This window comes from Streptomyces sp. LUP47B (genome assembly GCF_001746295.1).
GTDB lineage: Bacteria > Actinomycetota > Actinomycetes > Streptomycetales > Streptomycetaceae > Streptomyces.
The window spans coordinates 171988-287330 of sequence record NZ_MJAH01000012.1 but is presented as its reverse complement, the minus strand read 5'-3'; the positions used below and the strand labels follow the sequence as shown (position 1 = coordinate 287330).

Sequence of the window (115343 nt, the reverse complement as noted above, 5' to 3'; positions counted from 1 at the left end):
CCCTGCGGCTGGGAACGCGCCCATCTGGTGCAGGCGGCCGCGCTGGCACTGGAGGCGGCCGGGCACCCGCCGGAAGCGGAAGGCTCCCCCGGCTACCGGGTGCGCGCGACCCCGCAGCCCGAGGCCGTGGCCGTGCACGCACCGGACGGCGAGGCGCTGCGGGCCTGCGCGATCACCCTGGAGGGGGCCGGCTGGCAGGTCGGCGAGTACACGGAACCACGGACCCGGGCCCGGTACCTGCTGGCCTCACCACGCCGGGTGTAGGGGGCACATGTCAGGATCGGGTCCAGCAACTGCCGTGATGTGAGAGGGGATTGACGTGAGCGAGCCGTTTTCCGTGCCGGTGACCGTCCGCGGGTACGAGACGGACGTACAGGGCCACCTCAACCAGAGCGTGTACCTCAACTACGCGGAGCACGCCCGCTGGTCGCTGCTCAGGGCCGCCGGGATCACCCAGGCCGGACTCATCGGCAGCGGGGTGGGTCCGGTGGCGCTGGAGACCACCATCCGCTATCTGCGCGAGCTGCTGGCCGGTGACGAGGTGGAGGTGACCTGCGCCTTCGAGTGGGGCGAGGGCAAGACCTTCCGCATACGGCAGACGATCCGCAAGCAGGACGGCACGGTGGCGGCCGAGATCACCGCGGTCGGCGGCCTGATGAACCTCAAGGAGCGGCGGCTGGTGGCGAACGCGAGCGAAGTCCTCAAGGGGCTGGCCACGGACCCGGGCCTGTTGTAGCTCAGGCCGGTTCCGGTTCGCGCTCGGCGTCGTACTCCGCGCGCGCCTCGGCGATATAGACCCTGTTGCGCTCGGCCCAGTCGGTCAGGCGCTGCAGTGTCTCGTGCAACTCGCGGGCCACCGGGGTGAGTTCGTACTCGACTTTGGGCGGCACCGTCGGGTGCACGGTGCGGGTGACGAGGCCGTCGCGCTCCAGGTTGCGCAGGGTCAGGGTCAGCATGCGGCGGCTGATCCCCTCGATGCTGCGCTCCAACTCGGTGAAGCGGATGGGTCCGTGGGCGGCGGCGACGAGGATCTGCACGCTCCATTTGCCGGAGACCCTGTCAAGAACTTCCCGCACCGGGCACGCGTGCGCGTTCACGACCTGGGCGGTAACACCGGTGTTCCTCTGGGACATCGGACTGCCTCCTTACGCCGTCCTCCATGGTCACTGACCATGTTCCCCGTTACAAGTCGTGCACCTGAGCCACTTGTCGGAACCCACGGAGAATGCGGAGGCCCGCCGCCATGACGGCCGTTGTCGAGACCCCGACGCGAACACCGCACCGAACGTACTCCCGCTGGACGGCCCTCGTCGTCCTGTGCGCGGGAACGCTCATGACGATCCTGGACGGCAATATCGTCACGGTCGCCATGCCGGCCGTCCAGAGCGACCTCGGCTTTTCGGGGCCGGGCCTCGCCTGGGTGGTCAACGCCTATCTGATCCCGTTCGGCGGGCTGCTGTTGCTGGTGGGCCGGCTGGGCGACCTGGTCGGCCGCAAGCGGATGTTCGCGGCGGGGCTGGCCGTGTTCACGGCGGCGTCCGTGCTGTGCGGGGTGGCCACGAGCCAGGGCATGCTGATCGCGGCGCGTGCCCTGCAGGGCGTGGGCGGGGCGATGACCGCGGCCGTGGTCCTCGGCATGCTGGTCGCCCTGTTCCCCGAACCAAGTGAACAGGCCCGTGCGATCGCGGTGTTCAGCGCGGTGGGCGCTGCGGGCGGGGCGCTGGGCACGTTCCTCGGCGGGGCGCTGACGCAGGCCCTGAACTGGCACTGGATCTTCCTGATCAACCTGCCGATCGGGATCGTCGCCCTGCTGGCGGCGGTCCGGGTGCTCGACGCGGAGGACGGCGAAGGTCTTGGCCGGGGTGCGGACTATCCGGGGGCCGCGCTGGTCACCGGGGCGCTGATGCTGACGGTGTACGTGATCGTCGGGTCCGGCGACCACGAGGTGACCACCACGCTCGTCCTGGCCCTGCTCGCCGTCGCCCTGTTCACGGCGTTCACCGTCCGGCAGGCCCGGGCCGCCCGTCCCCTGCTGCGGCTGCGGCTGTTCGGCTCCCGGCTGCTGTCCGGCGCGAACGCCGTCCAGATCCTGATGATCGCCACGATGTACGGCTTCCAGTTCCTCGGGGCGCTGTATGTCCAACGCGTCCTGGGATTCGGCGAGTTGCTCACCGGCACGGCGTTCCTGCCGGCGCCGATCGTCATCGGGGTGCTGATGCTCGGGCTGTCGGCACGGACCATCGGGCGCTTCGGGGCGTACCGGGTGCTGCTGGCGGGGCTCGTGCTCATCGTCGCCGGGATGGCCCTGCTGAGCCGTGCCCCTGCCGACGGCTCCTACCTGGTCGACGTCCTTCCGGTGCTCCTTCTGCTCGCCACCGGGTTCGCCGCCGCGATGCCCGCGCTGACCGGGCTCGCCATGTCGGGGGCTCGCGAGGAGGACGCGGGGCTGGCGTCCGGGTTGTTCAACACCACGCAGGTGGTGGGGGGTTCGCTGGGGCTGGCGGTGCTGTCGGTGCTGGCGGCGGGGCGGACGGAGGGGCTGCTGGAGGGCGGGGCGGGTTTGGTCGCGGCGACGGCGGAGGGGTACCAGTTGGCGTTCCGGGTGGGGACGGTTGTCGCTGTGGGGGCGTTGGGGTTGGCTGCGGTGGTGCTCCGGCCGCGAGGGAAGGTGTGAGCCGCCTTCGGACGTGCCGCGCCCTGCCGTCTCGCGATCGCGGGTACGTCGTGGCTGGTCGCGCAGTTCCCCGCGCCCCTTTGGGGCGCCAGGGGCGCGGGGCTGTATCGATGTGCGGCTCCGCCGCGCGGGCGCGACCAGCCCCCACCGGCCCGCAGCCTGAACACAACCGTCAGCTCCCGCCCCCGCCGAACACCCCCTTGTGGTCCCGCGCCCACTCCCGATACGTCCGCGCCGGACGCCCCAGCACCTCCTCCACATCCCCGGTGACCACCGCGTTCCCGCCCTCGGCCACGAAGCCGACGCTCCGCAGCATCCCCTCCGCGGACTCCTCGCTCCAGCCCGAGGCGACCAGCAGTTCACGACTCTGGGACGGGGTCAGGTCACGGAGCTCCACCCGGCCGCCGAGCACCTCTCCCAGCGCGGCCGCCTGGTCCTGGGGGCTGAGCGTCTCGGGGCCGGTCAGGGTGTACGTCCGCTCCACGTGCCCCGGACCGACCAGCGCGGCGACCGCGATCTCGGCGACATCCCGCGGATCCACGACCCCCTGCCGGCCCGAGCCCAGCATGTTCGGCACCGGCTCACCCGCACGAACCGCCTCCGCCCAGCTCAACGTGTTCGACGCGAAGGCGGACGGGCGCAGGATCACCCATTCCAGCCCGCTTTCCCGGACCGCCTCCTCACCGTGTCCGTGCGCGATACCGCCCAAGCCCGTCCTGGGATCGCCCGCCATGATCGCCGACAGCTTCACGATCCGCCGGACCCCCGCCGCCCGCGCCGCCTCCACCATCGCGCGGTCGCTGTCCACGTCCTCCAGACCGAAGACGCCCACGAGGAAGGCACGGTCGACGCCCGCCATGGCCGCCGCCACCGAACCGACGTCACGGTGATGGCCGCGCGCCACCTCCACGCCGGGCGGCAACTCGGCCCTCTCCGGATCCCGCGTGAGCGCGCGCACCTTCTCTCCGCGCGCCACGAGCTGTCGTACAACTTCGCTGCCGATCGTGCCGGTGGCACCTGTCACAAGGATCATGACCACCACCGTGCGGCCCGCGGGGCACCGGACGATAGGAAATTCCGGCACGTTTCGCGCGCCCGAACCCCCCGGCCCCGCGCTTACGGTGGACGTGTGACCAACTCCGTTGACGGGCGGGCCCTGCGCACCCCCGACGAGCTGCGTCCGTGGATCGCCGGGATCAAGGCCCTGGCCGTCGAGGGGACGGATCCGCGGAAGCCGTTCGTCCAGCTGCCCGACGCCACGACCAAGGTGATCGTCCGCAGTGAGTCGCGGGGGCGACCCACCCTGCTGGTCGCCGGGCCCCGTGTCCGGGCCGCGTACCACGCGGGCAAGCGGCAGGTGTCCTGCACGGAGGTACGGCTGGCGCCGGGAGCCGTCCGGCCGCTGCTCGGCGTCCCGGCCGTCGACCTCGTCGGGCGGATCGTCCCGCTGGGCGCACTGCCGGGCCGGGCCGCGCGGCAACTGGCGTACGAGCTGAGGTGGCTGGAGCCCGAAGAGGTCGTGCCCCGGCTCGCGGACGTCCTCCCGGGACTGCTGCCCACCGCGGCCGGCGGGACACGGACCGAGCTGCTGCGGGCCGCCGTCGCGGCGCTGTCCATCCGCTCGGGGCACATACCCGGTCATGTCGGGGAGGTGGCCCGTGAACTCGCCGTCAGCGAGCGCCAGTTGCGCAACCTGTTCAGCGAGGGTGTCGGTCTCTCGCCGAAGCACTACGCCCGCATCGACCGTGTCCGCGCCGTGCTCGCCCATGCCACCGAGCTGGCCTCGGCCGAACTGGCCGCCGTCACCGGCTACTACGACCAGTCCCACATGACGTCCGACTTCCGCACCCTGATGGGCGTCCCGCCGCGCTCCTACTTCACGGGACGGCTCCCCGCTCCCCGCTCCTGCCAGGTGATCGACACACAGTGATGCGATTTCCCAGTGACCTGCCCAGAACCGCCGCCCGCCGCACGCTGCTCGCCGTACTCGGAGCCGGCGCGTTGAGCACCCAGTGGCTGTCCGCCGAGGCCACGGACGCGACCGGCCTCGACGACCCGGACAAGAAGGACCTCGCGATGCGGCTGGTGTCCAGCGCGGAGAACTCCTCGCTGGACTGGCAGGCGCAGTACGCGTACATCGAGGACATCGGGGACGGCCGCGGCTACACCGCCGGCATCATCGGTTTCTGCTCCGGCACGAGCGACATGCTCGCGCTGGTCGAGCTCTACACGCGAAGGGTCCCCGACAACCCCCTGGCCCCCTATCTGCCCGCCCTGCGCGCGGTGGACGGCACCGACTCGCACGACGGACTGGATCCGGGCTTTCCCTCGGCCTGGCGCAAGGCGGCGCAGACCTCCGCCTTCCGTCAGGCGCAGGGGGACGAGCGGGACCGCGGCTACTTCGACCCGGCGGTCGCGTGTGCCAAGCAGGACAGCCTCGGAACGCTCGGCCAGTTCGTCTACTACGACGCGATGGTCATGCACGGCCCCGGCACCGACGCCCTGAGCTTCGGCGGCATCCGGTGCCGGGCCCGCGAGGACACGGACACCCCGGCGGACGGCGGCGGCGAGACCGCCTATCTGCACGCCTTCCTGGACGCCCGGGTGTGGGCGATGAAGCAGGAGGCGGCGCACAGTGACGTGAGCCGGGTCGAGACGGCCCAGCGGGTCTTCCTGGAGCAGGGCAATCTCGACCTGGACACACCGCTCAAGTGGAAGGTGTACGGGGACAGTTACGAGATCGACTGAGCGGGGACGGCCTCCATGGGATGGGTGACGTCCTGTGCGTCCGCGCCCCGGCCGAGGTGGTTGAAGACCAGGTTCAGCGCCACCGCCGCCACACAGCCCGTGGAGATCCCCGAGTCCAGGACGATCCTCGCGGTCTCCGGGAAGGCGTGGTAGAACTCCGGCGCGGTGATCGGGATGATGCCGACAGCCAGTGACACGGCGACGATCAGGACGTTGTTGTCCTTGTCCAGGCCCGCCCTGACCAGGGTCTGGATGCCGCTGGCGGCCACCGAGCCGAACAGGACGACTCCGGCGCCCCCGAGCACCGGGCGCGGTACGACGGCGATGAGCGAGGCGGCCATGGGGCACAGGCCCATCAGCACCAGGAAGGCCCCGCCGGTGGCGACGACGTAGCGGCTGCGGATCCGCGTCATCGCCACCAGGCCGATGTTCTGGGCGAAGGCGCTGCACATGAAGCCGTTGAAGAGGGGGCTGATCGCCGAGCCGAGGGTGTCGGCGCGCAGGCCCGCCGCGATGGTCCGCTCGTCGGCGGGACGCTCGACGATCTCGCCCAGCGCGAGCATGTCCGCGGTCGATTCGGTCATGGAGACGACCATCACCACGCACAGCGAGAGGATAGCGGCGAGCTGGAACTGCGGGGCGCCGAAGTGGAAGGGCGTCGGGAAGCCGACGACGGCCGCGTCGGTGACGGGTCCGAAGTCCGTCGCGCCGAAGGGGATCGCGAGCAGCGTACCGGCCACCAGGCCGAGCAGCACGGCGACCTGCTTGACGAAGCCGCGGGTGAAACGTCGTAGGAGAAGCACGATCCCGAGCGTCGCCGCGGCCAGGCCCAGGTTGGTCGTCGAGCCGTAGTCCCGCGCCGTGGGGTCGGGGCCCTGCGCCCAGCCGAAGGCGACCGGCAGGAGGGAGACGCCTATCAGGGTGATGACGGTCCCGGTGACGACCGGCGGGAAGAAGCGGATCGCCTTGCTGAAGAAGGGGGCGGCGAGGAAGCCGAGGAGGCCGGCGACGATCACCGCGCCGAAGATGACCGGCAGGGCGTCGGACTTGTCGTCCATGGAGGCGACGACCGCGGTCATGGGGGCGACACCGGCGAAGGTGACGCCGTTGACGAAGGGCAGCCGGGCACCGATCTTCCAGACGCCGAGGGTCTGCAGGAAGGTGGCGAGGCCCGCGGTGAACAGACAGGCGCCGGTGAGGAAGGTGAGGTCGGCGGGGGAAAGGCCGATGGCCGCGCCGACGATCAGGGGCGGGGCGACGACTCCGGCGTACATGGCGGCCACGTGCTGGAGGCCGGTGGTCGCCATCTTCAGGGCGGGGAGCTTTTCGTCGACGGGGTGGAGTGACACTGCGGCTCGCCTCCGGGCGGTTACACGGCTGCCGAAAGGCGGTGCCGTGGGTTTCATGGAGGTGGTGCGAGTGGTCGTGCGGGACCGGGACGGAGACCGTTCCGGGGCGCGTGCGTCCAACACGCGCCCCGGGCACGGCCGCCATGGGACCCGGTACGCAGGTTCCACGGCTGCCGGCCGGGAGCCGTCCCTCCCGGCCGGAGTACTGGTGAAGTGATCAGCCCTGCGCGGCGATTCGCGCCAGACGCCGGGCCTGTTCCCGCGTGGAGCGTGCGACGGCGTCCTCGTCGACGTGCAGCAGGCGGCTGTTCTCGACGATCTGACGGCCGTTCACGAAGGAGGCCGTGACGGGTGCCGCGGCGCCGAAGACCAGCGCGGTCACCGGGTCGGCGATCGAGGCGTGTGCGAGGGTGTCGAGCTTCCACAGCACCAGGTCGGCGAGCTTGCCCGCCTCCAGGGAGCCGGTCTCCGCTGCGCGGCCCAGGACCTGGGCGCCGCCGTAGGTGCCCAGGCGCAGCGCCTGCCGGGCGTTCAGGGCCGCTTCCCGGTGCGCGCCCAGGCGGTTGATGAGCAGGGCGTTGCGCAGCTCGGTGTGGAGTTCGCCGGACTCGTTGGACGCCGTGCCGTCGACGCCGAGGCCGACCGGGACCCCGGCCGCGAGCATGTCCGGGACCCGGGCGATCCCCGCCGCCAGACGGGCGTTGGACGAGGGGCAGTGGGCCACACCCGTCTTCGTACGGGCGAAGGCGGCGATGTCGGAGTCGTTCATGTGGACGCAGTGCGCCATCCACACGTCCTCGCCGAGCCAGCCGGTGGACTCGAAGTAGTCGGTCGGGCCCATGCCGAACAGCTCCTTGCAGAACTGCTCCTCCTCGACGGTCTCCGAGCCGTGGGTGTGCAGCCGTACGCCGAGACGGCGGGCCAGCTCGGCTCCCTCACGCAGGAGTTCGGTGGAGACGGAGAAGGGCGAGCAGGGCGCGACGGCGACCTGGGTCATCGCGCCGAAGGAGGAGTCGTGGTGCTCCTTGACGGTGGCCTCGGTCGCGGCGAGGGCGCCCTCCAGGGTCTCGACGGCGAAGTCCGGGGGCAGGCCGCCGTCCTTCTCGCTGCGGTCCATGGAGCCGCGGGCGAGCGTGAAGCGGACGCCCGTCTCACGGGCGGCGCGGATGATCGCGCCGGACAGGTCGCCGGAACCGGCGGGGAAGACGTAGTGGTGGTCCATGGCGGTGGTGACGCCACCGCGGGCCATCATCGCGAGCGAGCCCTGGGCGGCCGCGTAGACCATCTGCTCGTCGATCCGCGCCCACGTGGGGTAGAGGGCGACGAGCCAGTCGAAGAGGTTGTGGTCGGTGGCGAGGCCCCGGGTGATCCACTGGTAGTAGTGATGATGGGTGTTGACCAGGCCCGGGGTCACGAGGTGGCCGGTGGCGTCGATACGGCGGTCGACGTTCTCCAGGTCCTCGGGCGCCCTGCCCGCGCCGAGCGACTCGATGCGGTTGCCGGCGATGACGACGTACCCGCTCGGGTACTCGGTGTCGTGCGCGTCCACGGTCGCGATCGAACAGTTCTCGATGACGATGCGCCGGTCTGCTGCCATGGTTCGTCCTTTGCGCGGAGGTGGAGAGGGCACGGCAGGACCCCGGGAGTTTGAGTGCCGCGGCCCGCCCTGGCGGGCCGCGGGTGCCGCAGAGGGAGTTGCTCAGAGGTTGGTGAGATCCACCGGAATCCTCGGCTCGCAGCCGTCCCGGAGGACGGTCGCCTCGATCAGGCCGTAGGGCCGGTCGGCGGCGAGGTAGACGGCACCGTCCTCGGTGGCGTTCTTCAGCCCGAAGGGCTCCAGGTCCACGAGGAAGTGGTGCTTGTTCGGCAGCGAGAAGCGGACCTCGTCGATCTCGGCCCGGTGGTCGATGATCCGCGAACCCATCTGGTAGAGGGTCTGCTGGAGCGAGAGCGAGTACGTCTCGGCGAAGGCCTCGAGCATGTGCTTTTTGACCTGCTCGTAGGACGTCTCCCAGTCGGGCATCTCCTGCTCGTCGTCCGACCAGTTGAAGCGCCAGCGGCTGGACACCTCGGTCGCCAGGATGCGGTCGTACGCCTCGGGCAGGGTCGTGTACTTGTCCTTGACGTAGCCCCAGAACTCGGAGTTGGTCGAGTTCATGACGGTCAGGTCCTTGAGCCCGGAGACGACCTCCCAGGCGGAGCCGTCGTAGGTGACCTGGGTCAGGCGGGTCTCCTGGCCCTGGCGGACGAAGGAGTGCTCGTCGTCGCCGGCCGTCGCGATCCGCTCCCAGGCGTACTCCTCGATGCGGATCCGCGCGGTCCTGATCGGTTCCTGCGAGGTGACGAAGTGCCGGGCGAGGTGGATGCCGAACTGCTCGGCGGACTCGATGCCGTGCTCCTTGGCGAACGCGTACACCGTGTTCTTGGTGGTGTCGGTCGGCAGCACGTGGGCGTTGGAGCCGGAATAGTGGACCTCGTCCATGTCGCCGCTCAGCGACACCGAGACATTGAGGTCCTTGATGTGGTGGGTGGCGCCGTCCCGCGTGATCTTCACGACTCGGTTCTCGGCCTTGCCGTACTGGTTCTGTCCCAGGATGGGCATGTAGCTAGCTCCCTCGGTAAACGGAGTAGCCGAACGGGTTGAGCAGCAGCGGTACGTGGTAGTGCTCCCCGGGCTGCACGGCGAAGGTGATCGCCACCTCGGGGAAGAACACTCCGGTCGCACCGCTGTCCCGATTCGCGGGGGCGTCCTGCTGCGCATCGGCTTGCTTCTTCAAGAAGTACGGTTCGACCTCGAAGTCGAGCCGTACGTGGGTGGTCCCCTCCGGCAGCGCCGGCAGGTCCTTGCACCGCCCGTCCGCGTCGGTCGCGGAGCCGCCGAGCGCCCGCCAGTCCGCGGCGCGCCCGGCGCGGGCGGAGAGCTGGACGGCGACTCCCTCGGCGGGACGGCCGACGCTGGTGTCCAGGATGTGCGTGGACACCGAGGCGGTGGTGCTCGTGCTCATGGTCAGGCGTCCTCTTCGACGATACGGGCGAGCCGGATACGGTTGATCTTGCCCAGCTCGGTGCGGACGATCTCGCGTTCCCGTTCCGGCGCGTTGCCGATCCGCTCTCTGACCGCGTCGCGCATCTGCTCGCCGGTGCGGCCGGTCGCACAGATCAGGAAGACATGGCCGAACCTCTCCTGGTACGCCAGGTTCAGTTCGAGCATCTCCGCCCTGAGCTCCTCGGAGGCGCCCGCCATGCCGCGCTGCTCGCGGGCCGAGGCCGGGTCGCCCGGCTTGGGACGGCCGATCGGCGGATGGCCGGCCATGGCCTCGGCGAGGTCATCGGGGGTCAGGTCGACCATGGCGGCGTCGCTGGTGGCGTAGAGGTCCTCCGCGGTCGCGTAGGGGCGGGCGGCGAGCAGACGCCGAGCCCACGCCGTGGAGGCGCACGTCTCGAGGAGCACCGCGTGGGCCGCGTGCTCCTCCAGGACGTTGAACCGGGCCAGGCCGGGGGACGTGGAAGTCGAAGTCACGGGAGTCAGCTAACGCCCGGACGCGACATCACGTCAACACTTTGTTGAAAATTCGGGGTTACGAAACCCGACCGGGCGCTTTTCCTACGCTTTGTCCCGGTTCAGATAGTTGTAGACCGTGAAGCGGCTCACCCCGAGCGCGCTCGCCACGGTCTCCACGCCGTGCCGTACGGAGAAGGCGCCACGCGCCTCCAATATCCGTACGACCTCCTGCTTGGCCTTGCGGTCCAGGTCCGCGAGCGGCTTGCCCTGCTTGCGCTCCATGGCGGCCAGGATGTGGTCGAGGGAGTCCGCGAGCTGCGGCAGCCGTACGGCGACCACGTCGGCGCCCTGCCAGGCGAGCACGACGTCGTCGGGGCCGGCCTCGTCCGGCGGGAGCAACTCGCCACCCATGGCGTCGACCAGCGGCTTGACCGCCGTGATGAACGGCTCGTCGGCGCTCACGCGTCGGCCTCCCCGAGCACGTTCACCTGCAGGGAGATCCGGGTCGCGCCGGAGGCCAGGGTCCTGCGCAGCAGGGCGTCCACGGCGGTGAGGACCTCGTCGGCGCCGCCTTCCACCGTGTTGCCGAACGGGCCGACGTCCACCGCGTCCAGTTCGGCCGCCTCGATGACCTCGCGGGCCACGAGCGCGTGCGCCGGGGCCTCGTCGAGGTCGAACGGCTCGGTCGTGAACTCCACTCGCAATCGCACGCGCACAACCTAACGCGCGGTGCCGTTTTCCGCCGAGCCCTCTTGACAACGCCTTCGACCCGACGGCAATCTTCCAATAAGCAGAAACTAACTTCCATATTGCGGAAATACTCGACACGGAAGGGAGCGCCGCATGGGATTCGCAGAGCAGCGCTTCAACGTCAACCTGTCGATCCTCTTCACGGAACTCCCGCTCCTGGAGCGCCCCGCGGCGGCCGCCGCGGCCGGCTTCACCGCGGTCGAGCTGTGGTGGCCCTGGATCGACACCCCCACCCCCGAGCGGTCCGAGCTCGACGCCTTGAAGAAGGCGATCGAGGACGCGGGCGTCCAGCTCACGGGCCTGAACTTCTATGCCGGCCGGCTGCCGGGCCCCGATCGCGGTGCCCTGTCCGTCCCCGGCGAGGAGTCGGAGCGGTTCCGCGTCAACGTCGACGTGGCCGCCGACTTCGCCGGATCGCTCGGCGCCAGGGCGCTCAACGCCCTGTACGGCAACCGCGTCGAGGGCGTGGACCCGGCCGAGCAGGACGCGCTCGCGCTGGAGAACCTGGTCCGCGCGGCCCGCGCGGCCGACCGGATCGGCGCGGTCCTCCTGATCGAGGCCCTCAACAAGCCGGAGTCGCCGCTGTATCCGCTGGTGAGCGCGCCCGCGGCGGTGGGGATCGTCGACAAGGTCAACGACGCGACCGGCCTCGGCAACGCGAAGTTCCTCATGGACCTCTACCACCTGTCCATGAACGGCGAGGACCTGCCGGCGGTGATCGAGGAGTTCACCCCGAAGACCGGCCACGTGCAGATCGCCGACAACCCCGGTCGCGGCGCGCCCGGTACCGGCTCACTCCCCATCGAAGACCTCCTCGGCCAGTTGAAGAAGGCGGGCTACGACGGCTGGGTCGGCCTCGAGTACAAGCCGGGCGACCGCCCGAGCGCCGAGGCCTTCGACTGGCTGCCCCGCTGACCGTTTCTAAAGACTGAGCGGGAGTGAGTCCTGTTGCCAGAACCCATGCTCAGCCGGGTGCTCCGAACGGTGTTGGGCACCCTGGTCGCCCGCTTTCGCTCCACGGCCCGGCGGCGCGCATCCGGTGCGCGGTCCGGGAATGTGGGGGCGGGTTTCCTCACGCCTGCGGGTGTCCGGTCGGGCCTGGACGGTCCGATGCCCCGCACCATCACTCTGGTGGGACGGGGGCGGTGTCGTCCGTCGCCGGATCGGATGTCCGAGGGCGCGTCGCCCGATCGCGATGCTTGCCGCATCGTGCCGGGAAATCGTGCGGGTTTTCGTGGTGAGAGGCTGCTGCCAGTGCTGCGCGCCCCAGCGGCTGGTGTAGGCGGGGTCGACCGCGACGACGGCGATGTCCTGCTCGGCGGCCATCGACACCAGCCGGGCTTTGAGCTTCGCGGTGGGGAAGCGGGAGATGAGGCGGCGGAAACGCTTGTTGCGGCCGTGCTTCTCGCGGCTGGTGCCATCGGTGAAATCGAGGTCCTCGATGGCGATCGCGGCAGCCCCGCAACGGCGGGCGTGGTGCAGCAGCCGGCTCAGGGCGTGCCGGATCTGCGCGTCCCGATGCTCCGCAGTGCCGGTGAGGTCGTAGAAGAAGCGCTGCGGCTCGCCGACCGGGTTGCCGTGCACATCCAGGTGCCAGGCGGCGAGGTGGTCGTCATTCATGTCCACCCCCACCACGCCCCGCGCCAGCGCCGCCTCCAACTGCAGGACGGGAGCGGCGGCGCGCTGCCAGGACGCGGTCACGTACCAGCGGCCGCGCACCACATCGTGGTGGATGCGGTAGGCCACCGCCCGGTTGGCGGCGACCCGGTCACGCCACTCCTGCCCCCGGTGTTGGAACCGTACGGTGGCGTCGAGGACGTAGCGGCCGTGCGGGGCGTTGGCCAGGTGGGCCAGCGGAGTAGGCAGTTTGACGGAGACCTGGCCGGTGTCGGGGACGCGGATCGTCTCGTTGCCCAAGCGCTTGCCGGACTCCCCGTCGGCGGCCAGGAACATCCGCTCCGCGCGCCAGCGCTTCCGCCAGGTGTGCTCGTCCAGTCCGGCCGCCGCAAGGTGGTGGCGGGTGTTCGCGAGGCGTTTGCCGCCGCGCACCACCCGCACCCGGCCCGCCGCCCAGTCCGCCTCCACCACCCCGAGCCGGGCCTTCAGCGTCTGCAGGCGGCGGGACTTGGCATGCCACTCGACGCGCGAGGCATACCCACGGACCAACCCTGCCCGCTTGTCGGCCTTGGCACCCAAGGGCCGGGCCAGCCGCGCCCCGATGGAGGCAATCTGCTGCCGCAGCCAGGCCATGTGGGCGGCCTGCCCGCGCCTGGCCAGCGCCCACTGATCATGGCTGGCCTTGGTGATACTGCCCGCCCAGCGCGCCGACGACCTCCCCGTCAGCGACCGCTTGCGCACCGCCCACCCCGCGGCATCATGTGCCAGCCCCTGCCGGGACCGCTCAGCGAGATCCCCGGCCGCCAGCGAACCCAAGTAGACGCCGACCTCGGCCAGCACCGCCGCGTCCGCATCCGACACACGCAGCCGGTCCCGGATCGCCACTCCAGCCGGGCCGGGCACCACGAACGACGCCTCCACCTCCCTCAGTGTGCCCACTCGTACACCCCCGCCCTGCCGAAGATCCCCGTCCACGGCAGTCAACGAGCAGCATCCGCAAAGGTCACCCATTCGACCCGCGAACTCCCGTTCCCTCCCGAAACCGCAGGCAGCACACCCCCGTCGGCAGACTCTCTTGGCGTGCAGATGAACCACCGCATCCAGTACAGGCGCTCACCCGCGATCACCAGAAGTCACTTCTGCCAAGTCCAGCGGCAGCAGTTCCCCACCCCCTTCCCGGAAAGGCACCCCCGATCATGAGCAACCTCCCCAAGATCGCCTGGATAGGCCTCGGCATCATGGGCTCCCCCATGTCCGAGAACCTGGTCAAGGCGGGTTACGACGTCACCGGCTTCACCCTCGAACAGGACAAGCTGGACCGGCTGGCCGCCGCCGGTGGCACCGCCGCCGGTTCGATCGCCGAGGCCGTGCGGGACGCCGACGTGATCATCACGATGGTGCCCGCCTCCCCGCACGTCGAGGCCATCGCGTACGGCCCCGAGGGCATCCTCGAGAACGCTCGCTCCGGCGCCCTGCTGATCGACATGTCCTCGATCACCCCGCAGACCTCGGTCGACCTGGCGAAGGCGGCCAAGGAGAAGGGCATCCGCGTCCTGGACGCGCCCGTGTCCGGCGGCGAGGCCGGTGCGGTCGAGGCGGTGCTGTCCATCATGGTCGGCGGTGAGCAGGCCGACTTCGACGAGGCCGAGCCGGTCTTCGAGGCGCTCGGCAAGACCATCGTGCTGTGCGGTCCGCACGGCTCGGGCCAGACCGTGAAGGCCGCGAACCAGCTGATCGTCGCCGTGAACATCCAGGCGTGCGCCGAGGCCGTGGTCTTCCTGGAGAAGTCGGGCGTGGACCTCAAGGCCGCCCTGGACGTCCTGGGTGGTGGTCTCGCCGGATCGACCGTGCTGACCCGCAAGAAGGACAACTTCCTCCAGCGCGACTTCAAGCCGGGCTTCCGTATCGACCTGCACCACAAGGACATGGGCATCGTCACCGACGCCGCCCGCAACGTCGGCGCGGCCCTGCCCGTCGGTGCCGTGGTCGCCCAGCTGGTCGCCAGTCTGCGTGCGCAGGGCGACGGGGGCCTCGACCACTCGGCGCTGCTGCGGGCCGTGGAGCGCCTGTCCGGCGCCCAGGTCTGATCCCGACTTCCGGTCCGCGGCAGCGCTGACATCTGTCCTGTCGCGCCCAGGCGCCGCCGCGGACCGGAAACCCATGACCTCGCGCTGCGCGAGGAGTGAGACACCCTGACCGCGCCCGACGCGCCAGGCGACCCGGATGAGGGGTGGTCGCCCGGTACCGGGCGCGGCCAGGGGGAGGACCGCGGCGGCGTGCGAGCCAGTGCGGTGGTGAAGGTCCCGGGCCCTCTTTCTTCGACCTGAGGGAAGGAGCGCGCCCCGGTTCCGTCGCGGCCGCCGCGGTCCCGGCAGGACCCGCAGGAAAGCAGAGCGCCGGACACGGACGGTCCCGTGTCCGGCGCTCCGCCGTGCGGCGGATACGGCCACCGGCGTGCGGATTCCGGCCGCGCGCAGCACGCTGTAGGGATGGCAGCACATCCGACACAGCAACCGCATGTGGTGGTGCACGCTCCGGCCCTGGACGGGTCCCGGCGGGTCACCGTGGACGACGAGAATCTCGGCGTCGCCTCGCACCTGGACGACGTCGTGGAGCTGCTCCGGCTCGCCGACCTGGACCGGATCGAGGTCGAGGACGACGACATCGTGGAGTGGCAGGGCGGCGGTCCGGAGGACTGGCCGGGGCTGTCCGAGCTCCAGGAGCCGTGAGCGGACGTACGGCAGCGGTCGTAGGCCGGGTACGGAATCCTCAAATCAACCTCTGAACATGATTCAAGGGGCTTCAACCGGGCCCTGCCTCGGGCACATTCTCTACGGGTGAGGCCCGTCGGCACGGGGGCGGCGGGCCTCGCGACGGGGGACGGCTTCGGGGGAGCCGGGCGCGGCAAAGGGCGGTCCGACCATCACGGTGGGACCGCCCTTCAGCTGTGTACGGGGTCAGACCTTGAGCGGCCTGATCGACGTCGGTGCGTGGGCCGGCTCCGTCGCGATCTCCTCGAACTCGACCACGTTGGAGATGTCGTTCGTCGTCGACATCGAGATGTTGGTGACCCGCTCCAGGATGGCCTCGACGACGACCGGCACCTGGAACTCGGCGGCGAGCTTCTTCGCCTGTTCCAGGGCCGCGCCCAGTTCCGCCGGGTCGGTCACCCGGATCGCCTTGCAGCCGAGACCCTCGGCGACCTTGACGTGGTCGACGCCGTAGACGCCGAGTTCCGGGGAGTTGACGTTCTCGAACTCCAGGTTGACCTGGAAGTCGATGTCGAAGGCGCGCTGGGCCTGGCGGATCAGGCCCAGATAGGAGTTGTTCACGAGGACGTGGATGTACGGAATCCTGTGCTGGGCCCCGACGGCCAACTCCTCGATCATGAACTGGAAGTCGTAGTCACCGGAGAGGGCGACGACCTGCGCCTCCGGGTCGGCCTTGGCGACGCCCAGCGCGGCCGGGATCGTCCAGCCGAGCGGACCCGCCTGGCCGCAGTTGATCCAGTGACGCGGCTTGAAGACGTGCAGCATCTGGGCGCCGGCGATCTGGGAGAGGCCGATCGTGGAGACGTACCGGGTCTCGGGGCCGAAGGCCTTGTTCATCTCCTCGTAGACACGCTGCGGCTTGATCGGGACGTCGTCGAAGTGCGTACGGCGCTGGAGGGTCGCCTTCTTCTCCTGCGCGGAGGCCGCCCAGGCCGAGCGGTCGGGGAGCCCGTCCGCCGCCTTCAACTCCCTTGCCACCTCGACGAAGAGCTCCAGGGCCGCCTTGGCGTCGGAGGCGATGCCGTAGTCCGGCGCGAAGATCCTGCCGATCTGGGTCGGCTCGACGTCGACGTGGACGAACTTCCGGCCGGCCGTGTAGACGTCCAGCTTGCCGGTGTGGCGGTTGGCCCAGCGATTGCCGATGCCGAGGACGAAGTCGGACTCCAGGAAGGTGGCGTTGCCGTAGCGGTGCGAGGTCTGCAGGCCCACCATGCCGGCGTTGAGCTCGTGGTCGTCGGGCAGGACGCCCCAGCCCATGAGGGTCGGGACGACCGGCGTGCCGGTCAACTCGGCGAACTCGACGAGGAGTTCGGCGGCGTCGGCGTTGATGACACCGCCGCCCGCGACGATCAGCGGGCGCTCGGACTCGTTGAGCAGAGCGAGCGCCTTCTCGATCTGCGCGCGGCTCGCGGCCGGCTTGTAGACCGGGAGCGGCTGGTACGTCTCCGGGTCGAACTCGATCTCCGTCAGCTGGACGTCGATCGGCAGGTCGATGAGGACGGGGCCGGGGCGCGCGGAGCGCATGAGGTGGAAGGCCTGCTGGAAGACGCCGGGGACCTGGGCCGCCTCCAGGACGGTGACGGCCATCTTGGTCACCGGCCGCGCGATGGAGGCGATGTCGACGGCCTGGAAGTCCTCCTTGTGGATCACGGCGGTCGGGGCCTGGCCCGTGATGCACAGGATCGGGACGGAGTCGCCGGTCGCGGAGTACAGGCCGGTGATCATGTCGGTGCCGGCGGGCCCTGACGTGCCGATGCAGACACCAATGTTGCCCGCGTGGGTGCGGGTGTAGCCCTCGGCCATGTGCGAGGCGCCCTCGACATGGCGGGCGAGGGTGTGGTGGATGCCTCCGGAGGCCTTGAGTGCCGCGTAGAAGGGGTTGATCGCCGCGCCGGGGACACCGAACGCGTCCGTGACACCTTCGCGCTTGAGGATCTCAACTGCCGCGCGGGCAGCGGTCATGCGAGCCATCGAGTACTCCTGCTTCGGCTGTCGGATGCGTACTCCCGTCGCGCCCCGCGGTGAGTACTTCCGTATTGCGGAATAACTTTTCTACTATCTGGAAGCAATGTAGGTGGGCTTGCCGGGGCCGTCAAGAGACGAAGGTGGCCAAGAGACGGACAGACGCGGGCCTCCTGGAGGACGATGAGGCCATGTCCGAGAGCGTGTCGGTGCGCTGTCCGGTCTGCCGGCGCGAGCACCTCTACGCGGCGCCGTCGTACCCGTGCGAGTGCGGCGCCCCGGTCTGCCTGCCGCTGGACCGGCACGCCGCGCCCACGGCCGTCACCCACCAGGTGTGGGACGAGACGTGGGTCGCCGTGGAGTGCGCGGCCTGCGGCCGCAAGGCCGAGTGGCCACAGCCGGAGCTGGGCTGTGCCTGCGGGACGGTCCTGCGGATTCCGGTGACCGGGAACAGCTGCCCCGACCCGGAGCCGGCCGTGGACGCCTCCGCTCCCCCGCGCCGCGCCTTCCAGCCGATCACGATCCGCACCGCGCGCGACGCGGTCACCGTCGCCGCGCTGTATCTGCGCTGGCTCGGCTACCAGGACATCCGGCGCGCGGACCAGCGGCCGCCGTCCGGCATCGGTCTCGCGGCCCGCGGGCTGCTGGCCCAGGTGGACCCGACCGTGCGGCCGGCCTCGCTGCGGGACGTGGAGTGCCTGTGGCTGACGGCCATGACGGAGTCCGCGCACTGCGTGTACTTCTCGCTGGCCGGCTACACCACGGAGGCCCGCGCCCGCGCCGACTCCCTCGGCGTCCCCCTGTTCGTCCTGGACCTGACGGGCACACCACAACCGGTCAACACCCTGGCCGACGAACTGGGAGGGTAGGCGGCGGGGGGTTCGGCCCAAGTCGGCGACTCCTGCGCGTCCGACGTCCACACCCGAACCCCCGGCAGCGGCCCCGATGAACAGGAAGAACTCGACCAGGGCCCCGAGCAAAGCGCGGCCCGACCTACCGGCCGCGGCCACCGATTCCACCACGCCGGGTGCGCCCACCGACGCCGACGAGCGCCCAGCGGCAGCCGCACCATCCAGCCCGCCCCAACAGCGGCACGCGAGGCCTGCGGTCCAGCCTGCCGCGTGCAGCCACCGAATCCGCCACACCGCGTGCGCCCACCGACGCCGGCCTACAAGCCAGTGGCGGCCACACCCGGCCAACCCGCCACAACCGCCCCCAGGCGCATGGCCTGTGAGGCCTGCGGCCCGACCCACGGCCGGTGCGGCCACCCATGCCGGATACAGGCCCATGGCCACACCCAGCCAGCCCGCCAGAAGAGCCGCCGGGCAATGCGCCACGCGAGACCTCCGGTCCCGGCTGCCGCATGCAGCCGCCCATTCCGCCACACCGGGTGCACCCCCGATGCCGACTTGCAGCCTGCAGTGGCCGCACCCGGCCCCGCCGGCCGAGACCACCGCCGGGCATGCGGCACACGAGGCCTGCGGGGGCGGCCGGCGATTCCACCACGCCGAGGGCGACCACCGAGGTCGGCCCACAAGCCGCCGGCGGCCGCACCCGACCCAGCCGGCCGGAACCACCCCCAGGCGCGCGGCCTGCGCGGCACCCGTCGGCGGGGGTCACTCCTGCGCGTACGTCTCCCGCAGCTCCACCTTGCGCACCTTGCCCGACACCGTCATCGGGAAGGCGTCGAGGATCTTCAGCCGGCTCGGGATCTTGTAGTGCGCCAGCCGGCCCTCGCAGAAGCCGCGGAGGTCCTCCAGGGTCGGCGGGTTCGCCGGGTCCCGTGGAATGACGCAGGCCAGCACCTCCTCGCCGTAGCGCTCATGAGGCACCCCGACGACCTGGACGTCCGCGATCTTCGGGTGGCCGTAGAGGAACTCCTCGATCTCGCGCGGGTAGATGTTCTCGCCGCCCCGGATGATCATGTCCTTGATGCGGCCGACGATCTCGACGTAGCCGTCCTCGCGCATCACCGCCAGGTCACCGGTGTGCATCCAGCGTCCGGCGTCCACGGCCTCCGCCGTCTTCCCGGGCTCGTCCCAGTAGCCGAGCATCACGCTGTAGCCCCGGGTACACAACTCGCCTGTCGAACCCCGGGGTTGGGTGACCCCGGTCGCCGGGTCGACGACCTTGACCTCGATGTGCGGCAGGACGCGGCCGGCCGTGCCGGTGCGGTGCTCGAGGTCGTCGTCCCTGCGGGTCTGCAGGGACACCGGGGACGTCTCCGTCATGCCGTAGCAGATGGACACCTCCGCCATGTGCATCTCGGCGACCACCCGCTTCATCACCTCCACCGGGCAGGGCGAGCCCGCCATGATGCCGGTGCGCAGGGAGGAGAGGTCGTACGTCGCGAAGTCGGGGAGGTTCAACTCCGCGATGAACATGGTCGGAACGCCGTACAGCGAGGTGCAGCGCTCCTGCTGGACCGCGCGCAGGGTCGCCGCCGGGTCGAAGGACGGGGCCGGGATGACCACGCAGGCGCCGTGCGAGGTGGCCGCCAGGTTGCCCATCACCATGCCGAAGCAGTGGTAGAAGGGCACCGGGACGCAGACCCGGTCCTGCTCGCTGTAGGCGATCAACTCACCGACGAAGTAACCGTTGTTGAGGATGTTGTGGTGGGAGAGGGTGGCCCCCTTGGGGAAGCCCGTCGTGCCCGAGGTGTACTGGATGTTGATCGGGTCGTCGCAGGACAGTTCCGGGTACGCCGCGTCACGGCCGCCGCCGCGCCCCAGCAACTCCCCCCAGCTCGGATGGCCGAAGTACACGACCTCCCGCAACTCCCGGCACCTGCCGCGCACTTCGTCGACCATCGCCCGGTAGTCGCTGCTCTTGTGGCTGAGCGAGGCGAACAGCAGGGAGATCCCCGCCTGGTTGAGGACGTACTCGACCTCGTGGGTGCGGTACGCCGGGTTGATGTTGACCATGACCGCGCCGATGCGGGCGGTGGCGTACTGGACCAGCACCCACTCGGGGCAGTTGACCGCCCAGATGCCCACCCGGTCACCCTTGGTCACCCCCGAGGCGAGGAGCGCGGACGCCAACTCGTCGACCTCGGCGCCGAACCGGGCGTACGTCCACCGCCGTCCGGACGGCACGTCGACGAGCGCCTCGCGCTCCGGCCAGGCGGCCACGGCCCGGTCCAGGTTGTCGCCGACGGTGTCGCCGAGCAGCTCCGTCGTGCTCACGCCGTGCGTGTACGAGTTCACCGGAAGTCCTCCTCGCGGTACTCGGCGTCCGACCCCGCCGCCGTCGCCTCACGCAGTTCGATCCGCCGGATCTTGCCGGACACCGTCTTGGGCAGCTCCGCGAACTCCAGCCGCCGGATCCGCTTGTACGGCGCCAGCGACTCCCGGGAGTGCTCGAACAGCACCTTGGCCGTGTCGGGACCGGGCTCCCAGCCCTCCACCAGCACGACGTACGCCTTCGGGACCGCGAGCCGCAGCTCGTCGGGCGCGGGCACGACGGCCGCCTCGGCCACCGCCTCGTGTTCGAGGAGCGCGCTCTCCAGCTCGAAGGGGCTGATCTTGTAGTCGGAGGCCTTGAAGACGTCGTCGCTGCGCCCGATGTAGGTCAGGTACCCCTCCTCGTCCCTCGACGCCACGTCGCCGGTCCGGTAGTAGCCGCCCGCCATCGCCTCCGCCGTGCGGTCCGGGTCGCCGTGGTAGCCGGTCATCAGGCCGACAGGCCGGGCCGACAGGTCCAGCGCGATCTCGCCCTCGGCCGCGCCGGGCGCGCCGGACACCGGGTCGAGGAGCTCCACCTTGTAGCCGGGGCTCGGACGGCCCATGGAACCGGTCTTCAGCACCTGCCCGGGGCTGTTGGAGACCTGGACGGCCGTCTCGGTCTGGCCGAAGCCGTCCCGGATGGTGATGCCCCAGGCCCGTCGGACCTGCTCGATGACCTCGGGGTTCAGCGGCTCGCCCGCGGCCACCACCTCGCGCGGCTTTCGGCGCAGCTGGGTCAGGTCGGCCTGGATGAGCATGCGCCACACGGTCGGCGGTGCGCAGAAGGTCGTGACCCCCGCCCGGTCCATCTCGGACATCAGACGGCCCGCGTCGAAGCGCGTGTAGTTGTGGATGAAGACGGTCGCCTCGGCGTTCCACGGCGCGAACAGGTTGGACCAGGCGTGCTTGGCCCAGCCCGGCGAGGAGATGTTCAGATGCACGTCACCGGGCCTCAGGCCGATCCAGTACATGGTCGCCAGGTGCCCGATCGGGTACGAGGTGTGGGTGTGCTCGACGAGCTTGGGGTGGGCTGTCGTCCCGGAGGTGAAGTACAGCATCAGCGGGTCGTCGGCGAGGGTCGGCCCGTCGGGCAGGAACTCCTCGGAGGCGGTGTAGGCGTCCTCGTACGGCTGCCAGCCCTCCGGTACGCCGCCGACGGCGGTGCGCGTGTAGTCGCCGGGCACCTCGTCGAACTTGCCGGTGTCCTCGGCCCGCACCAGGACGTGCCGCACCCGGCCGCGCTCGACGCGGTCGCGCAGGTCGGCGGGGCCGAGCAGCGGGGTCGCCGGGATGACGACGGCACGCAGCTTCATGGCGGCGAGGGCCGTCTCCCACAGTTCCGCCTGGTTGCCCAGCATGACCAGGATCCGGTCCTCGGCCTCCACCCCGCGCTCGCGCAGCAGGTTGGCGACCCGGTTGGACCGTTCGGCCATCTCGGCGAAGGAGAGACGGATCTCGCCGCCGTCCTCCTCGACGATGTGCAGGGCCGTGCGGTCGTTGCCCTCGGCGATGACGTCGAACCAGTCGAGCGCCCAGTTGAAGTGCTGCGGGCGGGGCCAGACGAAGCCCTCGTACGCCGTCGCGTAGTCCTCGCGGTGCTGGAGCAGGAAGTCCCGCGCCCCGCGGAAGTCCTCCGTAGCCGTCATCTTGCGTCCTCCTTGGTGCCGGACCATTGCCGGGCGGCTCTCTGCCATCGTGTAATCCGTGATGCAGGTCTCACTACCCCCGAACGGGGGTGTGTGCCGCAGCGAAGGGACGAGCAGGTGTCAGTGAACGCGGGCGGAGCGGTCGAGATCCGGCGGGCACTCGTGCGGCTGCGGCGCACGACGGGGCTTCCGGTCGCCTTCGGCGGTCTGGTCGAGCCCGACCGGTCGCGGATCCGGATCAGCGAGCTGAGCGGTACGGGCACCACCTCGCTCCTCGCGCTCGCGGTGACCTCGGGCAACGGCCTGGGCGGCAAGGCGGTCGCGCTGGCCCGCCCGTGCGCCGTGGCGGACTACTCCATGTCCCGGCAGATCAGCCATGAGTACGACGCCCCCGTCGCCGCCGAGGGGCTGCGCTCGGTGCTGGCCGTGCCGGTGGTCGTACGGCGCCGGGTGCGGGGCGTGCTGTACGGCGCTCTGCGGGACGCCCGGCCGCTCGGCGACCGCATGCTGACGGCGGCGGTGGACGCGGCGCGGGACGTGGAGCAGGCGCTGGTCGTCGATGACGAGGCGCGGGACGTGCTGGTGGCGGTGCGGGCCACGCCGCGGCGTGCCGACTCCGCCACGTGGGAGCAGGTCCGGGAGGCGCACGCGGCGCTGCGGGCGCTGGCCCCGCGGATCGGCGACCCGGCGCTGCGGGCCGACCTGCTCGACGCCTGCGCGCTCCTGACCCCGGATGCCGTGACCTCCAAGGGCATCGCTCTCGCGCCCCGCGAGCTGGACGTCCTGGCCTGCGTGGCGGCCGGGGCGACGAACGCCGCGGCGGCGGGCAGGCTGGGCGTGGGAGCCGAGACCGTGAAGGCGTACCTGCGGTCGGCCATGCGGAAACTCGGCGCCAGGACCCGTGGAGAGGCGGTGGTCGCCGCACGCCGGGCGGGACTGCTCCCGTGACAACCCGGCTCCTCCCGTAACATTCGTAGACATCTCATTCATTCGCGGGTGCTTTGAATTTTTCCATGCGGAACCGGTTGTTATTTCCCTCACCACGTCTTCCCGCCGAATTTCAAAGCACCTTGCCTAATATTGGCCAGGACACGACCCAGGGAGGGGAGCGGTGACCGTGCCACGCGACTTCCAGGAGCCCGCGAGATGCCGCCCTGACCTGGTCATAGGCCGGGACGAGCTGTTCGGACAGGCCCGTGAGCAGCTGGCCCGCGGCGGCAGCGTGCTCCTGCACGGCCCGGCCGGAATTGGAAAGTCGACCGTCCTACGGGCCCTGGCCGCCGAATACGGCGAAGCGGCCCACACCGTGTTGCGCTGCTCGTCCACCGAGTCGGAATCCCATCTCCCCTTCCTGGCCCTGGCCGACCTCTTCGGTCTGGTCCTCGACGACGTCTCCGACAAGCTGCCCGCCGCCCAGCGCACCGCCCTCGAGTCGGCGCTGACCGGACGCGGCGAGTCCACCCTCCAGCGCGACGGCCTCGCCCTGCGCCTGGCCGTGCTCTCGGCGCTGCGCGCCCTCGCCGCCGAGGGCCCCGTCCTGGTCGTCGCCGACGACGTCCAGTGGCTGGACCCCGCGAGCCTGGAGCTGCTCGGCTTCGCCGCCCGCAGGCTCGGTGACATCCCCGTCCGGATGCTGTGCGCGGTCCGGACCGACGGTCCCGAGTACGACCGGCATCTACGCGCGTTGCCGCCGGACAGTCTCGCCGTCCGCTTCAACCCGCTCACCCGCGCCCAGGTGGCCGCGCTGCTCGACCACCGCGGCTACACCGGCCTGCAGCGCTCCACCGTCCGGGACATCCACCGCACCAGCGGCGGCAACCCGTTCTACGCCCTGGAACTCGGCCGCGCGCTCACCGAGAACCCGACCCCGTCCCGCCCCGGTGAGCCGCTGCCGGTGCCCACCTCGCTGCGGGCCCTGGTACTCAGCCGTCTGGAGATGCTGTCCGAGGAGGCCCGCCGCACCCTCCTGGTGGCGAGCGCGGGCGCCCGTCCCACCCCGGCCCTGCTGCACGCGGCCGGCCGCAGGGACGCCGAGGCGGAGATGGCGCAGGCGGCCGCGCTGGGCCTGCTCGCGACGGAGGCCGAGGGTCCCGCCGTACGGTTCGCGCATCCGCTGATCTCGGCCGCGCTGTACGCGGAAGCGCCCGCGCAGGACCGGCGGGACGCGCACCGGGCGCTGTCCACGGCCGCCTCCGACCCGATCGAGCGGGCCCGCCATCTCGCCCTCGCGACCGTCGGCACTGACCCCGAGGTGGCCGCCCGGCTCGCCGAGGCCGCGACCCTGGCCCGGGACCGCGGCGCACCCTCGATGGCCGCCTCCCTCGGGCTGCTGTCGGCCCGGCACACCCCGGCCGACAGTGTGCCCGCCCCTGACGTACGGCGGCTCGCGGCGGCCGAGGACGCGATCACCGCCGGTGAGCTGGACCTGGCCCGGGACATCGCCCGGGACGTGCTCAGCCGCGCCACCGTGCCCGCGGACCGGGTGCGGGCCTGGATCATCGTGATCGACACCGCGGGTCACGCCATGACGGAGGTCGACGCGGTCTTCCCGCAGGCGCTGGCCGACGCGGGCGACGACCCCGAACTGCTCGCCCTGATCCGCTACCAGCTGGCCTGGCGGGCCCTGCTCGTCGAGGGCGACTTCGTCGAGGCCCGCGGGGAGGCCGCGCACTCGGCCGCCCTGGCCGCGCGGGCCGGCGACCGCTACAACGAACTGATGGCGCTGTCCTTCCAGGCCCAGCTGGAGACCCTCATGGGCCATCCGGACGCCCCCGCGACCATCAAGCGCGCCCTGAAGGAGCCCCAGGACCCGCGGGTGTCCAGCCATCACAACGGCGCCGGGTACTCCCGCTTCCGCTGGCTGATCATGAGCGACCAGCTGCCCGAGGCCCGCGCGACGGTCACCGCGCTGCTGCGTGAGGTGCGGCGGCGCGGTTCGGTCGAGAGCGAGGTGCACTTCCTGCGCGGGCTGGCCGAGACCGAACTGCGCTCGGGGCACTGCGGGCGCGCGCTCGACCTGGCCCGGGAGAGCCTGATGATGGCCCGGGACACCGGGATCGGCGAGGTGGCCTCGGCCGTGCTCGCCTCCCTCGCGGAGGCCTCGGGCGGCCAGGTCGAGCGGGCGCTCGAACTCGCCCGGGAGGCGGTCGACCACGCCGAGGAGAACGGCGACCAGATGTACGAGTCCCGGGGCCTGACCGCCCTCGGGTACGCGCAGCTCGTCGCCGGGGACGCGCAGGGCGCGGTGCGTTCGCTGCGCCGGGTGCGCGAGCTGGAGCACGGGCTCGGCATCACGGACCCGGCGCGCGGCCGCTGGCAGGGCGACCTCGCCGAGGCCCTCGTACGCATCGGGGAGACCGGTGAGGCGCAGGACGTCATCGACGTGACGCGGGTGAACGCGCTCCGGCTGGGCCGGGAGAGCGTGCTCGCCGTACTGGACCGGGCCGAGGCACTGGTGCGGGCGGCGCGCGGTGAACACGAGGCGGCGCTGGTCCAGTTGACGTCCGTGCAGGATCGTCTCGCCAAGCTGGGCCACGGCCTGGAGGAGGCGCGCGCCGCCTTCGCCCTGGCCCAGCTGCGCACCCGGCGGCCGGGGCCGACGTCGTACGACGAGGCGGCCCGGCTCTTCAGGCGCTGCCGGGCGCTGCCCTGGCTGCGCCAGGTGGAGGCGGCCGCGCTGGCCCGGCCGACGGAGCCGGAGCCCGCGCCCACCGCCGCGCCGGACGGTCTGGAAGGGCTCCAGGGGCTCGAAGGGCTGGCCTCGATGGAGCGTCAGGTGGCCGCGCTCGTCATGGAGGGCGCCACCAACCGGGAGATAGCCGCACGGCTGTTCATCAGCGTGAAGACGGTCGAGGCGACCCTCACCCGGGTCTACCGCAAGCTCGGGATCCGCTCCCGGGTGGACATCGTCCGGCTGGCGGCGGGGCGCCGACCGTAGCCGACGGGCCGTCAGAAGAGCTCTCTCCAGGGCGGACCGAGGGTTTTCCCTGCCCAACTCCCCTAGGGGGTTCCCTCATTGGGAAGGGGAACTTCCGCGTTCTAGCTTATGAACATGCCGCTCGCCCGGGCATACGGGGGTCGGTCCCGCGACCCCCGTGTACTCCCCCACACCCGCGCGTCCCCCACCGGCAACCCTGAGGAGACTCACTGATGTTCGGTCTCACCCGTGCGAGAAAGGCCACCGGCGGCACCCTGGCGATCGCCGCTGCCGCCGCCACCGCGTTGTTCGGCGCCCCCACCGCCGTCGCCGCTCCCCAGCCCATCGTCGGCGGTACGACGACGACCACGACCTCGTACCCGTTCATGATGCAGATCACGGACGCCTCGCAGAACCAGTTCTGCGGCGGGACCCTGGTCTCCGCGACCAAGGTCGTCACCGCGGCCCACTGCATGGTCGGAGAGTCGACCAGCAGTGTGAGAGTCGTCGGCGGCCGCACCTACCTCAACGGCACCAACGGCACGGTCAGCCGGGTCAGCAAGATCTGGATCAACCCGGACTACACCGACGCCACCAACGGCGACGACGTGGCCGTGCTGACGCTGTCGACGTCGATGCCGTACACCACGGCGTCCTACGTCTCCTCGTCCCAGACCGGCGTGTACGCGGCCGGCACCACGGCCCGCATCGTCGGCTGGGGCACCACCTCGGAGAGCGGCAGCTCCTCCAACCAGCTGCGGACCGCGACCGTGCCGATCGTGTCCAACTCCAGCTGTGCCAGTTCCTACGGCTCCGACTTCGTCGCGAGCGACATGGTTTGCGCCGGATACACATCCGGCGGCGTAGACACCTGCCAGGGCGACAGCGGCGGTCCCCTGCTCATCGGGGGCGTCCTGGCAGGTATCACTTCCTGGGGAGAGGGTTGCGCGGAGGCCGGTTACCCGGGTGTCTACACCCGGCTGACCACCTTCTCCAGCCTCGTGACCACGCAGGTCAACTCGTAGGTCCCCAGAGGTTCTCCTGAGCCTCGCTCAGGTGAGAAACCGGGGGCGTTGCGGGCCACCACGAGCGGCCCGCAGCGCCCCCTGTCCATGTGTGCGATCCGTGCTGTAGTGACCGCCATGGTGTCCACGGACCGTGTCCTCGCCTTCGCCGCGATGTCCCTGCTGGTCATCGTCATCCCGGGGCCCAGCGTGCTGTTCGTCATCGGCCGGGCCCTCGCACACGGCAGGCGTACCGCGGTGGCGACGGCGCTCGGCAACGTCTTCGGTTCCTACCTGCTGGTCGTGGCGGTCGCGGTCGGGATCGGCTCGCTGGTGGAGCGCTCGGTGACCGTCTACCTGGCGGTGAAACTGGCGGGCGCCGCGTATCTCGTCCTCCTCGGTGTGCAGGCCTTCCGCCACCGGGGCGAGTTGAAGGCGTCGGCGATCACCTCCCGGTCCGCGGGGCCGGCGCGCGGCGATCTGCGGACGGTGCTCGACGGCGCCCTCGTCGGCGTCACCAACCCCAAGGGCATCGTCTTCTTCGCGGCCGTGCTCCCCCAGTTCGTGGACCACTCGGCTGGCCATGTCCCGGCGCAGATGCTCCTGCTCGGCCTGGTGCCCATCACCATCGGCCTGGTCACCGACACCCTGTGGGGCCTGACCGCGTCGGCCGCCCGTACCTGGTTCGCCCTCCCCCAGTTCTCGGCTTCGCTCGAACCGGGGGGACCCCCATCGACCGCCGCCTTGCGATGATCGGCGGCGCGGGCGGGTTCACGATGATCGGGCTGGGGCTGACGGTGGCGGTGACGGGGCGGGCGGACTGAGCGATCCCCTTCGGCGGGTCACTTCCCTACGACGGCCCCGAACCGGATGTCGTACGGCGTCCCCCGGTGCAGCGTGGCGAGCATCCGCTCCCCCTCGGCTGTGACGTCCTTCTGCTGAGCCTTGGTGAGCCGGTCGAAGGGTTCGACGACGAGCGCGTCCTCGGTGAGCCTCCAGACGCCCGCGAGGAAGCCGTCGACGAGGAACGTGCAGTAGGCCTGGTTGCCCTGCCAGCTGCGGCCCCAGTACTCCTTGGGCACCACGCGGGTGCGGTCGGCGTGGGAGAGCAGCAGGTTGTCGAACTCCGGCAGGAAACGGGGCGGGGCGGGCGTGTCCTCGGCGGGCCGGGACGCGTCGGGCAGGTCGAAGAGCTCGACGCCGTTCTCGTCGCGGAAGACGCGCAACTGGGGGCGGAGCCGCTCGAAGGCGTCGCGCAGGCGGGTGAGTCCGGCCCAGGTCTGCATGTCCTTGACGGAGGCGGGGCCGAAGGCGGCGAGGTACCGCAGGACGGTGGTGTCGGGGGTGGGGGTGGAGGTGGGCTCGGGGTGGGTGGGCCCGGCCGGGACGGCCTCGGTGGGGCGGCCGAGCCAGTGCTCTGCCGTGGTGAGCGCGACCTGGCCGCTTCTCCCCCAGAGTCCGCGCGGGGTGACCTGGACGAGGGGGAGCTTGCAGCGGGCGGCGATGGCGAGGGCCTGCGGGTCGGCGTCCGGCCACTCGGCGAGGAGTGCCTCGCGCAGCTGCTTCATGGTGCGCGGCTCGGCCTCGACGAGTTCCCGGGCGAGGACGGCGAGGCGGTCGAGGTCGACGCCCTGGAGTCCCTTGCGGAAGTTGATGAGTTCGCGGTCGCGAGCGGGCTGCACCAGGGGCCGCAGGGTGCGGCAGTCCTCGGCGGTGTGGGTGTGGATGGTCGAGCGCATGGTGACGATCCGGACGACCTCGCGGTCGGCCATCAGCTGCGACAGCTCCTCGGGGGCGAATCCGTCGAGGCGGGCGGCGAGCGCGTAGTACGGCGGCTTGACGTTCTGGGCCTGGAGTCCGAGCAGATGTCCGACGGCGGCCCTCGCGGACAGGCCGGACCGGCGCAGGAGCAGCTGCCGGTCGAGGGTCGCGCGATTGAGGGCGCGGGGGCTGAGCACGGGGGCCGACGCGGTCGTCTTGGTCATACCCGACACGCTAGAGGCGCTTGCGGACACGCTCTGTCCGCAACTCTCACCGAAACTCAGTGACGAATTCAGTGACGCCTCCCCCCTACGATGTCATTTGCCCCGTATACCCTGCTCCGTGATCACGCCGACATCGGCTCGACCCGAGAGCGAGAGGCAGCCACGATGTCCGAGCGACGCGCCCGCCCCGCCGCGAAGAGCTCCGCCGCCAAGGGTTCCAGGAAGTCCGCCTGGCGCCGTGCCCTGACCCCGCCTTCCGCCCCGCCGCCGGCTCCGGCGCCCGCCGCCGAACCACCCGCCCCCGAGACGGCCGAGCCGCCGAGCATCGTCCAGGCGGCCCTCTACCGCGACGGCGTGCGCGTCTCCTCCCCCGCGACGCTCGGGGACACCTTCCGCGAACTGCGCGAACAGCCGTCCGGAATGGCCTGGATCGGCCTGGCCCGTCCCACGGAGAGCGAACTGCTGTCCCTGGCCGCGGAGTTCGACCTGCATCCACTGTCCGTCGAGGACGCGATGGAGGCCCACCAGCGCCCGAAGCTGGAGCGCTACGGCGACACGCTCTTCGTGGTGCTCCGCGCGGCCCGCTATCTGGACGCGCCCGAAGAGGTCGACTTCGGCGAGCTGCACGTGTTCGTGGGCCCGGACTTCGTGATCACGGTGAGGCACGGGGCGGCCCCCGACCTCTCGGCGGTCCGTCACCGCATGGAGGGGACACCGGAGCTGCTGAGTCTGGGCCCCGAGGCCGTCCTCTACGCCATCCTGGACACGGTGGTCGACGGCTACGCGCCGGTCGTCTCGGGCGTCCAGAACGACATCGACGAGATCGAGACGGAGGTCTTCCGCGGCGACCCGGAGGTCTCCCGCCGCATCTACGAACTCTCCCGCGAAATGGTCGAGTTCCAGCGCGCCACCCGCCCCCTGGTCGGCATGCTGCACGCCTTGATGGCCGGCTTCACGAAGTACGGCACGGACGAGGAACTGCAACGCTACCTGCGTGACGTCGCCGACCACGTCACCCACACCAGCGAACGAGTCGACGGCTTCCGCCAGGCCCTCGCCGACATCCTCACGGTCAACGCGACCCTCGTCACCCAGCAGCAGAACGCGGAGATGCGGGCGCTGGCGGAAGCGGGCTTCGAACAGAACGAGGAGATCAAGAAGATCTCGAGCTGGGCGGCCATTCTCTTTGCTCCCACACTCGTAGGAACTATCTACGGCATGAACTTCGACCACATGCCGGAGTTGGGCTGGAGCTTCGGATATCCCTTCGCGATCGGGTTGATGGGGGTCGTCTGTGTGAGTTTGTACGTGATTTTCAAGCGGCGGGACTGGCTCTGAGCGGACGGCTCACCGACGTCCTTTTGATGGCGGCCCGAACCGGACGCGGGTCTCCTCTGTGAAAGGGCGGGCCGCATCGGCTGCCGCCTGCCTCCACCTGTTTCACGGCTCGCGTGGACCCGAGGTGCTCGGCCCACACCTGTGACCCGAGCGCGGACGCTGACCGCAATGCCGCCGGTCGCAGGCCCCGTCGAGGCCTCACCTGCCGGGACCACAGGTCGCCCGGGGCAGGTTCGCGACCATGGGTGGTCACTTGTGCCAGGATCGGTTGAGGCCGTTTGCGCGGAGTGACTGCGGGGAGGTGAAGGTCATGTCCGGCGACGATCTGCTGGGGGGCGGAGACGCCGAGGGAGAGACGGACATCGAGCGTGCCCGCATCGCTCAACGGCTCATCGCCGGCGTGCGCGGACTGCCGCCGCAGGAGGTGCCGGACGCGCTGTGCCGAGCCTGTGTCGGGCTGCTTCCCGCGGGCCTGGGGGTCTCGGTGTCGGTCCTCGGGGACAACCCGGACACCGGAGTCGTGCTGTGCGCCAGCAACGACGTCTCCACACAGCTGGCGGAGCTCCAGTACACGCTCGGCGAGGGACCGTGCCGGGAGGCGGTCCGGCTGTCCGCGCCCGTGCTGGCGACCGATCTGGCCCGCACTCCCGATGCCGACCGCTGGCCGCTGTTCTCCGTTCAAGCCGTCAAGGCGGGGGCACGCGCCGTCTTCTCGGCACCACTGACGGGCGCCGGGAGCGCGCTGGGCACACTCGACCTGTATCGCGACACTCCGGGGTCGCTGAGCAGCGATCATGTGCGGACCATGCTGCTGGTCGCCGACGCGGTCACCCTGGCGGTGCTGGCTCTTGATCAGGCTTCCCCGGACTTCGAAGGAGTCGTAACGTGGCTGTCAGGAGCCGAATCCGACCGGGAGGAGGTGCATCAGGCCACCGGGATGATCATGATGCAGCTGGGCGTGAGCGCCGAGGAAGCGCTGCTACGTCTGCGTGCGCGGGCATTCACCCAGGGCCGCACCGCCACCGAAGTGGCCCGGGCGATCATCGAGCGCACCATGGACCTCCGCGATGACTGAGCGGCCGGCACCCGTGCCGGTACCCGTAACAACAGCGCCGGGGAGGCGACCATGAACCGCGAGCGACAGCTGGCGCAGGCTTTCCTCGCCCTGTCGGACACCTACGCCGCGGAGTTCGACCCACTGCACCTCTTCGACAGCCTCGTCCACGCCTGCCATGACCTGCTGGACATCGACGCGGCCGTCATGATCGCCGACGCGCGAGGCGGTCTGAGGACGATGGCATCGACCGACGAGGAAGCCGCCGTCACCGAACTGCTGCAGTTGCAGAGCGGCCACGGTCCCTGCATGGACAGTTACCGCATCGGAGAACCGGTGAGTGTCCCCGACATCGCCGCCGAACAAGCTCACTGGCCGCATCTGGTCGCCACCATGATCGAAGCCGGCTACGGCTCCCTGCAGGCGATCCCGGTCCGGCTGCGCCGGCGCCCCCTGGGCGTTCTCACCCTGCTGCGCCGACAGTTGGGCCCTCTCGCTCCGGACGACGTCCATGTGGCGCAGGCTCTCGCGGACTCCGCTGCGCTGGCCCTGATGCACTGGTCCACCGAGCCCGGCCGGGCCGACGACGTCATCACCCGCGTGCAGAGCGCGATCGCCTCCAAGGCCACCCTGGAGATCGCCAAGGGCATGATCGCGCAGTACGCGGACACCACCATCGCCGAAGCCTCACACCTGCTCACCGCCTACGCGAAGCAGCGGCGGCTCCGCCTCACCGAGACCGTCCAAGCCCTGGTCACCCGCGACATGCACCCGGGCGCCGTCGTCGAGGCGAAGCGCTGACGGCAAGGATCAGGCACCCCCCTGAGCGGAGAACGACGGAGGCGCGATCAGCAGCCCCCGTTCGCGAGGTTCCTCCGGTCGCAGTTACCCGTAACGAGGCCTCGTCGCGGTCATGGGCCCCAGGTTGGGACCGGATGCGCACGATCGGCTTCCTGGGGTAATAGTCGAAGTGTCGTCCTCACCATTCGGCTCCGGCATCGACAACCCGGGCGGGAGACCCGGGACCTGGGATGTGATCACGATGGACAAGCCGCTGAACGGCGCCCCCGTACGGACCGGAGGGCACCCGGCCCCGGGACGGGAAAGTCTCCTGGACAAGATCACCGAGTTGCAGACGGAGATCGGCCAGCTGCAGGAGGCCATCGTCTCTCACGCCGTGATCGACCATGCGATCGGTGTGGTCATCGGCCTTGGCGGCCTACGGTCCGACCAGGGGTTCCAAGTGCTGCGGGACATATCGCAGCACACCAACATCAAACTGCGGCAGGTCTCCGAACAGATCGTGGACTGGGTCCACGACGGGGAGTTGTCCGACGAGGTCCGCGCCGCTCTGGAACAGGCACTGATCACCGCGCGGACCCCCGAAGACGGGCGCCGAGACGGCGCTTAGGACGACGGGTGCTCGGGCTGCTGGTCCGGCGGCACCCCGCCACCTTTCCCACCGCCCTTGTTCTCCCTTGTCCGTGCCGTGGGCACGGCCGTCCTTCGGTCCGGTCTGCCGCGCCTTCAGTTCGCCGCTCTGCTGCGGCGTGCCGCCGCCTTTTTGGCTGCGTCGCTGTTCTGGCTGCTGTGGATTGGACATGTGAGGACACCTCTCTCACATAGGAGGCCTTCGGATCGGCGAGTTCCCGGGGGAGGCCGGCCGAAGCGTGCCTGATCCTGTCCGGTCCGGTCGGCGGTTCAGGATCCGTCGTGCAGCACCAGGATCGCGACGTCGTCGGTGCGTTGCCCGGCTGTGCCGGACTTGCTGAGCAGGTCGTCGATGAGCAGGTCCAGGTCGCGCTCGTCGGCTTGGGCGAGGTGGTGCGCGAGGCCGGCAAGGGAGTCGTCGAGATCGACCCCGGGTGTTTCGACGAGACCGTCGGTGTAGAAGGCGAGCATCAGGCCCGGGGTCAGCGGGATCTCGGTCAGCGGAAACTCGGCGTCGGGGTCGATCCCCAGGAGTGGTCCGGGCGGGACGACGGCGAGCCGGGTGACACGGTCGGGCAGCCGCAGCAGGGGCGGCGGGTGTCCGGCGCTGGCCAGGCACACGCGTCGGCGGGCGAAGTCGAAGTGGGCGTAGAGGCAGCTGGTGAAGAGCTCTGGGGCCAGGTCGGTGAGGAGCCGGTTGGTGCGGGCGAGGACCTGGTCGGGGGGCGTGCCGAGGGTCGCGTGCGCGTAGACGCCGGTGCGTACCTGGCCCATCAGGGCGGCAGCGGCGACGTTGTGTCCCTGGACGTCGCCGATGACGGCCGCGGCGGCCGTGTCACCGAGGCGGATCAGGTCGTAGAAGTCTCCGCCGATGTCCATGCCCCGGGTCGCGGGCAGATAGCGGGCGGCTACGCGCAGACCGTCGACCCGGGGAAGGGCGCGCGGCAGCAGTGCCTGCTGAAGGCCGTGGGCGAGCTCGTGCTTGGCGTCGTAGAGGCGGGCGCGGTCGAGGGCCTGGGCGACGAGCCCGGCGAGCGACGCGAGGACGGCGCGTTCCTCGGCCGGGAACGCGTGAGGTTGGTCGTAGGACAGGACGCAGCAGCCGACGGGTCTGCCGGAGATGATCAGGGGCAGGAAGGCCCACGCCTGCTTCCCACTGACCTGCTGGGCCTCCGGGTAGATGCGGCGCATCTCCTCCGGGTCGGCGAAGAACGCGGGGATGCCGCTGGCGATGGCATGCCCGGCCGGGGTGAAGTCGGTGTCGAGAGGCAGTACGTCGAGGCGCTCGATGATGTGGGGGGCGTAGCCGCGGTAGCCGGTGATCCGCAGTCGGCCGGCCTCGGCGGTCGAGACGACCAGGCCCTGGGCGCCGAAGGCGGGCATGATCTGGTCGGCGATCAGGGCGATGACGTCCTGGACTCCGACGACTTCGGTCAGTCCCGCGGCCAGGTGCGTGAGTTGGTACAACGGGCCCACGCCGGCCGGTGTGACGGTACGCGTGGAGCGGCCGGGCGCCGGGGACGGCAGGGGCTGTGCGCCGCTGGGAACGATGCGGACGCTGATGCCGCTGGCGTCCGGGAAGAGATGGAAGTCCAGCCATCGGTCCGGTGGGCGGCACGCGGTGAACGAGACGGGCTCGCGGCTGATCACCGCCGCTCGGTAGCGGTCCTCGTAGGTGGGATCGTCCAGCCAGCGCAACGACTGCCACGGCAGGGTGCCCAGCAGTCGGCCGGCTTCACAGTCCAGCAGGTCACAGGCGCCGGAACTGAGGTAGGTGAACCGGCCCTCGAGGTTCAGCGCGCAGCTTCCGCCGGGCAGGCGCTCCGCGAAGTCGGCGGCGGCCATCGCCGGGCTCGCGGGCCGGCGCTCGGCGGGCACGACGCGAGGCCGGTCGTCGCCGGACGGGGACTTTCCGTGCGCGACGGCTTCCTCCAGCAGCCGGGCCAGACGCCGGCAGCTCGACGCGATGTTCCCCCGCTCCCGCCCGGTCATGTACGGCGGGCGAGTGGCCGGCCACATGAGGAGCAACGCTCCCCACCGCCGGGCGCCGGTCACCGGCGCGGCGACCATGGCCAGCGGGTAGGGAAGCACCACCGCGGTGCGCGGATAGGCGTGAACCATCTCCTCCTGGCTGCCCACCCATACCAGGCGGTTCTCACGGACCGCGACGGCAACGGGTGCCGGAGCCGCCATCGGTATCCTCGCCCACGGCTCGGCGAATTCGGACGGTGCCCCGCACAGCACCTCCAGACGCAGCAGCCGCTCATCCGGCGTGAGCAGATACAGGGCGCCGATGGACGCGCCGGTTCGGCGCACCGTCTCCGCGAACACGGCGTCCAGATCGCTGTTGTCGACGGCGGCCGGATCACCCGCGCTGGTCACGAGGCACCTCCAGCATCGCGGGGGAACTCAGGAACGGCCGGGAGACCCGGTGTTCCCGGGATACGGCACACACTCACCAGGCCTTGCCGAACTTGCCCCTACGAGGACGCTACGCTCATGGAAAGCGGTCGGCACGCCGTCCCACGCGGGCGGACAGGCCCGCCCCGTCGATTCCCTCACGTGTACCCGGCTTCGGGTCGGACCTGCGCGCCTGTGCCAGGATCGTGGAAAGCCGTTGCGCGAAGTGGGACGGGAGGTGAGGGCCATGTCGGGTGACGACCTGCTGGGCGGTGGGGACTCCGAGCAGGACACGGACGTCGAGCGGTCTCGTATCGTCAGCGAACTCATCGCCGGAGTGAAGGGCCTGCCTCCGTCCGAGGCGCCCGCCGCCCTGTGCCGCAACTGCCTCGCGCTGCTCCCGGAAGTGGCGGGGCTGGCCATCTCGATGCTGGCGGACGGCTCGGACAGGGGCGTCGTGCTGTGCGCCAGCGACGACGTCGCGGCGCGGCTGGCGGAGCTTCAGTACACGCTCGGCGAGGGACCGTGCAGAGAGGCGGCCCGCCTGCGCGCGCCCGTCTTCGCGACGAACCTGACGCGGGCTCCGGACACGCGCCGCTGGCCGGTGTTCAGCGTGCAGGCCACCAGAGCGGGCGCCAGGGCGGTTTTCTCCCTGCCCCTGGTGGGCACCGGAACGACCCTGGGCACCCTTGACCTGTACCGGAGGACCCCGGGTTCGTTGAGCGTCGATCGTCTCCGGACCGCGCTGCTGGTGGCCGACGCGGTCACCCTGGCGGTGCTGGCTCTTGATCAGGCTTCCCCGGACTTCGAAGGAGTCGTAACGTGGCTGTCAGGAGCGGAATCCGACCGGGAGGAGGTGCATCAGGCCACCGGGATGATCATGATGCAGCTGGGCGTGAGCGCCGAGGAAGCGCTGCTACGTCTGCGTGCGCGGGCATTCACCCAGGGCCGCACCGCCACGGAAGTGGCCCGGGCGATCATCGAGCGCACCATGGACCTCCGCGATGACTGAGCGGCCGGCACCCGTGCCGGTACCCGTTAACAACAGCGCCGGGGAGGCGACCATGAACCGCGAGCGACAGCTGGCGCAGGCTTTCCTCGCCCTGTCGGACACCTACGCCGCGGAGTTCGACCCACTGCACCTGTTCCACAGCCTCGTCCACGCCTGCCATGACCTGCTGGACATCGACGCGGCCGCCGTGATGATCGCCGACGCGCGAGGCGGTCTGAGGACGATGGCATCGACCGACGAGGAAGCCGCCGTCACCGAACTGCTGCAGTTGCAGAGCGGCGACGGCCCCTGCATGGACTGCTATCGCATCGGAGAACCGGTGAGTGTCCCCGACATCGCCGCCGAGTACGCACGCTGGCCGGAACTGGCCACCGTCATGATCGAGACCGGCTACGACTCCCTGCAGGCGATCCCGATGCGTCTGCGGGAGCGACCGCTGGGAGCGATCACGCTGCTACGGCGGCAGTCCGGCCGCCTGAACGACGACGACGTGCATCTGGCGCAGGCCCTCGCGGACTCCGCTGCGCTGGCCCTGATGCACTGGTCCACCGAGCCTGCCCGGGCCGACGACGTCATCACCCGCGTGCAGAGCGTCATCGCCTCCAAGGCCACCCTGGAGATCGCCAAGGGCATGATCGCGCAGTACGCGGACACCACCATCGCCGAAGCCTCGCACCTGCTCACCGCCTACGCGAAGCAGCGGCGGCTCCGCCTCACCGAGACCGTCCAAGCCCTGGTCACCCGCGACATGCACCCCGGCGCCGTCGTCGAGGCGAAGCCCCGGACGTGACGCGCGCCCGCGTCGACGGCTGCGGTTGAGTGTGCAGCGGCGTGCGCTCGGCCGTCGGCGGCTCGTCCCTGATGGCACCGAGGCGCCGGCCGCTGTGGTGGGCCGGCGGCTCAGCGAGGCCGATGTGCAACTGGACGGAGGGGGCCGAGGGACAAGGCTGGGGCCGCCTGGCCGCCTGGCCTCCGGCGCTGAAGGACTGGGGTGTCACCCCGGTTCGAGCGCGCCGGAAGTCGGGTTGTGTGAGTCACTGCCGCAACGGCACGTCGTCACGCAGGAGGACTGAGCCATGACCACGCCGATCCCCGTCTACTTCATCCACGGGCTGTGGCTGCACAGCGCCTCCTGGCAGCCGTGGATCGACCTGTTCCGCAAGGAGGGCTACGAACCGTCCGCCCCGGGCTGGCCGGGCGACCCCGACACCGTCGCCGAGGCCCGGGCGAACCCGGAGAGCATCGCCGACCACGGCATCGACGACGTCGTGGAGCACTACGCGGCACTGATCGCCGAACTGCCCGCACCGCCCGTCCTGGTCGGTCACTCCTTCGGCGGCATGATCGCGCAGAAGCTGCTCGGCCAGAACCGCGCCGCCGCGGCCGTCGCTATCGACGCCGCGCAGATCAAGGGCGTCCTGCCGCTGCCGCTGTCGGCGCTCAGGGCCACCCTCCCGGTGTTCAAGAACCCCGCCAACAAGCGCCGCGCGGTGTCCCTGACCGCTGAGCAGTTCCGGTTCGCCTTCGGCAACGCGGTCTCCGAGGAGGAGTCCGCGGCGCTGTACGAACGCTGGACCATCCCCGCCCCCGGCAAGCCGCTCTACGAAGCAGCCTCCGCCAACTTCAACCCGCACTCCGCGGCGAAGGTCGCCACCGGGAACGACGGACGGGGACCGCTGCTGCTGATCTCGGGCGGCAAGGACCACACCGTTCCCGAGACCGTCACCCGCGCGACCCTCAAGCAGTACCGGCACTCCGACGCCGTCACCGACATCATCGGCTTCCCCGATCGCGGGCACTCCCTGACCATCGACAGCGGCTGGCGCGAGGTGGCCGAGACGGTCCTGGCCTGGCTGGGCCGGCAGAACCTGGAGGACGCGCGATGACATCGAGCACCAGCGGGCCCGGCGCCTTCGACCTCGGTCTGGCCGGGCGGAGTGCCGTGGTCACCGGGGCCGGGCGCGGGATCGGCCTGGCGATCGTCGAGGCACTCCTCGGCGCCGGCGCCCGCGTCGTCGCGGGTTCGAGACGACGTACGGATGCCCTCGACGCCCTGGTCAAGGGCGGCGCCGAACTCACCGTCGTGGAGCTGGACCTGACCGAGCCCGGCGCCCCCGCCGCGCTGGTGGCGGAGGCGGTCGCCGAGTACGGCGGCGTCGACGTGCTGGTGAACAACGTCGGCGCGGTGCGTCCACGAGTGGACGGTTTCCAGGCCGTGTCCGACGCCGACTGGGACTGGGCCTTCACGATCAACTTCATGGCCGCCGTGCGGGCCACCCGTGCCGCGCTGCCTCATCTGATCGCGAGCGGCGACGGACGGATCGTCACCGTCTCGTCGGTCAACGCCCGCCTGCCCGATCCGCTGGTCATCGACTACAGCGCCGCCAAAGCAGCGCTGACGAACTTCTGCAAGGCCCTGTCCAAGCAGGTCGGGCCGGAAGGCGTCCGCGTCAACACGGTGAGTCCGGGGCCGGTCGAGACCGCGCTGTGGAAGGGCTCGGGCGGTGTCGCCGACACCGTCGGGCAGTCGCTGGGCGTCGATCCGGGAGAGGTGGCCCGCAACGCCGCCGGGGCGGCCGCCACCGGACGGTTCAGCACCCCGGCCGAGGTCGCCGACCTCGTGCTCTACCTGGCGAGCCGGCGCTCGGGGAACATCACCGGCGCGGACTTCCTGATCGACGGCGGCATGATCGACGCCCTCTGACGGACTCCTTCCGCCGGGGTCCTCGCGCGGCCCTGACCGACCCCGGCAGAAGGAGCCACCCGGTGATCGCCTCGCCCGACGCGGGGTGCCTCAACCCTGACGGGTGCCGGGGCGATGGGGCGATGGGGCCGGCCAACGCCCAACCATGCCCGAACGCACTGACTGCTGCCCTCGGGCTCCATGCTCGCGCCCACCGTGGCGACCTGCCCCGTCGACGGCCCGGGCTGCCTCGCGCTCGGCCACGTACGCATCGCCGACGTGCTCACCACGGCCTGGCCTGCGCCGCTCAACGCGCGTTTCTCCCGCCCCGCTCTGGCTGGGCTGAGGCGTTTGGTGCTGCTGCCGGCCGCCGGACGCAATCGCACTGTCCGGCCGGTCCGGCTGTGATCGGTTGGCGATGGCGCGGCGCGGGCTGTCGCCGAGGTGGCCTCCCCGGCGCGAGCGGGAGCCCGCCGACCGATGCGTCGGCCGGCGGGCTGCCGCCGCAACAGGCCGATGTGGCCATGCCGTTGGGGGCAGTCACCGGCTTCTGGCCGGCTGCGCCCCGGTGGCGGAACCGAAGCGCCGTACGGAAGGCGGAGGGGCAGTTCACCTGAGCTCCGTTTCTCCCTCTCAGATCGTCGGCCGCGGCGCAGTACTCTGACCTTCCAGACAGACCGGGTCCGGGGACTCGGCTGATGGGGGGAACGTGGAACTCGTCGGTCGGGACGACCAGCTGGAGCTGTTGCGCCGATTGCTTGCCGATCCGCGGAGCCACGGGAGCGCGCTGCTGGTCCGCGGGGCGCCCGGAATCGGGAAGACGGCGTTGCTCGCCGAGACCGCCGCACTCGCCGAGAGGCTCGGCTACCGGATCCTGCGCACCAGCGGTGTCGAGGCCGAGAGCGACATCCCCTACGCCGGTCTGCAACTGGTTCTCCGCCCGTTGGCCGCGGGAGCCGCCGAGCTCGCCGCGCCGCACCGGCAGGCCCTGGACACCGCCCTCGGGCACGCCGAGGCCGCCGTCCCGGACGTCTTCCTGGTCGGTCTGGCGGTGCTCAACCTCCTGGCCGACGCCGCCGCGGTCGCTCCGGTGCTGGTCCTGGCCGACGACGTCCAGTGGCTCGACGACGCCACGGCCGGCGTCCTGGCCTTCGTGGCGCGCAGGGTCGGAACGGAGCCGGTGGTCATGGTGGGAGCCGCACGCGACGGCCACCGGTCGCGTCTGAGCCCCGACGAACTCACCTCCGTGACCCTGGCCCCGCTCACCGACGGCCAGGCCACGGAGCTCCTGGCGGACCACGCTCCCGACCTGCGTCCGACGGCACATCGCCGACTGCTCGCCGAGGCGGCCGGGAACCCGTTGGCCCTGACGGAGCTGTCGCGCACCCTCGGCGCGTCGGCCGATCCGCACATCTCCCAACTGCCCCTCACCGAGCGGCTCGAGCGGGCCTTCACCGACCGTCTGGAGACCCTGCCGGACATCACCCGGGCCCTGCTGCGGATCGCGGCGCTCAACGACAGTCCGTCGCTTCCCGAGATCTACGCCGCGACCCGCCGGCTGACCGGCGCGACGGTCTCGGCCGCTGGGCTCGACCCGGCCGTGCGTGCCCGGCTCGTCCACGTCGTCGGAACCGAGCTGCGCTTCGGGCATCCGCTGATGCGGTCGGCGATCCAGCAGACCATGCCCGGCGGTGTCCGCCGCGCCGCGCACACCGCCCTGTCCGCCGTGCTCGATCAGGAGCCGGACCGACAGATACGTCACCGGGCCGCCGCGGCCGACGGCCCGGCGGAGGCGGTCGCCGCCGCGTTGGAGGACGCCGCTCACCGGGCCGCGCGCCGCGGCGGTGTCGCGGCGGCCGTCACGGCCCTCGAACAGGCCGCCGCGCTCAGCGAGAACGTCGGCCACCGAGCGGAACGGTTGTTGCGGGCGGCCGACTTCGCCGTCGAGCTCGGTCGGCCCGAGACCGTGACCCGGCTGCTGGACCAGGCGCTCACCGGCCCGCTGTCGCGTCGGCAGCACGCCACGGTCGTCTGGCTGCGCGGTGGCTTCGACGAGGGACTGCACGGCCACTCGTCCGGCGCCGTCTCCCTGACGGCACTCGCCGGGGAGATGGCCGCCGAGGACCGCCCGTTGGCATTGCGGATCCTGTGGAGTGCCGCGCAACTGTGCTTCTGGTCCGAACCGGGGGCACAGGGACGCCAGGCGGTCCTTCAGGCCGTGGAGCGGATGGAGCTGGACGAACTCGATCCGTGGCGGCTGGCCATCTGCGCCTACGCGGCGCCGGTCGAGCGCGGCGCCTTCGTCCTGGACCGTGCCCGGCACGTCGCGCTGAAAGAAGGGGATGACGGCCGCGCCTACCGCATGCTCAGCACCGCCTCGCTGCTCGTCGGCGGCTACGACCTGGCCCGGGTCTTCTCGGCGGCCGGCGGTGCGCCGCTGCGTGTCCAGGGACGGCTGGGGCTGTTGGCCCGTACGGTCGGTGCGGACGCGTGGAGCGCCCTGGTGGTGGGTGACCTCGGTGCGGCGATCGCCTCGACCGAGGAGTCACGAAGGCTGGCGCGCGAGACCAGCCAGACAATGATGTACGCCTTGATGACCGCCACCGCGGCCAAGCTGGCCGCGGTGCGGGGTGAGGTGGACTCCGCCCTGCGGCTGGCCGAGGAGGCGGAGGAGATCGGGCTTCCGGCCGGGGCGCGTCCGGTGCTGGCCACCGCGACGACGGCGCGCGGACTGGCCGCGTTGGGCGCCGGGCGGTTCGAGGAGGCCTTCGGTCATCTCCGCCGGCTGCACGATCCGGCGGACCCCGCCTTCCAGGTCGCCCTGCGGCTGACCACCGTAGGCGACCTCGTGGACGCGGCGGCGCACTGCGGGCGGCCGGCAGCCGTGCTCCCGATCGTGGCGGAGCTGGAAGAGGTCGCCAAGGTGACCCCCGCGCCGGTGCTGCACGCCGACCTGCGTCTGGCCCGGGCCCTGCTGGCCGCCGACGAGGACGCCGACGCGCTTTTCACTGCCGCCCTGGGCGCCGATCTCAGCGCCTGGCCGCTGATCAGGGCCCGGACCCACCTGGCCTATGGCGAGTGGCTCCGGCGCCGCCGGCGCAGTGTCGAGTCCCGCGACCACCTCCGGGCGGCCCGCGACATGTTCGACGCGCTCGGCGCGATCCCGTGGGGGGAGAAGGCGCGCCGGGAACTGCGGGCCGCGGGTGAGACCAGCCGTCGCCGGGCCCCGGACGCCCGGGACCAGCTGACGGCGCACGAGTTGCAGATCGTCCAGCTCGCCGCCGACGGGTTGACCAACCGCGAGATAGGCCAGCGGCTCTACCTGTCGCACCGCACCGTCAGCTCGCATCTCCACCGGATCTTTCCCAAGCTGGGCGTGGTCTCGCGCGCCGAGCTGCGGACCGTGGTCAGCGCACTGTCCTGAGTACCGTCACATGACGCTCGCTGCCGACCGCGCGGCGCTCCTAGCGTTCCCACTGCAGGGTCTCGACGAGTCGGGGGGAGCGGTCCCATGGTGTGGAGCGGCGTGCAGCAGGCATCCGGGCGGTCCCCGGCCATGGTCGGCCGTCACGCGGAACTGGAGGCCATAGGGCGGCTCCTCGACGCCGTACGCGACGGCCTGAGCGGAGCCCTGGTCCTGACCGGTGAGCCCGGGATCGGCAAGACCCGGTTGCTGGATCACGCCGCGGCGCTGGCCGCGGATCTGCGCGTGGTCCGTCTGACGGCGGTCGAGCAGGAGACCGGTCTCGGCTTCGGCGCGCTGCACCGGCTGCTGCGGCCGTTCCTGAACCGGGCGTCCCGGCTGCCCGAGCCGCAGGAAGCGGCCCTGAACGCGGCTCTGGGGCTGGCGAAGGGGTCGCCCGCGGACCGCTACCTGGTCGGCCTCGCGACGCTGACCCTGTTGTCCGAGGTCGCGGCCGATCAGCCGCTGCTCTTCCTGGTGGACGACGCGCAGTGGCTGGACCGGGAGTCGGCCGAGGCGCTCGCCTTCGCCGCTCGCCGACTGCATGCCGACTCCCTGGGCCTGATCTTTGCCGTTCGCGACGCGCTCGGCGGCGGGGGCCTGTTCGACGCGCTGGACGCGCACGCCGTGACCGGTCTGCCCGAGTCCGAGGCCAAGGTCCTGCTCTCCCTCGGCACCCGGCGTGTGGACCCGGCCGTGGCCGACCGGATCGTCACCGGCACCGGCGGCAATCCGCTCGCGCTGCTGGAACTGGCCGACGCCCTCGCTGTCGAGCAGCTGTCCGGTATCGCCCCGTTGCCCGATCCGCTGCCGGTGGGCCGCCTGCTGCAGGACCATTTCCAGCGCCTCGTCCGAGCGCTGCCGGCGGAGACCGAAGCCCTGTTGCTGCTGCTCGCGGCGGCTCCCTCGGGAGACACGGGGATGATGTGGCGGGCGGCCGGGAGGCTGGGCCTGTCTGCCCGCGCCGTCGAGCCGGCGGTCCTCGCGGGCATCCTCGGCCGGGGCATGCCGACGGCCTTCCGGCATCCGCTGATCCGCTCCACGGTGTACGCCGGAGCCGAACCCGCGGAGCGCCGCCGGATCCATGCGGCACTGGCCGCCGCCTGCGACGCCGTACGGGACGCCGACCGCCGGGCCTGGCACCGGGCCGAAGCCACCTCCGAGGGCGTGGACGACAAAGTCGCCGACGATCTGGAGGCCGCCTCAGAGCGGGCCCGCTCCCGCGGCGGTTACTCCCAGCAGGCCCTGTTCCTGTCGCGTGCCGCCGACTTCACCGGTGACCCGGGCAAACGGGCCGAGCGGCTGCTCGACGCGGCGCAGGCCCATCTGGCCTCGGGCGACGCCTCGGCGGCACGGACCGCGCTGGATCTGGCCGGCGCCGACATCAGTGGCCCGGTGATGCACACGCGCGAGCTGCGGATACGGGCGACCGCGCAGATGTTCGGGATCGTCGTCGCCGATGTCCCCGCGCTGCTGATGGACGCCGTGACCGGGCTCGGTCCGCAGGACCCACGGATGACCTGGGAGCTGCTCTGTGAGGCGCTGCACGCCGCACTGGTCGCCCACGGCTGCACGCAGGGCACGACGTTGACCAAGGTCGCGGCGGCCGTTGCCACCGCCCGGCGTCCTCCGGACACCGTCGCGTACGGCCGTGACCTGGTGATGGAGGGTCTGGCCCGGCGCGTGGCCGGGGGCTACGAACACGGCGCGCCCGTGCTGCGCACCGCCCTGGACCGGCTGCGGAACGCCGGCGAGATCGGGGACGCGAACAGTCCGTTCGCGGTAATGCTGTCCATGGCCTGCGACGATCTGTGGGACGTCCGGGCCGAACGCGACATCAGCGGCCGTCTGGCGGCGGCGGACCGCGACGCGGGCGCGCTGTACGCGCTGGGCATGACGCTGCTCGTCGAGGCGCGCTGCGACCTCTGGGACGGACGGTTCGCGGAGGCGGAGGTCCGCTACGCCGAGTTCGAGGACATAGCGGCCGACACCGGCTTCCGCGGCGGCGGAGACATCAACCGGCTCCACCTCTTCGCCCTGACCGGCAGGGAGGCGGAGCTGCGGGCGGCGGTGCGCCTGACGACGGAGATGAGGAGCATCGGCCATGGCCTGCTCCAGCTCCTGGCGCAGCACGCCCTGACCCTGTTCGAGCTGGGGCGGGGCCGCTACCGGCAGGCCCTGAAGCATGCGCGGGCGGTCTTTGAGGAGGACCCCCTGGCCTGCGGCAGTCTCGTACTCCCGCTGCTGGTGGAGGCCGGTGTACGCACCGGCGACCGAGCCGTTGCCGGTGCGGCCATGGCCCGGCTTGAGGAACGCGCCCCCCTCGCCGGTACGCCCTGGGCACTGGGCGCGCTGGCCCTCGGCCGGGCCCTGACCGCCGACGGCGACGAAGCCGAGAAGTTCTACCAGGGGTCGCTCGAACTGCTGGGACAGGTTCCCGTGGCGCTGGAGCAGGCCAGAACCCGGCTGCTGTTCGGTGAGTGGCTGCGCCGGGGCAAGCGGCGTTCCGATGCCAGGACACAGCTGCGGGCCGCGTACGAGAGCTTCGCCTCCTTCGGGGCGACGCCGTACGCCGAACGGGCCCGGACCGAGCTGCTGGCCACCGGCGAGACCGCCCGCAGGCGGACGGAGGAGACGAGGTTCGATCTCACGCCCCGGGAACGGCAGGTGGCCTCCATGGCCGCGTCGGGGCTGACGAACGCGGAGATCGCGACGCGGTTGTTCGTGACCACGTCGACCGTGGAGTTCCACATGAACAAGGTGTTCCGCAAGCTGGGCGTCACCTCCCGCAAACAGATACCTCGCGCGATCGGCGCACCGGGCTCCGGCCCCGGTGCGAGCGGCACATGACTGTGTCGCGCTCGGCTTCCGTGGCTTCGGAGGCTCCGGGCGACCGCCGGCCGGCCACAGCGCAGGCACTGCTCACGGCCGGCCGCGGACCCGGTCACCTTTCCGGCCCAGGGGGCCCGGTTTCCAGCGTCTGCCGGGCCCGCGAGACCAGGGTCACATTCTCGTTGCGGGCAAGGTCACAGCCGCGCCCCCTGCTGCTCCTTTGGGGGTCTGGCCTAGCATCCGAGCATGACGGTCCTGCCTGACGACGGGCTCTCGCTGGCCGCCGAGTTCCCTGACGCGAACCTTGAACAGTGGCACGGCCTGGTGGCCGGTGTCCTGCGCAAGTCGGGCAAGGAAGTCTCCGGCACGGCAGCTGAGGACGCCCTGTCCACCGCGCTCGAGGACGGGCTGCGTACCCGCCCCCTGTACACCGCGCACGATGCCGCACCCGACCCCGGTCTGCCCGGCTTCGCACCCTTCGTGCGCGGCGCCCGCGCCGAGGGGAACACCACCGGCGGCTGGGACGTACGGCAGCGGCACGCGGTCGCCGACAACGCCGCGGTGCTCGCCGACCTGGAGAACGGCGTCACCTCGCTGTGGCTGGTCGCGGGCGAGGGCGGCATCCCGGTCGCCTCGCTCGGCAAGGTCCTCGACGGCGTCTACCTCGACCTCGCGCCGATCGCCCTGGACGCGGGCAGCCAAGTAGCCGCCGCCGCACAGGAGTTGCTGCGGATCTACGACGAGCGCGGCATCGACAGGAAGGCCGCGCGCGGCAGTCTCGGCGCCGACCCGCTGGGCCACCAGGCGCGCACCGGCGAGGCCTCGGACTTCGCGCCGGTCGTCCCGCTCGCCCGCCGGTGCGCCGAGGACTACCCCGGGCTGCGGGCGCTGACCGTGGACGCGCTGCCGTACCACGAGGCCGGCGGCTCGGCCGCGCAGGAGCTGGGCGCCTCGATCGCCACCGGGGTCGCCTATCTGCGGGAGCTGACCGAGGCCGGCCTGAGTGTGGAACAGGCCTGCGCACAGCTGGAGTTCCGGTACGCGGCGACGGCCGACCAGTTCCTGGCGATCGCCAAGCTGCGGGCCGCGCGCCGGCTGTGGGCGCGGGTCGCCGAGGTGTGCGGCGCGCCCGGCGCCGGTGCGCAGGCGCAGCACGCCGTGGTGTCGCCGGTGATGATGACCCGCCGCGACCCGTGGGTGAACATGCTGCGCGCGACGATCGCCACCCTGGCCGCCGGGGTCGGCGGGGCCGACGCCGTCACCGTGCTGCCCTTCGACCACGCGCTCGGTCTGCCGGACGCGTTCGCCCGCCGGATCGCCCGCAACACCTCGACGATCCTGGTCGAGGAGTCGCACCTGTCCCGGGTGATCGACCCGGCGGGCGGCTCCTGGTACGTGGAGCGGCTCACCGACGAACTCGCCGAGGCCGCCTGGCGGTTCTTCCGGACGATCGAACGCGACGGCGGCCAGGCGGCCGTCCTGCGCTCCGGCCGCCTCCGCACGGACCTGGCGACGACGTGGGCGCAGCGCTCCAAGAAGCTCGCGACGCGCCGCGAACCCGTCACCGGCGTCAGCGAGTTCCCCTTCCTGTCCGAGAAGCCGGTCGTGCGGGACCCCGCCCCCGAACAGCCGGCGGGCGGTCTGCCCCGCGTCCGGCGCGACGAGGCGTACGAGGATCTGCGGGCCCGCTCCGACGCCCACCTCGCGGCGACCGGGTCCCGGCCGCGGGTCTTCCTGGCCGCGATCGGCCCCGCCGCCGCCCACACCGCCCGCACGACCTTCGCCGCCAACCTCTTCCAGGCCGGCGGCATCGAGCCCGTCACCGAGGGCACTTTCGAGGAGAGCGGCGCCACCGAGGTCTGCCTGTGCTCCAGCGACGCGCTGTACGAGGAACGGGCCGACGACGTCGCCGGGACCCTGAAGGCGGCAGGAGCGCGGCACGTGTTCCTCGCCGGGCGGCCCGGGCAGTACTCCGGCGTGGACTCCTACGTCTTCGCGGGCTGCGACGCCGTCGCCGTGCTCACCGCCACCCTCGACCGCATGGGAGTGTCCTGATGGGAATCCCCGACTTCACCGGCATCGAGCTGGGGACCCCGACCACCGCCGGCGGCGCCGACGAGTGGCGTACGGCCGTCAAGAACGCCACCGAGGGCGCCGAGCCGGTCTGGGAGACGCCGGAGGGCATCGAGGTCAAGCCGCTCTACACCGGCGCCGACCTGGAGGGCCTGGACTTCCTGGAGACGTACCCGGGTGTGGCCCCGTATCTGCGCGGGCCGTATCCGACGATGTACGTCAACCAGCCCTGGACGATCCGCCAGTACGCGGGCTTCTCCACCGCCGAGGAGTCCAACGCCTTCTACCGGCGCAACCTCGCGGCCGGCCAGAAGGGCCTGTCGGTCGCCTTCGACCTGCCCACGCACCGCGGTTACGACAGCGACCACCCGCGCGTGACCGGTGACGTCGGCATGGCGGGTGTCGCCATCGACTCGATCCTCGACATGCGGCAGCTCTTCGACGGCATCCCGCTGGACAAGATGTCCGTGTCGATGACGATGAACGGCGCGGTGCTGCCGGTGCTGGCGCTGTACATCGTCGCCGCGGAGGAACAGGGCGTTCCGCCCGAGAAGTTGGCCGGGACCATCCAGAACGACATCCTCAAGGAGTTCATGGTCCGCAACACCTACATCTATCCGCCGAAGCCGTCGATGCGGATCATCTCCGACATCTTCGCCTACACCTCGCAGCGGATGCCCCGCTACAACTCGATCTCCATCTCGGGCTACCACATCCAGGAGGCGGGTGCCACGGCGGACCTGGAGCTGGCGTACACGCTCGCGGACGGCGTGGAGTACCTCCGGGCGGGCCGTGAAGTCGGCCTGGACGTGGACGCGTTCGCGCCCCGGCTGTCCTTCTTCTGGGCGATCGGCATGAACTTCTTCATGGAGATCGCCAAGCTGCGCGCGGCGCGCCTGCTGTGGGCCAAGCTGGTCAGGCAGTTCGACCCGCAGAACCCCAAGTCCCTCTCCCTGCGCACCCATTCGCAGACCTCCGGCTGGTCACTGACCGCGCAGGACGTGTTCAACAACGTCACACGCACCTGTGTCGAGGCGATGGCGGCGACGCAGGGCCACACCCAGTCGCTGCACACCAACGCCCTCGACGAGGCACTGGCGCTGCCCACCGACTTCTCCGCGCGCATCGCCCGCAACACCCAGCTGCTGATCCAGCAGGAGTCCGGCACCACCCGGGTCATCGACCCGTGGGGCGGCAGCGCCTACGTGGAGAGGCTGACGTACGACCTCGCCCGCAAGGCCTGGCAGCACATCCAGGAGGTGGAGGCGGCGGGCGGCATGGCCAAGGCGATCGACGCCGGCATCCCCAAGCTGCGCATCGAGGAGGCCGCGGCCCGCACCCAGGCCCGTATCGACTCCGGACGCCAGCCGGTGATCGGCGTCAACAAGTACCGGGTCGAGACCGACGAGGCGATCGACGTCCTCAAGGTCGACAACTCCTCCGTACGGACCCAGCAGATCGAGAAGCTGCGGCGGCTGCGCGCCGAGCGGGACGAGACCGCGTGCCGGGACGCGCTGGACGCGCTGACCCGGGCCGCCGACGGCGACGGCAACCTGTTGGAGCTGGCCGTGCACGCGGCCCGCGCGAAGGCCACCGTCGGCGAGATCTCCGACGCCCTGGAGAAGGTGTACGGCCGGCACGCGAGCCAGATCCGTACGATCTCCGGCGTGTACCGCAACGAGGCAGGAGAGTCCCCGAACGTGGACCGCACCCGCGCGCTGGTGGACGCCTTCGACGAGGCCGAGGGCCGGCGCCCGCGCATCCTGGTCGCCAAGATGGGCCAGGACGGTCACGACCGCGGCCAGAAGGTGATCGCCACCGCCTTCGCCGACCTCGGCTTCGACGTCGACGTCGGCCCGCTGTTCCAGACCCCCGGCGAGGTGGCCCGGCAGGCCGTGGAGGCGGACGTGCACATCGTCGGCGTCTCGTCCCTGGCCGCGGGGCACCTCACCCTCGTACCGGCGCTGCGCGAGGCGCTCGCCGAGGAGGGCCGGGAGGACATCATGATCGTGGTGGGCGGGGTCATCCCGCCGCAGGACGTGCCGATCCTGCTGGACATGGGTGCCGCGGCCGTGTTCCCGCCCGGGACGGTGATTCCGGACGCGGCCCACGACCTGGTGCAGCGTCTGTCGGCCGACCTCGGGCACGGGCAGTGATCGATCTCGACGCGTATGTGAAGGGCGTGCTCGACGGGAAGCGGGCGATCGTGGCCCGCGCCATCACCCTCGTCGAGTCCACCCACCCCCGACACCGGTCGCAGGCACAGGAGTTGCTCACCGAGCTGCTCCCGCACAGCGGCCGGGCCCGGCGGATCGGGGTGAGCGGGGTGCCGGGCGTGGGCAAGTCGACGTTCATCGACGCGTTCGGCACGATGCTGACCACGCTGGGGCATCGGGTGGCGGTGCTCGCGGTGGACCCTTCCTCCAGCCGCACCGGCGGTTCGATCCTCGGCGACAAGACCCGGATGGAGCGCCTGGCCGTCGACCCGGCCGCCTTCGTACGGCCCTCCCCCAGCGCGGGCACGCTCGGCGGGGTGGCGAAGGCGACCCGCGAGTCGATGATCGTGATGGAGGCCGCCGGCTACGACGTGATCCTGGTCGAGACCGTCGGCGTCGGGCAGTCCGAGACCGCGGTCGCCGACATGGTCGACTCCTTCCTGCTGCTGAGCCTGGCCCGCACCGGCGACCAGCTCCAGGGCATCAAGAAGGGCGTCCTGGAACTCGCCGACGTGATCGCGGTCAACAAGGCGGACGGCCCGCACGAGCGCGACGCCCGCGCGGCCGCACGTGAACTGGCGGGCGCGCTACGGCTCATGCACGGCAAGGACGCCTTCTGGACTCCCCCGGTGCTGAGTTGCAGTGCCCGCGAGGCGACCGGCCTGGACGTGGTGTGGGAGCGGCTCGAACAGCACCGGACACTCCTCGACTCCGCCGGGCGGCTCACCGCCAAGCGGCGGGACCAGCAGGTCGGCTGGGCCTGGGCGATGGTGCGGGACGAACTCCTCGGCCGACTGCACGCCGACCCGGCCGTGCAGTCCCTCGCCCCGGACCTCGAACAGCAGGTCCGGGAGGGCCGGTTGACGGCCACGCTGGCCGCCGAGCGGATCCTTGAGGCGTTCGGTCAGGACACCGAGCGCAGGTAGGCGCCCGGCCGGGCGATCGCCGACGGGTTGCGGGGGCTCTCGACCAGGTCGACGTGGTCGAGGGTGACGATGACGCCGGGGTTCCGCTCGACGACGCTCTGCCGGCGCCGCCGTGGGCCCCGGCGGTCAGGCCCGCGGAATGTCCCTGCCGGTCGGCCGGTACTCCAGCAGCAGAACCCGCCCGTCCAGGACCCGGTGGCCGGTCAGGGCCAGGTCGGCCGAGGCAATGCCCGAGAAGAACGGCTCGCGGCCCGACGCCCCCAGCAGCAGGGGGAACGTCATGAGCCGGAGCCGGTCGACGAGGCCGGCGCCACACAGTTGCCGTGCCACGGAGAGGCTCCCCATGGTGCGGAGCGGTACGTCACTCTCGCGCTTGAGCCGGCTGACCTCGGCGACGACGTCGTCACGGCAGACGCGGGTGTTCGGCCATGAGGCCGCCTCCAGGGTCCCCGAGAACACGATCTTGTTCAGCTGGGCCAGCCGATGCGACGACGCGTCCCACGCCTCCTCGGGCAGGCCCGCGAGCGCCTCGTAGGTCCGTCGTCCGAGGATGACGAGTTGCGGCAGGGCGAGTTCGGTGCTGATCCACTCCTCGAGCTCGGGGCCGAGGTATCCGAAGTAGCCGGGCGAGGTCGCCCCGCCGGCCCATCCGTCGACCGAGAGGAACACATCGACGGTCAGGGGTGCTGTCCGGGTCTGCATGGCCGGTCCTCCGGGTTCTCGGGTGTCGTGACCCTTGCACCGGATACGTCGAAGCCGAGCCGGACTTCTCGACACGCGTCGGAGGCCGGGGCGCGAGGTCCCACCCGCGTCTGGCGCCCGCACCACATCGACCCCGTCCCCGGAGAGGCTGGTGAGCATCACCACGGGCACCTCTGGAGCCCGGCACGGCCGACGCGGACGGCTTCGACGCCGTCGGCCAGGCCTGCGCCACGCGCGGCGCCGCCTCGTCCCCACGACCCGGTGGGCCAAGTGGCCCCGTGCCGGAGTTGACGGGTCGGGAGCGCGAAGGCATGCGGCTGATCTCCGACGGCCGCAGCAGCCGCGCCATCGCCGACCCCATCGGACGGGGCCCGCTAACTCACGCAGCCGGTGGGGGCGGGAGGCACTGAGTTTCGGGCCCCGTCTCCCGCTCCGCGACGTCGCCGGACGGGGTCGTCGAGGTCTCCCGCACCTTGGCGACGGCCACCGCGATCTGCTGGCGCAGCTCCTCCGGCACCTGGGTTCCGTCGACGGCTCCCAGCAGGTCCTGCGCGAGGTGGTACAGCTTGGTGTTGGTGTTCTGGGACGCGGTGACGAGCACCGTCCAGGCGTCCTCGGCGCTCAGCGCGAAGGTGGCCATGACGATCCCGCGGGCCACGTCGATGGTCGGCCGGGTCCTCATCGCCCGGCGCAGCTGATCGACCTCCAGCCGCAGCTCCTGGTCGACCTCCTTGGGCCGGGACCAAGCCTCGGGGACGGGCGCGGCCGGGGCATCGGAGTGTGCGGAGTCCTCGGTCACGAACAGCTCCCGGGCACCGGTCAGCTCGAGCAGACGTCCCACGGCCGGGCTGTACGCCTGGACGGTGACCGTCTTGCCCTGGGCGAGGGCCTCCCGGCGCAGGTCCAGCAGGAGGTTGAGGCCGCCGCAGTCGCAGAACCCGACTCCGGACAGATCCAGGTCCACTCCGGTGGCCGAGCGGTCGAGGACGGCGTACAACTCGGTCTGCAGCGCCTGGGCTCCGATGTCGAACTCACCACGGCAGGTGACGTCCGTCCGTTCCCCGGCCACCTCGGCCTCGATCGTGGCCAGACACGGCGGACGCGCGTCCAGCGTGGTGAGGCGCTGCGCCGAATGCACAGATTCCGGCATGTCCCTCTCCCTCATGTGCTCGGCTGCCTCTGCCTCTCAGACTCTCTCTCCCCGCCTACGTACGTCAACTAATACACGAAATTACGTTCAGGTTTTTGAATGCACGAACATCTGGTCGCTAGACTGCTGTCATGGATGGAGTGCCCGAGTCTCACACCGGCTGGACGTTCGTCACCAACCACGCACGAGTGCTGGCCGTCATCGCCGACAATCACAGCGCCCGGATCCGCGACATCGCGGCACGCTGCCGCCTCACCGAACGTGCCGTCCAGAAGATCATCGCCGATCTGGAGCAGGACGGCTACCTGTCGCACGTGCGGGAGGGACGCACCAACACCTACCGCATCGAGCCGGGCAAGGTCCTGCGCCATCCCGCCGAGGCCGGCCTGACGGTGGCGTCACTGCTCTCCCTGCTCGTCCAGGACGAGGCGGACCGCAATCCGGTCCCGGAGAGCCGGCCGCACACTCCGGCCTGACGCGGCGCATGTGACCCACCCGCCCCGGCAGGCGTCTCCCGTAGCGGGGACACACCCCGAGGCGACCGCGATCAGCATGGGTGAGATTCCGGAAACGTCGTGTTCATGACAGCCGGGCCCCTTCGGTAACAACCACTTCCTAGCGTGACGGGCCGTGGGATCCGAGTCGTATACAGGGTCATGAACCGCTCGTGACGGCCCGTCGACCTCCCGGCCTGCCGACGACGCCAAGGCGGGGCTCCCACGCATCCCCCACCGCCCGCACGAGCAGCACCGGGAGGCGTGACATGAGCACCACAGAGTCGCGGCCGGCAACGGCAGACCCGTCGAAATCCGCCGACCAGGCGGCCAACGAGACCCTGGAGGACTACACCCTCCGGTTCGCGCCCCGCAGTTACCGCCGCTGGACCCCCATGGTCGTGGCCACCACGGCACTCGGCGGCATCGCCTACATGGCCGACTTCTCCATCGGCGCCGGCATCGGCCTGGCCCACGGCACCGGCAACGCGCTCGTGGCGATCGCGGTCGCCGCCGTCGTCATCTTCGTCACCGGTTTCCCCCTCGCCTACTACGGCGCCCGCTACAACATCGACCTCGACCTGATCACCCGCGGCTCCGGCTTCGGCTACTACGGCTCGGTCCTCACCAGCGTCATCTTCGCCAGCTTCACCTTCATCTTCTTCGCCCTCGAAGGCTCGATCATGGCCCAGGGCCTCAAACTCGGCTTCGGACTGCCCCTGTGGCTGGGCTACCTGGTCTCCACGCTGATGGTGATCCCGCTAGTCATCTACGGCATGAAGGCGCTCAGCAAGCTCCAGGTCTGGACGACCCCGGTCTGGCTGCTGCTGATGGTCGGCCCGCTGGTCTACCTCATCTCCACCGACCCGGGCACCGTCGACCGCTTCCTCTCCTACGCGGGCACCGACGGCGACGGCGGGGTCAACACCGCCTCCGTGCTGCTGGGCGCGGGTGTGTGCCTCTCCCTCATCGCGCAGATCGGTGAGCAGATCGACTATCTGCGCTTCATGCCGCCCAAGACCGAGGCGAACAAGCGCACCTGGTGGACCGCCGTGGTCATGGCCGGACCCGGCTGGGTGGTGCTCGGCGCGCTCAAGCAGGCCATCGGTGTCTTCCTCGCCGTCTACATCCTGGCCAAGGTCGGACCGGACGTCGCACCCGAGCCGATCCAGCAGTTCAAGGGCGCCTTCGACGCGATGATGCCGTCCTGGCTGGTGCTCCCGCTGGCCGTGGCGCTCGTCGTGATCAGCCAGATCAAGATCAACGTGACGAACGCCTACTCCGGCTCGCTCGCCTGGACCAACTCCTTCACCCGGCTCACCAAGCACTACCCCGGCCGCATGGTCTTCGTCCTGGTCAACCTGGGCTTCGCGCTGATCCTGATGGAGGCCGACATGTTCAGCTTCCTCAACGACATCCTGGGCTTCTACTCCAACTGCGCGATCGCCTGGGTCGTCACCGTCGCCACCGACATCGGCATCAACAAGTACCTGCTCAAACTCTCCCCGCTCGCCCCCGAGTTCCGCCGCGGCATGCTCTACGCGGTCAACCCCGTGGGTGTGGTGGCCTTCGTCGCCGCGTCCGCCCTGTCCATCGCCATGTACTTCCACGGCCTGGGCGACACCCTCCAGCCGTACTCCCCCGTCGCCGCCGCCGTCATCGCCTTCGTCCTCACCCCGCTGATGGCGATCGTCACCAAGGGCAAGTACTACCTGCGCCGCGCCGACGACGGCATCGACGAGCCCATGCTCGACGCGGAGGGCAACCCCAGCGCGGTCACCTACGACTGCCACGTCTGCCACCAGCCCTACGAGCGCCCGGACCTGGCCGCCTGCGCCACCCACGACGCGGTGGTCTGCTCCCTGTGCCTGAGCACGGACAAGGCAGGCGACCACGTCCTGCCCGCCACCGTCTGACACCGCGGCTACCGGCTCCACCCGCCGCCGACCCGGTACGCCCCCCAACGGGAGGGCGCACCGGGTTCCCGCGCCGCCGAAGCGTCACGAAGGCCGACGGGCCGACGGCGAGCAGACGGAACCCGGTGACGAGGCCTGGGCCGACATGCGGGCCGAGCAGCGGCGCGTTCTCACTCGCGGGCGGCCGCGCCGAACCACCTGGGCAGCCGGTCGAGCAGTTCACGCTGGTCCTCGCCGACCCACGCCACATGGCCGTCCGGCCGCAGCAGTACCGCGGGGGCGTCCAGTTCCTCGCTGACGTCGACGACGTGGTCGACCCGGTCCGACCAGCCCGCCACCGAGAGCCGGCCGGTCTGGTCGAGCAGCAGTCCCCGGCCGGCGTGCATGAGCCCGTACAGGCGGCCGCGCTTCAACGTGAGGTCCCGCAGGCGCCGGCCGAGCAGTTCATGGCCCGCGCCGAAGTCGTAGCGGACGCCGATCGCGGTGATCTTCTCGACCAGGTACCGGTTCACCTCGTCGAAGTCCATCAGCTGCGCCAGCAGCCGGCGCACCGCCTGCGGCCCCGGCTCGGTGGACAACAGCTCCATCTGCGCACGGGTGTTGTTCAGTACGTCGGCGGCCACCGGGTGCCGTTCGGCGTGGTAGCTGTCCAGCAGGTCCCGCGGTGCCCAGCCGGCCACCTCGGCGGCCAGTTTCCAGCCCAGGTTGAACGCGTCCTGGATACCGAGGTTGAGGCCCTGCCCGCCCACCGGCGGGTGGACGTGCGCCGCGTCACCGGCCAGCAGCACCCGGCCTACCCGGTAGCGCTCGGCCTGCCGGGTGGCGTCGCCGAAGCGGGAGAGCCAGCGTGGTGAGTGCACGCCGAAGTCCGTGCCGGCGACCGCCCTGAGCCGTTGCTTGAACTCCTCCAGGGTCGGCGCGACCGAGCGGTCCCCGCTCACCGCCTCGGCGGGCACGACGACGCGGTACAGCCCGTCCCCGACGGGTCCGAGGCCGAACAGCTTCTGGGTTCGCCGGACTTCGCTCACCACGGTGGTCACCGTCTCCGGCAGCACGCCCGCCTCCATCGCGCCCAGCAGGATCTCGACCCCGGCGGGCTCGCCGGGGAATCCGACACCGAGCAGCTTGCGCACCGTGCTGCGGCCGCCGTCGCAGCCGACGAGAAAGCGCGCGCGCAGCCGTGTGCCGTCGGCGAGTTCGGCGCTCACCCCCGACTCGTCCTGGCTCAGTGCGACCAGCTCGCAGCCGCGCCGTACCTCGGCGCCGAGCTGGACGGCGTGCTCGGCCAGCAGGCGGTCGGTGACCGTCTGCGGAATGCCGAGGACATAGGCGTGCGCACTGTCCAGCCGGGCGGGCCAGGGCTTGTCGATGGCGGCGAAGAAACCGCCCGTCTCGAACCGCTTTCCGTGCGCGAGGAACCGCTCCAGCAGCCCGCGCTGGTCCATCACCTCGATGCTGCGCACATGCAGGCCGAGCGAACGGACGATCTCGGTCGGCTCCGCCGCCTTCTCCAGCACGACCACCCGCACACCGTGCAACCGCAACTCGGCGGCCAGCATCAGACCGGTCGGTCCGCCACCGGCGATGATCACATCGAACACTGAACTCCCCCGTTTCCGCAGGTACTGGCCTCGAACAGGGATTGTGCGGCACCACCGGGGCCTTGCCGCAAGGCCCCCCGCCAGCTATACGTTGAAGAGGGGAAGAAGCAGCCCGACTGGGTTGCAGGTACCGCGCCGGCAGTTCGTCCAGCGTCACCATGCCCGTGAGCGCGCCCGTCTCGTCGCGTACGACCCGCCAGGGACGCCCGGTTGCGGGCGGAGGAGGTCGATCGCGTCGGCGACCTTGGTGTCCTCCATCAGTTCCGGAACCGGTCGGGAGAGGGTGCGCGCGGTGCCGGTGCGGCCCTGGGCGCGGGCGACCAGAGCGTCACGGGCGTGGAGGGAGCCGAGGACGAGATCGCCCTCGCGAACCAGCATGCGGGTGCGGTCGTGGGCGGCGGCCGTGCGCAGAATGGTGTCGAGGTCGGCGGCGCCGACCACCGAGGTGATCTCCGCGGCCGGGATCCGCAGATCGGCGACCGGCGTCTCGGGCTCGGTGAGCGAGCGGGTGAGCAACTCCGAGTCGGCCTCGCTGATCAGTCCGAGCCGCTCCGACTCCTCGACCAGGTGGGTGAGTTGCTCCCGGTTGTGCACCGCGGCCAGTTCGCCGCGCGGGGTGACCCGGCACGGCCGTACCAGTGTGTTGCTCATCCTGTTCAGCACCGAGATCAGCGGCCGGACGACCTTGACCACGCCCCGGACGGCCGGCGCGAGCAGCATCGCGGACCGCTCGGGGTGGGCGATGACCCAGGACTTGGGGGCCATCTCGCCGAGCACCATGTGCAGGAACACCACGGCGACCTGCTCCTTCGGTAGTGAGGTGCGCCGACTGAACGCCCAAAGCGAATGCGGCGTTCCCGGATCCGTCAGCCGTGCGGCGGGGCCGCCCGGCGGTCAGGCGGCGGCCGGCGTCGGTCCGACCAGCTCGGACAGGACGTCCTCCATGGTCACGAACCCGAGGACGGCCCCGGTCTCGCCCGTGACCGCCGCCAGATGACTCCCGTCGGCGCGCAGCGCGGTGAGGGTGTCGTCCAGCGGGGTGTCGATGCGGACCCGGGTGACCGGGTGCAGGGCGGTGCGGGGGAAGGGCCGGTCGCGGTCGGTGACGCCGAGGGTGTCCTTGATGTGCAGATAGCCCAGCAGGGTGCCGTCCGGGCCGGTGACCGGGAAGCGGGAGTAGCCCGCCTCGGCGGCGACCCGCTCGAGCCGCGCCGGGGTGACGGAGACCTCCACGGTCCGCATCTTCTGAGTGGGGACGAGGATCTCGCCGACCGGCCGGGTGCCCAGCTCCAGCGCGTCCCGCAGCCTCTCGCCGTCGGCGGGCGACAACAGTCCCGCCTCGCTGGCGTCGACGACCATGCGGGCGAGCTGGTCGTCGGTGAAGACCGACTCGACCTCGTCCTTGGGCTCGACGCGCAGCAGCCTCAGCAGGGTGTTGGCGAATGCGTTGATGCCGAACACGAAGGGCTTCAACGCGCGCGTGAGGGCCACGAGAGGCGGTGCGAGCAGCAGGGCGGTCGGCACGGGAGCCGCGAGCGCGATGTTCTTCGGGACCATCTCGCCGATCAGCATGTGCAGATACGTGGCCAGCGAGAGGGCGATGACGAACGCGATCGGATGGATGAGGCCCTGCGGGATGTGGGCCGCGTGGAAGGCGGGCTCCAGCAGGTGCGCGATGGCCGGTTCGGCGACCGCGCCGAGCACCAGCGAGGAGACGGTGATGCCGAGCTGGGCGGTGGCCATCATCGCGGAGAGGTGTTCGAGACCCCACAGGGTCATCCGGGCCCGCTTGTGACCGGCACGCGCGCTGGGCTCGATCTGGCTGCGGCGCACGGAGATCAGGGCGAACTCGCCGCCCACGAAGAAGGCGTTGGTCAGCAGCGTCAGGGCGCCGACGAGTAGCTGGACGGTGGTCATCGGGTCTCCTCCCCGGCCTGGACCAGATCCCGGGCGGGCTCCGGCGCGGTGATGCGGACGCGGTCGGCGCGGTGGTGTTCGACGCCCAGGACCTCCAGGCGCCAGCCGTCGAGGTCGAGGTCGTCGCCCTTGGCGGGGATGCGTGCGAGGCGGGTGGCGACCAGTCCGGCCACGGTCTCGTACGGCCCCTCGGGCGCCGTGAGCCCTATCTCGCCGAGCCGGTCGACGCGGACCGAGCCCTCCGCCTCCCAGGCCCGCACACCGGCGGGCCGCAGGTCGGGCATCTCCACGGGGTCGTGCTCGTCGCGGACCTCTCCGACGACCTCCTCCACGATGTCCTCGACCGTCGCCACGCCCGCCGTGCCGCCSTACTCGTCGATGACGACGGCCATGGTGCGCATCGCCCGCATCCGCTCCAGCAACCGGTCCGCGGTGAGGCTGTCGGGAACCAGCAAGGGATCGGTGGCCAGTTCGGTGACCGGGGTGACGGCCCGCTTCTCCGGCTCCAGGGCGAGTACGTCACGGATGTGCACGGTGCCGATGACCTCGTCCAGGCTGTCCCGGTAGACGGGGAAGCGGGACAGGCCGGTGGCGTGGGTGAGGTTCGCCGCGTCGGTGGCCGTGGCGTGCGCTTCGAGGGCCTTGACGTCGACGCGTGGTGTCATGACGTTCTCGGCGGTCAGCTCGCCCAGGTGCAGGGTGCGCACGAACAGTTCGGCGGAGTCGGGCTCCAGGGCGCCCTCGGCGGCGGAGTGCTCGGCGAGCGCGACCAGTTCCTCGGGGCTGCGGGCGGAGGCCAGCTCCTCGGCGGGCTCCAGGCCCAAACGCCGTACGAAACGGTTCGCGGTGTTGTTGAGATGGCGGATGAAGGGGCCGAAGAGTGCGGTGAAGGCGCTCTGCGGTCCGGCCACCACCTTGGCGACGGCCAGCGGGCGGGAGATCGCCCAGTTCTTCGGCACCAGCTCGCCCACCACCATCAGCACGACGGTGGACAGGGCCACGCCCAGCGCGGTCGCCACCGGAGCGGCGGCTCCGCCCAGGCCGGCGGCCTCCAGCGGGCCCCTGAGGAGCACCGCGAGGGAGGGTTCGGCGAGCATGCCGATCACCAGCGAGGTGACCGTGATGCCGAGCTGGGCGCCGGAGAGCTGGAGGGTCAGCCGGCGTACGGCCCTGAGGGCGCCCTCCGCGCCGCGTTCACCGGCCTCGGCGGCCCGCTCCAGGTCACCGCGCTCGACGGTGGTCAGGGAGAACTCGGCCGCGACGAACACGGCACAGGCCATGGTGAGGAGCAGGGCCGCCACCAGCAGCAGGATCTCGGTCACCGGTGCACCCCCGCCCGTCGGTGTGAGGGGAACGCGGTGCGGCCGGTACTGGGAGGCTCACCCATTGCGGAACTGTGGCTCCTTGTTGGCGGGGCAGGTCACTCCCAATAGTAAAGGACGGGCAAAGCAACCTCGGGTTGCGTCCACATCGCCGCATCGCCCGGCCTTCCCCTTCGCCCCCGGTCTGCGGGTACGCTGCCGGTCCGGCGGGCGTCGCGTCCGACCCAGGTGCCCACCTCTGACGGAGGCCTCCCCCATGTTCGGACTGAGTGAGCTCGCGATCATCCTGATCGTCGTCATAGCGGTCATCGCGGTCAAGAAGGGCCCGGAACTCGTCCGTACCGCGGCCAAGTCGGCACGCATCCTGAAGGCGGAGGCGCGTGCGGCGAAGGCGGGCGGCCCGGAACCCCAGGTCATCCAGGGGGAGGTCCTCCGGCCCGGGACCGCCGCGGGAACCGAGCAGAACCACGGCACACGCTGAGGAACTCGAAGCCTGGACTACGGGTTTCCCCTGCAGGCCGGACCCGCGATGCCCCATGATGAGCGGGCCATGTACCTGCCGACCACCACGACTCGCGCGCCGCTGCCCGTTCTGCGGGCCGCGGTGTTCGCCGTCGTCGGTACCGTGCTCGGGATCAGCGCCCATCATCTGCTCGCCGAGGGGCCGGTGCCCTGGAGACAGGGCGCCGCCGCGACGGCCGTGCTCTTCGCGGTGGGACTCATCGGTGTGCAGCGGCCCCGAAGCCTGGCGACGGTCGTGGCCGGCAGTGTCGCGGGACAGTCCGGGCTTCATCTGTGGCTGACGCTCAACGCGGCCGCGCATCACCATGGCGGACACATGCACGGCGCCCACCCGGCGTGGCACGAACGGCTCTACGGCTCCCTCGCCATGACGGCGGCCCACTCGCTGGTCGCCGCCCTCGTCGCCGTCCTGCTGCACCGCGCGGACGCGGCCTGCTGGACGGTGGCCCGCGGGGTGACGGCGGCGCTCGACGCGGTCCGGGACGGATTGGCCGCCGCCCGACTGCTGCTCACCCGGCCCGCGTCACCCGTACCCCCGGCCGCGGTGGTGGTCGTACCGACGTACGGCGAACGGCCGCTCACGGGACGGCCGTTGCTGGCCCACACGGTGGTACGGCGGGGTCCTCCGGCGGCGAGCGCAGCTCTCGCCCACTGACCCCACCGGGAAGCGCCGGTCCGGCCCGCCGGACGGCCGTCCCGCCCTGCATGGAGAACAGCATGTCCCGAATCACCCTGCCCCGCCTGTGCGTCGCCGCCGCCGGAGCCGCAACCGCCGTACTCCTGACCGCCGTTCCGGCCGCCGCCCACACCGAGGTCGAGGCCGACAAGGCGCAGGCCCTCGCCGAGAACGTCACCGTCTCCTTCCACGCCGAGGCCGAGTCCGACACCTCCGGGATCAAGGAGGTGCGCGTGGTCCTGCCCAAGGGCATCGCGCCCGCCGACGTGACGTACGGCGAGGGCCCCAAGGGCTGGAAGTTCAGCGCGACCGACGACGGCTACAGCGTCAAGGGCGCGGAACTGAAGACCGGCGAGAGCGCCGAGTACTCCGTCGTCGTACGGCAGTTGCCCGACGCGGAGGAGGTGCCCTTCAAGACCCTCCAGACCTACGGCGACGGGCACGTCGACCGCTGGATCGAGCTCGACGAGAACGGCGAGAACCCGGCGCCGACGCTGAAGCTCAAGGCCGCGGCAGCGGGGGCGAAGGCGGTCAGCCCCTCCCCCAGCGCGTCGGCGTCACCGTCGCCCACCCCTGAGAAGCCGACCCCCACGGCTTCCCCGCAGGCAGCCGAAACCGAGAAGGACGACGAGGGCGGGCTGTCCGCGGGCGCCTGGACCGGGATCGGCGCGGGCATCCTCGTCGCGGCGGCGGCCGTGGTCTTCGCGGTACGGCGGCGGGGCGGCGCCGAGGAGTAGACGCACCGTGTGCGGGGTTTTCCCACCCGTCCTGGATGAATCCCCTGCCTCCGGGTAGGCCAGCCACATGGCGTACCCGGGAGATGGAGTGCCATGACCTGTGCGAACCGCCCTGCACGGCACGGGACCTGGGCGGTGGCCCTGGCTGTCACCGCCCTCGTCCTCACCGGAGCCTGTGACGACAACGACGGCGGCGGTGACGGCGGGGCGACCCGGACCGCCCGGTCCTCCACCGGGTCGCCGGGCGCGACCACGGCCGGGGGTTCCCCGTCGCTCTCCGCCTCCCCGGCTCCGACCGCCACCGCGCCCTCGGATCCAGGGCAGGCCGAGCAGGACATCCGGGAGGCGTGGACGGTCCTCTTCGACCCGAAGTCCTCCCTGGACCAGCGCAGTGACGTCGTCGAGGACGGCGACGAGAACGCCCTGATGATCGACAACCTGTTCCGCGACCCGAGCGGCAGCAAGCTGCGCGCCGAGGTGACCTCCGTGTCGTACACCTCGGACGTGTACGCCGAGGTGGCCTACGACCTCACGCGCGAGGGCCACCGGCTGGACCCCGGCGGCCCGGGGGCGGCCGTGCTCCAGGACGGCGGCTGGAAGGTCGCCCTGCGTACGGTCTGCGCGCTGACCCGGCACGCCGAGGACGCCCCCGAGGCCCCGAGCTGCGTGGTGCCGCCCTCCAGCCCCGCCCTCGGCCCTGCCTCCAGCCCCGCGTCTAGCCCTGCCGGAACAGGTCGTTGAGCTCGGTCTGGGAGAGCTGGTCGGCGGCGTACGAGAACGTACCTCGGTCGGCCAGCTCCCGTGCGGCGTCGAGCAGATGGCGGTACATCGCGCGGGCGATGCTGCCACCGACCGTGACCCGGCGGACGCCGAGTTCGCGCAGGTCGTCGAGGGAGAGCGCGTTGCCGGTCAGGCCCATCACCACGTTGAGCGGGCCGTCGAGTTCGCGGACCAGCGTGGCGATGGTCCTGGCGTCGGCGGCGCCGGGGACGAACGCGCAGTCGGCGCCGGCCTCCAGGTAGGCGTTCGCCCGCCGTACGGCCTCGTCGAGCGGGCCGCCGACCAGCAGCACATCGGTGCGGCCGACCAGGACGAAGGGCTCGGCGTCGGCCGCGAGGGTCTCGCGGGCGGCGCGGATGCGGTCGGCGGAGAGCTTCTCGTCGTAGAGCGGACGGGTGCGGTCGCCGGTGAAGTCCTCGATGTTGCCGCCGGCGGCTCCGGCGGCGAGCGTCCTCGCTACGGTGGTGGCGACGGTCTCGGGCGACTCGCCGTATCCGTCCTCCAGGTCCGCGCTCAGCGGCACGGACGTCCCGACCGCGATCTCGTGGACCCGGCGCAGCATGGTCTCGCGGTCGACGCGGTCCTCGGCCGGCTGTTCGGCGAAGAAGTCGTGGTCGGTCCGTCCGAGGGAGAACGCGACGCCCGCGCTCGTGGTCGCCACGGCCGGGAACCCGGCCGCCTCCAGGATCCGGGCGCTGCCCACGTCCCACGCGTTGGGGAGCAGAAAGCAGCCCTCCCGGTGCAGATCGGCGAAGCGCTGCGCCTTGGCTCGGCTGTCGGTGTCCACACGGTCCTTCCCGGCCCGCCGCCCCTCGACGGGCTCCCGGAGAACGTACGCCCGCGGGCCGCGCGAGGCGGACTCGTTTACGGCGTTGCCTTCGGCGCCCGTCGTGGAGCTGACCGTGGGCCGTCGGCGCGGGCCAGGCGCCGGTCAGGCCCCGGCCCGACACACCGCGTGCCCCCTCCTCAGGGACGCCCGGGTGGGTTCGCCGTGTCCCTGCCAGGGCCGGGCGGGCGGCGGCGACGGCGACCTGAACCGGAGGCAAGCTCTGAACAGAGGGCGGTGTGGACACGTACCGTACGCCGACGGCCTCGGTGCACAGCCGGGGCACAGCCCTCTTAGGATGATCCCGATGACCAGGTCCGAGCAGTTTCCCGCACGACCGCCCCTGTGGCGGGCGTTGCTCGTGCTCGGGATGCTGGTCGGGGTGCTGGCCATGCACGGGCTGGCTCCCGGGGGCGGGCTGCACGGCCACGAGGGCTCGCGCTCCACGCACATGACGACCGTCGCGGTCAGCGCCGACAAGGCCTGTCACGACGGTTGCGGCTCCGGGCACCTCCACCACGCCGACGCGACCTGCGTCTCGGGGGCCGTGAGCGGTGGGCCGGTGCTGCCCGCGCTCGCTCCCGACCCCGCCGCCGCGGCCGTATCCGATGACCGTCTGTGCCCCGAGGCGGTCACGTCTCAGGACGGGGCCCGCGCACCGCCCTCCCTCGCGGAACTCCAGCTCCTGCGGATCTAGACACGGCGTGCTCCGCCACGTCCAGATCCCTTTCGCACAACAGGAGTTCCAGCATGCGTACCACCCGTTTCGCGGCGCTGACCGTGAGTGCCGTGTTCGCCCTCGCCGCCTGTGGGGGCGGCGACGACAGCGGCTCGGCCGCCTCGTCGCCCTCGGTGTCCGCCGAGACCTCGGCCGGCGCCCACAACACCCAGGACGTCTCCTTCGCCCAGGGCATGATCCCGCACCACCAGCAGGCCGTGGAGATGGCGGAACTCGCTGACGGCCGGGCCGCCTCCGCCCAGGTCAAGGACCTCGCCGCCCGCGTCGAGAAGGCGCAGGGACCGGAGATCTCGACCATGTCGGGCTGGTTGAAGGCCTGGGACGAGAAGGTCCCCGAGTCGATGCCCGGCATGGATCACTCCGGCATGGAGGGCATGGACGGCATGGCCGGGATGATGGACAGCGCCGACATGGACAAGCTGAAGAAGGCATCCGGCAAGGAGTTCGACTCCATGTTCCTGACCATGATGGTCGAACACCACAAGGGTGCCGTGGAGATGGCCACGACCGAGAAGGCCAAGGGCGAGTACAAGGACGCCACAGCCATGGCCGGTGACATCGTCACCTCGCAGAACGCCGAGATCAGCGAGATGAAGAAGCTACTCGGCGAGAACTGACCCGTCCGCGTGCCGCCACGGTGCCCGCGCCGCTCGGTGCGGGCACCGTGGCCTGTCGGCCTTCCACGCTCAATGACCGGACGGTTCACGGGTCCTTCTCCGGGCACCCGAAGAAGGACTCTCCGGATCCGCGAGGAGCGACAGTGACGACAGGGCGACTCCCCGATCACGAACAGCGCATTCTGGACGAGGTGGAACGCGCCCTGCGCCGCGACCGCCGTCTGGCCCGCCGCCTGCGCACCGGCCGGCTGCGCCGACGGCCCGACCTGTCCCGGGTGACGCACTACCGGCCGCACGTCCTGACCGTGGGCCTGCTCCTCGCCATGTCGATCGCACTGCTGGTCACCGGGATCGTCACCTCGCGGCCCGCGGTGATCTGGACCTTCGCGGCCCTCTGGCCGGTGACCCTGTTCGCGGCGTTCCGGCTGGTGTGCCGATGGACGGAACGCTGACCCTCAGCCCTCCCCAGGCTCGAAGGCCGACTCGATCGGCCGCTCGTCGACCAGGACCCGCCCCTGCGGCGGCCCGGTGAGCAGCGCCCGTACGGCGGTCAGGACGTCCGGCGCCACATGATCGGCCCGTGCCGTCTCCTCCGGCCGGGTCCGCTGATCCGGTACGAGGATCCCGTGGGCGCCCACCCGGGCCGCGGCCTCGGCGTGCGCGGCGGTGCCGACGACCGCGCAGTCCGCCGGTGCGGTGCACACCCGGCCCGCCGCCCAGAGGATCAGGCCCGGTTCGGGCGGACGGCAGTGGCAGCCGTCGTCGGGCCCGTGCGGGCACACTCCCCAGATGTCGAAGGGTCCCAGGAGGTCGTCGACGCGGTGGTTGACGGCCCGTACGTCGGCGTCGCTGAGCCGCTCGTGCCCGGTATCCGGCTGCAGGGCGACGAACCCGGTGCGGACGCCGTGCAGGCGCAGCATGCCGAGCGCCTCACGGGCACCGGGCGCCGGGCGCACTTCCTCGGGCCCGGGCGGGTGTTCGGCGAGGATGCTGTCACGGTCGAACAGGACCGTACGCACGCGCGTCATGCGGCCACCTCCCGGCTCTCGGGTGCACGTCTTCCGCTCCGCGAGTATCCGCGCGGGGCCGGTCCATGCGGCGGGACGCGATCTACCAGGTCAAGTGGAGGCGCCCCGGGGCGAGCGGTGGATCCATGGCGACCGGCTGTCCCTCCGCGAGCCGGAGCCCAGGAAGGCGTCCGGTGAGCTCCTGGAGTGTGAGGTTGAGCTGTTCACGGGCCAGTTGCGAGCCGGGGCAGCTGCGCACGCCGCGTCCGAAGGCGAGATGGCGGACGGGTGGGCGGGTGAGGTCGAACGTGTCGGGACGCGGGTGCCGGGTGCCGTCCCGGTCGGCGCCGCCGAACGCCACGAACACCCTTGCTTCGGCGAGGAGTCGGGGCTGCGCAGCACTTCGCGTGCGTCCGCGTCCCGGGCGATCAGCACCAGGCCTCGAACTCGTCGATGCGCGCCGGTCCTTCGGTGTCCCGGGCCCGTTCGTGGTGCGGGTGCGGATCGCTCTGCGACGCGTCGAGCCTGCCGTGCGGTTCGCTGGCCACGAGACGTCCCCCTGCGGTCGCGCTCGTGGTGCCGTTCGGATTCGGGGGTGTATATGCGCACGTCGACAGGGGCAGGGCCCGGGGCCCCCGTCCAGGGCGTGTTCGCCCGCGGTACGTCAGCGTGGCCGCACTCCGCTGAACCAAGTATGTGAGACCCCCATGAAATCCCCGCTGAGCAGGACCGATTCCCTAAGATCAACCCGTGGTCACCTTCCTCCTCGAACGTACGGCCCCGCTCTCCCCGGACGAGGCCTGGCGCCGCCTCACGGAGTGGCCCCGCCACGGCGAGGTCGTCCCCCTGACGCGCGTCACCGTCGTGCCGCCCGGCCCGACGACTGAGGGCACGCTCGTCGTCGCCCGTTCGGGGATCGGCCCGCTCGCCTTCGCCGACCCCATGGAGGTCACGGTCTGGCGCCCACCCGCGGAGGGCGTCTCCGGCCTGTGCCGCCTGGAGAAGCGCGGCCGGGTGGTGAAGGGCTGGGCCGAACTGGAGGTGCACCCCGGTCCGGGCGGCCGCGCCCGCGTGATCTGGCGCGAGTCGCTCCGGGTCCGTTTCCTGCCCGGCCTGTTCGCTCCTGTGCTGCGGGTGTCGGCCCGATCGGTTTTCGGCCGGGCCCTGAATCGGCTGCTGCGGGGGACCTGATGGGCGTGCAACAGTAGGCGCCATGACGGCAGTTGACGGTGGAACCGTGCAGGTGGACGACGTCGAGGAGCTCGCGGTGGACGGGCTGCGGTGGCTGGTGGCCGCCGCGCGGGAGACGGCGGACGGCGGACTCGCCTGGCCGGTCGCGCCCTCGCAGGAGAGGACCGACCCGACCCTTTACAGCGGCACGGCGGGGATCGTCTCCGTGCTCCTGGAGGCATGGCGGCACCTGGGCGACGACTCCTACGCCGACCTCGCACTGCGCGCGGGCCGCGGCCTGGCCGCCGCCGTCGACGGCCACGAGGACGACTCCCTGTACTTCGGCCGATCGGGCATGGCCCTCGTCCTGCACATCCTGCACGACGAACTCGGCGACACCGCCTGCGGTACGGCGGCCGACCGCGCGATGGCTCTCGTGCGCTCGCACTTCGACGGGGAGCGCTGGGGCGAGCTGTTCGAGCTGATGGGCGGCAACGGAGGCAACGGCTTGACCGCTCTGGCGGTCGGCGACCCCGAGTTCGCCGTCCTCGCGGTGGAGCCCTATCTGCGGGCCGCGGAGAAGACCCCGTGGGGCGTCACCTGGCCGCACCGCCCGGGCCCGGAAGCCCGATTCCACCACATGTCGCACGGCACGCTGGGCATCGCCTACGCCCTCGTCCGGATCGGCCACGCGACGGGCCGCTCCGACCTGGTCGACCTGGGTCTTGCGGGGGTCGCGGACGTCGTGGCCCGCGACGAGGGCGGCCCGGACGGCTTCCTGGTCCCGCACTCCACCCCGCAGTACCGCCCGGACCTGATCGACCCCATCAGCTACGGCTGGTGCCACGGCCCGGCCGGGGACGCCCACCTGTTCCGGCTGCTGCGCGACACCCAGGGCGACCCGGCCTGGGCCGCCCTCGCCGACCGCTGCTGGCACACGGTCGTCCACTCCGGTCTCCCCCAGCGGCTGCGGCCGGGATTCTGGGACAACAACGGCCGTTGCTGCGGCACGGCGGGCGTCCTCGCCCTGGCCGGCGACCGGATCGCCGAAGGAGCCGGAAGGCAGGAGGCGTACGACTTCGCGCGGATCCTCGTCGCCGACCTCGCCGCCCGCGCGGTGCGGGACACCGACGGTGCCCGCTGGTCCAACGTCGAGCACCGGGCCACCCCGAGCGACCTGGAACCCGGCACCGGCTGGGCGCAGGGCGGCGCGGGCATCGTGCGTGAACTGCTGCGCTTCGTCCGGCTGAGCCGGGGCGGCGATCCGAGGTACGCGTTCACGTGGCCGGACCAGCCCCAGGTGTCCGCTCAGGCCACCGACCCGATCCGGCGGACCGGTTCCGAGGTCACGTCGTGATGGATCGGCGTGTGTGCGCCGGTGAGGGAGACCCCGCTGCCGCCCCGCCGGCTCGCGACGATCTCCGCGGCGATCGAAAGGGCCGTCTCCTCCGGCGTACGAGCGCCGAGATCCAGGCCGATGGGTGACCGCAGCCGCGCCAACTCAAGCTCGGTCACGCCGACTTCGCGCAGGCGCTCGTTGCGGTCGAGGTGGGTGCGGCGGGAGCCCATGGCGCCCACGTAGGCGACCGGGAGGCGCAACGCCAGCTGGAGCAGGGGGACATCGAACTTCGCGTCGTGGGTCAGCACGCACAGGACCGTCCGGGCGTCGACCTCCGTGCGCTCCAGGTACCGGTGCGGCCACTCGACGACTATCTCGTCGGCCTCGGGGAAGCGCGCCTCAGTCGCGAAGACGGGGCGCGCGTCGCACACGGTGACCCGGTAGCCGAGGAACGTGCCGACCCGCACCAGCGCCGACGCGAAGTCGATCGCGCCGAAGACGATCATCCGGGGTGGCGGCACGGAGGACTCGACGAGCACGGTGAGCGGGGCGCCGCAGCGCGAGCCCTGTTCACCGATCTCCAGGGTGCCGGTGCGGCCCGCCTCCAGGAAGGCGCGAGCCTCGGCGGCGATCGTGCGGTCCAGCTCGCGATGGGCGCCGAAACCGCCGTAACCGGACACATCCTCGGGTCGTACGACGAGCGCGCGGCCGACGAGTTCCCGCGGACCGGAGACGATCCGCGCGAGCGCCGCCGCCCGGCCTCCCGCCGCGGCTTCCAGCGCGGCCGCGACCACGGTACGGACGGGGTCCCCCGCCCGGACCGGGGTGACGAGGATGTCGATGATGCCGCCGCAGGTCAGGCCGACGGCGAAGGCGTCCTCGTCGCTGTAGCCGAAGCGTTCGAGGACCGACTCCCCGTCCTGAAGCGCCTGTTGGCACAGCGCGTAGACCGCGCCCTCCACACAACCGCCGGAGACCGAGCCGATCGCCGTGCCGTCGGCGTCCACCGCGAGGGCGGCGCCGGGCCGGCGGGGCGCACTGCCGCCGACGGCCACCACGGTGGCCACGGCGAAGTCACGTCCCTGCTCGACCCACCGGTGCAGCTCGTCGGCGATGTCCAGCATGTCTCGGTCTCCTTAACAGCGGTTGCGTACAGGTGCGTTCGAGCGGCTAGTGCACGCCCATCCAGCTCTCGATCGGGTTGAGGGCGTAGTACACCAGGAAGATCGCCGTCAGTCCCCACATGAAGGCGCCGATCTCCCGCGCCTTGCTCTGCGCGACCTTGATCGCGACGTACGAGATGACGCCGGCGGCGACGCCCGCCGTGATCGAGTAGGTGAACGGCATGATCACGACGGTCAGGAAGACCGGGATCGCGGTGGCGCGGTCGGCCCAGTCGACATGGCGGGCGTTCATCATCATCATCGCGCCGATCACCACCAGGGCGGCGGCCGCGACCTCGCCCGGGACGATCGCCGTGAGCGGGGTGAAGAAGAGACAGGCCGCGAAGAACAGGCCGGTGACGACGGAGGACAGTCCGGTGCGGGCGCCCTCGCCCACTCCCGTCGCCGACTCCACGAACACGGTCTGGCCGGAGGCACCCGCCACTCCGCCGACGGCACCGCCCGCGCCGTCGATGAACAGGGCCTTGGACAGGCCCGGCATCCGGCCCTGCGCGTCGGCGAGTCCGGCCTCGGTGCCGACGCCGATGATGGTGGCCATCGCGTCGAAGAACCCGGCGAGCACCAGCGTGAACACGATCATGCCGACCGTCATCGCGCCGACCTCGCCCCAGCCGCCGAACTCGACCTTCCCGAAGATCGAGAAGTCGGGCATGGAGACCGCGCTGCCGTGCAGTTCGGGGGCGCCGCTCGCCCACTGCTTCGGGTCGACGGCCCCGACCGCGTTGAGGGAAACGGCTAGTACGGTCCCGCCGACGATGCCGATCAGGATCGCGCCGGGGACGCCTCGCGCCTGGAGCATGAAGATCGCGAGGAGGGTGAGGGCGAACAACAGGACGGGCCAGCCCGCGAGTTCACCGGTGGGGCCGAGGGTGACCGGGGTGGCCTTGCCCTGGTGGACGAAACCGGCCTTGTAGAAGCCGATCAGCGCGACGAACAGGCCGATGCCCATGGTGATCGCGTGCTTGAGGGCCAGCGGGATCGCGTTCATGATCATCTCGCGTAGGCCGGTGACGACCAGCAGCATGATGACCACGCCGTACATCACGCACATGCCCATGGCCTGCGGCCAGGTCATCACGGGCACGACCTGCGAGGACAGCACGCCGGAGACGGACAGGCCGGCGGCGAGCGCCAGCGGCACCTTGCCGAAGAAGCCCATCAGCAGCGTGGTGAAGGCCGCCGCGAACGCGGTCGCGGTGATGAGCGCCTTCTGGCCGAGCGTGTCCCCCGCCGCGTCCTTGCCGGACAGGATCAGGGGGTTGAGCAGGAGGATGTACGCCATCGCCATGAAGGTGGTGACGCCGCCGCGCAGTTCACGCGCGACCGTGGATCCTCGCCGGGATATGTGGAAGTACCGGTCGAGCCAGGACCTGCCGGCCGGGACGCGGGTGCCTTCACCCGCGTCGTCGGCCGTGGTCCTGGGTTCCAGGGACTGCTGGGTCATGGTGCCGTCTCCCAAGGTTCACAGGGACACCCGTGCAACCGCCTTTTCGGGCACGGGATTTGGGATGTGCACGACCCGGGGGACGGCCCAGGACGGACAGTTGGGGTCCCGGGGGACGAGGTCCCCCGGGGAAACTCACCGGTGCGTCACGTGCCGGTCAGGTGCTCCGGCCGTACCGGTGTCCTGTTGAGCTCCAGCCCGGTCGCGTTGCGGATCGCCGCGAGCACGGCCGGGGTCGAGGACAGGGTGGGTGCCTCACCGACGCCACGCAGGCCGTACGGCGCGTGGTCGTCGGCGAGTTCGAGCATGTCGACGGGGATGGTCGGCGTGTCGAGGATCGTGGGGATCAGGTAGTCCGTGAAAGAGGGGTTCCGAACCTTCGCCGTCTTCGGGTCGACGATGATCTCCTCCATCACCGCGACGCCCAGGCCCTGGGTCGTACCGCCCTGGATCTGGCCGATGACGGACAGCGGGTTCAGCGCCTTGCCGACGTCCTGCGCACACGCCAGCTCGATCACCTTGACCAGCCCGAGCTCGGTGTCGACCTCGACGACCGCGCGGTGGGCGGCGAAGGAGTACTGGACGTGTCCGAAGCCCTGCCCGGTACGCAGGTCGAAGGGTTCGGTCGGCCGGTGCCGCCACTCCGCCTCGACCTCGACGCTCTCACCTTCGAGCACGTCGACCAGGTCGGCGAGGACCTCACCGCCGTCGGTGACGACCTTGCCGCCCTCCAGGAGCAGTTCGGCGGTGGCCCAGGCCGGGTGGTACGAGCCGAACTTGCGGCGCCCGAGCTCCAGCACCTTCTCCCGGACGAGCTCGCAGGAGTTCTTGACGGCGCCGCCGGTGACGTACGTCTGACGGGAGGCCGAGGTCGAACCCGCCGAGCCCACCTGCGTGTCCGCGGGACGGATGGTCACCTGCGTGACCCCCAGCTCGGTGCGGGCGATCTGCGCGTGGACGGTGACCCCGCCCTGGCCGACCTCCGCCATGGCCGTGTGCACGGTGGCGACGGGCTCGCCGCCGACGACCTCCATGCGGACCTTCGCCGTGGAGTAGTCGTCGAAGCCCTCGGAGAAGCCGACGTTCTTGATGCCGACCGCGTAGCCGACACCGCGTACGACGCCTTCACCGTGGGTGGTGTTGGACAGACCGCCCGGCAGCTGCCGTACGTCGGCCTCCTCGCCGGCCGCGAGCCACTGCTGCTCCGGAGGAAGCGGCATCGCCTTGACGCGGCGCAGGAGTTCGGCGACGGGAGCCGGAGAGTCGACGGGCTGGCCGGTCGGCATGATCGTGCCCTGTTCCATGGCGTTCAGCTGCCGGAACTCCACCCGGTCCATGCCGACCGCGTCGGCGAGCTTGTCCATCTGCGCCTCGTAGGCGAAGCACGCCTGGACCGCGCCGAAGCCGCGCATCGCGCCGCAGGGCGGGTTGTTGGTGTAGAGCGCGATGGCCTCGATCTCGACGTCGTCGACGACGTACGGCCCGATGCCGAGCGAGGCGGCGTTGCCGACGACCGCCGGCGAGGCGGAGGCGTACGCGCCGCCGTCCAGGACGATGCGGCACCTGACGTGGGTCAACTTGCCCTCGCGGGTGGCCCCGTGCTCGTAGTAGAGCTTGGCCGGGTGCCGGTGGACGTGTCCGAAGAAGGACTCGAACCGGTTGTAGACGATCTTGACCGGCTTGCCGGTGCGCAGCGCGAGCAGGCAGGCGTGGATCTGCATGGACAGGTCCTCGCGGCCGCCGAAGGCCCCGCCGACGCCGGACAGCGTCATGCGCACCTTGCGCTCGGGCAGGCCGAGGACGGGCGCGATCTGGCGCAGGTCGGAGTGCAGCCACTGGGTGGCGACGTAGAGGTGGACGCCACCGTCCTCGTCCGGCACGGCGAGACCCGACTCGGGGCCGAGGAAGGCCTGGTCCTGCATGCCGAAGGTGTACTCGCCCCTGACGACGAAGTCGGCCTTCTTCGAGGCCTCCTGGACGTCACCGCGGAGGATCGGCTGCCGGTGCACGATGTTCGGGTGCGGGACATGCCCGACGTGGTGGTCGTCGCGCCCCTCGTGGACGAGGATCGCGTCGGGGGCGGTCGCCGAGGCCTCGTCGGTGATGACGGGCAGCTCGCGGTACTCGACCTTGATCTTGGCGGCGGCGCGGCGGGCCGTCTCCGGGTGGTCGGCGGCGACGATCGCGACCGGCTCACCGTGGTGGCGGACCTTGCCGTGGGCGAGGACCGGGGTGTCCTGGATCTCCAGACCGTAGTTCTTCACCTCGGTCGGCAGGTCGTCGTACGTCATGACGGCGTACACGCCCGGCAGGGCGAGGGCCTCGCTCGTGTCGATGGACACGATCTCGGCGTGTGCGACCGTCGAGCGGAGGATCTGCCCCCAGAGCATGTCCTCGTGCCACATGTCGGACGAGTACGCGAACTCGCCGGTGACCTTGAGGGTGCCGTCGGGGCGGAGCGTGGACTCGCCGATACCGCCCTTGGTCTTCGAACCCTGGGTGATCTTGGTGGGAGTGCCGTTGGGAGTGGACACGTCAGACCGCCTCTCCCTGCCGGGCGGCCGCGAGGCGGACCGCGTCCATGATCTTCTCGTAGCCGGTGCAGCGGCACAGGTTGCCCGACAGCGCCTCGCGGATGTCCGCGTCGCTCGGGGTGGGGTTGCGCTCCAGCATCTCGTCGGCGGCGACCAGCAGCCCCGGGGTGCAGAAACCGCACTGGACGGCGCCGGCGTCGATGAACGCCTGCTGGACGGGTGAGAGTTCGGTGCCCTCACCGGTGTGCGAGTCCTGCCCCTCCGGCACCTTGTGACCGCACGAACGCTGCTTCGCGTAGTCCGCGAGCCCCTCGACGGTCACGACCTCGCGCCCCTCGACCTGCCCGGCGGCGACGAGGCACGAGCACACCGGGACGCCGTCCAGCCGGACCGTGCAGGACCCGCACTCACCCTGCTCGCAGGCGTTCTTCGAGCCGGGCAGCCCGAGCCGCTCCCGCAGCACGTACAGCAGGGACTCGCCCTCCCACACGTCGTCGGCTTCCTGCGGACGTCCGTTGACAGTGAAGTTGACACGCATTACGCAGCTCCCTCCGTGGTGGCGGCGGTGCCGCGGTACGACTCCCAGGTCCAGGTCAGCGTGCGGCGGGCCATGATGCCGACCGCGTGCCGGCGGTAGCTCGCCGTGCCCCGGACGTCGTCGATCGGGTTGCAGGAGGCGGCGCAGAGGTCCGCGAACTGCTTGGCGACCGAAGGGGTGATGATCTTGCCGTTGTCCCAGAACCCGCCTTCTTCCAGAGCGGCGTTCAGAAACTCCTCGGCGGCCTTGGCCCGAACGGGTGTGGGAGCGGCCGAACCGATCCCCGTCCGCACGGTCCGCGTCTCGGGATGCAGGGCGAGCCCGAACGCACACACGGCGATGACCATGGCGTTCCTCGTCCCCACCTTGCTGAACTGCTGCGGCCCCTCGGCCTTCTTGATGTGCACGGCGCGGATGAGCTCGTCTGCCGCCAGCGCGTTGCGCTTCACACCGGTGTAGAACTCGTCGATCGGGATGAGCCGCGATCCGCGCACCGACTCGACCTCGACCTCGGCGCCGGCCGCGAGGAGGGCGGGGTGGGCGTCACCGGCCGGGGAGGCGGTGCCGAGGTTGCCGCCGACGCCGCCGCGGTTGCGGATCTGCGGAGAGGCCACGGTGTGCGAGGCGAGGGCCAGGCCCGGGAGCTCGCCGCGCAGGTTGTCCATGATGTGGCTGTACGGCACGGAGGCGCCGAGCCGCACAGTGTCCTCGCCGACCTCCCACTCGGTGAGGTCGCCGACGCGGTTCAGGTCGAGCAGGTACTCGGGCCGCCGATGGTCGAAGTTGATCTCGACCATCACGTCGGTGCCGCCCGCGATGGGCACAGCGGTGGGGTGCTCGGCCTTGGCGGCGAGCGCCTCCTCCCAGCTGGCGGGGCGAAGGAAGTCCATGACCGGCTCTCTTCTTCGTCTTGGGGGTCGTACGGATCGAGCCAGATCGGGTGCGGCGGGCCCGGCTCGTTCATGTGCTGTTCACGTGGAGTGGAGCCAGTACACAGCGGCGTACTCCGACGGGGTCAGTCACGGAAACCATGAAGGAGTTGGCTGGTCGGGGCCGTCATCTTGTAGATTCGTATGAACGGAGACCCTCGGTTACCTCCATGTTTTCCTGCGGAAACGTCGGACACACCCCACGTGACCTGGGACACAGCCCGGAGCCGGCACAAGCCGCTCCGCAGCTCACCGGACCCTCCCTCCATCGTAGATTTCGAGACAAAGAACGGCGGCGACGAGAATGCGGCTGCGCGCACTGCTGGACACCGACGCGCTGGGCCTGCGGCTGCTCGGCGGCGAGGACGAACTGGATCGCACCGTGCGCGGGGTGATGACCACGGACCTTCGCGACCCGAGCCGCTACCTCTCGGGCGGGGAACTGGTCCTGACGGGCCTCGCCTGGCGCCGGGACGCCGCCGACTCGGAGGCCTTCGTACGACTCCTCGTGCAGGCCCAGGTCGCCGCGCTGGCGGCCGGTGAGGCGGAACTGGGCAATGTCCCGGAGGATCTGGTCGTCGCCTGCGTCCGCCACCGCCTCCCGCTGTTCGCCGTGCACGAGTCGGTGGCCTTCGCCACGATCACCGAGCATGTCGTACGGCAGGTCTCCGGCGAGCGCGCGGGTGACCTCGCGGCCGTCGTGGACCGCCACCGCCGCATGATGACCTCGGGCCCGGCAGGCGGCGGCCCGGACGTGGTCCTCGACCTCCTGGGCTCCGACCTGGACCTGCGCGCCTGGGTCCTGTCCCCCACCGGCCGTCTCATCGCCGGCCCGAAGGAGGCGGGCCCCGGTCTCCCCGCGGACACCTGCGCGAAGCTCGCGGCGGAGCACCTGGCGGCGGCCCGCACCGGGCGCCGAGGGCCCCACCGGGTCACGCTCGGCTCGTCGGCGTACTCCCTCTTCCCGGTACGCAGCTCCGGCCGCTCCCCCCAGGCCTCCAGGGACGTACGCGAGACGGTCCTGTCGGACTGGCTGCTGGCGGTGGAGGCGGACGCCGGCGACTGGCCGGAGGAACGCCTGGACCTCCTCCGGGGCGTCACCCAGCTGATCGCCGTCGAGCGGGACCGCAGGGACGCGGCCCGCACGGTCCGCCGCCGCCTGGCCCAGGAGGTCCTGGAACTGGTCCAGACGGGAGCGGCCCCGGCCGAGATCGCCGCCCGCCTCAGGGTGGCCGCCCCGGTTCTCCTCCCCGGCCTGGGAGCCGCCCCCCACTGGCAGGTGGTGGTGGCCAGGGTCGAATGGCAGGACGGCGGCCTGGAGGGCGGTCCCGTGGCCCAGTCGCTCCTGGAGGAGATCCTGGTGGACCCGTCGGCCACGGGCCCCGAACCCTCCGACCGCATAGCGGTGGCCCACACGGGCGACGAGGCGATCGCACTGGTCCCCCTCCCCGCGGTCTCGACCGAACACGAAGGCTCGGAGTCCGGCCTCCTGGCGGACGCCCTCCTGGAGTCGGTCCGGGACCCCCTGTCGGCCGGCCTGGACGACGACGGCAGGGTCACCCTGGGCGTCAGCGCGTCGGTCCACTCGGCGGAAGGACTCAGAGGCGCCCTGGAGGAGGCCCGGCACGCCCGCAGGGTGGCGGCGGCCCGCGTCGGGCGGGTCTGCGCGGCCGGCCACCAGGAACTCGCCTCGCACGTCCTGCTGCTGCCCTTCGTCCCTGACGACGTACGCCGCGCCTTCACCGCCCGCCTCCTCGACCCGCTCCGCGACTACGACCGCCGCCACCGGGCCGAGCTCATCCCCACCCTGGAGGCCTTCCTGGACTGCGACGGCTCCTGGACCCGCTGCGCGACCCGTCTCCACCTGCACGTCAACACGCTGCGCTACCGCGTCGGGCGGATCGAGCAGTTGACGAGCCGGGACCTCTCACGCCTCGAGGACAAGCTGGATTTCTTCCTGGCACTGCGGATGAGCTGAAACCTGTGAGGCCCCGGACTCCCACGACTTTGTGAATTCCTTCACCCACCCCCTTGGCCGGGCCCGTCGTTTCGTGCTGAGATGCCGCCACCACTCATAGCTCGACGGCGCGCTCGGGGAGGGCAACGTGGCGTATACCGCCATGTCTGGTAACGGAACGACCGCCGGTGACGATCCACTCCAGACCGCGGTATGGCGGCTGCGCTCCCGGGCCTGCTGGGCCGACGCGGCCGCCCTGCTCCAACCGGTCACCGCGCAGGCGGCCCTGCAGAGAGCGGCACTTCTGGTGGAACGCTGCCTGTACACGGAGCAGGGCTGGCCGGAGGCGGAGGACGCACTGCGCACCGCCGAGGCCCTGGCCCACAGCGACGGCGAACGCGGGGCGGCCGCTTGTGAACGAGGGCACCTTGCGTACGCCTCGACGCTCCACGGGGTCCGTGACCGCGCGGACGAGGCGAGGGCGGCACTGGGCCGTGCGGCGGCGCTGATCCCCCCGGGGGTGGAGGCGAGGGCGCTGCTGGACTTCCGCCGGGGCCTGCTGGCGGAGAACCTGGCGCACGCTCCCCAGGCGGCCCGAGCGGCCTACCGCCGCGCCCACGCGGGCGCCACGGCCCATTCCGACCCCCTGCTCCTGTCTTTCACCTGGCGCCACCTCGCCGGACTCGCCCTCCGCGACGGCGAGTTGGCCGAGGCCCGCCACGGCTTCGCCGAATCACTCCGGATCCGGGAGGAGTTGGGCTACCTGGTGGGAACAGCACCGGCCCTCGCGTCCCTCGCGGACGCGGAGGTGGAGCCGGAGGCGTCCCGACTCCGCGAGGAGGCACGGCGGTTGTACCGCTTGCTGGGAGGCGTACCCACCTGGCTGTCCCGACAGCTGACCCCACCGGCGGCGACGGCGTGAGGGGAGCCGGGGGCGCCTACGGGGGTGCCAGGTTCGGTTGCCGGGCGGCCGCGGCCCGGTGGGGGCTGGTCGCGCAGTTCCCCGCGCCCCTAGGTGGGTGCAGTCACCCGCGCCACAACGGACCGATCTCCACCTCACGCGCCACGACGGGCCGTTCGCCACTCCGCGCACCACGACGGGCCGTTCGCCACTCCGTGCGCCACGACGGGCCGTTCGCCGTACCGTGCGCCACGACGGGCCGGTAGCCGCGTACGGCGGCAAGGGGCCGGGGTGGGGGGTGTCCGCCCGCAGCGGCCGGCGTCCGTTACCGAGCACCACTCAAGACGCAGCAACCGCCGGACCGAGGACGGACACCCCCCACCCCCCCCCCCCACCCCCCCCCCCCCCCCCCCCCCCCMCCCCCCCCCCCCCCCSCCCCCCCGACCCCCCCCCCAGCGGCCACTGCGCCCGCCGATGCAAGTCCTCCGCTATCTGCACCAGTTGCTCGTTCCCCGACAGCAACAGCACCGCACGGTGAAACGCCCGATCCGCCTCCGCGTAAGTCGCCCGGCACCCCGACGACGCCGCCCGCACGCTCGCCTCCGCCACCGGCCGCAGCTCCGCCCACCGCTCCACCGACACACTCCGCGCCAGCCGCAGCACCACCGGCACCTCGATCAGCGCCCGCACCTCGGCCAGCTCGGCCAGTTCACGGGCCCCCCGCTCGACGACCCGGAACCCACGGTTGGGGACAACCTCGACGGCCCCCTCCAACGCGAGCTGCTGCATGGCCTCCCGCACCGGCGTGGCCGACACCCCGAAGCGGTCCCCCAGCGCGGGGGACCGCTTCGGGGTGTCGGCCANCCCCACCCCGGCCCCGACCCACCCACCGAACCCCACGCGCTACACCCGCCCCCACCGAAGCCGAAACAGGCCGCCGCAGGCACCCAGGGGCGCGGGGAACTGCGCAAAAGCGCCCGCCCCCACCGAACCCGCACGACACCCCCGCCTAACCGCCGGCGGCGAAATGCCCGCCCACCAACCCCCGCACCACATCCAGATCCCGCGCGATCAACGCGTCCAACAACGCCGTATGCTCCGCCGCGTCCGCGATCAGCTCCGCCCGCCCCCGCGCCGCCGACCCACCCACCAGCGGCCACTGCGACCGCCGATGCAAGTCCTCCGCTATCTGCACCAGTTGCTCGTTCCCCGACAGCAACAGCACCGCACGGTGAAACGCCCGATCCGCCTCCGCGTAAGTCGCCCGGCACCCCGACGACGCCGCCCGCACGCTCGCCTCCGCCACCGGCCGCAGCTCCGCCCACCGCTCCACCGACACACTCCGCGCCAGCCGCAGCACCACCGGCACCTCGATCAGCGCCCGCACCTCGGCCAGCTCGGCCAGTTCACGGGCNCCCCCCCCCCCCCCGCGCCGCCGCCCCCCCCACCAGCGGCCACTGCGACCGCCGATGCAAGTCCTCCGCTATCTGCACCAGTTGCTCGTTCCCCGACAGCAACAGCACCGCACGGTGAAACGCCCGATCCGCCTCCGCGTAAGTCGCCCGGCACCCCGACGACGCCGCCCGCACGCTCGCCTCCGCCACCGGCCGCAGCTCCGCCCACCGCTCCACCGACACACTCCGCGCCAGCCGCAGCACCACCGGCACCTCGATCAGCGCCCGCACCTCGGCCAGCTCGGCCAGTTCACGGGCCCCCCGCTCGACGACCCGGAACCCACGGTTGGGGACAACCTCGACGGCCCCCTCCAACGCGAGCTGCTGCATGGCCTCCCGCACCGGCGTGGCCGACACCCCGAAGCGGTCCCCCAGCGCGGGCGCCGAGTACACCTCACCGGGCCGCAACTCCCCCGTGACCAGCGCCGTACGCAAAGCGTCGAGGATCTGCCCCCGCACGGAGGCCCGCTGGACGACAGTCCGCGGAATCGGCACCTCACTGTGGGTGTGCTCACCCCGGACCCCGGACCCCGCCTCGGCCCGGACCCGCGCCGCATCGGAGGCCCGCATCTGCGGCGGCACCCGAACCGCACCCACGGCCAGGTCCACGTCCCGCTCCACACCCCCCGTCCCGGCGGAGCCCTGCGCACCCTGCTTCACGGGTCCTCCTCCGGACGTGTCGGTACTTGGGGCCATTAACGACGGGTTGTTACTCACCCGTCAAGCACCATAGGCGCAGAACGCTCCAGTTCAAATCCCACACATCTCGAGTAAGGTAAGCCTTACCTTTAGACGACTGCGAATCGGTGCCCCCGCATGCCCATACCGCCACCCACCCCCCGCTCCGCCGTCACAGCCGCCTACGCGCGCGTGACCGAGGCTCTCCCGGTGCTGACGGTCACGGAGCTGCCCGAGGACATCCCCCTCCCTGCCGGTGACGGCTGGGTCACCGCCGCGGCGCTCGCGGGGAACGGCACCGCTCTGGACACCTTCCTCGCCTGGGACGACGAGCAGGTCCTCAGGGACAACGCCAGGAAGGGCCGCCCGGACGTGATCGCCGGCTTCGGCCTGCACCGCTACGCCTGGCCGGCCTGCCTCCTCTTCACGGCACCGTGGTTCCTGCACCGCAGGGTCCCGCGCTACCCGGTGCCCCAGGTCTCCTACGACCGCACCCGGGGCCCGATGGCTCTCGCGGTCCACCCGGGCCCGTTCGCCTGCCTCCCGGACGACCCGGCCGCCGCGCTCCCCGGCGCGTACACGGTCCCCGACGAGGAGTCCCTGCGCGCGGAACTGAGGAACGCGATCGCCGAGCACATGGAGCCGCTCCTCGCCGCCTTCGGCCCGCGCATGCGCCGTCGCGGCAGGGCTCTGTGGGGCATGGTGACCGACGAGATCGTCGAGGGGATGTGGTACGTCGCCGAGCTGCTCGGCGAGCACGAGAAGCGCCGGGCCGAACACGCCCTGGAGCTCCTCCTGCCCGGGACGACGAAGCCGTACGTCGGCTCCCCGGCCTTCCGGGTGCTCACCGGCCCCGACGGCAGGCCGCTGGCCACCCGGGACCGGGTCAGCTGCTGCATGTACTACACACTGGATCCGGACGACACCTGCGCGACCTGCCCGCGCACCTGCGACACGGACCGGGTCGCCAAGCTCACGGCGGCTGCCGCCAGTTGAGGTTCCGTCAAAGGGGACCCCGCCGCAGACCGCCCTCACGTCTCCCGTAAGATCAGCGCGGACTGGGACGCCCGTTCGGTTACAGGCACTTCACAACTTCCTCACTTGCCGCAGGAACTTTCCGTGGAACCACCCGTACGGCTAGTCTTATTCGAACTCAACTCCCGCCCCTCAAGCGGCAGTTCGAGCAAAACGCCGCCCTGGGCAACCCCTTGCACTTCCTTGGCGGCCTCTTGCCCCGAAAACGCCTGAGGGCCGTTGGGATTGGGCCACTATGGCGGGCGTTACGCCCTATCCCAATGCAAGGGACCCCAGATGAGACTGACCGACATATCGCTGAACTGGTTGCTTCCGGGCGCCGTACTGCTCCTGGGCATGCTGGCGGCGGTGGCGGTGCTCGCGCGGAGCAAGCGGTCCGGCGGGGAGCACGCGAAAGACGACTCGTGGGAGCGGAGCGAGGAGCGCCGCAGGCGCAAGGAGGCCATATATGGCACCGCCTCCTATGTCCTTCTGTTCTGCTGTGCGGCGGTTGCCGCCGCCCTCTCCTTCCACGGTCTGGTGGGCTTCGGCCAGCAGAACCTCGGCCTCACCGGCGGCTGGGAGTACCTCGTCCCGTTCGGCCTGGACGGCGCGGCGATGTTCTGTTCCGTGCTCGCGGTGCGCGAGGCCAGCCACGGTGACGCGGCCCTCGGCTCCCGGATCCTCGTGTGGACGTTCGCCGGCGCGGCGGCCTGGTTCAACTGGGTGCACGCGCCCAGGGGCATCGACCACGCCGGCGCACCGCAGTTCTTCTCCGGCATGTCCCTGTCGGCTGCCGTCCTGTTCGACCGCGCGCTGAAGCAGACCCGCCGGGCCGCTCTGCGCGAGCAGGGTCTGGTGCCGCGTCCGCTGCCCCAGATCCGCATCGTCCGCTGGGTGAGGGCACCGCGTGAGACGTACAAGGCCTGGTCGCTGATGCTGCTGGAGAACGTGCGCAGCCTCGACGAGGCGGTCGACGAGGTCCGCGAGGACAAGCGTGAGAAGGAAGCGGCGCGACTGCGGCGGCGCGGCGAGCAGCGCGTGGAGCGCGCCCAGCTCAAGGCGATCAGCCGGGGACACCGCGGCTTCGCCGGCCGGGGCGGCGGGCGCGAGTTGGAGTCCCAGGCAGCGGCCCCGGCTCTGGAGCGAGCCTCCGCGGAGCCTGCCATACCCAACCCGGAGCCGCTGCCCGTACGCCAGCGTCCCTCTCTCCAGCCCGTCCGCGGCGCGTCTGAGTCGCACTCCGTCGACCTCACCGCGGAGGACGACACAATGGCCCTGCCGCGTCTCGACTCGCTGGAGCGCAAACTCAAGGATCTTGAGCAGCAGTTCGGCTGAGGCGAAAGCCGGGGCCAAGCCCTGAAGGGCGCGGCCGAGAGACCGGAGCACCATGGGAAGGGGGCGTGACCGACGCGGTCACGCCCCCTTCCCGTGGTTCACGCCGTTCCGGCGTCGAGTTCGAACCAGACGGCCTTGCCCACGCCGTGTGCCCGTACGCCCCAGGCGTCCGCGAGGGACTGCACCAGGACCAGGCCCCTGCCGTGTATACCGTCGTCGGCGTTCGGTATGCGCATCCTGGGTCTGCGGGCCACGAAGTCCCGCACCTCGACCCTCAGTGCCCGGGGCCCCACCGTGGCCGTGACGAGTGCGTCGTCGTCGGTGTGCACGAGTGCGTTGGTGACGAGTTCACTGGTGAGCAGTTCGGCTATCTCGGATCGTCCGGGCCTCCCCCAGTGTCGTAACAGCTCGCGCAAGGCCCTGCGTGTCTCCGGTACGGCCCCCAGGTCCGCCCGCTCCAGTCTGCGCCGGAGCTGAGACGACTGCTCCGGGGCGCTGTCGGCCTTCTCCTCCATGGTCTTTGCCGAGAAGGCCCCAACTGTCGTGGGACCGCCTCCTCGTGCCTGCCTCTTCATGACCCCCGCCCGCGTGCCGATGTCGGTTCCCCTCCTGCTCGAACACGTTCACGGGGATCCATGCCCCATAGTTCATGCGGCAGTCATGTCGAATCGTCAACGACCGGGTGTTCGGCCACGTTTGCGGTGGCGACCACGGCGATGCCGGCAGAGCGGACGCATCCCGGGGCACACCTGCGGCGGTCCGTGCGGCCCCACCCGACACGCGGCGCGTGTGCCACAGGGCCCCTCCATTCGGCATGTGCCCCTGCGAACCGGTGTCGGGGTACCGGACACCGGGGGGCGCCGCGCGAGCCCTTCGCACCGGGAGGGTGCGGGAAGTCACCTGGTCGGCGGGGTGGTTCCGAGGGACACGAGGAGCGGGCGGACCTGGGCTTCCGGGCGGGGACCGGCCCCCGATCACACGTTCCGGTCCGGTCCCCGAGGTGCGGAGCCTGCGGTACGACGACCCGTGCGCCCCCTGAAACGGAGTGCACGCCCGCCACCGGCACCCGGAGGCGGCAGCCGGCCCCGCGCTGCCGCAGGGCCGCTGAGCCGCCTGGCTCCGGGACACCGGGGCCACGGGGCATGGGCCGATCTGCCGACCCCGCGCTGCCGACCTCGCCGTACCCGACGAAGGGGTGGGGCAGTCGGGAAACTGGCCGGAATCCGCCGCTACTTGCCTGCGAGACCCTTGGCACCGATGTAGAAGATCTTGTGGCTGCCGCGGGTCATGTCGACGACGAGGGTGCTGGTCTGGCCGGCACTCCAGGTGAGGGTGACGACGGCCTCGGTGCGGGCGGCGGTGGTGCCGTTGTCGGTGACCTTCCACGCCAGGGGCACGTTCTGCGCGCGCAGGACACCGTCGGCGTGCTCCTGCTCCTCCCAGGCGTTCAGCTCCTTCTGGAAGGCGGGCGTGAGGTAGTGGGCACGGAGGGCGTCCCGAAGGTCGCCGCTGCCCTCGTCGGTGACCGCGTCGATGTAGGCGCCGTAGAAGTCGGCGATGCGGGTGATGTTGTCGGACGGCTTCCCGCTGACGCTGCGCGGTGCTCCGGCGGAGGCCTGGGCGGTGACGCCGAGGCCCAGGGCCAGGGCGAGGCCGAGGGCCAGGGTGGTGCGGCGGGTCGCCTTGGTCGTGTTCATGTGTGTTCCCCGTTTTCCTTCTGGTTCCTGCTTGCTGGTGGTGTGGTGCGTGCGGGGCCGCCCGCCCGACCCCCGTGCGGGAGGGCGGCCCCGGGTCTCAGTGGAGCTTGTTCACCGCGGTGGCGGTCGTCTTCTTGAACGCCTTCACCGGGGCGTCGCCGAAGTCGCCCATCTGGGACCACTCCACGACGGTGACGGTCCGGTCGTCCCGGCCGACGGACAGCAGGCGGATGTCGGTGGCGCCGTACGACTGCTCCGTGTGCAGGCCGTGCACCCGGGCGCCCTCCTCGACCGCGACCTTGCCGTAGTCCTTGTACGTCGCCTCGAGCTCCGGGTCGCCCTGTTCGAGGCGGTCCGCGCAGGTGCGGATCTCCTTGTTCATGCGGGCGGCGAGGGCCGCGGCCTTGGCCTTGGTGCCGACCTCGATCGTCAGCTGGCGGGCGCTGGTGTCCAGGTCGGTGCGGAAGTCGCGGTACCGGGAGTCGTAGCCCGGCAGCGCGTCCGCGAGGCAGAGCAGCAGTTCGTCCGGGACGCCGTCGGTCACCTTGCCCGCCGTCCAGGAGGACGAGGGGTGTGGTGGGAGGTCGGCGGCCGAGAGGAACCTGGGCGCGGCCGGCGCGGCTCCGGCCTGCACGGCGAGTGTGACGCCGAGCGCGAGGCCGGTGAGAGAGAGTACGGTGAGCGCGCCTGCTCGACTGCGCTTGGGCATGAGTGTCCCCCGTGAGATACGTACATGAGTGTGGGATGCCGCCACGACGCCGGATGGTCGGTCCGGCCCGGTCGGTGCGACACCAAGAGCATCAGCGGTCACACGGGGCGGATGCAACACGGGACACGGGATCCGTCTGCATGGAACCATCCCAGGCCGTCTGACGTGCAGGTATAGGGAGTGCCTGGGATGCGGGATCAGGGGGGAATCGTTGTCGGCACCGGAACCACAGGACGATGTCCAGGAGTTCGCGGCCCTGCTGCGGCGGCTGAAGGAGCGCACGGACCGCAGCTACGGTTCGCTGGCCCGGCGGCTCAACATGAACACCTCGACCCTGCACCGGTACTGCGCGGGCGACGCGGTACCGGTCGACTTCGCACCGGTGGAGCGGTTCGCTGCGCTGTGCGGTGCATCGGCCGAGGAGCGGATGGAGCTGCACCGGCTGTGGCTCTCGGCGGTGGCAGCGCGACAGCGGCCACGGGCCGGGGAGACGGCGGGGGAGCCGGAGCAGACGGATGCGGCGGACGCGGCGGGCGCGGCGGCGGGGACGGTCGCCGCTACGGCAACGGAAGCAGCGGTCGGCGGGGGAAGCGGGGCCGGAGCGGCCGACGGCGCGACGGCGACGGCCGACCTGGCGCCCGCGGCGGATGGCGGTGCGTCAGCCACAGCCGACGAGGTGAAGGCGGCGACCGCAGTGGCCGGGGGCGCGGCGAACGGCAGCGTGGCCGGCGCGGCAGCGGACGGCGGCGCGGCAGTCGCGGTGAACCCGGCGACAGACAGCCACACGGTGGGCGGCCGCGCAGCGAACGTCGGCGACGTGAGCGCGGCGAGAGACTGTGACGCCGCGGGCGTCGGTCTGGGCGGTGACGTGAGCGCGAGCGCCAAGGGACAGGGGGACGCCTTGCTCGCGGGGCGGGGTGCTGCTCTGTCCCGGCCCTGGTACCGCCGTCGGCGCGTCGTGATGACCGCGGCCGCCGCGGTGGCGCTGCTCGCCACGCTGGGCAGCCTGTCGGCGCTGCCCTCGGGGCGTTCCGCGTCGGACGAGGTCGCCCAGGCCCCGGACCCGTCGTCCGCTACGACCACGACGGCGTCGGGCACGCCCGGCCGCTCCCCGTCCAAGTCGCCGAGCCCCTCCGCCACCTCCGGATCCCCGTCGCCCGTGGGCACCCGGAACAGTCTCTCCCCGTCGGCGCCGGGCGGTGGCGCCGTCTCGAAGGACACCGGCAGGTCCGAGCAGCAGGGAACCGCCACCGGCACCCCGCTGACCTGGACCGTCAACTCCCAGATCTGGGAGGGAAGCTGCGGTCACGACTACGTCATCGACAAGCCGCCCTCCCAGGTTCCCCCGCCCCCGCTCGTGCAGGACGCCGGGATCTGGGCGGCGACGCAGGGCGCGATCCACGGGCGGGAGACGAAGGTGCAGATCTCCGTGCAGGGACGGTCGTCCACGGCCGTCGTCCTGGAGGCGCTCCGCGTCCGGATCGCCGGCCGCGGCTCCCCGGCACCCGGTACCGCGTACGCGATGGACCAGGGCTGCGGCGGCGGGATCACCCCGCGCGGCTTCGACGTGAACCTGGACATCGACCGCCCCGTCGCCCACGCGGTCGCCGGCAACGACACCGGACAGACCGTCCCCGCGGTGCAGTTCCCCTACCGGGTCTCCGCCACGGACCCGGAGGTGCTGCTGGTCACCGCGACGACGCAGACGTACGACTGCAACTGGTACCTCGAACTCGACTGGTCCTCGCAGGGCCGCACCGGCACGGTCCGGGTCGACGACCACGGCCGCCCGTTCCGCACGACCAGCATCAAGGGCCTGACCCGTCTCTGGTACGGCACGAACGCCGCGGGCGAGCGGGCCTGGGTGGACGCCGGCAGCTAGGAGCCGAGCGCGGACCCCACCCGGTGAGCCGTGCCGTCGGGGTCCACATAGGCGAACTCCCGTAGCCCGTACGGCGTGTCGGCCGGTTCGACGAAGCGGCCCTCGACGCCGGACGCCACCCACTCGGCATGGAGGGCGTCGGCGTCACTCACGTACAGGTAGACGACGGATCCGGTGCGCAGGGGGTCGTGCTCGGACCACTCGCTGAGGTGCATCGAGACCGCACCCCGCTCGACTTAGCCGTACCGCTCCGGACCGTCGTAGGCACGCGCGGCAAAGCCCAGGCGGCGGTATCGCTCCAGGGCCGCGGCGAGGTTGCGGACCGGGACGACGGGCGCGACGTCAGTGAAGGCGATTTCCGGCATGCGGCCAGTCTCGCATCCACGGACTTCTCAGGGCCGGGACACGTTCCGGAGGTTGGAGCGGGCCATCTGGAGCATGCGGCCGACTCCTCCGTCGAGGACGATCTTCGAGGCGGACAGGGCGAAGCCCGTGACCATCTCGGTGCTGATCTTCGGCGGGATGGACAGGGCGTTGGGGTCGGTGACGATGTCGACGAGCGCGGGGCCCTTGTGCTTGAACGCCGACTTCAGCGCCCCGGCGAGGTCCTTGGGCTTCTCCACGCGCACGCCGTGGGCACCACAGGCGCGGGCCACGGCCGCGAAGTCGGGGTTCTTGTTGGTGGTGCCGTAGGAGGGGAGCCCGGCGACCAGCATCTCCAACTCGACCATGCCGAGCGAGGAGTTGTTGAAGAGGACGACCTTCACGGGGAGGTCGTACTGGACGAGCGTCAGGAAGTCGCCCATCAGCATGGAGAATCCGCCGTCGCCGGACATCGACACGACCTGCCGCCCGCGGTCGGTGAACTGCGCCCCGATCGCCATCGGCAGGGCGTTCGCCATCGAGCCGTGCGAGAAGGAACCGATCACCCGGCGGCGGCCGTTGGGCGAGATGTAACGGGCGGCCCACACATTGCACATGCCGGTGTCGACGGTGAACACCGCGTCGTCGTCGGCGAGTTCGTCGAGTACGGAGGCCACGTACTCGGGATGGATCGGGACGTGCTTGTCGACCTTGCGGGTGTACGCCTTCACGACCCCTTCGAGTGCGTCGGCGTGCTTCTTGAGCATCTTGTCGAGGAAGCGACGGTTCGTCTTGGTCTTCACCCGGGGCGTCAGACAGCGCAGGGTCTCCTTCACATCGCCCCAGACGGCGAGGTCGAGCTTGGAGCGACGGCCCAAGTGCTCGGGGCGTACGTCGACTTGGGCGATCTTGACATCGTCGGGGAGGAAGGCGTTGTACGGGAAGTCGGTGCCGAGCAGGATCAGCAGGTCGCACTCGTGGGTGGCCTCGTAGGCGGCGCCGTAGCCGAGGAGGCCGCTCATGCCGACGTCGAAGGGGTTGTCGTACTGGATCCACTCCTTGCCCCTGAGGGCGTGCCCCACCGGTGACTTGACCTTCTCCGCGAACTCCATGACCTCGGCGTGCGCGCCCGCCGTGCCGCTGCCGCAGAACAGGGTGACCTTGTCGGCCTTGTCGATCATCTCGACGAGCTTGTCGATCTCGGCGTCGCCGGGGCGGACGCTGGGCCGGGAGGTGACGAGGGCGGTCTCGGCGGCCTTCTCGGGGGCGGGCTGGTCGGCGATGTCGCCGGGGAGCGAGACGACGCTGACGCCGGAGCGGCCGACGGCGTTCTGGATGGCGGTCTGCAGCAGCCTCGGCATCTGCTGGGGGTTGGAGATCATCTCGCTGTAGTGACTGCACTCCTGGAAGAGGCGGTCGGGATGGGTCTCCTGGAAGTAGCCGAGGCCGATCTCGCTGGAGGGGATGTGCGAGGCGAGGGCGAGCACGGGGGCCATCGAGCGGTGGGCGTCGTACAGCCCGTTGATGAGGTGCAGGTTGCCGGGTCCGCAGGAACCGGCGCAGGCGGCGAGTGTGCCGGTGATCTGGGCCTCGGCGCCCGCGGCGAAGGCGGCTGTCTCCTCGTGCCGTACGTGCACCCAGTCGATGGCGGAGTTGCGGCGGACGGCGTCCACGACGGGGTTGAGGCTGTCGCCGACGACGCCGTAGAGGCGTTTCACCCCCGCCTTGACGAGGATGTCCACGAACTGTTCGGCGACGTTCTGCTTGGCCATGGATCCACGCACCCCTTCGGTCTCCTTGGGTCCATCAATCCACAATGGCCGCGATCACGCCTCCCAAACAGCGGCGGCTGTACGGTCGTCGGCGTATCCCTTGACCCGGACTTGGGAGTCGGCGAGGAACGTGGCGAGACCGGGCGGGGGGCCTGACCACCTTCCCGTGAGGTATTCGCACAGTTCGGGCTCGCCGCGCAGGGGGTCGGCGAGGCCTCCGGTGCACATCAGGAGGGTGTCACCCGGGCGGGCGACGGAGGCGCGGAAGCGGAAGGGTTCGCGGGGCGGCTCCGGGGCGGGTTCGTAGGGGCTCGGGGGTGTGGGGATGCCGAGGTCCATGGTGAGGCGGTCGCCCTCGGGGGTCTCGGTCGGCAGCGAGCCGAAGCCGACGACCGGTTCGCCGGTGGCGTCGGTGACACGGGGTTCGATGTCGTGCCACTCGCCGTCGCGGAGGCGGAAGAGGCCGCCCGCGCCGACGCCGAAGAAGACGCGGATCCGGCAGTCGGGGTCGGCGGGCAGGAGCAGACAGCGCAGGCCGGCGGCGTACTCCTCCGGGTCGATGCCCTGCTCGACGGCGCTGGCGCGCAGCTTGCCGAGGCTGCGGTCGGTGAGGCGGTGCAGCCCGGACTTGAGGTCACCGCGGCGGGCGGCGCTGATGTCCTGCGCGAGCCGGGCGTGGCTGCGCCCTATGGCCCGCCCGATCCAGTGACAGGCCTCGGCGGCGGCGCGGTGGGCACCGGGGGTGGCGCGGGCGCCGGTGGCCATGGCGACGAGGATCAGCGCCTGCTCGCCGGTACCGAACCGGGCGGTGAGCAGGGAGTCCCTTCGGGGTTCGCCGCGGAACCTGGCCGAGTCCCCGCGCACGGACGCCGCTCGCAGCGTGCACGCCCCGTACCTGGCGCCGTCCAGCACGGTGTCCGCCACCAGGTCGTCGAGTTCGTCGGGGTCGGCGGGTGGGAGGGCGGTGGGTTCGGCGTCGTAGGTGGGAGGGCCGGAGCCGACGAATCCGACGGGGGCGGGAGGGAGGGTGGGAATGTCCACGCGGGTGGCGGTGCGGGCTGCCTGCGGCGCGGGGGCGGGACCGGCCGCGGCGGGTCCCTCCTGGAGGGGGTCGGCGGTCCGGCCACGTGCGTGGGGCTCGGGGGGTTCAGGGGTCGGGTTGGGCTGAGTGGAACCCGGGCCGGTGCGGGATGCGGCTGCGGGGGGTTCCTGGGCGAGGTCGGCTTCGACGCCGGGTGCGGCGGCCCACCAGTCGCCTTGGACGCGGCGCGCATCGGCTCCGCCTCGGTCCGAGGGCCCCGGAGGGCTCTCGGGACCACCGGATGCGGGCACGTCCTCGGCACCGCCTGCGGGAGCCGTGCCGCCGGAGGCGGGGTGATCCGTGCGCGAGCCGACTCCGTCGCGGGCACCCCCACGCGGGTCGACTCCACCGACACCACGCTCTCCGGAATCGCCGCGGCCTGGCGAACCGGCCCGATCGCCATCCTGCGGCGGCCCCCCGGCGACACCACCCCACGAGACCGCTCCACCTGAGCCACCCCAACCCAAGCCGCCGCCGTCCGGCGAAGGCGCCCGGTCACCGTCCTGCGGCGCACCATCAGCGACGCCACGCTCTCGGGGATCGCCGCGGCCCGAGGAAGCGGCCCGGTCACCGACCGGCGGCGGACCACCAGCGGCGCCGCCCCTGCACAAGTCTCCGCCGTCAGGCGAAACGGCCTGGTCGGCGTTGTGCGGTGGAGCCGCGGGGCGGGGTGGGGCTGAGGGGTGTGGGGGTGCCGCGGTCGGCGGCCTCGGGGTCGGAACGGTCGTCGCCGGAGGCGTCTCGGTGGACGTACCGCCGTCGGGTGGCGGGGGCGGGCGGTCCTCGGCGGGACGCTCGACGAAGCCGGGTGGCTTGGGGCCGGGCGGGAAGGACGCGGGGCCGTCGGATGCGTCGGGTGGCGCCTGCCAGGGGACGCGGTGCCGACCGGGTGAGGGAGCCGCCGCCTCGGAGAAGCCTGTCCGCGGCGCAGGGACCCCGGTACCGGGCCGACGGCTCAGCTCGTCCGCCGTACCCGACCCGGAACCGGACTGTTCGGCCCGACGGCTCTGCTCGTCCGCAGCACCCGGCTCGGACCCCGGCCGGCCTTCACCAGGTCCTGCCTCAGCACCGGATCGTCCACCACCGAGCCCTGCCCCCGAGCTCCACTGCTGACTCCCACCGGGTCCCGCCTCCGAACCCGGCTGCCCCACACCGGGCCCCGGCTCCGAGCGCGGCTGACCCCCACCGAACCCCGGCTCCGACCCGGGCCGTCCACCACCGACCCATGCCCCCGAGCCTGGCTGACCCACACCGGGCCCCGGCTCCGAGTGCGACTGACCCCCACCGAACCCCGGCTCCGACCCGGGCCGTCCACCACCGACCCGTGCCTCCGAACCCGGCTGCCCCACACCGGGCCCCGGCTCCGACCCGGGCCGTCCACCACCGACCCATGCCCCCGAGCCTGGCTGACCCGCACCGGGCCCCGCCCCCGGATGCCCCTCACCAGCCCCTGCCCCCGACCCAGGCCGTCCCTCGCCAGGCCCCGCCTCGAAGCTCCGCCGTTCACCTCCCGACCCGTCCCGCACCGTCCCCGCCGCCGAGGCGAAGCGGTCGTCCAGGGTGTCCGGGGCCGGTGCGGGGCCCGTGTCGTCGGTGGAGTCGTACAGCTGCCCCCACCAGTCGTCCTCGTGACCGCGACCGGTGGGCGTTCCCCCCTGCTGGCTCATGCCCCCAATTGTCCACCGCACCGGCCGTATGAAAACGGGGCATCCCGAAAATCAAGCCCCGCCGCGCCTGTCGAACTGTGTTGCGAAGGGTCGCCGGACGGTTCCACCCCCCACGGGAGAACCGCCCGGCGACGCCGAATGACCCGGACCCCGAACCCCGGGTCGGCCCTGAGTGTGACCGGCTTGCCTGTCGCGGAGCTGTGACGGACGACGGCCCGAGTGCCCGCCGCCCACCGGGGCGATATCGCTGACCTGCGCTTTCTGCCTGCCTCCTGCACCCTGGACTCATGGGAGTGTGGGACCTCCTGCTGGTCGGCCTGGTCATGCTGTTCGGCCTGGTCGGGGTTCTGTTGCCCGGGGTGCCGGGGTCGTGGCTCGTGTGGGCCGCGGTCCTGTGGTGGGCGCTGAAGGATCCGCAACCGGTCGCGTGGAGCGTGCTCGTGGGGGCCACGGTCGCCCTGTTCCTCTCCCAGGTGGTGCGCTGGTCGCTGCCACCACGCCGGCTGCGGGAGAGCGGGGCCACCCCACGCATGGCGGCCTACGCCGGAGCGGGCGCGTTCCTCGGCTTCTTCCTGATCCCCGTGCTCGGCGCGATCCCCGGGTTCATGGGCGGCATCTACCTCTCGGAACGCCTCCGCCTCGGCCGCCACGGCTCGGCGAAGGCCGCCCTGCGCACGGCGATGCACTCGGGCGGCTCCAGCGTGCTGGCGGAACTGTTCACCTGCCTGCTGATCATGGGCGCGTGGCTGGGGACGGTGCTGTGGGGCAGCTGACCTACGACCGCGGCCGCAGACAGACCTGGGGCGCGATTCCGATGTGCGGGTGGCACCGGCGTGTTTGGGTGGATGGCATGACCGAATTCAGCGAGGCCGAGCGCGCGTACCTGAGGTCCCAGCGGCTGGGACGACTCGCCACCGTCGACCCGCAGGGACAACCGCAGGCGAACCCGGTCGGCTTCTTCCCGCAGGACGACGGCACCATCCTGATCGGTGGCTACGCGATGGGCCGCACGAAAAAATGGCGCAACCTCCAGAAGAACCCGAAGGTCGCGCTGGTCGTCGACGACATCGCCAGTCTGAAACCGTGGACGGTGCGCGGCATCGACATCCGCGGGGAGGCGGAGCTCCTCACGGGCCCGCACGAGTTGGGCCCGCACTTCAGCGAGGAACTGATCCGCATCCATCCACGACGGATCCACAGCTGGGGGCTCGAGGAGTCCTAGCGGGCACCTTCGAGGGTGAGCAGGGCTGTCTTGCGCTCCAGGCCGCCCGCGTACCCGGTGAGCAGGCCGTTCGCGCCGATCACCCGATGGCACTGGCGGAGGATCAGCAGGGGGTTCGCGCCGATCGCGCCGCCCACGGCCCGGACGGCGACACGGGAGGCACCGACGCGGGCGGCGATCTCACCGTACGTCGTGGTCGCCCCGTACGGAACGTCGTCGAGGGCGTCCCAGACGCGGGTCCGGAACTCGGTGCCCTCAGGACGCAACTCCAGCTGGAACTCCTTGAGTTCACCGGCGAAGTAGGCGGCGAGCTGCTCCTCGGCGTCCCGGAAGGGGATGGGGTCGTGGATCCAACCCTCCTGGACGGTACGGCCGTTCTTCTGCTCCGGGACGGACAGCGAGGTCAGCGCGCCGGTCTCGTCGGCGGTGAGGAGCAGGGTGCCGACGGGGCTGTCGAGACGGTGCCAGCGGATGGCCATGATTACTCCAACTCTCCTGCTGTGCGCAGGTGTTGCCAGGCATAGGAGCGCCAGGGGCGCCAGGTGTCCGGGGCGTCGAGACCCGGTGGGGCGACATCGGGATCACCGAGGGCGCGGGTGCGGATGACGGCGACCGTACGGGCGTCCAGGCCGGGCAGGGCGAGAAGTGCCTGCTGCACCTCGTCGCGGTCGGCTCCCGGATCGAGTGGTACAGCGCCGTCGGCCAGGGCGGTGGCCAGCGCGCCCAGCGGGCCGGCCGCCTCCGAAAGGGCCGCGGGCTCGGGGAAGAGATGTGTGAGGCTGCCGCAGGGTGCGTCCAGGGTCTTGCCGTATCGCTGGACGAGCCGTTCGGATTCGCTACGGCCCACCAGTGCCCGTACGGCGAACTCCTCGGGGTCGGCGGCGCCGGGCGACCGGAGTCCCGGGCGGGCGGCGACCAGGGGCGCGAGCCGGGTGTCCTCGCCGAGCCGCTCGTCGACGGCGTAGGGATCGGCGTCGAGGTCGAAGAGCCGCCGCAGCCGTCCGACGGCGGTGGTCAGGTCTCGGGGGTCGGTGAGGTGCAGGTGGGTGTCGAGCCAGCCGCCGGGGTTCGCGCCGGAGGTGGTTCCGGTCGTGCCGGTGCGTTCGTGGACGGCGACGATGCCGGTGCCGTGCGGGAGGCGGAGGGTACGGCGGTAGGTGCGCCGCCCGGGCGCCCCGCTCACCTCCTCGACGCCGGGTACGGATGCACTCTCCAGCAGGTCGAAGACGGCGCCGGACCGGTAGGGGCCGCGGTGGGCAAGTCGTAGCGGAATGCCCGCCGTGGGGGTGGCCGCGCGGCGTGTGGTCCGGGCGGCGGCCCGCAGGTCGCTGGGGGTGGCGGCGTAGATTTCCCGGACCGTGTCGTTGAACTGCCGCACGCTGGCGAAGCCCGAGGCGAACGCGATCTCCGTGACCGGCAGGCCGGTGGTCTGGAGCAGGACACGCGCGGTGTGGGCCCGCTGGGCGCGGGCCAGGGCGACGGGGCCGGCGCCGAGTTCGGCGGTGAGCTGGCGCTGGACCTGGCGGGCGCTGTAGCCGAGGCGGCCGGCGAGCCCGGCGACGCCCTCCCGGTCGACGACACCGTCGCCGATCAGGCGCATCGCCCGGCCCACCACGTCCGCCCGTACGTTCCAGTCGGCCGAACCGGGGACCGCGTCCGGGCGGCACCGCCGGCAGGCCCGGAACCCGGAGCCCTGCGCGGCGGCGGCCGTCGCGTAGAAACGGACGTTGTGACGCTTCGGGGTCACCGCGGGACAGCTGGGCCGGCAGTAGATCCCGGTCGTCTCGACAGCGAAGAAGAACTCCCCGTCGAACCGGGCGTCCCGGCTGCGGACAGCTTCGTACCTGGTGTCTTCGTCCATCACGTGTTCCAGTTTCCGCCCTGGGCGAGGATGCCGCTGGCGGAAATCGGACACGGAGATGAGGGGTGCCCCGTCAGTTCCGGGTGACCACAGCCACTCAGGGGCGCGGGGAACTGCGCGACCAGCCCCCCACCCACCCGCGGCCGAAGGACTACCCGCTAACCCCACACCCCCCGCTTCGCCTCCATCGCCGCCTTCCCCTCCGCTCCCCTCTTCTTCCACTCCTTCCGGATCTCGGCACGGAGCCTCGCGTCCGTCTTCGCCACGATCCGCTGGTTCTCCCGGATCAGCTTCCGGTAGCTCTCCAGCCGCCGCTCGGGCAGCTCACCGGAGTCGATCGCGGCCAGGACCGCGCAGCCCGGCTCGCTCTCGTGCGCGCAGTCGTGGAAGCGGCACTGTGCGGCCAGTGCCTCGATCTCGGCGAAGACCTGTCCGACACCGGTCTCGGCGTCCCACAGCCCCACGCCCCTGAGGCCGGGCGTGTCGATCAGTACGCCCCCGCCCGGCAGGGCGAGGAGGTTGCGGGTCGTGGTCGTGTGGCGTCCCTTCCCGTCCGCGTCCCGTGCGGCCTGCACAGCCATCACGTCCTCGCCGATGAGCGCGTTCGCCAGGGTCGACTTCCCCGCACCGGACTGCCCGAGCAGCACGCTCGTACCGCCGGAGACGACCGCGACGAGTACGTCGAGCCCCTCCCCGTCCAGCGCGCTGACGGTCAGCACCGGGACACCCGGCGCCGCCGTCTCCACGTCCTGCACGAGATGCGAGAGCGTCACGGCGTCCGGCACGAGGTCGGCCTTGGTGAGCACGACCACCGGCTGTGCGCCGGACTCCCAGGCCAGGGCCAGGAACCGTTCGATGCGGCCGAGGTCGAGTTCGACGGCCAGCGACACGGCGACGATCGAGTGGTCGACGTTGGCCGCAAGGATCTGCCCCTCGGACCGCTTGGAGGAGGTGGAGCGTACGAATGCGGTACGGCGTGGCAGATACGTCCGTACATAGCGGGGGTTGCCCGCGGGCTCGACGACGGCCCAGTCACCGGTGCACAGGACCCGCATCGGATCGGGCGGGGTGACGAAGGCCGTGTCGGCCCGCATCATCCCTTCGGGGGTGACGAGGTCGCACTGCCCGCGGTCGACGCGGACCACCCGTCCGGGCAGGAGCCCGTCGGGCTCGTAGGGGGCGAACTCATCCGCCCATGCCTCGTCCCAGCCGTAGGGAGCGAGCGCGGAGAAAACATGAGAAGTGGAGCTGGAAGTCAAGGGAGACCCTTCACAAGGGTGGCCCCGGCACCAGGAGTTGGTGTCAGCCGACGGCCACGGAGGTGGACTTGATGATCTGGATGCGAGCGGCGCTCATCGCAAAGACAGCCATCGGTCGACACCTCCCTCATTCCTCGCTCGTGGGGCACGGCAGCCAAGAACCGCCGTGCGAAGCGGTCTCACCCTAGAGGCGTCGGAGTCGGGGGCGCCACCTGTTTTCCGGACCCCTATGGCGTCGCCCCCTCACTCGAACAGCCCGGTGCGCTGGTCGTACGGGAGGAGCGGTTGTGGCATGGAAGCCACCTCTCATCTCCAGGAGACCTCGTGATGACCCACCGTCCGCCCCGCCCCTTCCGCGTCCTCGCCTCGGTCCTGGCGGCCGGAGCCCTGCTGACGACCGCCGCCTGTGCGGACGGTGACGACAGTGGTCCGGACCGCGCGGACACCACCGAGATCACCACGGAGATCTCCTCCTCGCCGCTCGCACAGCAGTCCCCTGCCGCGCTCACCCCGGCCGGGGCGCGCGCCGCACTGGTGACGGAGGCGGATCTGGAGGACGACTGGACGCAGGTGAAGAACGCGGCCACCTGGCGCGACAGCCTGCTGGTCGGCCAGGTGGACGTCGCCGACTTCCTCACCGCCAAGGCCGACGCGCCCGACTGCCAGAAGCTGCTCGACCGGCTCTACGACGACGAGCTCCTGGGCAAGCCGTCCGGAGCGTCCGCGCTCACCGGCTTCAAGGAGGGCGAGTCCCGGCTGCTGTACCAGGTGGCCGCCTATGACAAGGCCGCGCTGGACACGTCCTTCGCCTGGTTGAAGAGCCTGCCGGTCAAGTGCGACGAGTTCACGGCGAAGGACAGCTCGGGCGGGCAGCGCACGGTCGAGGTGGTGTCGACCTCCCTTCCCAAGGAGGGCGATGCCCGGCAGGGGCTGCAGGTCACGGTCCGGGGCAGATCGGGAGGCGCGCCCACCACCCTCACCCTCGACGTCGCGGCCCTCCGGTTCGGCACGGACGCGATCAGCTTCACCAACGGCGGTCTCGACGGAGCCGACGACGACACGACCGAGCAGGCGGCGAAGCTGGGCGCGGCACGTCTCGAGGACGTCCAGGCGGGCCGGACCCCGTCCGCCGACCCGAGCGAGATCGACTGACGGCCCGGTGAGTTCCGTCCGTCCCACAGTCCCGGCGGTCGGACGTCCCCGCAACCCCGCCGGCGGTCCGGCGTCGGGGTGTTCCCGCCGAGAGCGGCATGTGACATAGTACTGGCGTGAGCAAGCGACTGACCTGCGATGTCGTGGTCGTCGGTGCCGGGATGGTGGGCGCGGCCTGTGCCCTGTACGCCGCCCGGGCGGGCCTCGACGTGATCGTCGTCGACCGCGGTCCGGTGGCCGGCGGTACGACCGGCGCCGGTGAGGGCAATCTCCTGGTCTCCGACAAGGAGCCGGGACCCGAGCTCGAACTCGCCCTGCTGTCAGGACGGCTGTGGACCGAGCTGGCGGAGGAGGTCGGCGACGCCGTCGAGTACGAACTCAAGGGGGGCGTGGTCGTGGCCTCCACCTCCGAGGGCCTCGAAGCCCTGGAGAAGTTCGCGACCGGGCAACGGGCCGCGGGCGTCGAGGCGGTACGGGTGGACGCGGGCCGACTCCGCGAGCTGGAGCCCCACTTGGCGCCCGGACTCGCGGGCGGTGTGCTCTATCCCCAGGACGCCCAGGTCATGCCGACGCTGGCCGCCGCTCATCTCGTACGGGCCTCGGGTGCCCGGCTGTTCACCGGCGCGGCGGTGACCGAGGTGCTGCGCGCCGCCGACGGTGCCGTGCGCGGGGTGCGCACCGGCGGGGGCGAGATCCACGCCCCGCATGTCGTCAACGCCGCCGGGACCTGGGGCGGTGAGCTGGCCGCGCTGGCCGGAGTGAGCCTCCCCGTGCTCCCCCGGCGCGGCTTCGTCCTCGTCACCGAGCCGCTCCCCCGCCTGGTCCACCACAAGGTGTACGCCGCCGACTACGTGGCCGACGTGGCCAGCGACTCGGCGGCCCTGCAGACCTCACCGGTCGTCGAGGGGACGGCGGCCGGGCCCGTCCTGATCGGCGCCACCCGTGAACGGGTGGGCTTCGACCGGTCGTTGTCGCTGCCCGCGCTGCGATCGCTGGCGGCGGGCGCGACGCGGCTGTTCCCGTTCCTGGAGCGGGTGCGCGCGATGCGGACGTACCTCGGCTTCCGGCCGTACATGCCCGATCACCTGCCCGCGATCGGCCCCGATCCGCGGGTGCCCGGGCTGTTCCACGCCTGCGGGCACGAGGGCGCGGGCATCGGACTGTCCACCGGGACAGGGCGGCTGATCGCCCAGGTGCTGACCGGGCACGCTCCCGATCTCGATCTCGCACCGTTCCGTCCCGACCGTTTCCCCGCCTCCGCCTCCGCCTCCGCGTCCGACTCCGACTCCGAAGAGGCCTCGTGAACCCGCTGGAGCTGGTGCGCGCCGAGCCCGGTCCCGCCTTCACCGTCACCCTCGACGGGCGGGAGATCGAGGCCCTGCCCGGCCAGACCGTCGCCGCCGCGCTGTGGACGGCAGGCGTCACCTCGTGGCGCACCACCCGCGGCGAGGGCCGCCCGCGCGGGATCTTCTGCGGCATCGGCGTCTGCTTCGACTGCCTTGTGACCGTCAACGACCGCCCGAACCAACGGGCTTGTCTGATGCCCTTGCGGCCGGGCGACGCGATCCGCACGCAGGAGGGAACGGGCCACGATGACTGAGCCGAGCCTGGCGGTGATCGGCGCGGGTCCGGCCGGACTCGCGGCCACCCTCGCGGCGGCCGCCCGGGGCATCCAGGTCACCCTGATCGACTCGGCCGCGGAGGCGGGCGGGCAGTTCTACCGGCAGCCGGCAACCGAGCTCGGGGCCCGTCGACCGCAGGCACTGCATCACCAGTGGCGGACCTGGGAGAGACTGCGGGACGGCCTGCACGCCCACGTACGGGCGGGCACGGTAAGGCATGTGACGGATCATCATGTCTGGTTCGTCGAGCGCCGGGACACCGCCGGGTTCACTGTGCACGCCCTCGTCGGCCCGGAGCAGGAGCAGCCGGCCGAGGTACGCGCGGCGGCGGTCCTCCTCGCCACCGGCGGCTACGAGAAGGTGCTGCCCTTCCCCGGCTGGACCCTGCCCGGTGTCGTCACGGCGGGCGGGGCGCAGGCCATGCTCAAGGGCGGGCTCGTGCTGCCCGGCCGTACCGCCGTCGTCGCCGGGACCGGGCCGCTGCTGCTGCCCGTCGCCACCGGCCTCGCCGCGGCGGGCGCGACGGTCGCCGCGCTGGTGGACTCGGCCGACCCGAAGGCGTTCGTACGGCGGTCCCGGGCGCTGGCCGGCCAACCGGGCAAGGTGGCCGAAGGCGCCCGGTACGCGGGGCAGTTGCTCCGGCACCGGGTACGGACCCTCCTCCACCACACCGTCGTGGCGGCGCACGGCGCCGAGCGGCTGGAGGCGGTGACGGTCGCGGCCCTCGACCGGGACGGGCGGGTGCGCGAGGACAGCCGCCGACGCCTCGTCTGCGACACCCTCGCCGTGAGTCACGGCATGCTGCCGCACACCGACCTCGCCGACGCGCTGGGCTGCCGGGTCGACGGTACGGACGTGCACGTCGACGACGAGCAGCGCACCGACGTGCCGGGGGTGTGGGCGGCGGGCGAGACCACCGGGATCGGCGGCTCCGCCCTCTCGCTCGCCGAGGGATACATCGCCGGACGATCGATCGCGGCGCGGCTGGCAGGGCGGGCGCCGGACCCGGGTGAGTGGGCGGCCGCCGCGCGCACCCGGACCGGGCTGCGGGCCTTCTTCGCCGCCGTCGACTCCGTCTACGCGCCGCCCGCGCACTGGGCCGAGCAGGTCACCGACGACACGGTGGTGTGCCGTTGCGAGGAGGTGTCGGCCGGTGCGGTACGGGAGGCGGTACATGAGCTCGGCGCCGGTGATCTGCGGACCGTGAAGCTGCTGACGCGGGCCGGGATGGGCTGGTGCCAGGGCCGGGTGTGCGTGCCCGGAGTGGCCGGGGTCGCCGGGTGCGCGGAGACGGCGGGCCGCAGGCCGTTCGCACGGCCGGTGCCGCTGGGCGTACTGGCCCGGGCCGGAGAGACCGAGGAACAGTGATATGTCACACCCTATTGAGAATCCCATTGAGAGGCGATCCGTATGACCACCAGCCTTCGTCCGTGGCGTGGAGTACTCGTCGCCACCGCCCTCCCGTTGAACGACGATCTGTCGGTGAACTACGCCAAGTACGCCGAGCACTGCGCCTGGCTGGTCGAGAACGGCTGCGACGGCGTCGTACCGAACGGCTCGCTCGGCGAGTACCAGGTGCTCACACCCGAGGAGCGGGCCAAGGTCGTCGAGACGGCCGTGGCCGCCATCGGCGGCGAGCGGGTGATGCCCGGCGTCGCCGCGTACGGCTCGGCGGAGTCCCGCCGCTGGGCCGAGCAGGCGCGTGAGGCGGGCTGTGCGTCCGTGATGCTGCTGCCGCCCAACGCCTTCCGCGCCGACGAGCGGTCGGTCCTCGCGCACTACGCCGAGGTCGCGAAGGCGGGTGTGCCGATCGTGGCGTACAACAACCCCATCGACACCAAGGTCGACCTGGTGCCGGAGCTGTTGGCCACACTGCACGCCGAGGGATACATCCGTGCGGTCAAGGAGTTCTCCGGTGACGTCCGCCGCGCCTACCAGCTGGCCGAACTCGCCCCGGAACTCGACCTGTTGATCGGCGCCGACGACGTCCTGCTGGAGCTCGCGATCGCGGGCGCCAAGGGCTGGGTGGCCGGCTATCCGAACGCGCTGCCCAGGGCCTCCGTCGAGTTGTACCGGGCGGCCGTGGCCGGCGACCTCGCCACCGCGAGGAAGCTGTACGAGCAGCTCCACCCGTTGCTGCGCTGGGACTCCAAGGTCGAGTTCGTGCAGGCCATCAAGTTGTCGATGGACATCGTCGGCCGGCACGGCGGGCCGGTGCGTCCGCCGCGTGTCCCCCTGCTGCCCGAGCAGGAGGCCGTCGTGCGGGCCGCCACGGAGAAGGCCGTCGCCGCCGGACTCGCGTAACTCGTCAAGGAGGAGCGGACCATGCGCAGCAAACTCGTCCTGCACGCCGTCGACTCGCACACCGAGGGCATGCCCACCCGCGTGATCACCGGCGGAATCGGCACGATCCCCGGCGCGACCATGAACGAGCGGCGGCTGTACTTCCGTGAGCACCGCGACGACATCAAGCAGCTCCTGATGAACGAGCCGCGCGGGCACTCGGCGATGAGCGGCGCGATCCTCCAGCCGCCGACCCGCCCGGACTGCGACTGGGGTGTGGTGTACATCGAGGTCTCGGGCTATCTGCCGATGTGCGGCCACGGCACGATCGGGGTGGCGACCGTGCTGGTGGAGACCGGCATGGTCGAGGTCGTCGAGCCGGTCACCACGATCCGGCTCGACACCCCGGCGGGCCCGGTCGTCGCCGAGGTCGCGGTGGAGGACGGCAGGGCGAAGCACGTCACGCTGCGGAACGTGCCGTCCTTCGCCGTCGCCCTCGACCGCAAGATCGCACTGGCCGACGGGCGGACGGTGACCTATGACCTGGCGTACGGCGGCAACTTCTACGCCATCCTGCCGCTGGACCAGTTCGCGCTGCCCTTCGACCGCGACCGCAAGGACGACATCCTGAAGGCGGGGCTGGCCCTCATGGAGGCGATCAACGCCGAGGAGGAGCCCGTGCATCCCGAGGATCCGTCCATCCGCGGCTGTCACCACGTCCACCTGCTCGCGCCCGGAGCGACCGCCGGCCACTCCCGGCACGCGATGGCCATCCACCCCGGCTGGTTCGACCGCTCCCCCTGCGGCACCGGCACCAGCGCGCGCATGGCCCAGCTGCACGCGCGCGGCGAACTCCCGTTGCACACCGAGTTCGTGAACGAGTCCTTCATCGGGACGCGGTTCACGGGCCGGCTCCTCGGCACCACCGAGGTGGCGGGCCGCCCCGCCGTCCTGCCCAGCTTCACCGGGCGCGCGTGGATCACCGGCACGGCCCAGTACCTGCTCGACCCGACCGATCCGTTCCCGGCGGGCTTCGTCCTGTGAGCCCCGAGGGCGTCGAGGATAATGCCGGGTGTCACGTGACATTGCACCACAAGGAGATGCCCCTCATGGCCGACCGGCGATCCAGCGCCCCCGCCGCCGCTGCCCCCGCCCTGCCCGTTCTCGGCGGCAAGAAGAGCAGCTACCGGGAGCGGGTCGCCGACGCCCTGCGGGCCGCGCTGATCGCGGGCGAACTGCTCCCGGGCCAGGTGCACTCGGCGCCCGCGCTCGCCGCCCGCTTCGGTGTGTCGGCCACCCCCGTGCGCGAGGCCATGCTCGACCTCGTCAAGGAGGGCCTGGTCGACACCGTCCCCAACAAGGGCTTCCGGGTCACGGCGGTCTCCGAGAAGCAGCTCGACGAGTACACCCACATCCGCTCGCTCATCGAGATCCCCACCGTCGTGGAACTGGCCTCGACCGCCGACCCGGTCTCCCTGGAGGCGCTGCGCCCCGCCGCCCGGGAGATCGTCCAGGCGGCGGTGTCCGGTGACCTCATCGCGTACGTCGAGGCCGACACCCGCTTCCACCTCGGCCTGCTCGCCCTCGCGGGCAACGCCCATCTGGTCGAGGTGGTCGGCGACCTGCGCAAGCGATCCCGGCTCTACGGCCTCACCCCGCTGGTGAAGTCCGGCCGCCTGCTGGCCTCCGCCGAGGAGCACCTCGAACTCCTCGACGCGCTGACCGCCCGCGACGAGAGGGCGGTGCACGAGGTGATGACCCGGCACATCGGACACGTCCGAGGGCTGTGGGCGGCGAAGCAGGGGACCGCCGCCGAGGACTCGACCGAGGGTGTCAGGACTTCGCACACTCCCGACCGTTGAGGGAGAAGTCGTACGCCGGGGCATTCTTGCCCTGCCAGGTGGCGAGGAAGCCGAGGGAGAGCGAACCGTGCGCGGGGACCGACTTGTTGTAGTCGGCGGAGCTCGCGGTGACCTTCGCGCCGCTCTGGGTGAAGTTCCCGTCCCACATCTGCGTCACCTTCTGGCCGTCCTTGAAGGACCAGGTGAGCCGCCAGTCGTCGAGCGCCTCGGTGGTGGTGACGGTGACGGCGCCCTGGAAGCCGTCGGGCCACTGGTTGACGAGGGTGTACTCGACCTGGCACAGGGGCGTGACGCTCTCGCTGGGCTCCGGTTCCTCGGCACCGGCGGAGGAGGTCCCCTGGGGTTCCGGGTCGGAGTTCTTCGCACCCGTGGACTCGGACGGGTTCCCGCTGGGTGTCCGCGACGGGTCCGCCGAGCCGGGCGCCCTGGACGTGGCGGCGGGGACGGACGAGGTGGGGTTGGCCACCGGCTCGCCGTCGGCGGAGGTACCGGTGCCGGGCTTGGCGGCGCCGTTGTCCGTGTCGTTGCCCGGCACCATCGAGACGGCGAGGGCGAGCAGGGAGACCAGGACGGCCGCGACGAGGAGGCCGTTGCGCACGACCTTCGCCTTGTGGGCGCCGGGGTTCGGGGGCCCGCTCTCCAGTGCTTCCGGGCGCCCCGCGCCGAGGCGTACCTCGGCGGCCCGACGGCGGCGCTCCAGGTAGGCGAGCCCGCCCCAGCCGATCACCCCGCCCGCGAGCGCCGCGGGCAGTCCGCCACCGTGCAGTCGAAGACAGGCGGCGGCCTCCGCGCACTGCCGGCATCTCGCGAGGTGGTGGGAGAGGTCGTCCGGGGTCTCGCCGGCGGTGGACCGGGTGACCGCGTCCAGCAGCCGGGCGTAGCTGCGGCACTGCGCGTCCATCGGCATGTCGAGATGGTTGCGGTGGCTGCGGTCCCGGAACAGCCCGCGCACCTGGGCGAGTTCGTCGCCCACGGTGGCAGGGTCGAGGCCGAGTCGGCGGGCCACCGCGGACAGCGGCAGCGCCTCCACCTCGGCCAGCCACAGCAGTTCGGCGTCCGCTGCCTGCAGATCGCGCAGTCCGCGCAGCGCGATCGGCCGCTGGAGCGGCGGGCCGGTGTAGCGCGCGGCCTTGTCGGAGTTGAGCCACAGCCGCAGATCGGGGTCGAGCCGGTGGCCCAGACCCCGTGTCTCCCAGTCGGCCGCCGTCGTGCGAACGGCGGTCAGCAGCAGCGGTATTCGGGGCAGCCGGACCGGACGGCGGCCGGCGCCACGAGCGGCGGCCTCCGCCTCACGGGCCTCGCTCATACCGAGCGAGAACGCCTCCGTGGCCAGCTCGGTGGCGGCGGTGGAGCCGGCCGTGCACAGATCGGCGTACGACAGCACGGCATCCCAGCACTCGGAGAACAGCGCGGCCTCGGCGGCGTCCTGGGGGGTCGGCAGGTCGGGCATGGGTCTCCTGCATCCAAAGCGAGGTCAACTCGCCATACTGGCAAAGGAGTTGGGGGGAACCTCGCGGCAGGACAGGAGCCTTTCACGTCGCCCACACAACTGACAAGCAGGCTATTCAAATCGGTTACCGAGGGTTCGCGCCAGTGGTCGCAGCGCATGACCGGGAGCGCTGTTACGAGAGTTATACGGAAAGAACGCCGGGAAATCTCGATACCGGGTGCAACTCATCGCGAAATGTACGGAGCAGCAGCCACTCTCGTCACCTTGTCGATAAATCCTTCGGCACAGCACAGCGGGCCGCGGATCCCAAAGGTCTCCGCGGCCCGCATCCCATCCGTTGCGGCGGTGAGGAGTTACACCTCGACCGGCTCCTGCGCCGGAAGGCTGTCCATGAAGGAGCTCACCGAGAAGACGGCACGGCCGGGTCCGGGCGGGCCGTAGCCGGGAGGCGAGGACAGTCCGAAGTCGTCCATCGTCTGTCGATAGGCCTGGAGCAGCCGGATGTGGTACTCCAGCGGCGCGCCCTGCGGGTTGGCCTTGCCGAGCGGCGTCGTGGGCTCCGGGCACCAGGTGGTGAAGCGGGGCGTGATGCCGTGCGACATGAAGAAGCGCAGACCCTCCGTCGTGGACGCGATCGCCTCGTCGACGGTCTTGAAGCCGAACGGCTCGGCCATCTCCACGCCCGCCACGAAATTGGGGATCACATTGCGCGCGCCGAAGATCTCCGCCGAGTCCAGGATCCGCTTGTGCCACTCGTCCCGGCCGACGTACCGCTCCTTGCCCGGGCAGAACATCTTGAAGAGATACTCGTCCCACACCTCGTAGTTGGGGTGGTAGATCTGCACGCCGTAGTCCTTGAAGCGCTGCACGTCGTCCTTCGGCAGCGCCTGCGCGACGACCTTGCCGATCCAGCGGCCCGGGAAGTGCTCCTCGATGGCCTTCGCGTACATGCCGTAGAAGTCGGCCTCGTCCCGGCCCTGGAGCTTCGAGGTGATCGCGCCGCCGGTGAGCGTGTACGCCGTGGAGACCTTGGCGGTGTCGTACCGGTTGATGATCTCGAGCGCCTCCAGGACTTCGTCCACGTCCTTGACGCCCGTGTACGGCCGCCCCGCCGCCTTGTGCTGGCGCCAGTTGTGGTTGATGTCGCAGTACTGGCACTCCTCCTTGGCGCCGAAGTACTGGCACACCCGGAAGACGGTCAGATAGATCAGGTAGCCCCACTGGATGGTCGGGGCGACCTCCATCACGGACTTCCCGTTGGAGAGCTTGTGCCGGTAGTACTCCGGCATCGGCGGCACGCCCACGTCGGCGATCCGCTTGCCGTCGAGGTAGAGCCCGAGCATGCCGGAGTCGTCGGCCGCCACACGGTAGGGCGACGCGGGGTTCACCCGCACCGACACCACGGTCCGCCTCAGGTCGTACGGCCCGCCGGTGAGGATGATCTCCTCCGGCGGGCGCCGCAGCGCGGCCTCGCCGAGCTCCGGCAGGGTGCCGTGGTCGAAGGAGAAGATGAAGTACGACTTCGGCTTCATCTCCCCCGACTCGTTGTCGCTGAGGGCGGACGGGTCGAAGGCCACGCCACCTCGCAGCAGGTCCTCTTTGAAGACGGCTTCCCGCGGCACCTGCGGAAACCGCTCCATCAGATCCTCGACCAGCGCGGTACGGCTGCCCATCCCGTGTCTCCTCCCGGCTCAGACGTACGACCGACTCCTCACGGTATGCCCTCGCACCGACATCACCCGTGCCGGGTCCCCTCGCGGCGAGCTATATGGGTCGGTACGGGCGTTTCCTGCGGCAGGAGCGGGTCGGGAACAGGCGCGTCCCAGGTCGACGTGAGCGGAAGCACACCGGCCCACAACCCCAGCTCCGCGTCGGGTCCGTCGCCGTCGTCGGGCGCACCGGTACGGATCTTGACGGAAGCCTCCTCGAGGGAGACGGCCAGCAGGGTGGTGGCCGCGAGTTCCTTCCGGCTCGGCTGCCGGGCGTACGCCCACTGCCCCGGCGCCGCGTGGTCGGTCAGCAGACGCAGGCCGGCCAGCTTCTCCTGCGGGTCGGTCACCTTGCGGGCCTCACCGTGGATCATGGCGCTGCGGTAGTTGACGCCGTGTTCGAAAACGGACCGCGCGAGGACCAGCCCGTCGACGTGCGTGACCGTGACACAGACCGGCGTACCGCCCGCGAGGCTGCGGCCGGCCACCGAGCCGTGCACATACAGCTGCCGCTCGTCCCGCCCGTACACCGTGGGCACGACCAGGGGCCGCCCCTCGACCACCACACCCAGATGACAGACGAACCCGGCGTCGAGGATCGCCTCCAGATCGGCCCGGTCCAGGCTGCCCTGCTCGCGCAGGCGGCGATGCCGGGTGAGCTCGGTCTGCGGAAGGGACGCGGGGCAGGCGTCGGGGGCGAGGGGCCGGCTGCGGTTCGGGGCTCATGACCAGGCAGGCTACTCACGCCGCAGGCAGGTGCCCCGGACCAGTTCAGCCGCCGACCCCTCAGGCCCCGCGCTCCAGCGCCTCGAACGTCACCGGGAACGCCACCCCCGCCCCGAACACCACCCGCTCCGCCTCTTCAGCGACCGCAAGACCCAGCCGCGCCAGTTCGTTGCCCTGCGACCCCGCCAGGTGCGGAGTGACGAAGGCACCCGGGAGCTCGTGAAGCGGCGAGTCGGCGGGCAGGGGCTCCGGGTCGGTGACGTCGAGGACCGCGGAGAGGCGGCCTGACCGCAGTTCCGCGACGAGTGCGTCGGTGTCGACGAGCGACCCGCGCGCGGTGTTGACCAGCACCGCCCCGTCCGGCATCAGGGCCAGCTCACGGCCACCGATGAGATGCCGGGTCTCGGGGGTCTCCGGGGCGTGGACGGTCACGATCTCGGAGGTGCGCAGGAGCTCGTCCAGCGGCAGCAGCGGAACGCCCAGCTCCGCGGCCGCGCTCTCGTCGACGTACGGGTCGGTCAGGCTCACCGAGAGGTCGAACGGCCGCAGCAGCTCGATCACCTTCCGCCCGATCCGGGACGCCCCGATCACGCCGACCCGCCGCCCGTGGTTGCCGATGCCGGGCACGATCCCCCAGCCGGGGGACACCCGCTCGGAGCGCAGCCGCTCCCGGCGCACGAAGACGTCCTTGCCGGCGAGCAGGATCACGGCGAGCGTGTACTCGGCGACGGGCACCGCGTTGGCCTCGGCCGCCGAGGACACGGCGATCCCCCGCCGCCAGATCTCGGGACCGGCGAAGCCCTTCACCGAGCCGGCCGAGTGCAGCACGGCCCGGAGTTTCGGGGCCGCGTCCAGGACGGCCGCGTCCAGACGGGGGCAGCCCCAGCCGGTCACGAGGATCTCGGTGCGGGCCAGGACGTCCGCGAGCGCCGGGTCGGTGAGGTCCTCGGCCACCATCCCGGGATCGATGTCCACGGACTCCCGCAGCCGGGCCAGCACCTCGGGCGGGAAGACGAGCGGCACGTTCTCGGCGGTCATGGCGAACAGCGCCTGGGGTCGCTCGGGCAAGGTGGTGATCCTTAAGACCGACGGAAAGGTTGTAGAAAACGCTATCTACGGTAGGCCTCGACAAATGAGAAGGTCAACGCATACACACTCCCAGGAGGAACGACGGACATGTCGGAGACGATCACCAACTGGGCGGGGAACATCACCTACTCCGCCAAGGAACTGCACCGGCCGCACTCGCTCGACGGGGTCGCCGCCCTGGTCGCGGACAGCGCGCGGGTGCGGGTGCTGGGCAGCGGGCACTCCTTCAACGAGATCGCCGAGCCGGGCCCCGAGGGCGTGCTGCTGTCGATCGCCGACCTGCCGCCGGTGATCGACGTGGCCACGTCGGCCCGTACGGTACGGGTCTCGGGCGGCGTCCGTTACGCCGAACTCGCCCGCTTGGTGTACACGCACGGCCTCGCGCTGCCCAACATGGCTTCGCTGCCGCACATTTCCGTGGCCGGCTCGGTCGCGACCGGCACCCACGGCTCCGGCGTCGGCAACGGTCCGCTCTCGTCGGCCGTGCGCGAGGTGGAGCTGGTCACGGCGGACGGCTCGGTACTGACCATCGGCCGGGACGATCCGCGTTTCGGCGGCGCGGTCACCTCCTTGGGCGCCCTCGGTGTCGTCACGGCACTCACCCTGGACCTCGTGCCCTCCTTCGACGTGGAGCAGTACGTCTTCACCGAACTCCCCCTCGCCGGACTGGACTCGGCGACCTTCGGATCGGTCATGGCATCGGCGTACAGCGTCAGCCTGTTCACCGACTGGCGGGCCCCGGGCTTCCGGCAGGCCTGGGTCAAGCGGCGGACGGACCAGCCCCTCGCAGACTTCCCGTGGGCCGCGCCCGCCACCGAGAAGATGCACCCGGTGCCGGGGATGCCCGGCATCAACTGCACAGAGCAGTTCGGGGTGGCGGGTCCCTGGCAGGACCGGCTGCCGCACTTCCGGGCCGAGTTCACGCCGAGCAGCGGAACGGAGCTCCAGTCGGAGTACCTGCTGCCGCGGGAGCACGCCGTCGAGGCGCTGCACGCGGTGGACGGCATCCGGGACACGGTCGCCGGGGTGCTCCAGATCTGCGAGGTGCGGACCGTGGCCGCCGACGAGCAGTGGCTGAGCCCCTCCTACGGCCGGGACACCGTGGCCCTGCACTTCACCTGGATCGAGGACACCGCGGCCGTCCTGCCGGTGGTGCGCCGGCTGGAGGAGGCACTGGACCCCTTCGACGCGCGGCCGCACTGGGGGAAGGTCTTCACCACGCCCGCGGACGTGCTGCGCGAGCGCTACCCGCGCCTCGGCGACTTCCGGAAGCTGGCGCGTGAGCTGGACACCGAGGGAAAATTCGCCAACGCCTTCGTCCGGACCGTACTCGCCGTCTGACTTTATAAAGCCCCTTTCCTAACCCCTTGTACAAAGTCCCCAGGAGCCCATAATCTTGCGCCGCGCCGGTGCCACTGTCGTCCCGGCTGAGCGAAGGGATGGGGGCCGGCCACGGTGAAGCGCACATCACGTGACATCCGCACCGCGAACCGCTACGAGGTGTTGCGCCAGATCATCGCCGAGTCGCCCACCTCCCGGCAGGAGCTGGCGGCGGCCACCGGGCTGAGCCTGGCCACGGTCGCCACGCTCGTGGGCGAGCTGCTCGACCTCCACATGATCACGGAGGTCGGGTTCGAGGAGTCGGCAGGAGGGCGCCCCCGGGGGCTCGTGGCGGTCAACGCGTCGGGGGGCGCGTTGATCGGCGTGGACATCGCGGAGACGTACGTCCGTGTCGAGCTGTTCGACCTGGCGCTGAACGTGCTGGCCCGCGCCGAGGAGGACGTCCGCCCCGGCGAGAGCCTTCCCGAGCAGGTGGTCGGCCATGTCGCCGCCGCCGTCGGCTCGGTGGTCACGCAGGCCGGGATCGAGGGCGCCCGGGTGCTCGGCGTCGGCGTGAGCGTGCCGGGGCAGGTGGACCGCGCCACCGGCATCTCGGAGTACGCCCCCAACTGGGACTGGCACGACGTGCCGCTGGTCGAGCTGCTCTCCGAGTACATCGCCTACCCGCTCTACCTGGACAACCCGCTGCGTGCCGTCGCCGTGGCCGAGCTGTGGTTCGGGGCCGCGCGCGGCAGCGGGAACGCCGTGGTGGTCACCCTCGGGACCGGCGTGGGCGCCGGGCTCGTCCTGGGCGGCGCCCTGCATCGCGGTGTCTCCAACAGCGCCGGCGAGTGGGGCCACAACACGATCGTCCTGGATGGACGCCTGTGCCGCTGCGGCAACCACGGCTGCGTGGAGACGTATGTGGGCGCGCCCGGGATCATGCTGAACCTGCGGGAGCTGAGCCCCGACAGCGAGCTGCTGCACCCGGGCGACCAGACGGCGACGATCGCCGCGCTGGCCCGGGGGATGCTCACCCAGGATCCGGTGGCGGTCAAGGTCGTCCGGCACACCGCCCGTTATCTGGGCGCCTCCATCGCGCACCTGGTCAACCTGTTCAACCCGGAGGTGGTCGTGCTCAGCAGCTGGGTCGCGGCCGCCCTCGGCGAGCCCCTGGTCGCGGAGGTGCGCGAGGCCGTCGCCCGGCACGCGCTGCCCCGGCCGATGGCCGCCACCGAGATCGTCCTCTCCCCGATCCCGACGGACCCGGCATGCCTGGGCGCGGCGACGTTCGCGCTCGAAGGGGCGCTCCAGTCGGGCGGGCAGAGGTCTGCGAAACGCACCGCCCCGGCAAGGACGAAGACGCACGACCCCCGCTAGGAGCCGTACCGCACCACCTTCATGACGACGGAAGGGATGCACGTGTCTCACCCCCACCGCACGAGATCGACCCTGCTGACAGCCGCAGCCGCGTTCGCTGTCGCGGGACCCCTGATATCCGCCCCGCCCGCGTCGGCCTCCACCCCCACGGTGGCCGAAGTGTCCCCGCACGCAGCCCAGACCATCGACAACATCGGTGCCTCGGGCGCCTGGTGGGTCAATGACCTGAAGAATTTCGACCCGAAGGTCCAGGCCCGGGTGTCCAAGCTGCTGTTCTCCAAGGACGGCCTGGCGCTGAGCAGTTACCGCTACAACATCGGCGGTGGCGGCACCGGCGTGACGTACGCGCCGCGCGCTCCCGAGGACTTCCTGAGGGGCGACGGGTCGTACGACTGGAGCAAGGACAAGGCGGGCCGTACGTTCCTGTACGCGGCCGCCAAGTACGGCGTGAAGGACCTGATCGCCTTCGTCAACAGCGCGCCCGCGCAGTGGAAGACCAACGGCCTGAGCTGCGGCGGTTATCTCAAGACGGAGAACGAGCAGGACTACGCGAAGTACGTCGCCGACGTCACCGACCACTTCGCGAAACAGGGGCTGCGGTTCGACTACATCAGCCCCTTCAACGAGCCGACCAACAGCTTCGCCGACTGCGGCCAGGAGGGCATGCTGGTACCGGTCGACCAACGCGACGACATCGTGCGGGCGTTGGGCGCCGAGCAGCAGGCCCGCGGTCAGCGGACCGGCATCATCGCGGACGAGTCCAGCTCGACGGTGAGCTTCAACACCGAGGTCCCGCAGTGGATCTCGCAGCCGGACACCGCCCAGTACGTCGACAAGCTCGCCCACCACACGTACAACAACCCGGGCGACGACCAGCGGGCGAAGATCTACGAGACGTCCAAGTCGGTCGGCAAGCAGTCCTGGTCCACGGAGATCTGCTGCTTCGGCAAGGGCGGCACGGGCTGGGCGCAGGAGTACGACCCCACGATCGACGGTGGTCTGAACCTCTCCCGGATCATCTACAAGGACTTCGCGACCGCGCACGACTCGGCGTTCCAGTGGTGGGTCGCCCTGTCGGAGCAGATCGGCTCCGACCCCCTCGCGAAGAACGACGAGGGCTGGAACGACGGCCTGATCTACTACGACCCGGACTACGCCACCAACGGCAACCAGACCCTGTACTACACCAAGCGCTATTACGCGCTCGGCCAGTACAGCAAGTTCGTCCGGCCGGGCGCGGTCGCCCACAACGTGACCGGTGCACCGGACGGCGTCGAGGTGTCGACGTACGACGACCACGGCAAGTGGGTCGTCGTGGTCAACAACCACAACACCACCGACACCGCGCTGAATCTGCGCTTCAACAGCGAGGCGCCGGTGCGCGCGAGCAAGGCCGTACGGACCTCGGCGACCGAGAGCTGGGCGAACGTCGCCAAGCCGTCGGTCAAGGGCGGCACCGCCTCGGCGACCCTGCCGGCCCGGTCCATCACGACGTACGTCCTCGACCAGAAGGGCCACGGCACGTCGGCGGTCACGGGCGCGCTCCAGGGCAAGCAGTCCGGCAAGTGCCTGACCGCGAACGCCTCGGGTGCGGCGATCAGCAGCTGCACAGGTGGGTCCGAGCAGGTGTGGTCGTACGACGCGAAGGGCCGTCTGAAGGGCGTGAACGGCTATCTGACCGCGGGGAGTTCGGGGCTCAGCACGAGCCCGGAAGCGACCCGTGACGGCAGTCAACAATGGCTGCTGAACTCCAACGGCCAAGTCGTCAGCGAGGCGTCGGGCACCTGCCTGGACGTCGGCGGACAGGCGACGGCCGAGGGCAGCAAGGTCGGCCTGTGGACCTGCAACGGCGGGACCAACCAGGCCTGGTTCAAGCAGTAACGCATCACCTCTGCAAGGGGGTTGCGGGCCGCTGGTGCGGCGGCCCGCGCCCCCGGGGCGTCCGGTATCCCGAACGTCGCACAACGCTTCGCGCAGACTTCGTCCAACCCCTTGCCGAAGCCTTAGCCGAAGGTTAACGTCCCGCACCGCAGGTCCATTTGAGCCACCTTGGCACTGAGCCGCAGAGCCATGGCACAGAGCCTCAGCCGTATTCGAGACAAGGACGTCAGCATGTCGGCATTGAGCAACAGCAACTGGAACCGTCGAAACGTTCTGCAGGCCGGGATGGGCCTGGCCGCCGCCGGCGGGCTGGCCGCGTGCGGCGGGAACACCGGCCGGAGCAGCGGAGGATCGGGCGACGCGCTCACCCAGTACTTCCACGCCTACGGCGAGGCGGGCACGGAGCAGGCCATCAAGAAGTACGCGGCCGCGTACAAGAAGGCCGACGTGAAGACCAACTGGATCACGGGCAGCAACTTCGAGTCCGCGCTCTTCGCGGCCCTGCTCACCAAGAAGGCGCCCGACGTCTTCGAGTTCCACCCGCAGATCCAGATGGTCAAGAGCGGTCAGGTGGCGGACCTGAGCGACATCATCAACCCGGTCAAGGACGACTTCAACCCGGCCGACATCAAGTCGCACACGGTGGACGGGAAGATATACGGCGTCCGCATGATCGACGACCCGCAGTTCTTCTTCTACCGCAAGTCGATGCTGGAGAAGGCCAAGGTCGACGTGCCGACCACCCTCGACGAGCTGCTCGTGGCGGCGGAGAAGCTCACCACGAGCAAGGTCAAGGGCGTCTTCCTCGGCAACGACCTCACCCCGGCCATCAACCCGCTGCTCTGGTCGGCGGGCGCCGACACCCTCACCCCCGACAACAAGCCCGCCTTCCACACGGACGCGGTCGTCGCCGGTATGAAGCAGCTGCGCCAGCTGTTCACCAGCGGCAACCTGCTCCTCGACGCCCCGGCCGACTACTGGGACCCGTCCGCGATCAACCAGGGCCTGTGCGCCATCCAGTTCTGCGGCATGTGGGCGATGCCCGCCATGCAGAAGGCGCTCGGCGACGACCTCGGCGTCTTCCCCTTCCCCAAGGTCGGGGACAACGGCAAGCAGTCGGTCTACAACGGCGGCTGGTCGATGTTCGTCAACGCCAAGGGCAAGAACGTGGACGCGGCCAAGGAGTACGTGAAGTGGCTGTGGATCGACCAGAAGGAGTACCAGGAGGACTGGGCCACCTCGTACGGCTTCCACATCCCGCCGCGCACCTCCATCGCCCAGTCCGCCACGAAGCTCAAGTCGGGTCTGCCGGCCGAGGGCGTCAAGCTCTTCAACGAGTTCGGGCACTTCGACAACATCGGCTGGACCCAGGCGATGATCACCGCCCTGACCGACGCGTTCGCCAACAGCGTCCGTAAGAACGGCGACCCGAACGCGGCGCTCGCCGACGCGGAGAAGAAGGTCAACGCCGAGCTCAAGAAGCTCTTCGGATAGGTCGACGGAGAAACCACGACATGTCGACCACCACCACGCGCGGGGTCGCCCAGCCCGCCCCGGCCAAGGCCTCACCGGCCCGGCCGCGGCGGGGCCTCCGGGGCAACCCGACCTTCAACTTCTGGCTCTTCACCGGGCCGTTCCTCATCGGCCTGGTGATCTTCGTCTTCGTGCCGATCGTCTGGAGCATCTGGCTCAGCTTCTTCGACGCGCGCTTCACCGTCACGCCGAGCAAGTTCATCGGCTTCGACAACTACAAGAGCATGCTGACGAACTCCAACTTCACCGGTTCCCTGGTGACGTTCACGGTGTTCGCGGCGCTCATCGTGCCCCTCACCTGGGCCCTGTCCCTGGGCCTGGCGATGCTGGTGCACCGGCTGCGGTTCATGCGGGCGTTCTTCCGGTCGGTGTTCTTCCTGCCGACCGCCGTGTCCTACGTCGCCGCCGCGCTGATCTGGAAGATGTCCATCTTCACGGGTGTCCGATTCGGTCTGATGAACACGGTGCTCGGCTGGTTCGGCGTGGAGAACATCGCCTACCTGTCCGACCCGAACCCGCCCTGGTACTGGCTGGTCATCGTGACCGTACGCCTGTGGCTGCAGTCCGGCTTCTACATGATCCTGTTCCTGGCCGCCCTGCAGAACATCCCGGCGGAGCTGTACGAGGCCGCCGCGATCGACGGTGCCAAGCCGGGCTGGCAGACCTTCCGGTACATCACGCTGCCGCAGCTGCGCGCCACCTCCACCGCGGTGATCCTGCTGCTGCTCGTCGCCGCCTACCAGGCGTTCGACGAGTTCTACAACATCGTCACAACCAAGGCGACCTGGGGTCAGACACCCCTCATGGTCCTGTACAAGACCGCTCTCGGCGAGAACCAGGACTACGGCGCCGGCAGCGCGGGGGCCGTCATCCTCACGGTGCTGATCTGCGCCGTCACGCTCCTCCAGGGCAAGTTCATGGGCTTCGGAAGGGGGGAGGACTCCAAGTGACCACCACAGCACCTCAGGTGGGCAAGGAGCCCCGCAAGAAGCGCGGAGGCGTCCTCGGCAACACGGGCCTGTACATCGGCGTCAGCGTCGCCGCGCTGCTCTTCCTGCTCCCCTTCTACCTGATCCTCCGCAACTCCCTCTCCACGGACCCGGAGATCACGGGCGAGAACTGGAAGCTGCTCCCCTCCTTCCAGTGGGGCAACATCAGCGAGCTGTTCGACGACCCGACGGTCGACTTCGCCAAGTCCATGTGGAACTCGACGGTGATCGCCGTCTCCATGACCATCGGCACCCTGCTGATCTGCTCCCTGGCCGGCTACGGCCTGGCGCGCATCCCCTACAAGCACGCCAACAAGGTCTTCTACGCCGTCCTGGCGACCCTGATGGTCCCGACCGCCGTCACCTTCGTGCCCAGCTTCGTGCTGGTCTCGTCCCTCGGCTGGATCGACACCTACCGCGGTCTGATCATCCCGGGCCTGTTCAGTGGTTTCACCTGCTTCCTGTTCCGGCAGTACTTCCTCGGGTTCCCCAAGGAGCTGGAGGAGGCGGCACGCGTGGACGGGCTCGGGTACTGGGGCGCATACTGGCGCATTGTCGTACCCAACTCGCTGAACTTCTTCGCGGCGATGGCCACGATCACGTTCATCAGCGGCTGGAACGCCTTCCTGTGGCCGTTGGTCATCGGCCAGGACCCGAGCTCCTGGACCGTCCAGGTCGCACTGTCCTCCTTCATGACCAACCAGACCGTGAACTTCCACCTGATCTTCATGGCCACCGCCATTTCCATCCTGCCCCTGGTGTTCGTGTTCCT

The 115343-nt window shown here is 71.3% G+C and carries 102 protein-coding genes and 4 pseudogenes (2 of these 106 only partly in view); 60 read left to right on the top strand and 46 right to left on the bottom strand.

Translation table 11 applies throughout. The annotated features are described in order from the left end of the window. Positions 1–264 carry the end of a hypothetical protein gene (locus BFN33_RS32860; protein ID WP_069763809.1) on the top strand. It extends 372 nt beyond the left edge of the window, so 264 of the gene's 636 nt are visible here — the last part of the coding sequence; its start codon lies off the left edge, out of view; its stop codon occupies positions 262–264. A 55-nt stretch (positions 265–319) separates the two neighbouring features. Further along, the gene (locus BFN33_RS32855) at positions 320–736 is read left to right on the top strand and encodes a thioesterase family protein (protein WP_069763808.1); all 417 of its coding nucleotides are present in this window, start codon (positions 320–322) and stop codon (positions 734–736) included. Between the two features lies 1 nt (position 737). Here the strand turns inward: BFN33_RS32855 and BFN33_RS32850 are convergent, their stop codons facing one another. Next, positions 738–1133, bottom strand: a complete 396-nt coding sequence (locus tag BFN33_RS32850) for a helix-turn-helix domain-containing protein (RefSeq protein WP_069763807.1) — start codon at positions 1131–1133, stop codon at positions 738–740. Between the two features lie 110 nt (positions 1134–1243). Between BFN33_RS32850 and BFN33_RS32845 the strand changes: the two genes are divergently transcribed. After that, positions 1244–2674 carry an MFS transporter gene (locus BFN33_RS32845; protein ID WP_069763806.1) on the top strand — a complete coding sequence of 477 codons (1431 nt, stop codon included), beginning with the start codon at positions 1244–1246 and terminating at the stop codon, positions 2672–2674. Between the two features lie 172 nt (positions 2675–2846). Here the strand turns inward: BFN33_RS32845 and BFN33_RS32840 are convergent, their stop codons facing one another. After that, positions 2847–3716, bottom strand: a complete 870-nt coding sequence (locus BFN33_RS32840; RefSeq protein WP_079141119.1) for an SDR family oxidoreductase — start codon at positions 3714–3716, stop codon at positions 2847–2849. A gap of 87 nt (positions 3717–3803) precedes the next feature. Between BFN33_RS32840 and BFN33_RS32835 the strand changes: the two genes are divergently transcribed. Together BFN33_RS32835 and BFN33_RS32830 are read left to right on the top strand one after the other, a co-directional pair. Beyond that, the gene (locus BFN33_RS32835; protein WP_069763805.1) at positions 3804–4604 is read left to right on the top strand and encodes a helix-turn-helix domain-containing protein; all 801 of its coding nucleotides are present in this window, start codon (positions 3804–3806) and stop codon (positions 4602–4604) included. Next, positions 4604–5422, top strand: a complete 819-nt coding sequence (locus tag BFN33_RS32830) for a chitosanase (protein WP_069763804.1) — start codon at positions 4604–4606, stop codon at positions 5420–5422. The genes BFN33_RS32835 and BFN33_RS32830 overlap by 1 nt, the downstream gene beginning before the upstream one ends. On the opposite strand, the gene BFN33_RS32825 is transcribed toward BFN33_RS32830, so the two are convergent. The 7 genes from BFN33_RS32825 to BFN33_RS32795 all read right to left on the bottom strand — a co-directional run bounded on the left by BFN33_RS32825 (position 5407) and on the right by BFN33_RS32795 (position 10983). Then, positions 5407–6771 (bottom strand): nucleobase:cation symporter-2 family protein, encoded by a 1365-nt coding sequence (locus tag BFN33_RS32825; protein ID WP_069763803.1) that lies wholly within the window; start codon positions 6769–6771, stop codon positions 5407–5409. The two genes, BFN33_RS32830 and BFN33_RS32825, sit on opposite strands and share 16 nt — an antisense overlap. Before the next feature lie 217 nt (positions 6772–6988). Next, on the bottom strand, positions 6989–8368 hold the full coding sequence (locus BFN33_RS32820; RefSeq protein WP_069763802.1) for an 8-oxoguanine deaminase: 1380 nt from the start codon (positions 8366–8368) through the stop codon (positions 6989–6991). Positions 8369–8470: 102 nt separating this feature from the next. Beyond that, positions 8471–9373 (bottom strand): factor-independent urate hydroxylase, encoded by a 903-nt coding sequence (gene pucL, locus BFN33_RS32815; RefSeq protein ID WP_069763801.1) that lies wholly within the window; start codon positions 9371–9373, stop codon positions 8471–8473. A 4-nt stretch (positions 9374–9377) separates the two neighbouring features. Then, on the bottom strand, positions 9378–9776 hold the full coding sequence (uraH, locus tag BFN33_RS32810; protein WP_069763800.1) for a hydroxyisourate hydrolase: 399 nt from the start codon (positions 9774–9776) through the stop codon (positions 9378–9380). Between the two features lie 2 nt (positions 9777–9778). Then, a complete protein-coding gene (uraD, locus tag BFN33_RS32805) occupies positions 9779–10291 on the bottom strand; it encodes a 2-oxo-4-hydroxy-4-carboxy-5-ureidoimidazoline decarboxylase (protein ID WP_069763799.1) in 513 nt (170 codons plus the stop codon). 84 nt (positions 10292–10375) lie between these two features. Further along, positions 10376–10684 (bottom strand): helix-turn-helix domain-containing protein, encoded by a 309-nt coding sequence (locus tag BFN33_RS32800; RefSeq protein WP_069763847.1) that lies wholly within the window; start codon positions 10682–10684, stop codon positions 10376–10378. A gap of 47 nt (positions 10685–10731) precedes the next feature. Continuing rightward, positions 10732–10983 carry a thiamine-binding protein gene (locus tag BFN33_RS32795; RefSeq protein ID WP_079141123.1) on the bottom strand — a complete coding sequence of 84 codons (252 nt, stop codon included), beginning with the start codon at positions 10981–10983 and terminating at the stop codon, positions 10732–10734. Positions 10984–11116: 133 nt separating this feature from the next. On the opposite strand from BFN33_RS32795, the gene BFN33_RS32790 reads away from it, so the two are divergent. Continuing rightward, on the top strand, positions 11117–11938 hold the full coding sequence (locus BFN33_RS32790) for a TIM barrel protein (protein ID WP_069763797.1): 822 nt from the start codon (positions 11117–11119) through the stop codon (positions 11936–11938). A 6-nt stretch (positions 11939–11944) separates the two neighbouring features. Here the strand turns inward: BFN33_RS32790 and BFN33_RS32785 are convergent, their stop codons facing one another. Continuing rightward, the gene (locus BFN33_RS32785) at positions 11945–13579 is read right to left on the bottom strand and encodes an IS200/IS605 family element transposase accessory protein TnpB (protein ID WP_069763796.1); all 1635 of its coding nucleotides are present in this window, start codon (positions 13577–13579) and stop codon (positions 11945–11947) included. 257 nt (positions 13580–13836) lie between these two features. On the opposite strand from BFN33_RS32785, the gene BFN33_RS32780 reads away from it, so the two are divergent. Both BFN33_RS32780 and BFN33_RS32775 read left to right on the top strand, forming a co-directional pair. Then, positions 13837–14727: a 2-hydroxy-3-oxopropionate reductase gene (locus tag BFN33_RS32780; protein WP_069763795.1), complete on the top strand. Its 891-nt coding sequence runs from the start codon at positions 13837–13839 to the stop codon at positions 14725–14727. Between the two features lie 402 nt (positions 14728–15129). After that, positions 15130–15369: a hypothetical protein gene (locus tag BFN33_RS32775; protein WP_069763794.1), complete on the top strand. Its 240-nt coding sequence runs from the start codon at positions 15130–15132 to the stop codon at positions 15367–15369. 228 nt (positions 15370–15597) lie between these two features. Here BFN33_RS32775 and gcl read toward each other — a convergent pair whose 3' ends face one another. Continuing rightward, positions 15598–17382 carry a glyoxylate carboligase gene (gene gcl, locus BFN33_RS32770; protein WP_069763793.1) on the bottom strand — a complete coding sequence of 595 codons (1785 nt, stop codon included), beginning with the start codon at positions 17380–17382 and terminating at the stop codon, positions 15598–15600. A 182-nt stretch (positions 17383–17564) separates the two neighbouring features. On the opposite strand from gcl, the gene BFN33_RS32765 reads away from it, so the two are divergent. Further along, positions 17565–18242: a hypothetical protein gene (locus BFN33_RS32765; RefSeq protein ID WP_069763846.1), complete on the top strand. Its 678-nt coding sequence runs from the start codon at positions 17565–17567 to the stop codon at positions 18240–18242. Positions 18243–18989: 747 nt separating this feature from the next. Here BFN33_RS32765 and BFN33_RS32760 read toward each other — a convergent pair. Together BFN33_RS32760 and BFN33_RS32755 are read right to left on the bottom strand one after the other, a co-directional pair. Further along, a complete protein-coding gene (locus BFN33_RS32760; RefSeq protein WP_069763792.1) occupies positions 18990–20579 on the bottom strand; it encodes an AMP-binding protein in 1590 nt (529 codons plus the stop codon). Next, positions 20576–22243 (bottom strand): AMP-binding protein, encoded by a 1668-nt coding sequence (locus BFN33_RS32755; protein ID WP_069763791.1) that lies wholly within the window; start codon positions 22241–22243, stop codon positions 20576–20578. Before BFN33_RS32755 ends, BFN33_RS32760 begins: the two co-directional genes overlap by 4 nt. Before the next feature lie 123 nt (positions 22244–22366). On the opposite strand from BFN33_RS32755, the gene BFN33_RS32750 reads away from it, so the two are divergent. The 4 genes and pseudogenes from BFN33_RS32750 (at position 22367) to BFN33_RS32735 (ending at position 27987) form a co-directional block, all read left to right on the top strand. After that, positions 22367–23191, top strand: coding sequence for a response regulator transcription factor (locus BFN33_RS32750; RefSeq protein ID WP_370743335.1), 825 nt, complete (start codon positions 22367–22369; stop codon positions 23189–23191). Between the two features lie 163 nt (positions 23192–23354). Further along, entirely contained in the window at positions 23355–26180 is a 2826-nt protein-coding gene (locus BFN33_RS32745) for a LuxR family transcriptional regulator (RefSeq protein WP_069763789.1), read from the top strand. Positions 26181–26392: 212 nt separating this feature from the next. Then, complete coding sequence (locus BFN33_RS32740) at positions 26393–27184, top strand: trypsin-like serine protease (protein ID WP_069763788.1); 792 nt, start codon at positions 26393–26395, stop codon at positions 27182–27184. 117 nt (positions 27185–27301) lie between these two features. After that, a pseudogene (locus tag BFN33_RS32735) lies at positions 27302–27987 on the top strand (LysE family translocator). 18 nt (positions 27988–28005) lie between these two features. Here the strand turns inward: BFN33_RS32735 and BFN33_RS32730 are convergent. Next, positions 28006–29148 carry a winged helix DNA-binding domain-containing protein gene (locus tag BFN33_RS32730; RefSeq protein ID WP_069763787.1) on the bottom strand — a complete coding sequence of 381 codons (1143 nt, stop codon included), beginning with the start codon at positions 29146–29148 and terminating at the stop codon, positions 28006–28008. A 165-nt stretch (positions 29149–29313) separates the two neighbouring features. Between BFN33_RS32730 and BFN33_RS32725 the strand changes: the two genes are divergently transcribed. From BFN33_RS32725 to BFN33_RS32710, 4 genes are all read left to right on the top strand, one after another. Next, positions 29314–30486 (top strand): magnesium and cobalt transport protein CorA, encoded by a 1173-nt coding sequence (locus BFN33_RS32725; RefSeq protein WP_176742516.1) that lies wholly within the window; start codon positions 29314–29316, stop codon positions 30484–30486. Between the two features lie 310 nt (positions 30487–30796). Further along, positions 30797–31561, top strand: coding sequence for a GAF and ANTAR domain-containing protein (locus BFN33_RS32720; RefSeq protein WP_069763844.1), 765 nt, complete (start codon positions 30797–30799; stop codon positions 31559–31561). 51 nt (positions 31562–31612) lie between these two features. Next, positions 31613–32341, top strand: a complete 729-nt coding sequence (locus BFN33_RS32715) for a GAF and ANTAR domain-containing protein (RefSeq protein ID WP_069763786.1) — start codon at positions 31613–31615, stop codon at positions 32339–32341. 169 nt (positions 32342–32510) lie between these two features. Further along, positions 32511–32951: an ANTAR domain-containing protein gene (locus BFN33_RS32710; protein ID WP_370743334.1), complete on the top strand. Its 441-nt coding sequence runs from the start codon at positions 32511–32513 to the stop codon at positions 32949–32951. Positions 32952–33241: 290 nt separating this feature from the next. On the opposite strand, the gene BFN33_RS32705 is transcribed toward BFN33_RS32710, so the two are convergent. After that, on the bottom strand, positions 33242–35353 hold the full coding sequence (locus BFN33_RS32705; RefSeq protein ID WP_069763785.1) for a SpoIIE family protein phosphatase: 2112 nt from the start codon (positions 35351–35353) through the stop codon (positions 33242–33244). A 265-nt stretch (positions 35354–35618) separates the two neighbouring features. Here BFN33_RS32705 and BFN33_RS32700 point away from each other — a divergent pair, with 265 nt between their 5' ends. The 10 genes from BFN33_RS32700 to meaB all read left to right on the top strand — a co-directional run bounded on the left by BFN33_RS32700 (position 35619) and on the right by meaB (position 50576). Beyond that, the gene (locus BFN33_RS32700) at positions 35619–36383 is read left to right on the top strand and encodes a GAF and ANTAR domain-containing protein (RefSeq protein ID WP_069763784.1); all 765 of its coding nucleotides are present in this window, start codon (positions 35619–35621) and stop codon (positions 36381–36383) included. Between the two features lie 52 nt (positions 36384–36435). Beyond that, positions 36436–37173: a GAF domain-containing protein gene (locus BFN33_RS32695; RefSeq protein ID WP_069763783.1), complete on the top strand. Its 738-nt coding sequence runs from the start codon at positions 36436–36438 to the stop codon at positions 37171–37173. 286 nt (positions 37174–37459) lie between these two features. After that, positions 37460–38269: an alpha/beta hydrolase gene (locus BFN33_RS32690; RefSeq protein ID WP_069763782.1), complete on the top strand. Its 810-nt coding sequence runs from the start codon at positions 37460–37462 to the stop codon at positions 38267–38269. Continuing rightward, positions 38266–39087, top strand: a complete 822-nt coding sequence (locus tag BFN33_RS32685) for an SDR family NAD(P)-dependent oxidoreductase (RefSeq protein WP_069763781.1) — start codon at positions 38266–38268, stop codon at positions 39085–39087. Before BFN33_RS32690 ends, BFN33_RS32685 begins: the two co-directional genes overlap by 4 nt. Before the next feature lie 195 nt (positions 39088–39282). Then, positions 39283–39474, top strand: coding sequence for a hypothetical protein (locus tag BFN33_RS32680; protein WP_141758013.1), 192 nt, complete (start codon positions 39283–39285; stop codon positions 39472–39474). A gap of 301 nt (positions 39475–39775) precedes the next feature. Then, a complete protein-coding gene (locus BFN33_RS32675) occupies positions 39776–42490 on the top strand; it encodes an AAA family ATPase (RefSeq protein ID WP_069763779.1) in 2715 nt (904 codons plus the stop codon). An 87-nt stretch (positions 42491–42577) separates the two neighbouring features. Then, the gene (locus BFN33_RS32670; RefSeq protein ID WP_256122919.1) at positions 42578–45379 is read left to right on the top strand and encodes a LuxR family transcriptional regulator; all 2802 of its coding nucleotides are present in this window, start codon (positions 42578–42580) and stop codon (positions 45377–45379) included. Positions 45380–45607: 228 nt separating this feature from the next. Further along, positions 45608–47416: a methylmalonyl-CoA mutase family protein gene (locus BFN33_RS32665; RefSeq protein ID WP_069763778.1), complete on the top strand. Its 1809-nt coding sequence runs from the start codon at positions 45608–45610 to the stop codon at positions 47414–47416. Then, the gene (gene scpA, locus BFN33_RS32660; protein WP_069763777.1) at positions 47416–49590 is read left to right on the top strand and encodes a methylmalonyl-CoA mutase; all 2175 of its coding nucleotides are present in this window, start codon (positions 47416–47418) and stop codon (positions 49588–49590) included. Before BFN33_RS32665 ends, scpA begins: the two co-directional genes overlap by 1 nt. Then, entirely contained in the window at positions 49587–50576 is a 990-nt protein-coding gene (gene meaB / locus BFN33_RS32655) for a methylmalonyl Co-A mutase-associated GTPase MeaB (protein ID WP_069763776.1), read from the top strand. The genes scpA and meaB overlap by 4 nt, the downstream gene beginning before the upstream one ends. Positions 50577–50702: 126 nt before the next feature. On the opposite strand, the gene BFN33_RS32650 is transcribed toward meaB, so the two are convergent. Both BFN33_RS32650 and BFN33_RS32645 read right to left on the bottom strand, forming a co-directional pair. Then, entirely contained in the window at positions 50703–51278 is a 576-nt protein-coding gene (locus BFN33_RS32650; RefSeq protein ID WP_069763775.1) for a dihydrofolate reductase family protein, read from the bottom strand. Positions 51279–51657: 379 nt separating this feature from the next. Continuing rightward, positions 51658–52428, bottom strand: a complete 771-nt coding sequence (locus tag BFN33_RS32645) for an ANTAR domain-containing protein (RefSeq protein WP_069763774.1) — start codon at positions 52426–52428, stop codon at positions 51658–51660. 131 nt (positions 52429–52559) lie between these two features. On the opposite strand from BFN33_RS32645, the gene BFN33_RS32640 reads away from it, so the two are divergent. Next, on the top strand, positions 52560–52904 hold the full coding sequence (locus tag BFN33_RS32640; RefSeq protein ID WP_069763773.1) for a helix-turn-helix domain-containing protein: 345 nt from the start codon (positions 52560–52562) through the stop codon (positions 52902–52904). A 287-nt stretch (positions 52905–53191) separates the two neighbouring features. Continuing rightward, on the top strand, positions 53192–54838 hold the full coding sequence (locus BFN33_RS32635) for a cytosine permease (protein WP_069763772.1): 1647 nt from the start codon (positions 53192–53194) through the stop codon (positions 54836–54838). A 170-nt stretch (positions 54839–55008) separates the two neighbouring features. Here BFN33_RS32635 and rox read toward each other — a convergent pair whose 3' ends face one another. From rox to BFN33_RS32615, 4 genes and pseudogenes are all read right to left on the bottom strand, one after another. Beyond that, the gene (gene rox / locus BFN33_RS32630; protein WP_069763771.1) at positions 55009–56439 is read right to left on the bottom strand and encodes a rifampin monooxygenase; all 1431 of its coding nucleotides are present in this window, start codon (positions 56437–56439) and stop codon (positions 55009–55011) included. A gap of 109 nt (positions 56440–56548) precedes the next feature. Then, positions 56549–57237: pseudogene (locus BFN33_RS32625) on the bottom strand (CNNM domain-containing protein); the annotation flags it as partial. Positions 57238–57333: 96 nt separating this feature from the next. Beyond that, positions 57334–58356 carry a hemolysin family protein gene (locus BFN33_RS32620; RefSeq protein WP_069763770.1) on the bottom strand — a complete coding sequence of 341 codons (1023 nt, stop codon included), beginning with the start codon at positions 58354–58356 and terminating at the stop codon, positions 57334–57336. Further along, positions 58353–59678, bottom strand: a complete 1326-nt coding sequence (locus tag BFN33_RS32615) for a hemolysin family protein (protein ID WP_069763769.1) — start codon at positions 59676–59678, stop codon at positions 58353–58355. The genes BFN33_RS32620 and BFN33_RS32615 overlap by 4 nt, the downstream gene beginning before the upstream one ends. Positions 59679–59934: 256 nt before the next feature. Here BFN33_RS32615 and BFN33_RS32610 point away from each other — a divergent pair, with 256 nt between their 5' ends. The 4 genes from BFN33_RS32610 to BFN33_RS32595 all read left to right on the top strand — a co-directional run bounded on the left by BFN33_RS32610 (position 59935) and on the right by BFN33_RS32595 (position 62354). Beyond that, positions 59935–60159: a translocase gene (locus BFN33_RS32610; RefSeq protein ID WP_069763768.1), complete on the top strand. Its 225-nt coding sequence runs from the start codon at positions 59935–59937 to the stop codon at positions 60157–60159. A gap of 69 nt (positions 60160–60228) precedes the next feature. Then, a complete protein-coding gene (locus tag BFN33_RS32605) occupies positions 60229–60855 on the top strand; it encodes a hypothetical protein (RefSeq protein ID WP_069763767.1) in 627 nt (208 codons plus the stop codon). 62 nt (positions 60856–60917) lie between these two features. Further along, entirely contained in the window at positions 60918–61613 is a 696-nt protein-coding gene (locus BFN33_RS32600; protein ID WP_069763766.1) for a DUF1775 domain-containing protein, read from the top strand. A gap of 93 nt (positions 61614–61706) precedes the next feature. Continuing rightward, positions 61707–62354: a hypothetical protein gene (locus tag BFN33_RS32595; RefSeq protein ID WP_069763765.1), complete on the top strand. Its 648-nt coding sequence runs from the start codon at positions 61707–61709 to the stop codon at positions 62352–62354. Here BFN33_RS32595 and BFN33_RS32590 read toward each other — a convergent pair. Beyond that, positions 62329–63180, bottom strand: coding sequence for an isocitrate lyase/phosphoenolpyruvate mutase family protein (locus BFN33_RS32590; protein WP_069763764.1), 852 nt, complete (start codon positions 63178–63180; stop codon positions 62329–62331). The two genes, BFN33_RS32595 and BFN33_RS32590, sit on opposite strands and share 26 nt — an antisense overlap. A gap of 346 nt (positions 63181–63526) precedes the next feature. On the opposite strand from BFN33_RS32590, the gene BFN33_RS32585 reads away from it, so the two are divergent. The 3 genes from BFN33_RS32585 to BFN33_RS32575 all read left to right on the top strand — a co-directional run bounded on the left by BFN33_RS32585 (position 63527) and on the right by BFN33_RS32575 (position 65027). Further along, a complete protein-coding gene (locus tag BFN33_RS32585) occupies positions 63527–63916 on the top strand; it encodes a DUF6153 family protein (RefSeq protein WP_069763763.1) in 390 nt (129 codons plus the stop codon). A gap of 53 nt (positions 63917–63969) precedes the next feature. Further along, positions 63970–64575 (top strand): DUF305 domain-containing protein, encoded by a 606-nt coding sequence (locus tag BFN33_RS32580; protein ID WP_069763762.1) that lies wholly within the window; start codon positions 63970–63972, stop codon positions 64573–64575. A gap of 143 nt (positions 64576–64718) precedes the next feature. Continuing rightward, positions 64719–65027, top strand: coding sequence for a DUF3040 domain-containing protein (locus tag BFN33_RS32575; RefSeq protein ID WP_069763761.1), 309 nt, complete (start codon positions 64719–64721; stop codon positions 65025–65027). A gap of 3 nt (positions 65028–65030) precedes the next feature. Here BFN33_RS32575 and BFN33_RS32570 read toward each other — a convergent pair whose 3' ends face one another. Together BFN33_RS32570 and BFN33_RS54685 are read right to left on the bottom strand one after the other, a co-directional pair. Further along, a complete protein-coding gene (locus BFN33_RS32570) occupies positions 65031–65603 on the bottom strand; it encodes an HAD-IIIA family hydrolase (protein WP_069763760.1) in 573 nt (190 codons plus the stop codon). An 82-nt stretch (positions 65604–65685) separates the two neighbouring features. Further along, a complete protein-coding gene (locus tag BFN33_RS54685) occupies positions 65686–65943 on the bottom strand; it encodes a cytochrome P450 (RefSeq protein ID WP_370743333.1) in 258 nt (85 codons plus the stop codon). A gap of 389 nt (positions 65944–66332) precedes the next feature. Here BFN33_RS54685 and BFN33_RS32560 point away from each other — a divergent pair, with 389 nt between their 5' ends. Both BFN33_RS32560 and BFN33_RS32555 read left to right on the top strand, forming a co-directional pair. Then, positions 66333–66773 carry an SRPBCC family protein gene (locus BFN33_RS32560; RefSeq protein WP_069763758.1) on the top strand — a complete coding sequence of 147 codons (441 nt, stop codon included), beginning with the start codon at positions 66333–66335 and terminating at the stop codon, positions 66771–66773. A 22-nt stretch (positions 66774–66795) separates the two neighbouring features. Continuing rightward, positions 66796–68109 carry a lanthionine synthetase LanC family protein gene (locus BFN33_RS32555; RefSeq protein WP_069763757.1) on the top strand — a complete coding sequence of 438 codons (1314 nt, stop codon included), beginning with the start codon at positions 66796–66798 and terminating at the stop codon, positions 68107–68109. On the opposite strand, the gene BFN33_RS32550 is transcribed toward BFN33_RS32555, so the two are convergent. The 5 genes from BFN33_RS32550 to BFN33_RS32530 all read right to left on the bottom strand — a co-directional run bounded on the left by BFN33_RS32550 (position 68061) and on the right by BFN33_RS32530 (position 74681). Beyond that, the gene (locus tag BFN33_RS32550; RefSeq protein WP_069763756.1) at positions 68061–69215 is read right to left on the bottom strand and encodes an XdhC family protein; all 1155 of its coding nucleotides are present in this window, start codon (positions 69213–69215) and stop codon (positions 68061–68063) included. The genes BFN33_RS32555 and BFN33_RS32550 overlap by 49 nt on opposite strands. A gap of 46 nt (positions 69216–69261) precedes the next feature. Next, a complete protein-coding gene (locus BFN33_RS32545; RefSeq protein WP_069763755.1) occupies positions 69262–70719 on the bottom strand; it encodes an NCS2 family permease in 1458 nt (485 codons plus the stop codon). Positions 70720–70865: 146 nt separating this feature from the next. Continuing rightward, entirely contained in the window at positions 70866–73253 is a 2388-nt protein-coding gene (locus BFN33_RS32540) for a xanthine dehydrogenase family protein molybdopterin-binding subunit (RefSeq protein ID WP_069763754.1), read from the bottom strand. Position 73254: 1 nt separating this feature from the next. Further along, on the bottom strand, positions 73255–73791 hold the full coding sequence (locus BFN33_RS32535) for a (2Fe-2S)-binding protein (protein WP_069763753.1): 537 nt from the start codon (positions 73789–73791) through the stop codon (positions 73255–73257). Beyond that, a complete protein-coding gene (locus BFN33_RS32530; protein WP_069763752.1) occupies positions 73791–74681 on the bottom strand; it encodes a xanthine dehydrogenase family protein subunit M in 891 nt (296 codons plus the stop codon). The genes BFN33_RS32535 and BFN33_RS32530 overlap by 1 nt, the downstream gene beginning before the upstream one ends. Before the next feature lie 343 nt (positions 74682–75024). Here BFN33_RS32530 and BFN33_RS32525 point away from each other — a divergent pair, with 343 nt between their 5' ends. Next, entirely contained in the window at positions 75025–76698 is a 1674-nt protein-coding gene (locus BFN33_RS32525; protein WP_069763751.1) for a PucR family transcriptional regulator ligand-binding domain-containing protein, read from the top strand. Between the two features lie 127 nt (positions 76699–76825). Next, entirely contained in the window at positions 76826–77599 is a 774-nt protein-coding gene (locus BFN33_RS32520) for a hypothetical protein (protein WP_069763750.1), read from the top strand. 408 nt (positions 77600–78007) lie between these two features. Here BFN33_RS32520 and BFN33_RS32515 read toward each other — a convergent pair. The 3 genes and pseudogenes from BFN33_RS32515 to BFN33_RS32505 form a co-directional block, all read right to left on the bottom strand. Beyond that, positions 78008–78441, bottom strand: a pseudogene (locus tag BFN33_RS32515) (GntR family transcriptional regulator); the annotation flags it as partial. 146 nt (positions 78442–78587) lie between these two features. Next, positions 78588–78992 (bottom strand): annotated as a pseudogene (locus BFN33_RS32510) (FCD domain-containing protein); the annotation flags it as partial. 1 nt (position 78993) lies between these two features. Continuing rightward, a partial coding sequence (locus tag BFN33_RS32505; RefSeq protein WP_141758014.1) for a GntR family transcriptional regulator occupies positions 78994–79692 on the bottom strand: 699 nt, incomplete at its 3' end. 156 nt (positions 79693–79848) lie between these two features. Between BFN33_RS32505 and BFN33_RS32500 the strand changes: the two genes are divergently transcribed. Both BFN33_RS32500 and BFN33_RS32495 read left to right on the top strand, forming a co-directional pair. Next, positions 79849–80706 (top strand): (2Fe-2S)-binding protein, encoded by an 858-nt coding sequence (locus BFN33_RS32500; RefSeq protein WP_069763749.1) that lies wholly within the window; start codon positions 79849–79851, stop codon positions 80704–80706. A gap of 315 nt (positions 80707–81021) precedes the next feature. Continuing rightward, the gene (locus BFN33_RS32495) at positions 81022–82062 is read left to right on the top strand and encodes a DUF2637 domain-containing protein (RefSeq protein WP_069763748.1); all 1041 of its coding nucleotides are present in this window, start codon (positions 81022–81024) and stop codon (positions 82060–82062) included. Positions 82063–82160: 98 nt separating this feature from the next. Here the strand turns inward: BFN33_RS32495 and BFN33_RS32490 are convergent, their stop codons facing one another. The 3 genes from BFN33_RS32490 to BFN33_RS32480 form a co-directional block, all read right to left on the bottom strand. Further along, positions 82161–82577, bottom strand: coding sequence for an ATP-binding protein (locus tag BFN33_RS32490; protein ID WP_069763747.1), 417 nt, complete (start codon positions 82575–82577; stop codon positions 82161–82163). A gap of 714 nt (positions 82578–83291) precedes the next feature. Continuing rightward, positions 83292–83759 carry a hypothetical protein gene (locus BFN33_RS32485; RefSeq protein WP_069763746.1) on the bottom strand — a complete coding sequence of 156 codons (468 nt, stop codon included), beginning with the start codon at positions 83757–83759 and terminating at the stop codon, positions 83292–83294. A gap of 97 nt (positions 83760–83856) precedes the next feature. Beyond that, complete coding sequence (locus BFN33_RS32480; RefSeq protein WP_069763745.1) at positions 83857–84468, bottom strand: hypothetical protein; 612 nt, start codon at positions 84466–84468, stop codon at positions 83857–83859. A 211-nt stretch (positions 84469–84679) separates the two neighbouring features. Between BFN33_RS32480 and BFN33_RS32475 the strand changes: the two genes are divergently transcribed. Beyond that, entirely contained in the window at positions 84680–86350 is a 1671-nt protein-coding gene (locus BFN33_RS32475; RefSeq protein ID WP_069763744.1) for a helix-turn-helix transcriptional regulator, read from the top strand. Here the strand turns inward: BFN33_RS32475 and BFN33_RS54680 are convergent. The 4 genes from BFN33_RS54680 to BFN33_RS32460 are packed head-to-tail and all read right to left on the bottom strand — an operon-like array spanning position 86347 to position 89526. Further along, positions 86347–86565, bottom strand: coding sequence for a hypothetical protein (locus BFN33_RS54680; protein ID WP_256122918.1), 219 nt, complete (start codon positions 86563–86565; stop codon positions 86347–86349). The genes BFN33_RS32475 and BFN33_RS54680 overlap by 4 nt on opposite strands. 21 nt (positions 86566–86586) lie before the next feature. Then, the gene (locus BFN33_RS54675) at positions 86587–86715 is read right to left on the bottom strand and encodes a hypothetical protein (RefSeq protein ID WP_256122917.1); all 129 of its coding nucleotides are present in this window, start codon (positions 86713–86715) and stop codon (positions 86587–86589) included. Between the two features lie 27 nt (positions 86716–86742). Beyond that, positions 86743–88485, bottom strand: a complete 1743-nt coding sequence (locus BFN33_RS32465) for a pyruvate dehydrogenase (protein ID WP_069763743.1) — start codon at positions 88483–88485, stop codon at positions 86743–86745. A 54-nt stretch (positions 88486–88539) separates the two neighbouring features. Beyond that, positions 88540–89526 carry a protein phosphatase 2C domain-containing protein gene (locus BFN33_RS32460; protein WP_069763841.1) on the bottom strand — a complete coding sequence of 329 codons (987 nt, stop codon included), beginning with the start codon at positions 89524–89526 and terminating at the stop codon, positions 88540–88542. A gap of 333 nt (positions 89527–89859) precedes the next feature. Here BFN33_RS32460 and BFN33_RS53340 point away from each other — a divergent pair, with 333 nt between their 5' ends. The 3 genes from BFN33_RS53340 to BFN33_RS32450 all read left to right on the top strand — a co-directional run bounded on the left by BFN33_RS53340 (position 89860) and on the right by BFN33_RS32450 (position 92455). Continuing rightward, on the top strand, positions 89860–90018 hold the full coding sequence (locus BFN33_RS53340; protein WP_176742515.1) for a hypothetical protein: 159 nt from the start codon (positions 89860–89862) through the stop codon (positions 90016–90018). A gap of 1502 nt (positions 90019–91520) precedes the next feature. Then, on the top strand, positions 91521–92006 hold the full coding sequence (locus BFN33_RS32455; protein ID WP_069763742.1) for a DUF456 domain-containing protein: 486 nt from the start codon (positions 91521–91523) through the stop codon (positions 92004–92006). A gap of 77 nt (positions 92007–92083) precedes the next feature. Continuing rightward, positions 92084–92455: a PPOX class F420-dependent oxidoreductase gene (locus BFN33_RS32450; protein WP_069763840.1), complete on the top strand. Its 372-nt coding sequence runs from the start codon at positions 92084–92086 to the stop codon at positions 92453–92455. On the opposite strand, the gene BFN33_RS32445 is transcribed toward BFN33_RS32450, so the two are convergent. From BFN33_RS32445 to rsgA, 3 genes are all read right to left on the bottom strand, one after another. Next, a complete protein-coding gene (locus BFN33_RS32445; RefSeq protein WP_069763741.1) occupies positions 92452–92934 on the bottom strand; it encodes a methylated-DNA--[protein]-cysteine S-methyltransferase in 483 nt (160 codons plus the stop codon). The genes BFN33_RS32450 and BFN33_RS32445 overlap by 4 nt on opposite strands. A gap of 2 nt (positions 92935–92936) precedes the next feature. Then, on the bottom strand, positions 92937–94316 hold the full coding sequence (locus BFN33_RS32440; RefSeq protein WP_069763740.1) for a DNA-3-methyladenine glycosylase 2 family protein: 1380 nt from the start codon (positions 94314–94316) through the stop codon (positions 92937–92939). Between the two features lie 158 nt (positions 94317–94474). Next, positions 94475–95575, bottom strand: a complete 1101-nt coding sequence (gene rsgA, locus BFN33_RS32435) for a ribosome small subunit-dependent GTPase A (RefSeq protein WP_069763739.1) — start codon at positions 95573–95575, stop codon at positions 94475–94477. A 327-nt stretch (positions 95576–95902) separates the two neighbouring features. Between rsgA and BFN33_RS32430 the strand changes: the two genes are divergently transcribed. The 7 genes from BFN33_RS32430 (at position 95903) to BFN33_RS32400 (ending at position 102494) form a co-directional block, all read left to right on the top strand. Beyond that, entirely contained in the window at positions 95903–96727 is an 825-nt protein-coding gene (locus BFN33_RS32430) for a hypothetical protein (RefSeq protein ID WP_069763738.1), read from the top strand. 116 nt (positions 96728–96843) lie between these two features. Continuing rightward, positions 96844–98031, top strand: coding sequence for an FAD-binding oxidoreductase (locus tag BFN33_RS32425; RefSeq protein WP_069763737.1), 1188 nt, complete (start codon positions 96844–96846; stop codon positions 98029–98031). Beyond that, complete coding sequence (locus BFN33_RS32420) at positions 98028–98327, top strand: (2Fe-2S)-binding protein (protein ID WP_069763736.1); 300 nt, start codon at positions 98028–98030, stop codon at positions 98325–98327. Before BFN33_RS32425 ends, BFN33_RS32420 begins: the two co-directional genes overlap by 4 nt. Continuing rightward, a complete protein-coding gene (locus BFN33_RS32415) occupies positions 98320–99717 on the top strand; it encodes an NAD(P)/FAD-dependent oxidoreductase (RefSeq protein ID WP_069763735.1) in 1398 nt (465 codons plus the stop codon). Before BFN33_RS32420 ends, BFN33_RS32415 begins: the two co-directional genes overlap by 8 nt. A gap of 42 nt (positions 99718–99759) precedes the next feature. Beyond that, positions 99760–100653 (top strand): dihydrodipicolinate synthase family protein, encoded by an 894-nt coding sequence (locus BFN33_RS32410; RefSeq protein ID WP_069763734.1) that lies wholly within the window; start codon positions 99760–99762, stop codon positions 100651–100653. A 21-nt stretch (positions 100654–100674) separates the two neighbouring features. After that, positions 100675–101676 (top strand): proline racemase family protein, encoded by a 1002-nt coding sequence (locus BFN33_RS32405; protein ID WP_069763733.1) that lies wholly within the window; start codon positions 100675–100677, stop codon positions 101674–101676. 65 nt (positions 101677–101741) lie between these two features. Further along, the gene (locus BFN33_RS32400) at positions 101742–102494 is read left to right on the top strand and encodes a GntR family transcriptional regulator (RefSeq protein ID WP_069763732.1); all 753 of its coding nucleotides are present in this window, start codon (positions 101742–101744) and stop codon (positions 102492–102494) included. Here the strand turns inward: BFN33_RS32400 and BFN33_RS32395 are convergent. The 3 genes from BFN33_RS32395 to BFN33_RS32385 form a co-directional block, all read right to left on the bottom strand. Then, positions 102466–103944 carry a cellulose-binding domain-containing protein gene (locus tag BFN33_RS32395; RefSeq protein ID WP_069763731.1) on the bottom strand — a complete coding sequence of 493 codons (1479 nt, stop codon included), beginning with the start codon at positions 103942–103944 and terminating at the stop codon, positions 102466–102468. The genes BFN33_RS32400 and BFN33_RS32395 overlap by 29 nt on opposite strands. A gap of 353 nt (positions 103945–104297) precedes the next feature. Further along, positions 104298–105617 carry a radical SAM protein gene (locus tag BFN33_RS32390; protein WP_069763730.1) on the bottom strand — a complete coding sequence of 440 codons (1320 nt, stop codon included), beginning with the start codon at positions 105615–105617 and terminating at the stop codon, positions 104298–104300. 62 nt (positions 105618–105679) lie between these two features. Next, positions 105680–106294 (bottom strand): pyridoxamine 5'-phosphate oxidase family protein, encoded by a 615-nt coding sequence (locus BFN33_RS32385; RefSeq protein WP_069763729.1) that lies wholly within the window; start codon positions 106292–106294, stop codon positions 105680–105682. Here BFN33_RS32385 and BFN33_RS53335 point away from each other — a divergent pair. Further along, positions 106226–106381, top strand: coding sequence for a hypothetical protein (locus tag BFN33_RS53335; protein ID WP_176742514.1), 156 nt, complete (start codon positions 106226–106228; stop codon positions 106379–106381). The two genes, BFN33_RS32385 and BFN33_RS53335, sit on opposite strands and share 69 nt — an antisense overlap. A 58-nt stretch (positions 106382–106439) precedes the next feature. Here the strand turns inward: BFN33_RS53335 and BFN33_RS32380 are convergent, their stop codons facing one another. Beyond that, the gene (locus tag BFN33_RS32380) at positions 106440–107447 is read right to left on the bottom strand and encodes a hydroxyacid dehydrogenase (RefSeq protein ID WP_069763728.1); all 1008 of its coding nucleotides are present in this window, start codon (positions 107445–107447) and stop codon (positions 106440–106442) included. Positions 107448–107555: 108 nt separating this feature from the next. Between BFN33_RS32380 and BFN33_RS32375 the strand changes: the two genes are divergently transcribed. From BFN33_RS32375 to BFN33_RS32350, 6 genes are all read left to right on the top strand, one after another. After that, a complete protein-coding gene (locus tag BFN33_RS32375) occupies positions 107556–108809 on the top strand; it encodes a D-arabinono-1,4-lactone oxidase (RefSeq protein WP_069763727.1) in 1254 nt (417 codons plus the stop codon). A 114-nt stretch (positions 108810–108923) separates the two neighbouring features. After that, positions 108924–110168, top strand: a complete 1245-nt coding sequence (locus BFN33_RS32370) for an ROK family transcriptional regulator (protein WP_069763726.1) — start codon at positions 108924–108926, stop codon at positions 110166–110168. Positions 110169–110204: 36 nt separating this feature from the next. After that, positions 110205–112049: a glycoside hydrolase gene (locus BFN33_RS32365; protein ID WP_079141121.1), complete on the top strand. Its 1845-nt coding sequence runs from the start codon at positions 110205–110207 to the stop codon at positions 112047–112049. 231 nt (positions 112050–112280) lie between these two features. Continuing rightward, on the top strand, positions 112281–113543 hold the full coding sequence (locus BFN33_RS32360; RefSeq protein WP_069763724.1) for an ABC transporter substrate-binding protein: 1263 nt from the start codon (positions 112281–112283) through the stop codon (positions 113541–113543). A gap of 20 nt (positions 113544–113563) precedes the next feature. Then, positions 113564–114532: a carbohydrate ABC transporter permease gene (locus tag BFN33_RS32355; protein ID WP_069763723.1), complete on the top strand. Its 969-nt coding sequence runs from the start codon at positions 113564–113566 to the stop codon at positions 114530–114532. Beyond that, a protein-coding gene (locus tag BFN33_RS32350; RefSeq protein WP_069763722.1) for a carbohydrate ABC transporter permease crosses the window boundary here: on the top strand, positions 114529–115343 show its 5' portion. The gene runs 55 nt beyond the window's last position; the window shows 815 of its 870 coding nt (coding positions 1–815); it begins with the start codon at positions 114529–114531; its stop codon lies off the right edge, out of view. Before BFN33_RS32355 ends, BFN33_RS32350 begins: the two co-directional genes overlap by 4 nt.

Bases quoted from the DNA above. Each gene is read 5' to 3' on its own strand.
- BFN33_RS32670 (WP_256122919.1), top strand. From the start codon at position 42,578: ATGGTGTGGAGCGGCGTGCAGCAGGCATCCGGGCGGTCCCCGGCCATG.
- BFN33_RS32830 (WP_069763804.1), top strand. From the start codon at position 4,604: ATGCGATTTCCCAGTGACCTGCCCAGAACCGCCGCCCGCCGCACGCTG.
- BFN33_RS32355 (WP_069763723.1), top strand. From the start codon at position 113,564: ATGTCGACCACCACCACGCGCGGGGTCGCCCAGCCCGCCCCGGCCAAG.
- BFN33_RS32530 (WP_069763752.1), bottom strand. From the start codon at position 74,681: ATGGACTTCCTTCGCCCCGCCAGCTGGGAGGAGGCGCTCGCCGCCAAG.
- BFN33_RS32725 (WP_176742516.1), top strand. From the start codon at position 29,314: ATGTCCGAGCGACGCGCCCGCCCCGCCGCGAAGAGCTCCGCCGCCAAG.
- BFN33_RS32700 (WP_069763784.1), top strand. From the start codon at position 35,619: ATGTCGGGTGACGACCTGCTGGGCGGTGGGGACTCCGAGCAGGACACG.
- BFN33_RS32535 (WP_069763753.1), bottom strand. From the start codon at position 73,791: ATGCGTGTCAACTTCACTGTCAACGGACGTCCGCAGGAAGCCGACGAC.
- BFN33_RS32600 (WP_069763766.1), top strand. From the start codon at position 60,918: ATGTCCCGAATCACCCTGCCCCGCCTGTGCGTCGCCGCCGCCGGAGCC.
- BFN33_RS32720 (WP_069763844.1), top strand. From the start codon at position 30,797: ATGTCCGGCGACGATCTGCTGGGGGGCGGAGACGCCGAGGGAGAGACG.
- BFN33_RS32800 (WP_069763847.1), bottom strand. From the start codon at position 10,684: ATGGGTGGCGAGTTGCTCCCGCCGGACGAGGCCGGCCCCGACGACGTC.
- BFN33_RS32715 (WP_069763786.1), top strand. From the start codon at position 31,613: ATGAACCGCGAGCGACAGCTGGCGCAGGCTTTCCTCGCCCTGTCGGAC.
- BFN33_RS32395 (WP_069763731.1), bottom strand. From the start codon at position 103,944: ATGCCCGACCTGCCGACCCCCCAGGACGCCGCCGAGGCCGCGCTGTTC.
- BFN33_RS32695 (WP_069763783.1), top strand. From the start codon at position 36,436: ATGAACCGCGAGCGACAGCTGGCGCAGGCTTTCCTCGCCCTGTCGGAC.
- BFN33_RS32400 (WP_069763732.1), top strand. From the start codon at position 101,742: ATGGCCGACCGGCGATCCAGCGCCCCCGCCGCCGCTGCCCCCGCCCTG.
- BFN33_RS32665 (WP_069763778.1), top strand. From the start codon at position 45,608: ATGACGGTCCTGCCTGACGACGGGCTCTCGCTGGCCGCCGAGTTCCCT.
- BFN33_RS32605 (WP_069763767.1), top strand. From the start codon at position 60,229: ATGTACCTGCCGACCACCACGACTCGCGCGCCGCTGCCCGTTCTGCGG.
- BFN33_RS32525 (WP_069763751.1), top strand. From the start codon at position 75,025: ATGCGGCTGCGCGCACTGCTGGACACCGACGCGCTGGGCCTGCGGCTG.
- BFN33_RS32850 (WP_069763807.1), bottom strand. From the start codon at position 1,133: ATGTCCCAGAGGAACACCGGTGTTACCGCCCAGGTCGTGAACGCGCAC.
- BFN33_RS32595 (WP_069763765.1), top strand. From the start codon at position 61,707: ATGACCTGTGCGAACCGCCCTGCACGGCACGGGACCTGGGCGGTGGCC.
- scpA (WP_069763777.1), top strand. From the start codon at position 47,416: ATGGGAATCCCCGACTTCACCGGCATCGAGCTGGGGACCCCGACCACC.
- BFN33_RS32545 (WP_069763755.1), bottom strand. From the start codon at position 70,719: ATGACCCAGCAGTCCCTGGAACCCAGGACCACGGCCGACGACGCGGGT.
- gcl (WP_069763793.1), bottom strand. From the start codon at position 17,382: ATGGCTCGCATGACCGCTGCCCGCGCGGCAGTTGAGATCCTCAAGCGC.
- BFN33_RS32365 (WP_079141121.1), top strand. From the start codon at position 110,205: ATGCACGTGTCTCACCCCCACCGCACGAGATCGACCCTGCTGACAGCC.
- BFN33_RS32550 (WP_069763756.1), bottom strand. From the start codon at position 69,215: ATGCTGGACATCGCCGACGAGCTGCACCGGTGGGTCGAGCAGGGACGT.
- BFN33_RS32580 (WP_069763762.1), top strand. From the start codon at position 63,970: ATGCGTACCACCCGTTTCGCGGCGCTGACCGTGAGTGCCGTGTTCGCC.
- BFN33_RS32485 (WP_069763746.1), bottom strand. From the start codon at position 83,759: ATGAACACGACCAAGGCGACCCGCCGCACCACCCTGGCCCTCGGCCTC.
- BFN33_RS32765 (WP_069763846.1), top strand. From the start codon at position 17,565: ATGTCCGAGAGCGTGTCGGTGCGCTGTCCGGTCTGCCGGCGCGAGCAC.
- uraH (WP_069763800.1), bottom strand. From the start codon at position 9,776: ATGAGCACGAGCACCACCGCCTCGGTGTCCACGCACATCCTGGACACC.
- BFN33_RS32500 (WP_069763749.1), top strand. From the start codon at position 79,849: ATGCCCATACCGCCACCCACCCCCCGCTCCGCCGTCACAGCCGCCTAC.
- BFN33_RS32775 (WP_069763794.1), top strand. From the start codon at position 15,130: ATGGCAGCACATCCGACACAGCAACCGCATGTGGTGGTGCACGCTCCG.
- BFN33_RS54680 (WP_256122918.1), bottom strand. From the start codon at position 86,565: ATGCACCTCAGCGAGTGGTCCGAGCACGACCCCCTGCGCACCGGATCC.
- BFN33_RS32440 (WP_069763740.1), bottom strand. From the start codon at position 94,316: ATGGACGAAGACACCAGGTACGAAGCTGTCCGCAGCCGGGACGCCCGG.
- BFN33_RS32645 (WP_069763774.1), bottom strand. From the start codon at position 52,428: ATGCCGGAATCTGTGCATTCGGCGCAGCGCCTCACCACGCTGGACGCG.
- BFN33_RS32690 (WP_069763782.1), top strand. From the start codon at position 37,460: ATGACCACGCCGATCCCCGTCTACTTCATCCACGGGCTGTGGCTGCAC.
- BFN33_RS32820 (WP_069763802.1), bottom strand. From the start codon at position 8,368: ATGGCAGCAGACCGGCGCATCGTCATCGAGAACTGTTCGATCGCGACC.
- BFN33_RS32410 (WP_069763734.1), top strand. From the start codon at position 99,760: ATGACCACCAGCCTTCGTCCGTGGCGTGGAGTACTCGTCGCCACCGCC.
- BFN33_RS32430 (WP_069763738.1), top strand. From the start codon at position 95,903: ATGACCCACCGTCCGCCCCGCCCCTTCCGCGTCCTCGCCTCGGTCCTG.
- BFN33_RS32480 (WP_069763745.1), bottom strand. From the start codon at position 84,468: ATGCCCAAGCGCAGTCGAGCAGGCGCGCTCACCGTACTCTCTCTCACC.
- BFN33_RS32405 (WP_069763733.1), top strand. From the start codon at position 100,675: ATGCGCAGCAAACTCGTCCTGCACGCCGTCGACTCGCACACCGAGGGC.
- BFN33_RS32640 (WP_069763773.1), top strand. From the start codon at position 52,560: ATGGATGGAGTGCCCGAGTCTCACACCGGCTGGACGTTCGTCACCAAC.
- BFN33_RS32495 (WP_069763748.1), top strand. From the start codon at position 81,022: ATGAGACTGACCGACATATCGCTGAACTGGTTGCTTCCGGGCGCCGTA.
- BFN33_RS32555 (WP_069763757.1), top strand. From the start codon at position 66,796: ATGACGGCAGTTGACGGTGGAACCGTGCAGGTGGACGACGTCGAGGAG.
- BFN33_RS32360 (WP_069763724.1), top strand. From the start codon at position 112,281: ATGTCGGCATTGAGCAACAGCAACTGGAACCGTCGAAACGTTCTGCAG.
- BFN33_RS32455 (WP_069763742.1), top strand. From the start codon at position 91,521: ATGGGAGTGTGGGACCTCCTGCTGGTCGGCCTGGTCATGCTGTTCGGC.
- BFN33_RS32445 (WP_069763741.1), bottom strand. From the start codon at position 92,934: ATGGCCATCCGCTGGCACCGTCTCGACAGCCCCGTCGGCACCCTGCTC.
- BFN33_RS32620 (WP_069763770.1), bottom strand. From the start codon at position 58,356: ATGACCACCGTCCAGCTACTCGTCGGCGCCCTGACGCTGCTGACCAAC.
- BFN33_RS32585 (WP_069763763.1), top strand. From the start codon at position 63,527: ATGACCAGGTCCGAGCAGTTTCCCGCACGACCGCCCCTGTGGCGGGCG.
- BFN33_RS32375 (WP_069763727.1), top strand. From the start codon at position 107,556: ATGTCGGAGACGATCACCAACTGGGCGGGGAACATCACCTACTCCGCC.
- BFN33_RS32780 (WP_069763795.1), top strand. From the start codon at position 13,837: ATGAGCAACCTCCCCAAGATCGCCTGGATAGGCCTCGGCATCATGGGC.
- BFN33_RS32685 (WP_069763781.1), top strand. From the start codon at position 38,266: ATGACATCGAGCACCAGCGGGCCCGGCGCCTTCGACCTCGGTCTGGCC.
- BFN33_RS32635 (WP_069763772.1), top strand. From the start codon at position 53,192: ATGAGCACCACAGAGTCGCGGCCGGCAACGGCAGACCCGTCGAAATCC.
- BFN33_RS32390 (WP_069763730.1), bottom strand. From the start codon at position 105,617: ATGGGCAGCCGTACCGCGCTGGTCGAGGATCTGATGGAGCGGTTTCCG.
- BFN33_RS32755 (WP_069763791.1), bottom strand. From the start codon at position 22,243: ATGACGGCTACGGAGGACTTCCGCGGGGCGCGGGACTTCCTGCTCCAG.
- BFN33_RS32465 (WP_069763743.1), bottom strand. From the start codon at position 88,485: ATGGCCAAGCAGAACGTCGCCGAACAGTTCGTGGACATCCTCGTCAAG.
- BFN33_RS32570 (WP_069763760.1), bottom strand. From the start codon at position 65,603: ATGACGCGCGTGCGTACGGTCCTGTTCGACCGTGACAGCATCCTCGCC.
- BFN33_RS32415 (WP_069763735.1), top strand. From the start codon at position 98,320: ATGACTGAGCCGAGCCTGGCGGTGATCGGCGCGGGTCCGGCCGGACTC.
- BFN33_RS32610 (WP_069763768.1), top strand. From the start codon at position 59,935: ATGTTCGGACTGAGTGAGCTCGCGATCATCCTGATCGTCGTCATAGCG.
- BFN33_RS32730 (WP_069763787.1), bottom strand. From the start codon at position 29,148: ATGACCAAGACGACCGCGTCGGCCCCCGTGCTCAGCCCCCGCGCCCTC.
- BFN33_RS32790 (WP_069763797.1), top strand. From the start codon at position 11,117: ATGGGATTCGCAGAGCAGCGCTTCAACGTCAACCTGTCGATCCTCTTC.
- BFN33_RS32650 (WP_069763775.1), bottom strand. From the start codon at position 51,278: ATGCAGACCCGGACAGCACCCCTGACCGTCGATGTGTTCCTCTCGGTC.
- BFN33_RS54675 (WP_256122917.1), bottom strand. From the start codon at position 86,715: ATGCCGGAAATCGCCTTCACTGACGTCGCGCCCGTCGTCCCGGTCCGC.
- BFN33_RS32740 (WP_069763788.1), top strand. From the start codon at position 26,393: ATGTTCGGTCTCACCCGTGCGAGAAAGGCCACCGGCGGCACCCTGGCG.
- BFN33_RS32450 (WP_069763840.1), top strand. From the start codon at position 92,084: ATGACCGAATTCAGCGAGGCCGAGCGCGCGTACCTGAGGTCCCAGCGG.
- BFN33_RS32490 (WP_069763747.1), bottom strand. From the start codon at position 82,577: ATGGAGGAGAAGGCCGACAGCGCCCCGGAGCAGTCGTCTCAGCTCCGG.
- pucL (WP_069763801.1), bottom strand. From the start codon at position 9,373: ATGCCCATCCTGGGACAGAACCAGTACGGCAAGGCCGAGAACCGAGTC.
- BFN33_RS53335 (WP_176742514.1), top strand. From the start codon at position 106,226: ATGACAGACGAACCCGGCGTCGAGGATCGCCTCCAGATCGGCCCGGTC.
- BFN33_RS32845 (WP_069763806.1), top strand. From the start codon at position 1,244: ATGACGGCCGTTGTCGAGACCCCGACGCGAACACCGCACCGAACGTAC.